Annotated in this window: 100 protein-coding genes, 6 rRNA genes and 2 riboswitches (2 of these 108 running past the window's edge); of the genes, 40 read left to right on the forward strand and 66 right to left on the reverse strand. The window is 34.8% G+C overall.

Features of this window, described 5'->3' with window-relative positions; translation table 11 throughout:
* Positions 1–47, reverse strand: partial view of a transcriptional regulator Spx gene (spx, locus tag AC0GLR_RS06430; protein ID WP_495604629.1) — the start only. It extends 352 nt beyond the left edge of the window; only the first 47 of its 399 coding nucleotides appear in the window; the start codon lies at positions 45–47; its stop codon lies off the left edge, out of view.
* A 208-nt stretch (positions 48–255) separates the two neighbouring features.
* On the opposite strand from spx, the gene AC0GLR_RS06435 reads away from it, so the two are divergent.
* A complete protein-coding gene (locus tag AC0GLR_RS06435; protein ID WP_495604630.1) occupies positions 256–1,815 on the forward strand; it encodes a bifunctional metallophosphatase/5'-nucleotidase in 1,560 nt (519 codons plus the stop codon).
* Positions 1,816–1,862: 47 nt separating this feature from the next.
* Here the strand turns inward: AC0GLR_RS06435 and AC0GLR_RS06440 are convergent, their stop codons facing one another.
* From AC0GLR_RS06440 to rny, 3 genes are all read right to left on the reverse strand, one after another.
* Positions 1,863–2,738 (reverse strand): phytoene/squalene synthase family protein, encoded by an 876-nt coding sequence (locus AC0GLR_RS06440; protein ID WP_495604631.1) that lies wholly within the window; start codon positions 2,736–2,738, stop codon positions 1,863–1,865.
* Entirely contained in the window at positions 2,707–4,218 is a 1,512-nt protein-coding gene (locus tag AC0GLR_RS06445; RefSeq protein WP_495604632.1) for a phytoene desaturase family protein, read from the reverse strand. The genes AC0GLR_RS06440 and AC0GLR_RS06445 overlap by 32 nt, the downstream gene beginning before the upstream one ends.
* Before the next feature lie 136 nt (positions 4,219–4,354).
* Positions 4,355–5,944 carry a ribonuclease Y gene (rny, locus tag AC0GLR_RS06450; RefSeq protein ID WP_495604633.1) on the reverse strand — a complete coding sequence of 530 codons (1,590 nt, stop codon included), beginning with the start codon at positions 5,942–5,944 and terminating at the stop codon, positions 4,355–4,357.
* Between the two features lie 137 nt (positions 5,945–6,081).
* On the opposite strand from rny, the gene AC0GLR_RS06455 reads away from it, so the two are divergent.
* The 5 genes from AC0GLR_RS06455 to AC0GLR_RS06475 all read left to right on the forward strand — a co-directional run bounded on the left by AC0GLR_RS06455 (position 6,082) and on the right by AC0GLR_RS06475 (position 8,800).
* Positions 6,082–6,489 carry a helix-turn-helix domain-containing protein gene (locus AC0GLR_RS06455; RefSeq protein ID WP_495604634.1) on the forward strand — a complete coding sequence of 136 codons (408 nt, stop codon included), beginning with the start codon at positions 6,082–6,084 and terminating at the stop codon, positions 6,487–6,489.
* Positions 6,490–6,500: 11 nt separating this feature from the next.
* On the forward strand, positions 6,501–7,346 hold the full coding sequence (locus AC0GLR_RS06460; protein ID WP_495604635.1) for an SAM-dependent methyltransferase: 846 nt from the start codon (positions 6,501–6,503) through the stop codon (positions 7,344–7,346).
* A gap of 8 nt (positions 7,347–7,354) precedes the next feature.
* Positions 7,355–7,891, forward strand: coding sequence for a GNAT family N-acetyltransferase (locus tag AC0GLR_RS06465; protein ID WP_495604636.1), 537 nt, complete (start codon positions 7,355–7,357; stop codon positions 7,889–7,891).
* A gap of 145 nt (positions 7,892–8,036) precedes the next feature.
* Positions 8,037–8,411 carry a carboxymuconolactone decarboxylase family protein gene (locus tag AC0GLR_RS06470; protein WP_495604637.1) on the forward strand — a complete coding sequence of 125 codons (375 nt, stop codon included), beginning with the start codon at positions 8,037–8,039 and terminating at the stop codon, positions 8,409–8,411.
* Between the two features lie 29 nt (positions 8,412–8,440).
* Positions 8,441–8,800, forward strand: a complete 360-nt coding sequence (locus AC0GLR_RS06475; RefSeq protein WP_495604638.1) for a MerR family transcriptional regulator — start codon at positions 8,441–8,443, stop codon at positions 8,798–8,800.
* 27 nt (positions 8,801–8,827) lie between these two features.
* On the opposite strand, the gene AC0GLR_RS06480 is transcribed toward AC0GLR_RS06475, so the two are convergent.
* Both AC0GLR_RS06480 and AC0GLR_RS06485 read right to left on the reverse strand, forming a co-directional pair.
* Positions 8,828–9,772 carry an NAD(P)H-dependent flavin oxidoreductase gene (locus AC0GLR_RS06480; protein WP_495604639.1) on the reverse strand — a complete coding sequence of 315 codons (945 nt, stop codon included), beginning with the start codon at positions 9,770–9,772 and terminating at the stop codon, positions 8,828–8,830.
* Positions 9,773–9,861: 89 nt separating this feature from the next.
* Positions 9,862–10,230: an iron chaperone gene (locus AC0GLR_RS06485; RefSeq protein ID WP_495604640.1), complete on the reverse strand. Its 369-nt coding sequence runs from the start codon at positions 10,228–10,230 to the stop codon at positions 9,862–9,864.
* 196 nt (positions 10,231–10,426) lie between these two features.
* Between AC0GLR_RS06485 and AC0GLR_RS06490 the strand changes: the two genes are divergently transcribed.
* On the forward strand, positions 10,427–10,768 hold the full coding sequence (locus AC0GLR_RS06490) for a DUF805 domain-containing protein (RefSeq protein WP_495604641.1): 342 nt from the start codon (positions 10,427–10,429) through the stop codon (positions 10,766–10,768).
* 181 nt (positions 10,769–10,949) lie between these two features.
* Positions 10,950–11,549, forward strand: a complete 600-nt coding sequence (locus AC0GLR_RS06495; protein WP_495604642.1) for a DUF975 family protein — start codon at positions 10,950–10,952, stop codon at positions 11,547–11,549.
* A 42-nt stretch (positions 11,550–11,591) separates the two neighbouring features.
* Here AC0GLR_RS06495 and AC0GLR_RS06500 read toward each other — a convergent pair whose 3' ends face one another.
* The 8 genes from AC0GLR_RS06500 to trpD all read right to left on the reverse strand — a co-directional run bounded on the left by AC0GLR_RS06500 (position 11,592) and on the right by trpD (position 18,725).
* Positions 11,592–13,091 (reverse strand): FGGY-family carbohydrate kinase, encoded by a 1,500-nt coding sequence (locus tag AC0GLR_RS06500; RefSeq protein WP_495604643.1) that lies wholly within the window; start codon positions 13,089–13,091, stop codon positions 11,592–11,594.
* 311 nt (positions 13,092–13,402) lie between these two features.
* A complete protein-coding gene (locus tag AC0GLR_RS06505; protein WP_495604644.1) occupies positions 13,403–13,903 on the reverse strand; it encodes a hypothetical protein in 501 nt (166 codons plus the stop codon).
* A 12-nt stretch (positions 13,904–13,915) separates the two neighbouring features.
* The gene (locus AC0GLR_RS06510; protein WP_495604645.1) at positions 13,916–14,326 is read right to left on the reverse strand and encodes a hypothetical protein; all 411 of its coding nucleotides are present in this window, start codon (positions 14,324–14,326) and stop codon (positions 13,916–13,918) included.
* Between the two features lie 65 nt (positions 14,327–14,391).
* A complete protein-coding gene (gene trpA / locus AC0GLR_RS06515) occupies positions 14,392–15,153 on the reverse strand; it encodes a tryptophan synthase subunit alpha (protein WP_495604646.1) in 762 nt (253 codons plus the stop codon).
* Positions 15,146–16,357, reverse strand: coding sequence for a tryptophan synthase subunit beta (gene trpB / locus AC0GLR_RS06520; protein WP_495604647.1), 1,212 nt, complete (start codon positions 16,355–16,357; stop codon positions 15,146–15,148). Before trpB ends, trpA begins: the two co-directional genes overlap by 8 nt.
* Positions 16,326–16,922 (reverse strand): phosphoribosylanthranilate isomerase, encoded by a 597-nt coding sequence (locus tag AC0GLR_RS06525; protein WP_495604648.1) that lies wholly within the window; start codon positions 16,920–16,922, stop codon positions 16,326–16,328. The genes trpB and AC0GLR_RS06525 overlap by 32 nt, the downstream gene beginning before the upstream one ends.
* Complete coding sequence (gene trpC / locus AC0GLR_RS06530) at positions 16,915–17,706, reverse strand: indole-3-glycerol phosphate synthase TrpC (RefSeq protein WP_495604649.1); 792 nt, start codon at positions 17,704–17,706, stop codon at positions 16,915–16,917. The genes AC0GLR_RS06525 and trpC overlap by 8 nt, the downstream gene beginning before the upstream one ends.
* Positions 17,703–18,725, reverse strand: a complete 1,023-nt coding sequence (gene trpD, locus AC0GLR_RS06535) for an anthranilate phosphoribosyltransferase (protein ID WP_495605430.1) — start codon at positions 18,723–18,725, stop codon at positions 17,703–17,705. Before trpD ends, trpC begins: the two co-directional genes overlap by 4 nt.
* Positions 18,726–19,562: 837 nt before the next feature.
* Here trpD and AC0GLR_RS06540 point away from each other — a divergent pair.
* The 3 genes from AC0GLR_RS06540 (at position 19,563) to AC0GLR_RS06550 (ending at position 22,242) form a co-directional block, all read left to right on the forward strand.
* Positions 19,563–20,981, forward strand: coding sequence for an anthranilate synthase component I family protein (locus tag AC0GLR_RS06540; protein WP_495604650.1), 1,419 nt, complete (start codon positions 19,563–19,565; stop codon positions 20,979–20,981).
* Positions 20,965–21,540 carry an anthranilate synthase component II gene (locus AC0GLR_RS06545; protein WP_495604651.1) on the forward strand — a complete coding sequence of 192 codons (576 nt, stop codon included), beginning with the start codon at positions 20,965–20,967 and terminating at the stop codon, positions 21,538–21,540. Before AC0GLR_RS06540 ends, AC0GLR_RS06545 begins: the two co-directional genes overlap by 17 nt.
* Before the next feature lie 102 nt (positions 21,541–21,642).
* Positions 21,643–22,242: a hypothetical protein gene (locus tag AC0GLR_RS06550; RefSeq protein WP_495604652.1), complete on the forward strand. Its 600-nt coding sequence runs from the start codon at positions 21,643–21,645 to the stop codon at positions 22,240–22,242.
* Positions 22,243–22,326: 84 nt separating this feature from the next.
* On the opposite strand, the gene AC0GLR_RS06555 is transcribed toward AC0GLR_RS06550, so the two are convergent.
* The 3 genes from AC0GLR_RS06555 to AC0GLR_RS06565 form a co-directional block, all read right to left on the reverse strand.
* Positions 22,327–23,148 carry a hypothetical protein gene (locus AC0GLR_RS06555; RefSeq protein WP_495604653.1) on the reverse strand — a complete coding sequence of 274 codons (822 nt, stop codon included), beginning with the start codon at positions 23,146–23,148 and terminating at the stop codon, positions 22,327–22,329.
* 203 nt (positions 23,149–23,351) lie between these two features.
* Positions 23,352–24,539: an aminotransferase-like domain-containing protein gene (locus AC0GLR_RS06560; RefSeq protein ID WP_495604654.1), complete on the reverse strand. Its 1,188-nt coding sequence runs from the start codon at positions 24,537–24,539 to the stop codon at positions 23,352–23,354.
* A 14-nt stretch (positions 24,540–24,553) separates the two neighbouring features.
* Positions 24,554–25,516 carry a ketopantoate reductase family protein gene (locus AC0GLR_RS06565; RefSeq protein ID WP_495605431.1) on the reverse strand — a complete coding sequence of 321 codons (963 nt, stop codon included), beginning with the start codon at positions 25,514–25,516 and terminating at the stop codon, positions 24,554–24,556.
* A gap of 463 nt (positions 25,517–25,979) precedes the next feature.
* On the opposite strand from AC0GLR_RS06565, the gene AC0GLR_RS06570 reads away from it, so the two are divergent.
* Together AC0GLR_RS06570 and AC0GLR_RS06575 are read left to right on the forward strand one after the other, a co-directional pair.
* Positions 25,980–26,420 carry a universal stress protein gene (locus AC0GLR_RS06570; protein WP_054646591.1) on the forward strand — a complete coding sequence of 147 codons (441 nt, stop codon included), beginning with the start codon at positions 25,980–25,982 and terminating at the stop codon, positions 26,418–26,420.
* Between the two features lie 52 nt (positions 26,421–26,472).
* On the forward strand, positions 26,473–27,360 hold the full coding sequence (locus AC0GLR_RS06575; protein ID WP_495604655.1) for an RluA family pseudouridine synthase: 888 nt from the start codon (positions 26,473–26,475) through the stop codon (positions 27,358–27,360).
* 71 nt (positions 27,361–27,431) lie between these two features.
* Here AC0GLR_RS06575 and AC0GLR_RS06580 read toward each other — a convergent pair whose 3' ends face one another.
* The 13 genes from AC0GLR_RS06580 to AC0GLR_RS06640 all read right to left on the reverse strand — a co-directional run bounded on the left by AC0GLR_RS06580 (position 27,432) and on the right by AC0GLR_RS06640 (position 41,385).
* Positions 27,432–27,815: an HU family DNA-binding protein gene (locus tag AC0GLR_RS06580; protein ID WP_495604656.1), complete on the reverse strand. Its 384-nt coding sequence runs from the start codon at positions 27,813–27,815 to the stop codon at positions 27,432–27,434.
* Between the two features lie 166 nt (positions 27,816–27,981).
* The gene (locus AC0GLR_RS06585) at positions 27,982–28,809 is read right to left on the reverse strand and encodes a MetQ/NlpA family ABC transporter substrate-binding protein (RefSeq protein ID WP_495604657.1); all 828 of its coding nucleotides are present in this window, start codon (positions 28,807–28,809) and stop codon (positions 27,982–27,984) included.
* Positions 28,810–29,188: 379 nt separating this feature from the next.
* A complete protein-coding gene (locus AC0GLR_RS06590; RefSeq protein WP_495604658.1) occupies positions 29,189–29,692 on the reverse strand; it encodes a shikimate kinase in 504 nt (167 codons plus the stop codon).
* Between the two features lie 2 nt (positions 29,693–29,694).
* Complete coding sequence (locus AC0GLR_RS06595; protein ID WP_495604659.1) at positions 29,695–30,789, reverse strand: prephenate dehydrogenase; 1,095 nt, start codon at positions 30,787–30,789, stop codon at positions 29,695–29,697.
* A 12-nt stretch (positions 30,790–30,801) separates the two neighbouring features.
* Positions 30,802–32,091, reverse strand: a complete 1,290-nt coding sequence (gene aroA, locus AC0GLR_RS06600; protein ID WP_495604660.1) for a 3-phosphoshikimate 1-carboxyvinyltransferase — start codon at positions 32,089–32,091, stop codon at positions 30,802–30,804.
* Positions 32,078–32,620, reverse strand: a complete 543-nt coding sequence (locus AC0GLR_RS06605) for a hypothetical protein (RefSeq protein ID WP_495604661.1) — start codon at positions 32,618–32,620, stop codon at positions 32,078–32,080. The genes aroA and AC0GLR_RS06605 overlap by 14 nt, the downstream gene beginning before the upstream one ends.
* A gap of 18 nt (positions 32,621–32,638) precedes the next feature.
* The gene (gene aroC, locus AC0GLR_RS06610; protein ID WP_495604662.1) at positions 32,639–33,805 is read right to left on the reverse strand and encodes a chorismate synthase; all 1,167 of its coding nucleotides are present in this window, start codon (positions 33,803–33,805) and stop codon (positions 32,639–32,641) included.
* Between the two features lies 1 nt (position 33,806).
* On the reverse strand, positions 33,807–34,076 hold the full coding sequence (locus AC0GLR_RS06615) for a chorismate mutase (RefSeq protein WP_495604663.1): 270 nt from the start codon (positions 34,074–34,076) through the stop codon (positions 33,807–33,809).
* Positions 34,077–34,079: 3 nt separating this feature from the next.
* Complete coding sequence (locus tag AC0GLR_RS06620; RefSeq protein ID WP_495604664.1) at positions 34,080–35,270, reverse strand: MFS transporter; 1,191 nt, start codon at positions 35,268–35,270, stop codon at positions 34,080–34,082.
* A 457-nt stretch (positions 35,271–35,727) separates the two neighbouring features.
* Positions 35,728–36,297, reverse strand: coding sequence for an LOG family protein (locus AC0GLR_RS06625; protein ID WP_495604665.1), 570 nt, complete (start codon positions 36,295–36,297; stop codon positions 35,728–35,730).
* 104 nt (positions 36,298–36,401) lie between these two features.
* Positions 36,402–38,804: a phosphoketolase family protein gene (locus AC0GLR_RS06630; protein WP_495604666.1), complete on the reverse strand. Its 2,403-nt coding sequence runs from the start codon at positions 38,802–38,804 to the stop codon at positions 36,402–36,404.
* Between the two features lie 188 nt (positions 38,805–38,992).
* On the reverse strand, positions 38,993–39,718 hold the full coding sequence (locus tag AC0GLR_RS06635; RefSeq protein ID WP_495604667.1) for a GntR family transcriptional regulator: 726 nt from the start codon (positions 39,716–39,718) through the stop codon (positions 38,993–38,995).
* Between the two features lie 98 nt (positions 39,719–39,816).
* Complete coding sequence (locus AC0GLR_RS06640) at positions 39,817–41,385, reverse strand: Nramp family divalent metal transporter (RefSeq protein WP_495604668.1); 1,569 nt, start codon at positions 41,383–41,385, stop codon at positions 39,817–39,819.
* A gap of 119 nt (positions 41,386–41,504) precedes the next feature.
* Between AC0GLR_RS06640 and AC0GLR_RS06645 the strand changes: the two genes are divergently transcribed.
* Together AC0GLR_RS06645 and AC0GLR_RS06650 are read left to right on the forward strand one after the other, a co-directional pair.
* A complete protein-coding gene (locus tag AC0GLR_RS06645; RefSeq protein WP_495604669.1) occupies positions 41,505–42,002 on the forward strand; it encodes an aminoacyl-tRNA deacylase in 498 nt (165 codons plus the stop codon).
* 506 nt (positions 42,003–42,508) lie between these two features.
* Positions 42,509–42,769 carry a hypothetical protein gene (locus tag AC0GLR_RS06650; protein WP_495604670.1) on the forward strand — a complete coding sequence of 87 codons (261 nt, stop codon included), beginning with the start codon at positions 42,509–42,511 and terminating at the stop codon, positions 42,767–42,769.
* A gap of 89 nt (positions 42,770–42,858) precedes the next feature.
* Here AC0GLR_RS06650 and AC0GLR_RS06655 read toward each other — a convergent pair whose 3' ends face one another.
* The 3 genes from AC0GLR_RS06655 to AC0GLR_RS06665 all read right to left on the reverse strand — a co-directional run bounded on the left by AC0GLR_RS06655 (position 42,859) and on the right by AC0GLR_RS06665 (position 43,853).
* The gene (locus AC0GLR_RS06655) at positions 42,859–42,999 is read right to left on the reverse strand and encodes an IS3 family transposase (RefSeq protein WP_495605432.1); all 141 of its coding nucleotides are present in this window, start codon (positions 42,997–42,999) and stop codon (positions 42,859–42,861) included.
* Positions 43,000–43,371: 372 nt separating this feature from the next.
* Positions 43,372–43,596 carry an IS3 family transposase gene (locus tag AC0GLR_RS06660; protein WP_495605433.1) on the reverse strand — a complete coding sequence of 75 codons (225 nt, stop codon included), beginning with the start codon at positions 43,594–43,596 and terminating at the stop codon, positions 43,372–43,374.
* A 107-nt stretch (positions 43,597–43,703) separates the two neighbouring features.
* The gene (locus AC0GLR_RS06665; protein ID WP_495604671.1) at positions 43,704–43,853 is read right to left on the reverse strand and encodes a hypothetical protein; all 150 of its coding nucleotides are present in this window, start codon (positions 43,851–43,853) and stop codon (positions 43,704–43,706) included.
* A 505-nt stretch (positions 43,854–44,358) separates the two neighbouring features.
* Between AC0GLR_RS06665 and AC0GLR_RS06670 the strand changes: the two genes are divergently transcribed.
* From AC0GLR_RS06670 to AC0GLR_RS06685, 4 genes are all read left to right on the forward strand, one after another.
* Complete coding sequence (locus tag AC0GLR_RS06670; RefSeq protein WP_495604672.1) at positions 44,359–45,780, forward strand: oligosaccharide flippase family protein; 1,422 nt, start codon at positions 44,359–44,361, stop codon at positions 45,778–45,780.
* Positions 45,781–46,215: 435 nt separating this feature from the next.
* A complete protein-coding gene (locus AC0GLR_RS06675) occupies positions 46,216–48,282 on the forward strand; it encodes an ATP-binding cassette domain-containing protein (RefSeq protein ID WP_495604673.1) in 2,067 nt (688 codons plus the stop codon).
* A 5-nt stretch (positions 48,283–48,287) separates the two neighbouring features.
* Positions 48,288–48,713 carry a thioredoxin family protein gene (locus AC0GLR_RS06680; protein WP_495604674.1) on the forward strand — a complete coding sequence of 142 codons (426 nt, stop codon included), beginning with the start codon at positions 48,288–48,290 and terminating at the stop codon, positions 48,711–48,713.
* A complete protein-coding gene (locus AC0GLR_RS06685; RefSeq protein ID WP_495604675.1) occupies positions 48,706–49,188 on the forward strand; it encodes a thioredoxin family protein in 483 nt (160 codons plus the stop codon). Before AC0GLR_RS06680 ends, AC0GLR_RS06685 begins: the two co-directional genes overlap by 8 nt.
* A 169-nt stretch (positions 49,189–49,357) precedes the next feature.
* Here AC0GLR_RS06685 and AC0GLR_RS06690 read toward each other — a convergent pair whose 3' ends face one another.
* The 5 genes from AC0GLR_RS06690 to AC0GLR_RS06710 all read right to left on the reverse strand — a co-directional run bounded on the left by AC0GLR_RS06690 (position 49,358) and on the right by AC0GLR_RS06710 (position 56,643).
* Positions 49,358–49,954, reverse strand: coding sequence for a DUF6037 family protein (locus tag AC0GLR_RS06690; RefSeq protein WP_495604676.1), 597 nt, complete (start codon positions 49,952–49,954; stop codon positions 49,358–49,360).
* A 30-nt stretch (positions 49,955–49,984) separates the two neighbouring features.
* Positions 49,985–51,268, reverse strand: a complete 1,284-nt coding sequence (locus tag AC0GLR_RS06695) for a replication-associated recombination protein A (RefSeq protein ID WP_495604677.1) — start codon at positions 51,266–51,268, stop codon at positions 49,985–49,987.
* Between the two features lie 146 nt (positions 51,269–51,414).
* On the reverse strand, positions 51,415–53,478 hold the full coding sequence (locus AC0GLR_RS06700) for a KUP/HAK/KT family potassium transporter (RefSeq protein WP_495604678.1): 2,064 nt from the start codon (positions 53,476–53,478) through the stop codon (positions 51,415–51,417).
* A 114-nt stretch (positions 53,479–53,592) separates the two neighbouring features.
* Complete coding sequence (locus AC0GLR_RS06705) at positions 53,593–54,231, reverse strand: HD domain-containing protein (protein ID WP_495604679.1); 639 nt, start codon at positions 54,229–54,231, stop codon at positions 53,593–53,595.
* Between the two features lie 99 nt (positions 54,232–54,330).
* The gene (locus AC0GLR_RS06710) at positions 54,331–56,643 is read right to left on the reverse strand and encodes an MMPL family transporter (protein ID WP_495604680.1); all 2,313 of its coding nucleotides are present in this window, start codon (positions 56,641–56,643) and stop codon (positions 54,331–54,333) included.
* Between the two features lie 114 nt (positions 56,644–56,757).
* Between AC0GLR_RS06710 and AC0GLR_RS06715 the strand changes: the two genes are divergently transcribed.
* Positions 56,758–57,267: a TetR family transcriptional regulator gene (locus AC0GLR_RS06715; protein WP_495604681.1), complete on the forward strand. Its 510-nt coding sequence runs from the start codon at positions 56,758–56,760 to the stop codon at positions 57,265–57,267.
* 53 nt (positions 57,268–57,320) lie between these two features.
* Positions 57,321–57,452: riboswitch (FMN riboswitch) on the forward strand.
* A 248-nt stretch (positions 57,453–57,700) separates the two neighbouring features.
* Complete coding sequence (locus tag AC0GLR_RS06720; protein ID WP_495604682.1) at positions 57,701–58,258, forward strand: ECF transporter S component; 558 nt, start codon at positions 57,701–57,703, stop codon at positions 58,256–58,258.
* Between the two features lie 48 nt (positions 58,259–58,306).
* Here AC0GLR_RS06720 and AC0GLR_RS06725 read toward each other — a convergent pair whose 3' ends face one another.
* The 3 genes from AC0GLR_RS06725 to AC0GLR_RS06735 are packed head-to-tail and all read right to left on the reverse strand — an operon-like array spanning position 58,307 to position 61,549.
* Positions 58,307–59,305 (reverse strand): D-2-hydroxyacid dehydrogenase, encoded by a 999-nt coding sequence (locus AC0GLR_RS06725; protein WP_495604683.1) that lies wholly within the window; start codon positions 59,303–59,305, stop codon positions 58,307–58,309.
* Complete coding sequence (locus tag AC0GLR_RS06730; protein WP_495604684.1) at positions 59,298–60,482, reverse strand: aminotransferase class I/II-fold pyridoxal phosphate-dependent enzyme; 1,185 nt, start codon at positions 60,480–60,482, stop codon at positions 59,298–59,300. Before AC0GLR_RS06730 ends, AC0GLR_RS06725 begins: the two co-directional genes overlap by 8 nt.
* A gap of 23 nt (positions 60,483–60,505) precedes the next feature.
* Complete coding sequence (locus tag AC0GLR_RS06735; protein WP_495604685.1) at positions 60,506–61,549, reverse strand: PTS sugar transporter subunit IIC; 1,044 nt, start codon at positions 61,547–61,549, stop codon at positions 60,506–60,508.
* A 393-nt stretch (positions 61,550–61,942) separates the two neighbouring features.
* Here AC0GLR_RS06735 and AC0GLR_RS06740 point away from each other — a divergent pair, with 393 nt between their 5' ends.
* The gene (locus tag AC0GLR_RS06740; protein ID WP_495604686.1) at positions 61,943–62,305 is read left to right on the forward strand and encodes a hypothetical protein; all 363 of its coding nucleotides are present in this window, start codon (positions 61,943–61,945) and stop codon (positions 62,303–62,305) included.
* A gap of 99 nt (positions 62,306–62,404) precedes the next feature.
* Here the strand turns inward: AC0GLR_RS06740 and AC0GLR_RS06745 are convergent, their stop codons facing one another.
* Together AC0GLR_RS06745 and AC0GLR_RS06750 are read right to left on the reverse strand one after the other, a co-directional pair.
* Complete coding sequence (locus AC0GLR_RS06745) at positions 62,405–63,397, reverse strand: AEC family transporter (protein ID WP_495604687.1); 993 nt, start codon at positions 63,395–63,397, stop codon at positions 62,405–62,407.
* A 31-nt stretch (positions 63,398–63,428) separates the two neighbouring features.
* The gene (locus AC0GLR_RS06750; protein WP_495604688.1) at positions 63,429–65,075 is read right to left on the reverse strand and encodes a malolactic enzyme; all 1,647 of its coding nucleotides are present in this window, start codon (positions 65,073–65,075) and stop codon (positions 63,429–63,431) included.
* Between the two features lie 114 nt (positions 65,076–65,189).
* Here AC0GLR_RS06750 and AC0GLR_RS06755 point away from each other — a divergent pair, with 114 nt between their 5' ends.
* Positions 65,190–66,101, forward strand: a complete 912-nt coding sequence (locus AC0GLR_RS06755) for a LysR family transcriptional regulator (RefSeq protein WP_495604689.1) — start codon at positions 65,190–65,192, stop codon at positions 66,099–66,101.
* A gap of 18 nt (positions 66,102–66,119) precedes the next feature.
* Here AC0GLR_RS06755 and AC0GLR_RS06760 read toward each other — a convergent pair whose 3' ends face one another.
* The gene (locus AC0GLR_RS06760) at positions 66,120–68,453 is read right to left on the reverse strand and encodes an HAD-IC family P-type ATPase (RefSeq protein ID WP_495604690.1); all 2,334 of its coding nucleotides are present in this window, start codon (positions 68,451–68,453) and stop codon (positions 66,120–66,122) included.
* Between the two features lie 160 nt (positions 68,454–68,613).
* A complete protein-coding gene (locus AC0GLR_RS06765; RefSeq protein ID WP_495604691.1) occupies positions 68,614–69,039 on the reverse strand; it encodes an Hsp20/alpha crystallin family protein in 426 nt (141 codons plus the stop codon).
* Between the two features lie 214 nt (positions 69,040–69,253).
* Between AC0GLR_RS06765 and AC0GLR_RS06770 the strand changes: the two genes are divergently transcribed.
* The 6 genes from AC0GLR_RS06770 to AC0GLR_RS06795 all read left to right on the forward strand — a co-directional run bounded on the left by AC0GLR_RS06770 (position 69,254) and on the right by AC0GLR_RS06795 (position 77,161).
* Positions 69,254–70,618: a hemolysin family protein gene (locus tag AC0GLR_RS06770; protein WP_495604692.1), complete on the forward strand. Its 1,365-nt coding sequence runs from the start codon at positions 69,254–69,256 to the stop codon at positions 70,616–70,618.
* 56 nt (positions 70,619–70,674) lie between these two features.
* Positions 70,675–73,713 (forward strand): YfhO family protein, encoded by a 3,039-nt coding sequence (locus AC0GLR_RS06775; protein ID WP_495604693.1) that lies wholly within the window; start codon positions 70,675–70,677, stop codon positions 73,711–73,713.
* A gap of 120 nt (positions 73,714–73,833) precedes the next feature.
* On the forward strand, positions 73,834–74,304 hold the full coding sequence (gene nrdI, locus AC0GLR_RS06780) for a class Ib ribonucleoside-diphosphate reductase assembly flavoprotein NrdI (RefSeq protein WP_495604694.1): 471 nt from the start codon (positions 73,834–73,836) through the stop codon (positions 74,302–74,304).
* Between the two features lie 81 nt (positions 74,305–74,385).
* Positions 74,386–75,726, forward strand: coding sequence for a dihydrolipoyl dehydrogenase family protein (locus AC0GLR_RS06785; RefSeq protein ID WP_495604695.1), 1,341 nt, complete (start codon positions 74,386–74,388; stop codon positions 75,724–75,726).
* 104 nt (positions 75,727–75,830) lie between these two features.
* Positions 75,831–76,217 (forward strand): DUF488 domain-containing protein, encoded by a 387-nt coding sequence (locus tag AC0GLR_RS06790; protein ID WP_495604696.1) that lies wholly within the window; start codon positions 75,831–75,833, stop codon positions 76,215–76,217.
* Between the two features lie 11 nt (positions 76,218–76,228).
* Positions 76,229–77,161 (forward strand): aldo/keto reductase, encoded by a 933-nt coding sequence (locus AC0GLR_RS06795; RefSeq protein ID WP_495604697.1) that lies wholly within the window; start codon positions 76,229–76,231, stop codon positions 77,159–77,161.
* A 61-nt stretch (positions 77,162–77,222) separates the two neighbouring features.
* Here the strand turns inward: AC0GLR_RS06795 and AC0GLR_RS06800 are convergent, their stop codons facing one another.
* From AC0GLR_RS06800 to AC0GLR_RS06830, 7 genes are all read right to left on the reverse strand, one after another.
* Positions 77,223–77,927: a methionine ABC transporter permease gene (locus tag AC0GLR_RS06800; protein ID WP_495604698.1), complete on the reverse strand. Its 705-nt coding sequence runs from the start codon at positions 77,925–77,927 to the stop codon at positions 77,223–77,225.
* Entirely contained in the window at positions 77,927–78,982 is a 1,056-nt protein-coding gene (locus AC0GLR_RS06805) for a methionine ABC transporter ATP-binding protein (protein ID WP_495604699.1), read from the reverse strand. Before AC0GLR_RS06805 ends, AC0GLR_RS06800 begins: the two co-directional genes overlap by 1 nt.
* A 23-nt stretch (positions 78,983–79,005) precedes the next feature.
* On the reverse strand, positions 79,006–80,175 hold the full coding sequence (locus AC0GLR_RS06810; RefSeq protein ID WP_495604700.1) for a pyridoxal phosphate-dependent aminotransferase: 1,170 nt from the start codon (positions 80,173–80,175) through the stop codon (positions 79,006–79,008).
* A 33-nt stretch (positions 80,176–80,208) separates the two neighbouring features.
* A complete protein-coding gene (locus AC0GLR_RS06815) occupies positions 80,209–80,934 on the reverse strand; it encodes a MetQ/NlpA family ABC transporter substrate-binding protein (protein ID WP_495604701.1) in 726 nt (241 codons plus the stop codon).
* A gap of 457 nt (positions 80,935–81,391) precedes the next feature.
* A 5S ribosomal RNA gene (gene rrf, locus AC0GLR_RS06820) occupies positions 81,392–81,508 on the reverse strand.
* Between the two features lie 95 nt (positions 81,509–81,603).
* Positions 81,604–84,519, reverse strand: a 23S ribosomal RNA gene (locus AC0GLR_RS06825).
* 218 nt (positions 84,520–84,737) lie between these two features.
* Positions 84,738–86,314: ribosomal RNA gene (locus AC0GLR_RS06830) — 16S ribosomal RNA — on the reverse strand.
* Together the 16S, 23S and 5S rRNA genes form the textbook arrangement of a ribosomal RNA operon.
* Positions 86,315–86,885: 571 nt before the next feature.
* A riboswitch (THF riboswitch) is annotated at positions 86,886–86,982 on the forward strand.
* 41 nt (positions 86,983–87,023) lie between these two features.
* Here AC0GLR_RS06830 and AC0GLR_RS06835 point away from each other — a divergent pair.
* On the forward strand, positions 87,024–87,560 hold the full coding sequence (locus tag AC0GLR_RS06835) for a folate family ECF transporter S component (RefSeq protein WP_495604702.1): 537 nt from the start codon (positions 87,024–87,026) through the stop codon (positions 87,558–87,560).
* 51 nt (positions 87,561–87,611) lie between these two features.
* On the opposite strand, the gene AC0GLR_RS06840 is transcribed toward AC0GLR_RS06835, so the two are convergent.
* Positions 87,612–87,938 carry a hypothetical protein gene (locus tag AC0GLR_RS06840; RefSeq protein ID WP_495604703.1) on the reverse strand — a complete coding sequence of 109 codons (327 nt, stop codon included), beginning with the start codon at positions 87,936–87,938 and terminating at the stop codon, positions 87,612–87,614.
* A gap of 94 nt (positions 87,939–88,032) precedes the next feature.
* Positions 88,033–89,325, reverse strand: a complete 1,293-nt coding sequence (locus AC0GLR_RS06845) for a hypothetical protein (RefSeq protein WP_495604704.1) — start codon at positions 89,323–89,325, stop codon at positions 88,033–88,035.
* A gap of 91 nt (positions 89,326–89,416) precedes the next feature.
* Between AC0GLR_RS06845 and AC0GLR_RS06850 the strand changes: the two genes are divergently transcribed.
* Complete coding sequence (locus tag AC0GLR_RS06850) at positions 89,417–89,848, forward strand: hypothetical protein (RefSeq protein WP_495604705.1); 432 nt, start codon at positions 89,417–89,419, stop codon at positions 89,846–89,848.
* A gap of 36 nt (positions 89,849–89,884) precedes the next feature.
* On the opposite strand, the gene ppk1 is transcribed toward AC0GLR_RS06850, so the two are convergent.
* Together ppk1 and AC0GLR_RS06860 are read right to left on the reverse strand one after the other, a co-directional pair.
* Complete coding sequence (gene ppk1 / locus AC0GLR_RS06855) at positions 89,885–92,059, reverse strand: polyphosphate kinase 1 (RefSeq protein ID WP_495604706.1); 2,175 nt, start codon at positions 92,057–92,059, stop codon at positions 89,885–89,887.
* On the reverse strand, positions 92,049–93,437 hold the full coding sequence (locus AC0GLR_RS06860) for a DUF2252 domain-containing protein (RefSeq protein ID WP_495604707.1): 1,389 nt from the start codon (positions 93,435–93,437) through the stop codon (positions 92,049–92,051). Before AC0GLR_RS06860 ends, ppk1 begins: the two co-directional genes overlap by 11 nt.
* A gap of 81 nt (positions 93,438–93,518) precedes the next feature.
* Between AC0GLR_RS06860 and AC0GLR_RS06865 the strand changes: the two genes are divergently transcribed.
* Positions 93,519–94,307 carry a hypothetical protein gene (locus tag AC0GLR_RS06865; protein ID WP_495604708.1) on the forward strand — a complete coding sequence of 263 codons (789 nt, stop codon included), beginning with the start codon at positions 93,519–93,521 and terminating at the stop codon, positions 94,305–94,307.
* A gap of 48 nt (positions 94,308–94,355) precedes the next feature.
* Here the strand turns inward: AC0GLR_RS06865 and AC0GLR_RS06870 are convergent, their stop codons facing one another.
* From AC0GLR_RS06870 to AC0GLR_RS06880, 3 genes are read right to left on the reverse strand one after another with little or no spacing between them, the layout of a single operon-like run.
* Positions 94,356–96,914: a pectate lyase-like adhesive domain-containing protein gene (locus AC0GLR_RS06870; protein WP_495604709.1), complete on the reverse strand. Its 2,559-nt coding sequence runs from the start codon at positions 96,912–96,914 to the stop codon at positions 94,356–94,358.
* A gap of 41 nt (positions 96,915–96,955) precedes the next feature.
* Entirely contained in the window at positions 96,956–98,008 is a 1,053-nt protein-coding gene (locus AC0GLR_RS06875) for a DUF3324 domain-containing protein (protein ID WP_495604710.1), read from the reverse strand.
* A gap of 34 nt (positions 98,009–98,042) precedes the next feature.
* Positions 98,043–98,852 carry a WxL domain-containing protein gene (locus AC0GLR_RS06880; RefSeq protein ID WP_495604711.1) on the reverse strand — a complete coding sequence of 270 codons (810 nt, stop codon included), beginning with the start codon at positions 98,850–98,852 and terminating at the stop codon, positions 98,043–98,045.
* Between the two features lie 271 nt (positions 98,853–99,123).
* Between AC0GLR_RS06880 and AC0GLR_RS06885 the strand changes: the two genes are divergently transcribed.
* The 4 genes from AC0GLR_RS06885 to AC0GLR_RS06900 are packed head-to-tail and all read left to right on the forward strand — an operon-like array spanning position 99,124 to position 103,830.
* A complete protein-coding gene (locus AC0GLR_RS06885; protein ID WP_495604712.1) occupies positions 99,124–100,272 on the forward strand; it encodes an isochorismate synthase in 1,149 nt (382 codons plus the stop codon).
* Positions 100,265–101,929 carry a 2-succinyl-5-enolpyruvyl-6-hydroxy-3-cyclohexene-1-carboxylic-acid synthase gene (gene menD, locus AC0GLR_RS06890; protein ID WP_495604713.1) on the forward strand — a complete coding sequence of 555 codons (1,665 nt, stop codon included), beginning with the start codon at positions 100,265–100,267 and terminating at the stop codon, positions 101,927–101,929. The genes AC0GLR_RS06885 and menD overlap by 8 nt, the downstream gene beginning before the upstream one ends.
* Complete coding sequence (gene menH / locus AC0GLR_RS06895) at positions 101,919–102,716, forward strand: 2-succinyl-6-hydroxy-2,4-cyclohexadiene-1-carboxylate synthase (RefSeq protein ID WP_495604714.1); 798 nt, start codon at positions 101,919–101,921, stop codon at positions 102,714–102,716. Before menD ends, menH begins: the two co-directional genes overlap by 11 nt.
* Complete coding sequence (locus tag AC0GLR_RS06900) at positions 102,706–103,830, forward strand: enolase C-terminal domain-like protein (protein WP_495604715.1); 1,125 nt, start codon at positions 102,706–102,708, stop codon at positions 103,828–103,830. The genes menH and AC0GLR_RS06900 overlap by 11 nt, the downstream gene beginning before the upstream one ends.
* Before the next feature lie 92 nt (positions 103,831–103,922).
* On the opposite strand, the gene rrf (AC0GLR_RS06905) is transcribed toward AC0GLR_RS06900, so the two are convergent.
* The 4 genes from rrf (AC0GLR_RS06905) to AC0GLR_RS06920 all read right to left on the reverse strand — a co-directional run bounded on the left by rrf (AC0GLR_RS06905) (position 103,923) and on the right by AC0GLR_RS06920 (position 109,842).
* Positions 103,923–104,039 (reverse strand): 5S ribosomal RNA (gene rrf, locus AC0GLR_RS06905).
* 95 nt (positions 104,040–104,134) lie between these two features.
* Positions 104,135–107,050 (reverse strand): 23S ribosomal RNA (locus AC0GLR_RS06910).
* A gap of 218 nt (positions 107,051–107,268) precedes the next feature.
* A 16S ribosomal RNA gene (locus AC0GLR_RS06915) occupies positions 107,269–108,845 on the reverse strand.
* A 451-nt stretch (positions 108,846–109,296) separates the two neighbouring features.
* Positions 109,297–109,842 carry a hypothetical protein gene (locus AC0GLR_RS06920; protein ID WP_495604716.1) on the reverse strand — a complete coding sequence of 182 codons (546 nt, stop codon included), beginning with the start codon at positions 109,840–109,842 and terminating at the stop codon, positions 109,297–109,299.
* A gap of 90 nt (positions 109,843–109,932) precedes the next feature.
* Between AC0GLR_RS06920 and AC0GLR_RS06925 the strand changes: the two genes are divergently transcribed.
* Both AC0GLR_RS06925 and AC0GLR_RS06930 read left to right on the forward strand, forming a co-directional pair.
* Positions 109,933–111,111: a thiolase family protein gene (locus AC0GLR_RS06925; protein WP_495604717.1), complete on the forward strand. Its 1,179-nt coding sequence runs from the start codon at positions 109,933–109,935 to the stop codon at positions 111,109–111,111.
* A 78-nt stretch (positions 111,112–111,189) separates the two neighbouring features.
* Complete coding sequence (locus AC0GLR_RS06930; protein ID WP_495604718.1) at positions 111,190–111,714, forward strand: GNAT family N-acetyltransferase; 525 nt, start codon at positions 111,190–111,192, stop codon at positions 111,712–111,714.
* Between the two features lie 219 nt (positions 111,715–111,933).
* Here the strand turns inward: AC0GLR_RS06930 and AC0GLR_RS06935 are convergent, their stop codons facing one another.
* Genes AC0GLR_RS06935 through AC0GLR_RS06945 form a run of 3 tightly spaced genes read right to left on the reverse strand, consistent with a single transcriptional unit; the run spans position 111,934 to position 114,402 of the window.
* Positions 111,934–112,260 (reverse strand): AzlD domain-containing protein, encoded by a 327-nt coding sequence (locus AC0GLR_RS06935; protein WP_495604719.1) that lies wholly within the window; start codon positions 112,258–112,260, stop codon positions 111,934–111,936.
* A complete protein-coding gene (locus AC0GLR_RS06940) occupies positions 112,247–112,954 on the reverse strand; it encodes an AzlC family ABC transporter permease (RefSeq protein ID WP_495604720.1) in 708 nt (235 codons plus the stop codon). The genes AC0GLR_RS06935 and AC0GLR_RS06940 overlap by 14 nt, the downstream gene beginning before the upstream one ends.
* Positions 112,955–112,968: 14 nt before the next feature.
* Positions 112,969–114,402 (reverse strand): APC family permease, encoded by a 1,434-nt coding sequence (locus AC0GLR_RS06945; RefSeq protein WP_495604721.1) that lies wholly within the window; start codon positions 114,400–114,402, stop codon positions 112,969–112,971.
* A 143-nt stretch (positions 114,403–114,545) separates the two neighbouring features.
* Here AC0GLR_RS06945 and AC0GLR_RS06950 point away from each other — a divergent pair, with 143 nt between their 5' ends.
* Together AC0GLR_RS06950 and recA are read left to right on the forward strand one after the other, a co-directional pair.
* Complete coding sequence (locus tag AC0GLR_RS06950; protein ID WP_495604722.1) at positions 114,546–114,776, forward strand: hypothetical protein; 231 nt, start codon at positions 114,546–114,548, stop codon at positions 114,774–114,776.
* A gap of 95 nt (positions 114,777–114,871) precedes the next feature.
* On the forward strand, positions 114,872–115,343 hold the start of the coding sequence (gene recA / locus AC0GLR_RS06955) for a recombinase RecA (RefSeq protein WP_495604723.1). Its footprint extends 650 nt past the window's final position; only the first 472 of its 1,122 coding nucleotides appear in the window; its start codon is at positions 114,872–114,874; the stop codon falls past the right edge of the window.

A 115,343-nucleotide genomic window follows, 5' to 3' on the forward strand; every position in this document is an offset into this window, starting at 1 on the left:
GCCTTACGGCTAGATGCACTACTTGGAGCAACATATAAATTCAACATATATAAAAACCTCCTCATGCAAAGCATGCAACAAGACAGTCTGACAAATATTGACTATTTATTAGACACCTTTATCTTATCATATCTACAAACATCGTCAATGTAGTTTATAAACTCTTAATAATAATTTACACATTGGCAATTTAATATTATAATTTAAACACTATAATACATATTATGAAAACTAATTTCATATAGGGGGCTGCACATGAAACTAACAATTTTAACCACTAGCGATACCCATGGTTATTTAGCGCCAACCAATTACGTGAAGCCCAATGCTAATATGCCATTTGGACTTGAAAAAGCGGCCACCGTTATAAAAAAGGAACAGGAAAAAGCCGAAAATACCTTAATTTTAGATGATGGAGATTTTCTAGAAGGTTCACCATTGGCTTACTACCAAGCAGAAGTTGAAAATGCGAAGTCACCTACAGCCATTAATGACGCCTTCAGTACCATCGACTATGATTTCGGAACAGTTGGCAATCATGAGTTTAATTACGGACAAGACTACTTGAAACAAGCAATTAAACAAAGCAAACGTCAATTTGTTTCTGCTAATATTTTAGACCAAAATGGTAATCCAGCACTCGCAAAACCATATGCAATTAAACAATTTGGCGATTTGAAAGTCGGAGTTTTGGGATTAACCACCCAATCAGTTGATGCCTGGGAAAATAAAGCTAGTGTTAAAAATCTTAACTTCATTTCAGCCTTAGACGCCGCTAAAAAATACGTTCCCCAAATGCGTAAAGAAGCAGATATTGTAGTAATTTTATATCATGGCGGCTTTGAACGCGATCTAAAAACTGGTCATCCAAATGATAAAATTGATGGCGAAAACGAAGCATATGCCATTTTAAAAGAAGTCCCTGGCATTGATGTGATGGCAACTGGTCACCAACATCGGATGTTAGCTGGAAAACTCTTTGGCGTTCCTTACGTTCAACCTGGACATCGTGGGAACTACGTCGGCCGAATTCAATTAAACATTGAAAAAGAAAAAGGAAAAGGAAAATACAAAGTCATCAAGAGCAATCAAAAAATCATTAAAACTGGGGAAGAAAAACCTAACCCAGAAACAAAGGAAATCATTGCTCCAACTGAGAAAAAAGTGGAAAAATGGTTATCAGAACCACTCGCTCATATTGATGGATCAATGCATTATGATGATCCTTTCCAAGTTCGGACTCACGGCAATGCCTTTGTAAACTTTATTCAAAAAGTCCAAATGGAAACAATGGGTTGTGATCTTTCTGCAACTGCTCTCTTTTCTAACGAATCACGTGGTTTTGAAAATCCAATCACCATGCGAAATATTATTACCAATTATGTTTATCCAAATACCCTTGCATTGCTTGAAATAACCGGTGCTGATTTAAAAGCCGCATTAGAAAAAACGGCGGAATATTTTACCATTAAAAATAATAAAATAATTGTAGATCCTAAATATCATTATCCTAAAATCAGGGATTATAACTATGATATGTATGCCGGGATTGATTATACAATCAAAGTCTCCAATCCAGTTGGCAAGCGTATTATTAATCCTACCTATCATGGCAAGCCAGTTACCAATAAAATGAAACTAAAAATTGTTTTGAATGCTTACCGCGCTGTTGGTGGTGGTCACTATCCAATGTATAATGAAGATAAAGTAATTAAGTACAATACAATCACAATGAGTAATTTAATTGCTGCGTATCTAAAACATCATCCTGAAATCAAAGCAGATCAAACTCATAATTTTAAGGTTATTAAATAAACTTATAAAAATACTCCGTCTAGCTAAACTAACTAGACGGAGTATTTTTATTTTAAGTCCTGTTTTACTTGACGATAAATAGTTAATTTCTGTTTAACACTAACATGGTTTCGTTCGGTCAAAAAGGAATAATGATGATGACGAATAGCCGTCAAAATAGCTTGATAATAATACAAGGCCGCTAATAATGCTGCCTGTGAATCTGGAGCAATCTCCTTTACTAATTGCAATCCTTCTTGATACCAATTGTCAGCTAGCTGAGCTTCATATTCCCATAATTTAATCAGTGACGCAGTAGGCTTTTCGGCTTGAAAATCAGCATCCGTGACTCCATATTGTTTTAATAACATTTGTGGTAAGTAGACACGATGATGATCTTGGTAATCTTCTCCGATATCCCGCAAAATATTGGTTAGTTGCATTGCTTTGCCTAAGTCAATGGCAATTTGTTGGTTCACAGGGTGATTATCAGATAAAATTGGCAACAGCATTAGACCCACGGTACTAGCTACATAATAAGCATAATCTTCTAACTCAGCCTGAGTTTGAATCGCCATAAAATCAACATCTAATTGTTGGCCTTCAATCATTTCATAAAAATATTTAAGTTTAATCTGATAATGATTCATCACAACTCGCAATGCCTGCCACATTGGATCATCAGGTGTTTGACCAGCCTGAAATTCATCTAATTCGTGTTTTAATTGTAATAAGCCCTGCTCGTCATGATGCTCGTCAACTAAATCATCCGCTCGTCGACAAAAAGTATAAATTGCATAAATACTATTAGCTTTTTGCGTTGGCAACTTGGAAAAAGCCGAGTAAAAACTTTGTGAGTTAGCTTTAATCACTGCTTCACAATGTTGAAAATCTTTACGGTGAACTTGATAATCAGCGGGTAACTTTTTCATCTGGTTGGTCATCACGTAATAACTCCTTTACAGCCAAGTTTGCACTTTGCATAACAATTGGCACTCCTGCCCCAGGATGAGTACTACTCCCACAGAAATATAAACGCTCTGCATATTTAAATTTATTGTGAGGGCGATAATAATTACTTTGCATCAAGGTTGGCTTTAATCCAAAAGTTGCACCGCGATAAGCATTATATTTAGTTTCAAAATCACGCGGTGTATTTTCTCTTTCAAAGACAATATGTTCTTCGATATCTTTAAAATCAGTTTTAGTTTTTATTTTATCCAAAATCATTGCTTTATATTTCGCAACATCATCTGCATCCCATTGATCAAAATTTTCAGTGTCAGGAACTGGAACTAAGACATACATTCCCTCGTGACCATCTGGTGCCAAACTCTGATCCATCACAGTTGGGAGATAAATATAAAAAGACGGATCAGCGGGGAAAACATGATTTTCAAAAATATCAGCAATATTCTTTTTAAAATCATCAGCAAAATAAATCGAATGTACTGCACTGTCTGGATATTTTTTATCTAGACCCAAATACATGACAAAACAAGAACATGAATATTCCATTTTATCAATTTTTTTATCTGTATACTTACCTCGGTCTTTTTCATTTGGAATCAGATTTTTCATTGCATATGGAAAATCGGCATTACAAATCACATAATCAGCAGTTTCTTGTTTACCATCAACTTTAACACCAGTCGCTTGTTGATTAGCAAAAGTGATTTCTGAAACTTCACTGCCGTAATGAGTCGTTCCACCAAGTTCTTTAAACAAACGATCCATTCCGTTTACCAAAGTATACATTCCACCCTTGATAAATTGAACGCCGTAAAATAACTCAATCATTGGAATAATATTATAAAGCGAAGGACCTTGATAAGGAGAAATCCCGATATATAAAGTCTGAAATGCTAACGACTTGCGGAGACGTTCATCTTTGACATATTTAGAAATAGAAGCATAGGCATTGCTAAAAGTTTTTAACCGTAAACCCTGCATCAATGACTTTGGATTATAAAAATCCCATGGTTTGCGATACGAACGTGACAGAAAGTTATCTTTAGCAATTAAATAACGCTGATAAATATCGGCTAGAAATTTATAATAACCTTGAGCATCTGCTTCCGAAATTCCTTCTAATGTTTTAGTTAACTTTGTTAAATCAGATGAAAACTGTAATGGATCTTCTTTAGCAAAATATAAATTAAGCATCGGTTCAATTGGTGTCATCGGAATGTAATCATCCGGGTTACGACCAGCCTGTCTGAAAACATCCTGATAAACTTCTGGCATCATCACAATTGTAGGACCAACGTCAAATGTGTAGCCGTCCTCTTTAATTTGACTCATTTTTCCACCAGGTTTTTTATTTTTATCATATAAATCAACCTGATATCCTTGATGTTGAAGTTGAATAGCAGACGTCATACCACCAACTCCGGCACCAACAACAATGACCTTTTTCTTCATAATTTTTATCCTTATTATCCTTCTAGATTTATATTTATTATATTGTACAAAATAAATTACCAATATAAAAGACTAACCATCGTAAATAAGTATTTTTCTTAAATCGAGGTTAGCCTTTACATATTTATCATTTTAATTAACTTGCATGTTTTTTCCTCGGTGCCGGTTTGCCACCTACATACTGAACCGCAGCTAGTTTCCGAATTGTAGTAACTTTAATTTTACCTGGATAAGTTAATTCATCTTCAATTTGTTCACAAACTTGTTCTGTTAATTCATCGCTTTGTTGATCATCCATCTGCTTAGGATCAACAATAATTCGAATCTCGCGCCCTGCTTGAATGGCATAGCTGTCACGTACTCCAGCATGCGCATTAGCAATTCGTTCCAGTCCTTTAAGTCGATTAATATATTCTTCAACAGACTCGCTTCTGGCACCAGGTCGTGCTCCAGACATTGAATCAGCAATTCTGACTAAGGTTGAAACTGGATTATCAGAATCAACATCACCATGAGATGCTGCAATAGAATTAATCACTACTGGATCTTCGCCATACGCTTCAGCAATTTTAACCCCCAATTCAACATGAGTTCCATTCACTTCGCGATCAACCGCTTTTCCAATATCATGGAATAATCCAGCTCGTTTGGCAATTTGAACATCCATGCCTAATTCAGCAGCCATTACACCACAAAGCTGTGCAACTTCAACTGAATGTTGTAACACATTTTGTCCGTAGCTCGTCCGATACTGAAGTCTTCCAAATAACTTCATCATATCAGGGTCTACCCAACCAATATGTAAACTACTGCAAGCAGTTTCTCCAAATATCCGAAGATTATCCATTACATGATGTTGAGTGTTAGCTACAATATTTTCAATCAAACCAGTATTAATTTGATGTGCTGAAATAATTTCATTAATTGCGTTACGCGCAATTTCTCTTCGAATTGGATCACTAGTACTAATTATCAAAGTTTCCTCAGCTTCAGGGTTAAAAATCAAATCAACACCTGTTAAAGTTTCAATTAACCGGAGTCTTTGTTCGTTTTTCCCCGTTACTTTGTTCCGAATCTTTTCATCTGGAATCGTAATATTCCGTTCAATATGATCACGAGGTACATCAATAGGTCCATCTTGTAATGCTTCTACCATAATATTACGTGCATCTTTAGCTGCATTTAAGACCATAAAGTCATGATTTTCACGAGTTGTGATTTCATAATCACGTTTTAAGGAAGTTTCAGTATTTTGAAGTACTAATTGTTCAGCCTGTGGCTTACTTAATCCACTTTTAGTGTAGACAACTTCTTGCCGTTTTCGTTGTAATTCTTTACTTTCACTTCTAGTGCGATCAATCTGAGATTGTAATTCCTGTAAATCAGTTTGTCTTGCTTGAAGCGACTCCTGAATCTTATCCAGCCGATCTGAAAAACTATTTAAACTTTTCTCACGTACATCTAAATGTTCGGTTCGCGTTTGATTTTCTGCTTGTTGCTCCAACAAATCCTGTTCTTCTTCATTTTTAAAATCCTGAACTTCTTCTTCAACATCCTGATTAATTTTTGCAACTGCATCTTTTATTTTAACTTGATTTTTAATTTCTAAATCTTCCGCAGTTCTTTGTGCTACAGAAAGACGCTTATTTAAATTTTTGTTTTCAATTTGGTAGCCACCAACGACTCCAATTATTAGAGCTGCAACGCCTACTGCTAAAATTAACATTTTGTACCCCCCTTCCTGATAGATAGTCGAATTAGTCAAAGTTATTTTAATAATACCATTTAACAACGATTTTTTAAACGAACCTCCCCTGTCTTTTAAAGAGGTATGAAGTATAATGTTAATAAGGAGGTTTTCTCATGTTCCCTGAAAGATTAAAAGCATTAAGAACCGGAAGACATATAACATTAGCAGAATTAGCTGATGAACTGAATAAAATGTTTCTGACCGAAAAAAACCACGAAAATACAGCTTCACAAATTGGAAATTGGGAACGCGGAATTCGCAATCCTTCCTTTATTGAAGTACGTAAACTAGCAACTTATTTCGGCGTTTCAATGGATTATTTAAGCGGTCGAATTGATAGTGAAAACACCGATCTTTCCAAACTTTTCATTGGGGGAACTGAATTATACTTCAATGAACAACCATTATCTAGCAACGATCGTTATGAAATTTATCAGTTAATCGATGGCTATGTCCATGGTAAAAAAGAACGAAAAGATGATGGTTACGATCATCAAGAAGAATTAGACCTTAACTATTAGGAACGAAAATCATGAATCGTAAAAAATTAATCAAAAAGCTCAAAAAGAATAACCAAATAAAAAAGCAAAGTCCTGCTTATATTGAACAATTAAATCAATATCGAACAGAATTTAACGATTATCCTGAAATTAAATTTTTATTGAATAACGCTTTAATGGCTGATCACTTATTGTCATTAGGAAAACTACCTCAAGACATTCCTAATCTGGAATTACCAGACGATATTCAAGATAAAATATATCAACAGATTAATGCTAAATATCCGCTTGGCGACTCGCGCGGTGATCAGGAGTGGGATAAAATTTCTACAGATTTACCTAAAGTTGATCAACAACTTCGATCATTTCGAGATTATCTCGAAGATCAATATGGCATGTGGGCTTATATTTCGTCCTCATTTACTAATCAGCTAGCAAAATATCTTGATGGAAAATCAGCTTTAGAAGTTATGGCTGGCAATGGATATATTTCAAAGGGCTTGCGAGATAATCAGGCAAATGTGATTGCAACAGATAGTATGGCATGGAAATCTGAAAATGAAACCGGTAAGCACCAAGTGACAAAGGTTGAAAAATTATCAGCTTTAGATGCCTATCATAAATACAAGGGCCAAGTTGACTACATTATTATGAGCTGGTCGCCCGATGGAGTTCCCGTCGATAATGAACTGCTGGAAGCAATCCGAAAAGATGGAGACCAAGTTAAACTACTTGTAATTGGTGAAAAAGATGGGGCTACCGGATCAAAAGAATTTTGGCATAATGCTGAATTTAGTAAAGATGCTAAAATTGATAAGTTAAATCAATATTATTCTCACTTTGACCTAATTAAAGATCGAGTCTACTTAGTTAAATAGGAGTTTTTATGAGTCAAAATAAAATCAGTCTACAACCGCTTACTAAAGACCTCAAAGATGTGGAATTAGTCCAAAATCTTTTTGTTCAACCATCAACTTTACGCTATTGGTTTATGCCGCCTTTTAGTAACCAAGCACAATTAGATCAATTTATTGATAAACATATTAAAAATAACGACATTATTAGTACCACAATCAATGTTTTAGAATCTGGATTGGCAGAAAGACAACTAAAAGTTGGTTTAATTGAAGTAATTGATATTGATCAAATTGCCCGAACTGGTGAAATTGAGATTGCATTATTAGATAAGTTCAACGGACATGGTTATGCACAAAAAGCTATGCAGCAAATGATTTCGCAGATGTTTCAAAATTACAATATGCACAAACTATTTTTATACGTTGATGTCGAAAATGACGCTGCTGTTCATATTTATCAAAAACTCGGTTTTAAAACTGAAGGAACGATTAAAGATCAATTTTATTCAAATGGTACATATCATAACGCTTATTATATGGGATTAATGCGTGATAATATTAAGTAACACAAAAAAGAGAGTGGTTATGAGAATGTCTAACTTTTATAATACATCTAAGAAATTACTAATCTCTTTTTTGTAAATTATCATTGACATGGAGTTAACTCTACCCTTTATATTTAAATAAATTTATAATATAAAGGAGATTAACATGATAAACGATGAAAGATTAGTAAATGGAAAAAAGGTTTTAGAAAAAGTAGATTCCGATCCGGCTGATAAAGTACTTCATGCTTTAGACGACATTGCTCCAGATGTTTCAAAGTATATTATGGAATTTGCATTCAATGATATATATGATCGGCCAGGACTAAATCTTAAACAACGTGAAATGATTACTATTACGTCACTACTAACTCAAGGAGATACAGCTCCTGAACTAGAAGTACACATCAATGGCAGTTTAAATGTTGGATTAACCAAGCAAGAAATAATTGAAACATTCATTCAATGTATTCCATACGTTGGATTTCCAAAAGTTCTAAATGCAATTTCAGTTGCCAGAAATATATTTGAAAAAAGATAATTTTAGACTAAAGAAAGTAATTTCAAGCTATGAATATCGGTGAATTTTCTAAAAAAACTAAACTTACAATTGACACTTTAAGATATTATGAAAAATTAGGTTTAATAAATCCACAAAGATCATCTAGCAACAAACGTATTTATACTGATAAAGATATAAATTGGATTGAATTTATTAAAAGACTCAAAAAAACTGGAATGAAAATGAAACTAATCGTTAAATATTCCAAACTAAGAGTTGTTGGGACTTCCACAATCAATCAAAGAATTTCGTTGCTAAATGAGCAAAAACAAAAGTTAAACAATCGTAAAGACGAAATTAATTCTTCTATCAATTTTTTAAACAATAAATTAAAAATCTATAATGAGATGAAAAATAAAGAAGACTAACACCACAATATGTTAGTCTTCTTTATTTTATTCAAAATCAGCCATCATCTCATCGACTACTTCTTGAACACTTTTAATCTCATGAATGTTATCAATTCCGACATCAACTGAAATAACACCATCATTAATTTTTCCATCTAACATTGCCGGACGAACTCCGCCAGCTTCTCGAGTAGCTGCAAAAGTTTCCTGATCACCATCATTAAATTCAGCAGCCCACTTGTCTGCGGCTGCATTTTTAATGGAGCGCTGATTAGGAGCCACCAATAACATGTCATTTACTCCTGAATCAACAATTTTTTCTTTGGTGATTTGTGCAGCTCGATTTTCATTAGTAACAATCAATCGAGTTCCCACATAAACACCTTGAGCTCCCAACGCAAAAGCAGCCCGGACTCCACGGATATCAGTTATTCCACCAGCAGCAACCACTGGAATTGAAACTGCATCCACAATTCGTGGAATGGTTGTAAAAGTACCAAATCCAGTCGTTGGGATTACGCCACCTTCATCATATCCAGTAGCCACAATCACATCTGCACCTAATTTTTCTGCTGTCCGAGCGCCTGAAACTGTAGAGTTCATTTCACGAACAATTAATTTACTGCCAGATTTTTTAACTTTTTTAGCTAACTCAAGGTTAAGAAATCCTGACAAAATAAAGGTTCTAACTCCAGCTGCCAAAGCTGTTTCAAAAACTTGGTTTGGATAATCAAAGTCTTCTGGTCCGTTAACCATTAAGTTGACCGCAAACGGTTTATCAGTTAATTGTTGTGCCCGTTTAATTTCTTCAGTTAAAGTTTTCATTGAATCTTGTTCTGGTGTCGTTTTACCAGCATTCGGACCAAAAGTACCTAATCCCCCAGCATTAGAAACAGCTGCTACAAACTTAGCATCCGTTAGCCAATTTAATGATGCTTGAATCAAGGGATATTTAATCCCTAAAATCTTTGTAATTGGATTTTTGTTCATTTTATTTGCCTCCGTGTACTTATAATTAGTAAGTACAATTTTAGTCTAACGTTTAAGAAAGCGCAAATAAAAGATTGATTTCCAATTTTTCAACGCCAAAATGTTTGCGTATCTTTTTTATCATCTAAATTAAATTCAATTATTTGTTTTAAAAGCGCATAATCAATCGGCTTGTTAAAAGGGAGTCGAAATAAACGGGTCCCATGTGTATATCCAGCAGCTTCTATCGCTGGCGTAAATTTGGTTAACGTATATTCTTCCGGCATCACACCTACATGTTTAGTTGAGATGCTATAACCAATAATAAAAGTACCGTGAAAAGTAAACATCGGTTTATTCCAAGCAATTCGACCGTTTAATTGTGGAAAAGTTTTAATAGTCCACTCTAAAATATCTCGCATCTGTTCACGATGTGTAAGATTACTAATTTCTGCTAGATAATTACTAAAAATATTCATAATTTTTCCTCAATCCATTAATTTGTTTTTAATGTGATAATTTAAAACTATTGTACTGCATCTCCATCTTTTCAAGTATAATAAGTTAAACCAAAAATTAGGAGTGATTTTTACGCATAACGTTAAATATTCAAAACCAAATATGGAAACCTCTTTTAAAGATTTCTATACTAATCTATTTCATATCTCTGGACGAATGAGTCGAGCTGCCTTCTGGTGGGCATATCTAGACGTTTTCATTATTGTCTTTATCATCGATTTCTTTATCAATTTGACTGATTTAAAAAATGTTACTTCTGGAATGGCATATTTTGTAGAACTATTTTTATCACTGATTGTTTTTATATTAGGAATTGGTGTCATCACAGCAACTTGTCGTCGTTTACACGATACTAACAAATCGGCATGGTGGTTTTGGCTGCACTTAATTCCCTTTGCTGGATCCATCGCACTCTTGATTTTATGTGCAATGCCAACGGTAAATATTGATAATCGTTTTGGCCAACCAGATGTTAATTTTTTAAATCAGTTAGAATAATAACCTTATAATTCAATTTATCTTCATAATTATCAATAAAAAAGACTGGATTGCAGATTAATTTCTGTTATCCAGTCTTTTTTAGAAAAATTTAACATTATCTATTTACATAAACCATCACTATGTTATACGATATATAATATAGTAATACAAAAATGATAATAGAATGGAGCAATTCACTATGAAAATATCAGAATTAAAGCAACAAACACTCAACGAATTTTCCGGAAAATGGTTACAAGCCATTTTAATTGCAGTACCTTATTTTATTGTAGCAGTCCTAGGCTCATTACCATTTTTACCCTATGAAATTCTTTCGATTTTTGCAGTCATTGGAATGTCATATTCTTATTTGGAATGGTTTCGTTTCAAAGATATTCCTAAAAAGCCATTTTTTAAATCATTAAATGAAATTCTCAACACTCCAAATCAGTTTGGACCATTTTTAGTCGGTGTTTTAGTAGAAATTTATACAATCTTATGGTCACTTTTATTTTTCATTCCTGGAATAATCAAAGCCTTAGCCTATTCTCAAGCCCTTTTAATTTATAAAGATGAAACTTTAAATGGAACTGAAAGACCAGGATTCAATGACTGTATCACTAAAAGTCGAGAACTGATGAATGGTCACAAATGGGAATTGTTTGTATTAAACTTATCCTTTTTAGGCTGGTTCTTCCTTTCAATTTTAACTGTCGGGATTGGATTCATTTGGTTAATTCCTTATTATTATGGAACACTAGTTAATTATTACGTTTATTTAAAAAATAATAATCAATAAAAAGGGTCTCTGACAATTAAGTCAGGACTCTTTTTAGATTATTTAAATTTTAGCTAACTTGCTATAAAAAGCTTTAGTATCATGGTAAGCCTCTTGATAAAGCTTATATAAGCGATTGTAACTCTGCTGATTAACTGGATTAGGTTCAACTTTTTCATCAATTTTAGACCAGTTCTTTACTGCTTCAATTGAAACTTGACCACTCCCAATTCCAGCTAACATGGCACTGCCAAGATTAGCTTCACCACCAGTTTGGGTTGTCATAACTGTTTTACCAGTCACATCGGCAATCATTTGCAGCATTTTTTTAGAATGACTCACACCACCAACGATTGTAATTGCATTACCTATTCGGTTGCCAAATTGCTCAATACTTTGTCTAACTGAATAAGCAATTGCTTCTTGAAATGCATTGTAAATATCATATTTAGTAGTATTCAATGATAAACCTAAAATTGTTCCTCTTACATTAGAATCCCAAATTGGACTTCTTTCACCCATGAAATATGGCAAAACAATTAATCCATCACTACCAGCGGGAATTGACTTACTTTTTTCATCTAATTTTTGCATCCCGTCTGCATTATCAAACTCAGCTGCAAACTCTTTTACAAACCATTTAACAATTGCTCCAGCAGTGTTTGCTCCAGCAAAATTATAATAATAATCTTTGGGACGATAAGCATAGGGCCAAATAATTAACTTTTTGTTTTTTAAAGGCTTATTCGTTACTACCGCTGCGTTCATTGAAGTTCCAATTGCAACAGTGACTTTACCGGAATTCAAAACACCAGTACTAACTGTTGCTGGTCCAACATCAACTCCAGTATTATATATTGGAGTATTGGCTTTAATGCCCAATTTTTTAGCCCAGTCAGATGTAACTTTTCCAGCAATTTCAGTACTTTCAATTAATTTTTGAGGTAATTTATTAATATCAATCCCTAACTTTTGAGCAAACTCTGGCACCCATTGATCTGTATTGATATTAAAGATGCCAGCTAAATTTCCTGCAGCCGAATAATTAATGCTCTCATTTCCGGTTAATTGTTCGATGATATATGATTCAGGTGGCAAAAACTTGGCTGTCTGGTGATATAATTTCGGCTTATTTTCTTTTAACCACATAATTTTTGTATATCCATAATATGGGTCAGCAAGATTTCCAGTAACTTCCATTAAATCATCACGAGAGATTAAAGTAACAGCTGCATCTGCTTGCTTTGTGGCTCGTCGATCCATCCAAATTAATGCTGGTCCTAATACTTTTCCATTTTTATCAATTGGAATTCCCGAACCACCATATAAACCATCAATACCGATGGCGGTTATCTGGCTTGATTTTACTTGAGTTGCTAATGATTTAATTAATGTAGTGACAGCAGTTAACCAATCATTGGCATTTCCTTCAGCCCAACCTGGATGTGGTGTGTTAATGGAGTATGAACTAGATTCTTGTTTAATAATCTTACCGTTCGTATCCATTAAAATTGCCTTTGTACTAGAAGTTCCAATATCAATCCCTAAAATATAACTACTCATTAATCATCCACTCCCCACTATTAAAAACATTATCTTCATTCTAGTATAACGCTCTTTTGAAAGCGTTTTCTGGATATAAACTTAAGTTTTCAAGTTACAATAAAGCATAAAAAAAGAGTCTCTGACAATCATGTCAGGGACTCTTTTTAACAGGCACTTGATAAATCAAATGGACTAGTTGAGGTGTCACATCACCTGCTAATCAAACCATCTGCAATACGGCAGAGAAAACTGGTTCCTAATATATAAGTTGTTACTTATACGGCTCGTCGCATACATTAATTATATCACAAACTAATTAAAAACACCAGTTAAGCTTTCTCAGTTTCATCTTTAGAAGCTGCTGTTTCAGTTCCTGCTTTTTCATTTCCGGAAATAATTTCAAGTTGATCTTTAGTCCACACTACAAAGCGTTCCAAATCTTCGCTATCTACTTTTTCCAAAAAACTTACCGAATCATCTAATTCATCAATCCGTAATTTAGATTTATTGATGTTCGGTGATGTAATAATCATATAAACATTAACATCCACATCGCCATCGCCGACCATAATTTTATTGATATTTTTCGGGTAATTTAATGGTAGATTAATAATAGATGTTTGCAGTTTGATGCAAATCTCTGCATCTTTAACCGTTAAGTCTGCACTAGCAATTTTATCAGAATTAATTGCAGCCTCAATAAAATCACACAGTGGTTTTAAAACTTGATCTGGATTAGCTTGTAACTTTGCTAAAGTAGTTTCGAACTGCTTTGAGGCAAATTCTTCTGCTTCAGCTTCTTCAACAAATTTTGCTTCATCAATTTTCATTTTTGCACCCATCTATTTTCTATATTTCATATAATGTTTGACTCGTTCCTGTGTTGTTGCTTTTCTAAACTTCCAAGCCAAAACAAACCAGTAAACGTTTACTACCAACCCGATTACAATGATAAGAATAACAAAACTCTTGCTGATAATGCTAGGATTACTTGCGGTAATCACTTTGTAAATTGCATTTAAATAACCAACTGAATACAAAATTTGCACTAATGCCAACAAATAAAAACCAATCCGTAACCGACAAACCATTAATAGCAGCGGTACACCAAACAATGCACCAGCCATTAAATTGGTACGTAATAAATCTTGTGAACCCATTCCAATTGCTGGCAGCTGCATCAGGTAATTCAACACTAAAAAGATCATTAACGATACTAACGACCAGATAATAATTTTAATTGTTTGTTTCATAATTAATCCCGCCTTTGCTTTCAGTATAGCGAAATTATCATTATGATACCAATCAATTTTCATCTTTAGGAAATAGCATCTTTCATTTCTTGAACATATGTCATTAATCGTTGTGAATTATCTTCATGTGCAATTCGCACGATTTCACTCCCAACAATCACTCCGTCAGCTAAGCGACTCATTTCAGTAGCTTGAGCAGCTGTATGAATTCCAAAACCAATTGCAATCGGAACATCTGTGTATTTCTTAATTTCGCTCGTTAATTGATTTAGATTCTCTTTAAATTCATTTCGAGTCCCCGTAATCCCCATCGATGACACAACATAAATAAAACCATGTGCTCTCTTGGCCAATTTAGGAATTCGCTCTTTAGAAGTTGGTGTAATCAGCTGGATTAAGTCTAAATCATTTTGTTTCATTACTGCTAACAAATCATCCTGCTCTTCATATGGAAGATCGGGAATAATCAGCCCACTTACCTCTAAATCCACACACCTTTTACAAAAAGATTCATAACCTGATTTAAATACCAAATTAGCATACGTCAAAAAAACTAATGGTATCTCTGACTGTTCGCGAATCAAACGAACTAATTCAAACACATCTTCAGTATTAATATGCTGATTCAAGGCCCGTTGATCAGCGTCTTGAATAACAGGACCATCTGCTACCGGATCAGAAAAAGGAATTCCAATTTCAACTAAGTCAGCACCTCCGTCTTCCAATGCTAAAACATTTTTAACTGTCGTTTTTAGATCAGGATCGCCAGCTACGACAAATCCAATAAATGCTTTTTTATCTTTAAAGGCATTACTAATTCTACTCATCAACATCAACTCCTCGATATTTTGCAATTGAAGCTACATCTTTATCACCACGTCCAGAGATAGTACAAATAATTATTTGGTCTTTACGCATTGTTGGGGCCAATTTTTTTACATAAGCAATTGCATGAGCACTCTCAATAGCAGCCACAATTCCTTCTGTTTTAGCAATGTATTCAAAAGCATCAACTGCCTCTTCATCAGTGATTCCAACATATTGAGCACGGTGCATATCAGCTAAAGCTGAGTGTTCTGGACCCACTCCTGGATAATCTAACCCAGCTGAAATAGAATATACTTCATCAATTTGCCCATCCGTATTCTGCATAAATTTAGATTTCATCCCATGAAAAATACCAGTACTACCTCTTTCAATTGTTGCAGCAGTTTGTTTTGTATCAACTCCCTTTCCAGCTGCTTCGCAACCGATCAAAGCCACCTCGGAATTATCAATAAAATCCGCAAAACTACCAATTGCATTACTACCACCGCCAACACAAGCTACCACTGCATCCGGTAATTTTCCGGTTTCAGCTAAAATCTGTCGCTTAGCTTCTTTACTAATCACACTTTGAAAATCGTGAACCATTTCTGGAAACGGATGCGGACCAACTGCAGAACCTAAGACATAAAAAGTATCATCGACTCGCTGAGTCCATGCTTGCATGGCAGCATTCACAGCGTCTTTTAAAACCATTGATCCTGTAGTTACCGGATGAACCTTAGCACCTAACAACTCAATTCGATACACATTTAGTTTTTGCCGTTCAGTATCTTCTTTTCCCATGTAGATTTCACATTCCATCCCCAGTAAAGCAGCAATTGTGGCCGTTGCAACTCCGTGTTGTCCAGCCCCGGTTTCTGCGATTAGCCGAGTTTTATCCATTCGTTTAGCTAATAATGCTTGTCCAATTACATTATTAATTTTGTGCGCTCCGGTATGGTTTAAATCTTCACGTTTAAAGTAAATTTGTGCACCGCCTAAATCATCACTCATTCGTTTAGCATGTGATAGTAATGAAGGTCGGTTAGCATAATTATCCAATAAACTCTGTACTTCCTGTTGAAATTCAGGGTCGTTTTTCGCTTCTTGATAACTTGTTTCAATCTTAGTTAATTCGTTCATTAATGTTTCTGGTACGAATTGGCCACCATATTCGCCGTAATGTCCGCGTTTAGTACTCATTATTTTTCTCCTTAAATTCATGAACTAAGTTAGTTAATCGCTGCATTTTGGTAAAATCTTTTTCCCCATCAGTTTCACTACCACTAGAAATATCTACCACGTCAGGATGGGTTTCCTGCAGTGCCTTAACTACATTTTTGATAGTAATCCCACCAGATAAATAAGTTGGTTTAGTAGTTTTAGGAACGTTAAAGTGGTTTGGAGTTATTCCACGTCCACGACTTTTATCAAACATAACCGCATCAACGTTCTGATTAATCTCGTTTTCATTACTTATTACTTGAATTACCTGAGCATCCAATTGATGTAAATCATTAATTTCTTCATTGGTCAGTTTTCCATAATATTGCACCTGACTGATGATATTTGCTTGTACTAATCGTTTTATTTGTCCTAATGGGGCATTAACAAAAACACCAACACTAATAATTTCAGACTTTAATTGGTTGCGTAGTGTTCGTGCCGTTTGTAAATTAAGCTGACGCGAACTTTTAGCAAAGACAAAGCCAATCAAATCCGGTTCGATGACATTGCATTTTTTTACATCAGCCAGTGTTTGTAGACCACAAATTTTAATCTTAGTCATTATCAACACCATTTTTTAAATCAGCTAACTGTTGTTGTTTATCGTTAGCTAACATCATTGTTTCGCCAATTAGTACTCCATTCACACCAATTCGTTTTAATTTAGCGACATCAGCGTGGCTTTTAATCCCGCTTTCAGAAATAAATAACACGTCATTAGGCACTAAACTGCGTAAATTTCTACTATTATCCATAGCTACCGTGAAATTTTTCAAATTGCGATTATTAACTCCAATAATCCGAGCGCCAATTTTTAGTGCTCGTTTAATTTCATAAGCATTATGAGCTTCGACAATTGTAGATAATCCCAATTTGTTTGCTAAATCAAAGTAAGTCTGCAGTTGTTCATCAGTTAAAGTTGCTACAATCAATAAAATTACACTAGCTCCTGTCAGTTTAGCCTGATAAATCATATAAAGATCAATAGTAAAATCTTTCCGTAAAACTGGTAGATTAACTTGTTTAACCGTAGTTTTCAAATCATCTAACGTCCCTTTAAAATATTCGGGTTCAGTTAACACTGAGATAGCATCTGCCCCCGCTTGTTCATAGTCATTAGCTAAGTCAGCAACATTAATTTGAGTTTTAATGTCGCCTTTTGAAGGTGAAGCTCGTTTGATTTCACAAATAAAATGAACTCCTGGCTTCCGCAGCATTTTTTCAAAGGGAAAATCATGTTTAATCGATAATTTAGCTATCATATCCTGTAAATCAAATATGGATTGTTGTTCTTTTTCCTTTGCTACTCGTTTACGTGTAGCTGCGGTTAAATCGTCTAAAATCATACTGATCCTCCTTCAACATTCGTTGCAGTTATAAAATCAGTTAATTTTCGAGCAGCTTTACCACTATCAATTGCGGTTGCAGCTTGCTTAACAGCGGCTTGCAAAGTTAAATTTGGTTGTGCAATTTGTAAGGCACAGGCAGCGTTTAATAAAACAACATCTCGCTGGGGTCCATGTTTACCAGTTAACACCGCTTTCGTAATTTCAGCATTTTCAACTGGAGTCCCGCCTGCTAAATCTTCAATTTGACAAGTTGCTAATCCTGCATCTACTGGATTAATTACATAATTCAAAATTTTGCCATTTAACAAACGTGCAACTTTGGTTGGTCCAGTCAACGTAACTTCATCCAAACCATCTAAACCATGAACAACCATCCCGCTTTTAACTCCCAATTGTACTAACACATGTGCTAGTGGCTCGACTAATTTTTCATCATTTACTCCAAGCAACTGCATATTGGCTCCCGCTGGATTAGCTAAAGGTCCAAGATAATTAAACAATGTTGGGATTTGCAACTCTTTACGTACCCCAGCAACGTATTTCATTGCTTGATGGTATTTTTGCGCAAACATAAAACAAATTCCATTTTGTTGTAAAGATTGTTCTGAAACTGCCGGGCTAGCTTGTAAATTAACTCCCAAAACTTCTAATACATCAGCTGAACCACTTTGACTAGATGCTGCCCGATTACCATGTTTTGCAACTGGAATTCCACAAGCTGCTACTACTAAAGCTGTGGTGGTAGAAATATTAAAAGTATTAAAATAATCGCCACCCGTTCCGACAATTTCTAAAACTGAATGCTGGGGTTGTAATTGTAAAGCATGACTGCGTAAAGCTGCTGCTGCTCCAGAAATTTCTTCAATAGTTGCACCTTTACTGGCTAGTCCCATTAAAAAAGCTGTTTTTTGGACATCTGTTGCTTTTCCCGCCATGATTTCGTCAATCACGTTACCTGCCATCTGTTCACTTAAATCCTGTTGTTGTTGTAATCGTTTAATCGCTTCGTTAATCATCATCTTTACTCCTCATTAATAAACTAGTGTTGTTTTAAGTCATTAATGAGTTTTGCCATCGTTTCTGTTCCATTTTTATTTCTCCTTAAATACAAAAAACCGTCCTTAACAAATACATGTTAAGGACGGTTTCCCGCGGTGCCACCTTGAATTCGAGATAATTCGGGTATACAAAAACAACTCGATTATCCCACGCTTAGCAGAGGACCAACATCCTCTTGACAACTGACGTATGTCTGAACGTCAGACCATAATCGAAGTTTCCTTCTTTCAGATCTGCCCTCGATGGTCCATTTAACTACCTGCGTTCGGCTGCCATTCTCAGCACCGGCAACTCTCTGGGCGTGCACAATAGTTTTAATCTCCATCTCATTGGTTTGCAATGGGTTGTTTAATTAATTTACATTACTATAAATGGTTTCATTCTACCTGTCAATCTTTTTTTATAATTTTTTTAATTGACAAATTAAATTTAATCAATTATCCTAGTTTTCAATCAAATAAAAGTAAACATCAGAATAACTTTTACACCAGTTATTAAAACCGTTGAGGTGGAGATCAAGATTATCAGGACCTTTCAGAGAGTTGACGCTAGTGCGATGTCAGCATGAAACCAATAATTAAATGGACCACTGAGGGCGCTATGAAAGATTTTAGTCGAGTACTTAGCGACGTGTTGGGATACGTCAGTTTCCGTAGGAATGTTAGTTCCTAGCTGAGTTGGGGTGGAGCTTTTTGGCTACCATCCAATTAAGGTGGCACCGCGGATAATGGAAAAGGTCCGTCCTTAGCATAATTTGTTGAGGACGGACCTTTTTGCTTATCTGGAGGCACACGATGAAAAAATATAAAGTACAAGTTTTGAAATATCACGATCAAAATTTCAATCCAACTGCGATTGTAACTGCGTTGCAGGATCAAACTGAAAGTGTTTTCCTGCTAGATTTACAAAAACAAAGTAAGCAAGATAATTTTATTTATCTCGGATTTAATCCGAGGGCTAAGATCACTTATCAAAACGGCACTGTTATCGTTAAAAAATCAGATTTAACCATTACTAAAACCAAAACTGATTTACAAACTTATCTAGAACAACTTTTACATCAATATGATGTTACAGTTCCAGATGATGTTCCGCCATTTTTTGGTGGACTAGCGGGGTATTTTTCCTATGACTATGCTCGTTATCAGATTCCTGATTTTCCTAAGGTCATTAACCCTTTAGATTTAGATGACGTTTCACTTTTACTCCTGAACGAGGTTGTTGCTTATGACAAAAATGCACGGGATGTTTATTTAATAAAAACAGTGCCAGTTGAAAAAAATGCCCATCATGATTTAAAAAAGCTGAAACTCCAATTAAATAACTTACAGAAAAAACAGGCTCATACCGATCCGCTTGTCATCCAAAAAAAATTGCAGCCAAGATTTACTAGAGCTGAATATTACAACAAAATAAAAGAAACCACTAATCATATTTATCAAGGAGATATTTTTCAAATGATCTTGTCTAATCCGCTTCGCGGTAAGGCAAATGGGAGTTTATTATCAACTTACCAGCAATTAACCGGGACCTATCATTTTTATTTTAAGGATGCTGATTTTGAAATTGTTTCCGCATCGCCTGAAACTTTATTACGAAAACAGGGACAAAATTTAGCCACCTTCCCGCTTGCTGGAACAAGACGTCGTGGAAAAGATCAACGAGAAGATCAATTTTTAGAAAATGAATTAACGCAAGATCCTAAAGAAATTGCTGAACACAATATGTTAGTTGATTTAGGCCGTAATGATTTAGGTGCGGTTAGCCAATTTGGCAGTGTCAAAGTAACTGAGCATATGAAATTAAAACATTTTACTAAAGTAATGCACTTATCATCAACTGTCGAAAGCAAAATTGCTCCTAATAAAACTGCTTTAGATGCTTTAAACGCTGTTTTCCCAGCTGGAACACTCGCTGGAGCACCCAAAGTTTCAGCCATGAAAATTATTGCTGATTTAGAACAAGAAAAACGTGGAATTTATGGCGGTATGTTTGGTTATTTAAACTTCAATCAGGATCTTGACTTTGCAATTGGAATCCGTTTAGCACATAAAAAACAGGATGTACTCACAGTCCATTCTGGGGCTGGAATTGTTGCTGATAGTACAGCCAAAAACGAATATCAGGAATGTTTTAATAAATCTCGTGCCATGATTCAGGCACTGAAAACTGCAACCAACCAGGAGGTTTTAAATCATGATTCTATTAATTGATAATTATGACAGTTTTACTTATAATCTTTACCAACTATTGGGTGAATTCACAACTGATATCAAAGTCATTAAAAATGATGAATTAACTTGTCATGAAATTATAAAATTGCATCCGCAAGCAATCATTTTATCTCCAGGACCAGGCAACCCAAATGATGCTGGAATTAGTTTAGAGGTAGTTAAAAATTTACAGGGAAAAATTCCTATTTTAGGTGTTTGCATGGGACTTCAAGTTATTATTCAAGCTTTGGGTGGAGAGATTATCCCTGCACAAACTTTAATGCATGGAAAGACATCAGAACTATCATTTACACAAACTAGTAATCTATTTCGTGAACTTCCAAAAACTGGTAAGGTAGCTCGTTATCATTCACTGGTAGGAAATCAAAAGAACTTGCCAACTGAACTAACCATAACTTCCTGTGATTCACAAAATGAAATCATGGCAGTAGAAAATAAAGCTAAACAGCTCTACGGTGTTCAATTCCACCCTGAATCAATTTTAACTGACCCAGAAATCGGACGAGGAATCGTGAGAAATTTTTTGGATGAGCTGTAAAAGAAAAACTTATTCTCATAATCTTATTGACCATTTAAACTGTAATGCTATGATTAATAAAGTAACTAATTAATCTTTACATTATATTGGAGAAAATAAATTATGAAAAAATTATTCTTACTATCAACAACTGCTTTAACCTTATTTAGTTTAACAGCTTGTTCATCTAACAATAAATCTGAACCAGCTAAAAAGACTGATCACACTACCAAAACAACTAAAAAAACACATAAAAAAGCTAAAAAGACTGATAAGAAGAAAGATTCAAACAACAAGACATCAGATAATAATACAACAGATTCATCATCTGAAAACTCTAATACTAGTCAAAGTAACAATAATCAGTCAGCTGGTAGTTCTAACAATGTAAAATCAAATAACTCAGTCAATTCTAGTTCAAGCAATAAATCTACTAATTCAAATAATAAAAAAACCAATCAAAACAAAAACACTGCAACTTCTTCAAAATCTGAAACCAAAACTCCAGCCGCTACTTCAAACAAAAACACTGGATCAAAAGCAGCTACTGCTCCAACTGCAACTAGCTCTCAAACAACCAATAGTAACAATCAACAACCGGCCGCTCAGCCACAAGCCAGTTCTAACTCTAATAATAACAACAGCAACAATAGCACTAGCAATGACAACACTGACTATGATGTTTACACTAATCCATCAGAATATGCCAATCGTTGGAATTAATTTTAAACAAAACCGATTTTCAATAAACTAAAATATCCCCTAAAAGTTGTTTTACCAAACTTTTAGGGGATATTTTTTATGTTATTAATAATAAACTGGAGTTTCCGCAACCAGTTTTTGCAACAATTTTTTCATCATTTTATCATTGTGAGAAAAAACATGACGATCTTTGGCAATCCGATAATCTTGCCGCAACTTTTTATAATCATACTTATTTAATACATGCTGCTTCGCTTGTCGATTAAATTTATGCATATTTTTATATTTTTTTAATTGTGAAATTTCCTTCTCATTTGGGAAAAAGATTTTTTCTGTCTCAGTTATTTGTCTTTTCTGAGTTTGACGCAAAAATTTACTAGCATATTTATACTCTTTCAAATATTCAAAAAGTGTTTTCCCAAAAGTTCCATTTCCAAGATAATGCTTGCTAGGACGTAATTTGCGAATATTTTTTCGCATCATCCACAAGCAAGATTTAATAAACAATCCGTTACTTAGATATGGTAAAAGATTTCGATTTTGATAAAAAGCTTCTGCTAGATTTGCTAACTGATTATCGATTTCATGATCATCTGTATGTTGACTTTGCAATAACGGTGCTTGAAAAAATGCTTCAATCACGTTTGGATCTCCTTGCCCCACTAAATGAAACATTTCTGGAATCGCCACTAACTTAACTTCACAATTATTTAATTGTACAAACTGTTCTCGCGACATTGATTGAGTCATTATTTCTAATTTTGTTGGCACATAAAAAACATAAAAGTCGACATCACTATGTTCATTGGCGAGTCCAACTAATTGCGATCCAGTTTCATATGCCAAAAAATATTGACATTTACTTGTATTCAAATAATCTTTTAATTCTTTTACTGCTATCTTTTCTTGCTGATTTAATTTTTTCATTTTCATTTATTCCTAATTTCCATAACTAAAAAGAATCCATTAGAAACAATTCTAATGGATTCTTGGCTGCAAAAGTATCTGTTTGTTCCTACTGTTGCTAGTTTACACTATTTAACGAAAAAGGTCAACATTGGTCAAATGAAGTTAAGCAAAATAAAAAGAATCTACTCCGATTAAAAATCGAAATAAATCCTTAAATTTATTTAATTATCAACTACTTCAGCAATCGCTTTACCCATCCGCTTAATTCCTTCTTTAATTTGGTCGTCATTCATATTAGAGAAGTTTAAACGAAAAGTTCCCGGTTTAATGTCACCCGCAAAGAAAGCTGACCCTGGAACAAAGGCCACGTTGTTTTTAATACAAGTTTCAAATAACTCGTCAGTGTCAACTCCACCTGGAATTTCAACCCAGATAAACATTCCGCCTTCTGGATTACTGTGATGAACATTTTTAGGAAAATATTTATCAATCAGTTCCAACATCAAGTTAGCACGATGTTCATACGCATCTGTAATCTTTTTAACGTGTTTTTTCAAATCAACATCTAACAAGAACTGTGAAACAATGTACTGGGTTAAGTTATCCGTATGCAAATCAGCATTTTGCTTCATTAAACTGAAATGATCCATAAAACTCTTATCGGCTACTAACCATCCTAGTCGCATTCCCGGAGCTAAAATCTTAGAAAATGAACTTAGATAAATGACACCACCATCTTTGTCATAATGTTTTAATGGTGGCAATTGTTTCCCAGCGTAACGAATTGCTCCATAAGGATCATCTTCAACGACTGGAATCCCAGCTTCTTTGGCAACTCGTACTAATTCTTTACGTCGCTCTTCTGTCATTGTTCTTCCAGTTGGATTTTGGAAATTAGGGATGGTATAAATAAATTTAGCCTCTGGATATTTTTTTACTGTTTCAGCTAAAGCATCAGTTTTCATCCCATCTTCATCCATGGGAACCCCGATTAATTTTGCTCCATAAGAATTAAAAACATCAATGGCTGCTAAGTAACTTGGGTCTTCAACAATAACTACATCACCTGGATTAATCATCATTCGAGCCACTAAATCAATTGCTTGTTGCGATCCAGTTACCACCCCAACATTTTCAACTGCAACGTCAACATGACGATCTTTCATTAACTCTGTAATTTGTTCTCTTAATTTTGGATAACCTAAAGTTTGAGCATACTGTAAAACTGAACGTCCATATTTATCAAAAACTTTGTCAGTAGCAGCTTTCATTTCAGCAACCGGGAACAACTCGGGAGCTGGCAATCCACCACCAAATGAAATTACATTTGGATCAGCAGCTGCCTTTAAAATGTTAGCTGTAGCGTTTTCAGTACTGGTTGGAACACTATTTGCATATCTAAATTTCATTTTTTTATCCCCGCTTATTTTTGATGGTATTGACGCATTTGTTCTGCTAAATGAACTTCTTGTGTTACAAATTCATGAGTGCGACAAACATAATCATTATCACGACCGACTTTAGCAATGTAACCATTGATATAATCAACTTCGGTTGGACGACCTTTCGAGAAGTCTTGATACATAGATGGATAATGATATTTAAGTTTCACACATGAATCAAGCACACTTTGAACTTGTTGCTGACGATCTTCAATCATCTTAATCCCAGCTCGTTCACAAGCATCATGGGCTTCGTTGAATAATTGTTTGGCCATGTCTTTGGCACCTGAATATTCACCAAACTGGCCCATGTTAATTTCAAACATAGTACAAAGCGTGTTACATACAGCATTAAATGAAACCTTTGTCATACACATTCCCAACCAATTATTAGTCATTTCTGGTCCAAGCGTTGCAGCCTTTAAATCATCATAGAACTGGTTCATTACTTGATCTGGCTTTTTATCATTGTAAGGTGCCATGTGCATTGCTTCACCATTCTTAGGACCCATGAAATCAACATCGCCAGGTCCATTCAAAACGGTGGCAATCATAGCCGTTCCAGCGATCATCTTATCTTTATCAAAATACTTTTCAATTTTTTCAAAATGACCTAATCCGTTCATAGCAGAAAAAGCATATTGATCAGGATGAAACAATCCAGCCTTAGCATCACGTTCTAATTCTTTTTCCAATTGCATTTGCTTTTTGAAAATAATCCAAACATCTGGATGACCTTTATATTCCTCTGGATAATAAATATTAATTGGTACTAAATGCTTATCCTGATGATCTCTTGAAACTTCCACACCGCCTTGTTTACGAACTTGTTTTACATTTGGTTCCCAAGTATCAATAAAATCAACATCTACTCCGGCATTTTCCTGCAATAAAACACCATACCGATAACCCATTGCTCCTGCACCAATAACTCCATATTTCATCATCTTTTCCCCCTTATGAATCTAACAAAAAAGCCCGCTCAGCAATCAATGCTGTTTAGCGAGCTTTTTAAAATTCGATAAAAGATTTTAAAATGAATTTGGTTAGGCTAATAACCCTGCTCGGTAAACTAACATTGATTGCCAATGTATCTAGCCGAGCACTAATAAATCTTCTCTGCGTAGATACGGATAACCCATCCGCATCAACACACAATGCGAATGGCTACATTAACACAAAGAAAATAATAATTTTATTATTTTGAAAAGCAGCTTTATTAGTCATTGTTAAAATTCCTTTCTTTTAAGTTGTTATAATTTAACCATTACTCTAAAAACATGTCAATAACTTTTCTTAAATTATTTTAAAAAATCTAAAAATGCTCTGCTTTTTAAAACAATATTACTACTTAAAACAACCTCAAAATGATATAATTAAAGAAATAGAACTGATGAGGTGATCGAAATGACAGAGAATTATAAACGTATTTTAGCTCCTGTCGATGGTGGCGAAGATACAATGCCAGTATTGAAACGAGCAATTGAAGTAGCTAAGCAAAACAACAGTCACTTAGATATTCTCAACGTTATTCAAGTTACACAATTTAACCGAAACTATGGTAATGCCGTGTCTGCGGATGCTGTTTACAAATTAACTGATCAAACTAAAGAAATTTTGGAAACTTTAAAGCAAACCTGTGTTAAAGATGGTTTGACTGATGTTTCGATTCATATGCGTTTTGGTAATCCAAAGAAAATTATCGCACAAGAATTTCCCAAAGATCATAATGACGATTTGATTGTAATGGGAGCAACTGGCTTATCTGCAGTTGAACAATTAGTAGTTGGATCAGTTACCAGTTATGTGATTAGAACTGCTAAACAAGACGTTTTAATCGTTAAATAATTTAATTTTTGGTCTATCACTAATCTGATAGACTTTTTTTATGGAGTATTTTATGCAAACCTGGCGTTATGATTTAACCATTCCAAACGCATATGATGGAAAAACAGTTCGCGACTATTTAAGTCAATATCTTTATTTGCCTAAACATTTAATTTTTTCACTGCGTCGAACCCAACGAGTCATAGTAAATAATAAATATTTGCCAATGAATTTCAAATTACAGGTTGGAGACCAACTTCATTTAGAATTTAGAGCTTCTGATTTTAAAAATGCTCATCCAAAAGTCATTCGCGATACAAGTCAATCTGTGCAAGTATTATTTGAAAATCAAGATTTTTTGATTATTAATAAACCACGTGGTTCCAAAACTCATCCCAATCAACCGCAGGAGCAAGGTGCCGTGATAAATTTTGTGGCTGAATATCTCAAACCAAATCCCCCTTTTATCATTCATCGTCTCGATCAACAAACTAGTGGTGCTTTGATTTTTGCCAAAAGTCCCGCTGTCGTACCTGCATTGGAATACATGTTGCGTGAAAAAATCATTCAACGAACTTATTTAGTCTGGGTGAGAGGTAGATTTTCACATGAATGCGGGACAATTTCTACTCCAATCGGGCATGATTCTAATGACCAGCGGAAACGAATGATTAATGGACTACATAGCCAACCAGCGGTTACTCACTACCAAGTTCAACAGATTACGAACAATTATTCCTTATTAAAAGTTAATTTAGAAACCGGACGAACCCATCAGATTCGTGTCCATCTCGCTTCTCTTGGACATCCGGTTGTTAATGATCCCTTATATGATCCGCAAGCTAATCTCAATCAACCAATGTTGTTGCACTCTTGGCAAGTAAAAATGCCAACTCCATTTTATTATGAATCTATAATGATTACTGCACCGTTACCACCTGAAATGAAAACAATAAAATAAGTACATTAAAAAAGTCACTAATCACTTAGCGGCTTTTTTACATGTTTATTTTGATAATAAAGATTAATTAATTAGTCTTCGTTACGATGATCTTTGGCATCAACTTCACGAACTTTTTTAACTAAATCTAAATCAGCTGGAGTAACTTTAAGTTCTGAAACAGCTTCTTTAATTTTGTCAGAGAAAGTAGCATGTGGGTAGAATTTGGCTGGAATAGTTTCGATATCACCAGTTTCAATAACACGAACATGACGAACACCTTCTACATCAAGACGGAAAGTAGCCAAATCTCGATACATTACTTGATCTTTATTCATAAGTGATTCTTTAACAACATCAGTAATGTCACTTAAAATTTCTTTAGTAGCTGCTGGTGATTTACCTAACTTGCTTGCTACTGCTTCAGTGAATTCATCATAAGTAGTAGTGTGTCCATTCATTGGTAATAAAGCCATAATGTCATACCTCCATAATAATATTTTTAGTAATATGACCATTCATATTACTCACCTGCATACTAACATGCTTAACTAATATCGTTTAACATGTCGACTTAGATTTATAAGAAAAATAAAAAGCTCGCCATAGCGAGCTTTTACTTTATCAAATTATTAGAATCACTTATTCACCCTTAGGAATTTTCCAAAAGCTGTTTTTGTTATGGGTATCCATGTACTTCTTAAACTCTTTAGAATGGTAAGCCTTATCAACGGCTTTCGCCCATTTCTTATCTTTGTCCTTTTTGTTGATAGCTGCAACTAAGTAATAATCTGGCTTAATATCTTCAGATAATAACATCGATTTAGTTGGAATCTTAGCTGGATAAGCAGTCGATCCTGGTAAAATCACATAATCAAAATCGTTTCGAGAACGAGGAATGGTAACATCCTGCATTGCAGTAATTTTCAAATCATCTTTATTGGAAGCGATATCCTTACTAGTAGCTTTAATGGGATTAACTCCCTTTTTCAAAGTAATTAAGTGCGCCTTTACCAAAACATTGTAAGCTCTAGCCATATTGGATGGATCGTTTGGAATCGCAATCTTATCGCCTTTAGAAATATCTTTTAAAGATTTCTTTTTAGCAGGATAAATCCCGGTTGGAACCGTTGGAATTTTAGTTAAAGCGGTTAAATGAGCATGTTTTTCTTTATTAAAATTATCCATATAAGCTGTGTGCTGATCAACATTTAAATCTGCTTCACCATTATTAATCGCAACATCTGCTAATGATAAATCACTAAAAGATTGGTTTTGAACGTGATAACCTTCTTTTTCCAAAATTGGCTTTACTCCATGAAGAAATAAGTCACTATATGGCCCAGGTGATGAAGCTAGCCGAATCGTATTGGTTTCAGATTTGTGTGGTTTCACAATAAAAGTAAATACAAATGCTAACACCAAAATCGCTGCCAGTCCGCCATAAAGATATTTCTTGTTAAATTTCATGTGTTTAATCTCCCTTTAAATTACGTTCAGCAATCATCCTTATTTTAACTAAAAAGTTTCAACATGATTGACCACCACGAAACTTCCCAAATAACTTGGTTAATCGATTATTCATTTAAAATTCCCTTCGTAAAAAAGACCGATGACTATTCACATAGACATCGGCCTTTTTCGACTAATAAAAGTTTATCAGCACTGTTGAATGTCAATCTGAATTAACTCAAAAATTTAGCATATACTAACAAATGAGAAAATTCATACCAACGATTCACTCATTTATTTTTTGACATAAAATAACAACAGCACATTTTCATTTTATTAATCCTCCTCGAATTTTTTTAAATTATAACATCGTTTAAAAGGAAAGTACAACATTTGTTTAAGATTTATTTAAATATTTCATAATCTGTTGCACAATTTCTTCTGGGGTCAAGTCATCGCAGTGAATTATTAAATCAGCACACGCATAATATTGTTCATTTCGGGAATTTTTCAATTGACTCATCGTGGTTTGATTTAATTGGCTGGCCAGTGGCCGCTCTAAATCATTTTTAATTCGTACATAAGCAGTTTCTGGTTTCACATCTAATAAGATGACTGGTGCGGCGTAGTCGGTTAATAACTGAGCGTTATCTTTATTAATTGGTGTTCCACCACCCGTCGCTAAAATTCCATCTTGTTCTAACTGTCTTTTTAATTCACGTTGTTCCAGTTCGCGAAAATAAGTTTCACCATGCTCCGCAAAAATTTCTGAAATTGATTTCCCAGCTACTTTCACAATTGCTGCGTCCAAATCGGAAACCGGCAGTTGCATTTGTACGGACAGTAAACGACTAACCGTGGTTTTTCCACTGCCCATAAAACCAATCAAAACAACTTCCATGATTATTCCCTCCTTGTCACTGAATACTTAGATGCTAATAATTCCTGTGCTTGTTGCAAATCTTTCTCACTACGAAATGTTAACTGTAAAACACCATTAACGTCTTCTCTAATCTCTAAAATATGCAGATTAACCAAATTAATGTTGGCCTGCTGTAACCGTTGCGTAATATCAGCTAATACTCCCACTTCATCTGGCAAATCTAAAAACAAATCATAAAATCCAGCAATTTTGCCAATGTGATCAGTACCTAATTTATCTCGGCTTGTTTTAGCTTTTTCGAAATATGTTTTAATCGCAGTTGTATCTCTTTGATCAATCTTATGTTTGATATCAGTTAAAACATCTAGATATTGTTGTAGCTGCGTACTGATTAAATCTGCATTATTCAGCAAAATATCATTCCACATTTGTGGATCAGCCGAAGCAATCCTAGTAATCGACTTAAAACCACCCGCTGCTAATCGCATTCCCATTGGTTCATCTGCAAAAACAGCTTGAGTTTGATTCACTAACCCAGCTGCAATTACATGAGGAATGTGGCTAATCTGTGCCACAATTTTATCATGTTGTTTAGGAGTCACTGTCAGCCACTTTGCCTTAGTAGCCTGCAATAATTTTTGGATTTTTTGTGCCGCAGCTGATTCATCAGTCCCCACTGGGATTTGAAAGTAAAATGCGTTTTCAAACAACTCTGGTGTCCCAGCTCTCACACCGGTTTTATGCGATCCCGCCATGGGATGACCACCGACAAACGTAGCATCCGTTTTAGCAAAAACAGCTGCTGCTTTCATTACAGTTTGCTTAGTACTTCCGACATCCGTAATGATAACGTTGGAACGTAGCTGCTGACGTGCTAATTTTTCAATATCTGCAATAATTTGGTCAACTGGAGTAGCCAAAAAAATAAAATCAGCTTGTCCCGCTAGCTCTAAATCATTGCTGCTTTCATCAATTATCTGATGTTGTCGCGCATACTGAAGACTTGTTGCATTTTGATCACTTCCAATGATTTTGACATCTGGATTAGCTTGTTTAATCGCTCGTGCAATTGAGCTGCCAATCAATCCAAGACCTTTAATAAAAACAGTTGTCATCAAATTCACCTCTTACAATAATTGTTGTAAATCAGTAAAAAAATCTGGATAGGAAACCCCGATGGCTGCTTCATTATCAAGTGTCATTGATCGCTCAGCTTTTAATGCTGCAATCACGTCCATCATCCCAATCCGATGATCCCCATAACTATCAAGATGAGAATCTTGAATTCTCCAATCTGGCTGACCTTGAATTATCATTCCATCAGGTAATTCATCTACTTGAACCCCCAACTTGCATAATTCATTACTAACGGCTTGAATTCGATCTGTTTCTTTAACCCGTAATTCAGCAGCTCCAGTAATTTTGCTAGTTCCAGATGCGGTTGCGGCTAACAAAGCAACTAGAGGCAATTCGTCAATTAACGCAGGAATCTCGGCTTCCGTTATTTTAATCGGATGTAGTTTACTGGTTTTTACATGTAAATCTCCAAATGGTTCGCCTGTCGTTTCGTGTTCAACCACTTGAATATCAGCTCCCATTTTTAACATCGTCGTTAAAATGCCGGTTCGAGTCGGATTTAAGCTAACGTTTTTTAAGGTAATTTCGGAATTAGGAATAATCGTGGCTGCCACCATGAAAAAAGCAGCTGACGACATATCACCCGGAACTTGAATTTCCTGACCAACTAAATTGGGATGGGGTTGAACTGTGATTGTTCGCTGATCAGTTGCCGTTTCAATCTCTGCACCAAACTGGCGCAGCATAATTTCGGTATGATTACGAGTAGGCAATTTTTCAATAATAGTAGTTGGTTTGTCAGCTGCTAAAGCTGCTAGAATCAAAGCACTCTTAACCTGAGCACTAGCAACCTGTAACTTGACTGTGTTGCCATGCACGGTTCCCCCAACTACTTGAGCGGGCAAAGTTCCTTTTTCTGCTAACTTTACTTGAACACCTAGCTCACTTAATGGTACGCTGACCCGTTTCATTGGACGTTTGCTAAGCGACTGGTCGCCGATTAAAGTTGATGTAAAATTAGTCCCCGCTAATAATCCCATCATTAAACGTGTCGTTGTTCCAGAATTTCCCATATCAAGTGGAATTGGAGAAGGATATAAATGTGTTATTCCTTTTCCATGAACTACCACTTCGTCTTGATTCCGTTCAATTTCAACGCCCAAATCTTGAAAGGCTTTGAGAGTACTCAAACAATCTTGACCAGCTAAAAAATGATGAATATGAGTTGCTCCCTGACTAATCGATCCAATCATCAAAGCCCGATGAGAAATACTTTTGTCGCCAGGAACAGCTAAGGTTCCATGTAATCCTTGTTGAGGAGCTTTACTAAGCGGTTTCATAATCGTTTTCTCCCTTAATGTAATAAAGACACCAAATCATTGGTACTTCTAATTGCTGCACTAAATGATCATTTTGTGTAAGATTTTTTTGATTAGTTAAAACTACGTCACCATCTTTTAAATAACGCTGGTAAGCCTGAAATTTACTATCGCAAAGTCGAATTTCTTGTAATTCTGGGCATAATTGTCGCAATAAATCAGCCGTGGCTGCATGCGTATAGCCAATTTGCGCGTTTTTATCTTGTTTTTTTACCAAAACCAAGGGATCCAATTGATGAATAAAAGTTTTTTGCAATTGCAATTGATCCAGATAACGATAATGAATTTGTCCCCAACTCAAACCAGTTGTAGATTGAAATGCCGCTGGTATTAATAAATAGTCACCACGATACTGCTGTAAATTATGAAGAATCTGCTCATAACTTTGGTGCAGTTCAATCTGAATGGACTGTGTGATTTCAATATTTTGATAATATTCAGCAGCTGCATTACTATCTGTTGCTGCTGGACCTAGCGTATGCAATTTCATAGTCTTAACCTTACTTTATTAATAATTTTCTAGTTCTGCACGATATGCCTTAACTTGTTCCTGTAACCGTCCCAAATTGCTAGCATCAAATGTTTCGGTAATCACTTTTACCATTTCAATCGCTATCACGCTCTCAATCACAATTGAGGCTGGAACAATCGCAGTCGTATCAGAGCGTTCAACGTTAGCTTTCTTAATTTCTTTTGTATTTACGTCAGCTGTTTGTAAGGGTTTGTATAAAGTAGGAATTGGTTTCATAGCAGCATTCACAATCACAGGCATGCCATTAGTCATTCCGCCTTCAAAGCCTCCAAGATGATCACTCATGCGACCCCAACCATCGTCTTTTTCCCATTCAATCGGATCCATGACCTGACTACCTGGTTTTTTTGCTGCCGCAAAACCTTCGCCAATACTGACACCTTTCATGGCATTTACTCCCATAACCGCATCTGCTAACTTTGCATCTAATTTAGTATCCCAATTCACGTAACTGCCTAAACCAGCGGGAACGTTTTCCACAATTACTTTAATAATACCGCCAAAAGTATCTCCATCGCGTTTAGCCTGATCAATGACCTGATGAATTTCTTCAACCTCATCTTGATCGACCATCCGCAAATCATTTTTAGTAATCGCTGCTTCAATTTTAGCTACATTTTCTGTGGGGTTAAATTTACTTGGAGTGGCTCCAATTTGTTGTACAAATCCCACAATTTGAATTCCTAATTGCCGCAATAATTGTTTGCAAATATTACCAATTGCCACTCGCATAGCAGTTTCACGAGCTGAAGACCGTTCCAACACATTCCGTAAATCGCGATGACGGTATTTCATTCCCCCAACTAAATCAGCATGACCGGGACGAGGACGTTCTACCTTCCGCAACGTATTTTCTGGAGTCGCTTCAGAAGTAGGATTCATAATTTTATCCCAATGTGCATGATCACGGTTTTTTACTACTAAGGCAATTGGACTTCCTAAGGTCACAAGATGTCGAACTCCGCCAACAATTTGAACTTGATCATGTTCAATTTTTTGACGATTACCACGACCGTATCCTCCTTGTCGACTTGCCAGAGCTGCGTTAATCTCATCAACGTCTAACTTTAAACCAGCGGGCATGCCTGTAATAATCCCTGTTAATTGTGGTCCATGTGATTCTCCTGCTGTAACGTAATCCATTTTATTCTCCTTTGTCTGCTTCAGACTGTCGTGTTTCTGCCATAATTTTTTGATAAATTGAACTTAAATGTTTCTGCTCGGAAACATCAGTAATCGTTAGATTAACATGTTGCAATACTTCTATTTCACGTCCTTGATTTAAAATTGGTAATTGATGTTGTTGTTTATATTGAGCGATTTTATGAGCTACTTTAAATCTTTGGTGTAACAAAGTTAATAATTGCTCATCAATTTCATCAATTTGAGTACGCCACGTATTTAATTCACTCATAATTTATTCCTCTTTTCTTGTTTTCATTGCTAATTGCACCAGTAGTATTAGACAGATTCCAACTAGTCCAATAATTAAATCAAAGCCAAATGCTGCTCTGATACTCTGTTTTGATAACCAACCAGTGATAATAGGGATGGTAAAGGAAGCAATACTCCCAAAAAAGTAGAAAATCCCAGTGATTAAACCGCGTCGATGAGGATAAAGTTGCATGAAAAGCGTTAAACCAGTCTGCATTACCCCACCGGCAGCACAAAAACCAAAAATCATGGCACAGATACCAATCACAATAATAGAATGACTTAAAAAGATTAATAGTAAAGATAAAAAGGCTGTCAAATTTAGAGCTAGCAACAATAAAATTTCACGAACATGATGTTTTAATAAGAGATAAAGTACTAAAACACCACAAATTGATCCAATACTATAAAGCGACATCAAAAACTGTGCTTGTCCCATGCGAAAATGTAAAAAGGTATGAGCGTATAAACTAATCCATTGCGTAAACAAAATCATTAAGGCCATCGAAGTGTAGCCGTAACCCACTAAACTAATAGTAGCAAGTAATTTTCGTCCACCAGTCAGATTAGTAACGTTAACATGATCAGACTGAACAGCCACATTCGGTTGTGGGAATTGTAAAAATAACATGTTGACTAAATTAAGTAAAAGCAATCCAGCCATAATTACAAACGACCAACCAAACCAAAGTCCATGACCAGCTAGGTACGTTACAATCAAAGGCAAAATGAATTCTCCGACTGACATAAAAGCCTTTAACAACACCGTTGATTGTCCTTCGCCATCATTAATTTCAACTAAGGTTGTGTAGGTACCAGCATCTAAAGCTGAATTAGCAATTCCTGCTAAAATTGCTAGTCCATAGGCAATCACAATCTGATGTGTAACCACCATCCCAACTGCAAAAATCAAGTAACACAGCATCCCAATGTAGACAAACATTTTTCGACTTAACCGATCAGCTAAGGCTCCTGTAATTGGGTAAGCAATCAGTCGACCAATTCCAATCCCAGAAATTACATAAGAAACGACCGCAACTGTTGTCATCCAACTGGACGCTAATGATAAAATATTTTGTGCTAAAATAACGAGAGCAAAGCCGTGAATAAAATAATTACAGTAAAGTCCTAATGATAAATGATTTTTTTGCCGTTTTGTAAGTTGTTTTTCCACGTGTATCCCTCCTCATGATTAAATCAAAATAAAAAGCCAGCTATTCTAACAAGGTCGTTGTTAGTCTAGCTGGCTCTTCTTTATTAATTTCTTAAAAGAAAAACTAATGAGAAAGTGACATTAGCAATCATCAATGACCCAGCTAGATTAACATTGAATGTTAACGTACCTAGCCGAGTACAACCAATCAGCTCTGCCTAGATACGAACGTCACCGTTCGCATCCCAAACAGGAATCCGAACGGTTACATAAACCAAGCAAAGCTATAATAATTAGCATTCAATCGTGCTAAATTATGTTTAGTGTTATGTAACCAATCGCTAATAACCATTATCTTGTTTCCCCTCTTTTTAGATTGTTTTAATTTAAACACGAATAAAAAATGATGTCAATATGTTTTTTTGGTTTTAAGTCGAATTATTTAATAAAAACATTTAATTTGTTCGTGATTTTCTTTTTATTTTTGATAAGTTCTAATCTTTGGCGGTTGATAATTTTCCATAAAATCATAAATTTCATCTAATGAATCTGAAAATAATAACTTCTGAAGATCAGCAGAAGTTAAAAATTCTTTCTTAGTCATTTCATCGAAAAATTTCTCTAAAGAATCATAATATCCCGCTACATTAAATAACACACATGGATTATCATTATCACCAATACGAGTCCAAGAATAGGCTTCAGAGATTTCTTCTAAAGTTCCAGGACCACCTGGAAGTGCAATACAACCATCAGACGCTTCAATCATTTTTCGTTTTCTGATTGACATATTTTCAACCACTTCTAAAGAAGTCAGATTAGCTTTACTGGCACCTCGTTCAACTAACTCATGCGGCATAATCCCATGAACCTTACCGCCTAATTCCAACACAGTACTAGCTAAAAGACCCATTAATCCGACCCCGCCACCACCGTAAACTAATTCTAGTTGATGTTCAACGAGCCATTTGGCTAATTGTTTGGTAGCTTGTTGATAAATAACATCATTTCCTGCGGATGCTCCGCAATAAACCGCAACTGCTTTCAATTTTAATCACTCCTTTGCTTATTGATTATACTACTTAAATATTTGGACAAAAAAAGAGAACTCAAATTAATGAGTTCTCTTTTCAATTTAATCAAAAAATTAAATTATTTGTTAACTGGTTTGAATACCCAATTAGTAACTTCTGGTAAATCAGTACCTTCTTCACGAATGTAGTGATTGTGCTTGTCAATCCAGTCGTTCATTTCTTGAATGAATTCAGGATTCTTTTCAGCCATACCAGGAATTTGTTCAACAGCTTGTTTAGCTAAATCAAATCTGTCTAATTGGTTAAGTACACGCATGTCAAATGGTGTAGTAATGTCACCATTTTCTCTGTAACCGTGAACACTAACGTTCTTGTTTTCACGATCGAAGAAGATAGTTCTGATAATATCTTCGAAACCATGGAAAGCAAAGATAACAGGTTTGTCAGCAGTAAAGTAACTGTTAAATTCTTCATCACTCAAACCACGAGGGTCCAACTTAGGATTACGTAATTTAAGTAAATCAACAACGTTGATGTAACGAATCTTCAATTCTGGGAAGTGTTCGTGCAAGATGTCGATAGCAGCCATAGTTTCTTCAGTTGGTTCAACACCAGCAGAAGCCATAACTACATCTGGTTCGCCATCTTGATCAGTTGAAGCCCAATCCATACGGCCAAGACCATTTTTAACAAGGTCAGTGGCTTCATCAATAGTAAACCATTGTGGACGTGGGTGTTTTGAAGTGGTAATCAAGTTAATCTTTTCGTAACTTTCCTTACCGAATGCTACATTAGCAGTTGCTAATAATGTGTTAGCATCACCAGGGAAGTATTCACGAATGAATTCAGGTTTCTTTTCAGAAAGGTGAGTAATCATACCTGGGTCTTGGTGAGTGTAACCGTTATGATCTTGTTGGAATACAGTTGATGAATCAACAAAGTTTAATGCAGGAACTGGTTTTCTCCATTCAAGTTCAGAAGCTTTTCTCAACCACTTGAAGTGTTGTGTAAGCATTGAATCCACTACACGACCGAATGCTTCGTAAGTTGCGAAGAATCCATGACGTCCAGTCAATACGTAACCTTCAAGCCAACCTTCGTCAGAATGTTCTGATAATTGTGAATCGATAAGACGACCATAGTGAGCCATGTAAGCATCATATGGAGGGTCGATTTCACGTTCCCATTGACGACCAGTAGTTTCAAAGACATGCCATAATCTGTTAGACCAAGTTTCATCAGGACCAAAGGCACGGAAGTTGGTAGGATTCATTTTCATTGTGTCACGAACCCATGATGACCAAATAACCATATCTTGAGCTTTAGTTGAACCTGGAGTTTGAACATCTAATGCATAATCACGGTAGTCAGGTAAGTCTAATGGTTTAGCATCAATACCACCATTAGTAATAGGGTTAACTGACATACGTTGATCGCCCTTAGGTGCTAATTCTTTTAAGTAATCTTTAAGAGAACCGTCTTCATTAAATGAATCTTCTGGCTTGTAACTTTCCATCCATTTAACAAATTCGTTAGCAGTACCCATATCATCTGCACTAAGAGGTAGTGGAACTTGGTGAGCTCTGAATGAACCTTCGATTGGAAGTCCTTCAGCATTGTATTCTGGACCAGTCCAACCCTTAGGTGAACGGAAGATAATCATAGGCCATTGTGGTCTAGTAGCAGTTTCTGCAGTTTGATTTTCACGTGCGTTCTTTTGGATTTCTTTGATGTCTTCAATTGCTGAGTCCATAGCTTTTGCCATGTTTACGTTAGTTTCAGCAACATCAGTACCATGAGGTTCGTTAGTTTCAACGAAGTATGGTTTCCAACCTAATCCTTCAAAATACTTCTTCAAATCTTCATCTGAAGTACGATTAAAGATAGTAGGGTTGGCAATCTTAAATCCATTTAAGTTAATAATTGGAAGTGCAGCACCATCAGTAACAGGGTTAATGAAAGTACTTGAGAACCATGAACCAGCCAAAGGACCAGTTTCTGATTCACCATCACCGATTTCAACAGCAGCAATCACGTCAGGGTTGTCCATAATAGCACCAACACCATGAAGAAGTGAGTAACCTAATTCTCCACCTTCGTGAATTGAACCTGGAGTTTCAGGAGCAGCATGTGATGCAACTCCACCTGGGAATGAAAATTGTTTGAACAATTTAGCCATTCCTTTTTCATCAGCACTAACTTCAGGGTAGATGTCTGAATAGCTTCCATCCATGTATGAATTAGAAACCATAACTTGACCACCATGACCTGAACCTTCAACATAAAACATGTTTAAGTCATACTTGTTAATTACACGGTTTAAGTGGGTGTAAATAAAGTTTTGTGAAGCAATAGTTCCCCAATGTCCAATTGGTTTAACCTTAACGTCTTTAGAAGTTAAAGGTTCCTTTAATAAAGGATTAGAACGTAAGAACAATTGACCAACTGATAAATAGTTGGCAGTGTTCCAGTATTGCGTCATTTTGTCAAAATATTCTTTAGAATTATAATCTACTGACATGCAATAACACTCCTTTTTTAATAATCATTAACCAAACGGCTAAATAATATAATGTGAATAAGCCTAAAATTCAAGACTCAACTACACCATCTATCTTAACAATTTTTATCGAAAAGTCAAACAATTTAGAATTGATACGTACCAATTTTAACCGTTGTGTCACTTATGTTGTCAACGCTTTCACGGATTTAATCGGGTAAATTAACAAAGGTATTGTAACTAAAGTATTTATAGTGAACACGCATATCAGAAATTTCAAACGGCGTACCGTTGTCCAAGAAAAAAATCCCTTCCATAATTCCCACCGGTTCAATAGTTTTTAATCCTAATAATGCTTGATCATCAGCTGTTGACGGCTGAGCTTCTAATGACATAAATGCTTTAGTTCCAGTACTATGTAACTCTTTAGCAAAATAATCAAATAAAGATCCTTGTACAATTTCCTTAGTTAAAGATGGTGCAATTTTAATTGGAATATAGCTGGTTTCAATAATGATGGCCTTGTCGTCCAATAAACGCAAACGTTTAATTTCATAAACAAACTCACCATCATTTAAAAATAGATCCTCTTTAATCTCAGCTGGAGCTGAAATAACCTTAAAACTTAATACTTTAATACTAGGCTGATACCCTTCTGTCTTTAGGTTATTCGTAATCCCTAAATTAGATCCTTCATACCGAAAAATTGATTTATTTTTTAAATACAAAGGATTCACAAATGTTCCAGAGCCTCGCTTTTTAAAAATAACTCCTTGCTGTGCTAAAATACTAAGCGCTTTTTTTATAGAACTGCGACTAACATGATATTCGTCACTCAATGTGCGCTCATCTGGAAGTCGATTAGCTTCAAAATCATTTGCTTTGATCTTATCTTTTAAATTTTGCATTATTTTTTTATAAACTAAATCTGCCACAGAATAACCCCTAACTCAAACTATCTTTATAAGCAAAGTATAACAGAGTACAAAAAAGGATTCCCAACTAATCGGAAATCCTAATCATAATTATTTAATTATTTATTTTCTTCATTTGATACTTTTTTAGCAAATTCACGATCTGATTTATGAATATCGTAAAGAACCCATGCTAATAAAGCAAATATCAAAACGTTCGTAGTCCAAGCAATAATATTAGCAGTATTAATCTGTTGGGCAGTTGGGTTATCACCGAAGAATCCTTGAACTGCAGAAGGCATATTGTAAATGTTAAGGAATACTAACATCAATACTGAAACCCATCCAGCGACTTTAACCCAAAGCGAGTTAGCAAATCGTTTTCCGTGCATTTCAACTTTACTATTAGTAAACATTAATAATGGCAACATTGAAAATGGTAAGGCAATCGCTAAGAAAACTTGAGAGTTTTCCATTAAATCATTGATTGCCGCATGTTGGGCCAACTCTGATTCTCCAGCTGTCATTAATACACAAATCAAAACTGGAACAATCGATAGTAAACGAGTTACTAAACGACGAGCCCAAAGTGGCATTCTCATGTGAATGAAACCTTCCATAACTACCTGACCAGTCAAAGTACCAGTGATAGTTGAGTTTTGCCCGGATGCTAATAAAGCAACTGCGAACAAGGTTGAAAGAATACCAGTTTTAGCAACCTCTGCTAACAAACCATTAGTCATAATAGCTGGATCTTTTAAAGCATCATATAAACCAAAGAATGAGGTATCTTTAACAACCCCAGATTTGAAAACTGCCACACCCATGATTAACAATAAGGCATTAACAAAAAATGCCATCGTTAATTGAATGTTAGAATCAAGAGCTGAGAACTTAACCCCACGTGCTACATCATCCTCATCATCATGATTCACTTTACGAGTTTGAGAAATAGCAGAATGTAAGTATAGGTTATGAGGCATAACCGTTGCACCAATAATACCAAGACTACCAGTTAATGGTGACATCCCATGAACTACAGGAGTTTCTTTAACAGTCTCAACGCTAGGAACAAGTCCTTTAAGAACCCCTAACCAATCTGGTTTTGATAAAGCAACTTCGTATGCAAAAACAACGAAAATTACTAAGATCAAAGCACAAACTAAGGCTTCAATTTTTCTAAATCCAATCGAAGTTAATAACAGTAATACCAAAACATCAAGAACGGTAATTAAAACCGCAATTACAATTGGAATCCCAAATAACAGATATAAGGCAATTGCTCCACCAATAACTTCGGCGATATCAGTTGCCATTATGGCTAATTCAGTTGAAATCCAAAGCACAATCCCTAGCTTTTTACTAGTCCGAGCTCGAATCGCTTGTGCTAAATCCATTTGCGTCACGATCCCAAGTTTAGCTGCCATGTATTGCAATAACATCGCAATCAAACTTGAAATCAAGATAATAGACATTAGCATGTATTGGAAATTTTGTCCCCCAGTAATTGAAGTTGCCCAATTACCTGGATCCATATATCCCACTGCAACTAATGCTCCGGGTCCTGAATACATAAACAATGTTTTCCAAAATCCGATGTTCTTTGGAACTGTAACGGTACCATTAATTTCGTCTAATGATTTACCGTTAGCATACTCAATTAAATGAGCTTTTTTCTTTTCTGCCATATACACAAACATCTCCCTTTCTTTTATTCATCATAATTGTAACCTATACCCCTTTAAAAGTCATTAAAAATTTTTTCAGAAAGCTTAATATGATAAACTATGATGTTGAGGTGAAGAAAATGTCACATAAAAAGAATAAAATTCATAAAACATTAGTCGAACAAATTTTAGATCAGCATAAAATTCCATACAAGCAAATTATTTTCCCCACCTACGCAGATGGTGACGTCGAACAAATTAACGCTGATGAATCAGATTATCCTCAACATCAAATTTTCAAAACACTGGCATTAACTGCCAAAAACAGTGGCCCATTGATTGGAGTTGTACCACTTGATGGTCGTCTCAGTTATAAAAAACTAGCTAAAGTTTCTGGCAATAAAAAAGTCGGGATGGTTCCACTTAAAGACTTAGTCAAAACTACGACCTATGAACATGGTGCCAATACTCCGATTGGAATTTATGAAAAAAAGGGTTATCCAATTTACTTTGATAATAGTGCCAAGGAACAAGGCGAGATCCTAGTATCATCTGGACAGATTGGTCGTTCTGTATTGGTTAATGCAGAAGAGATTGCTAAATTAGTTCACGGAAAATTCGCTGATATCGTTGAATAATTGTTTATATTATAAGGTAGAAAACAGAACACAAACAAAGGGTCTAACTATTAATTTGATAGTCAGACCCTTTGTTGAATCATAATTATATATGTAGAACCATTAATCTAGTTTCCATTAGCAGCATCATATAAACGTTGCGTTACCATGCTCCCAAAAGTTTGCGTTCCATTCATATTTCCCATATATTATGGATTACTATTATCTGGGGTAATATTGTATTCTCAATTACCATTATTTTCAGAAACTATTTTTTGGGCTTGTTCTTTAGTATAAGTTTTAGCGCTTGGATCGTTCACCCAGTTTCTTTTAATATCATCATTCGAATCATTTTGATTGCTAGATTGATCTGAAACATTATTGGAAGTATCATTATTTTTAGTTTGTTGCTTATTCCGAGATAAATAAATTCATATTAACCAATTACTATTTCTATCCCATTAGTTCCTATGATATTATTGTAAAATAGTTATGTATGATAGCAAATACGAATAGGAGAAATACTTATGATTATCTTTTTACATGCTTTAGTTGGAATGATTGCTTTTATCGGAGCCGGTGCTTTAGGAACTAGCTTTTCCGGTCAAATCAACCAACTTTCACCCATTCAAAAATGGTCACTAATTACCACCGTATCCGCCATTGGTTTAACTGCTGTATTAGGACTTTACTCTGTTGCTGGAATTCCCAGTGCAGCATTATCATTACTTTTTTTGATTGCTTTTGAATACGTTTGTTTCTTCAAAAGTGCTAAGGAAGATGCTTAATTAGATAAGTTAAAAATGAAAAAACCGTTAGATTTGATTGTCAAATTTATGTTGTTAGTCCATAAAGTTGGACGAATTATTTAGTTTTTCTAGGAGACAAGTTTTCGATATTTAATCGGAGACTTGCCTCCTAGTTTTGTTTTAATACAAAAATTACTATAATAATAAATCCAATTCCTAACGGAATTGATTAATTCTTCTTTCGTATTAAAATTGTTTCCTATTTCAATTTTTAAAAGGTGAAAAAATGATTAAATAACCGCATTATCTAAACAGGTTGCTTTAAGCGACATGCTTTGGGTGATGTGGTTTTTCTTTAAAAATTTATTTAAGCGTTTATTTTGATAGTGAACTCCTTGATTAGTAATGAAAGAATCTTTTGAAGTGTTTTTTAGGTAACTTCAAAATAGCTTTTTTAATTGGTAAAAAGACGGAATTAAAATCTCGATGGTCGCTAATATTATATGAAATTATCTCTCCAGAAAATAGATCTAACACTGGACTTAAATAAATCCGCTCACTTACATTTTGTTTTCCATATCTTAGCTCTGTGGTATCTAATACTAACTTTTGAAATGGAATTGATGTATTGAATCGACGATTCAATCTATTTTAAGCCTTTTACCAACATTACCTTTGTAAGAACTATATTTTCTTTCCAAAAGCTGATGATAAAAGGTTATATTTTTCATAATACAAAGAACCCGTTTGTGATTAATATTATAGCCAGCGTTATTGAGAGCCATCTTAACTCTTCTATAACCATAATTAGGATTGACTTCTTTAATGTCGGTTATTAATTTAATTATATTTTTATCTTTGTCTATTGATTGCGACGAAGTCGCATAGTAATAATTACTTCTAGGTAACTTAACAGCTTTTTAAATGAAGCTAAGACTAACTTTGAATTTATGCCTTAGATCATCAATTACCATTACTTTTTCTTGGTTTGTTTTTGATCTAAGGCTTTCAGTTTTTTTAGATATTCATTTTGAATTCTAAGCATTAAGTTTTCCTCTTTAAGCTGTTTAAGTTCGTCATCTTTTGATAATTTAGTTTGTTTTGTTACTTTATTTTTATTCATTTTGGGATTACCTCGTTTTCTTGATAATCCGATTATACCTAATTTATCAAACTGGCGTTACCAAAAATAGATGGTACTTTCTGAATATATTTTAAATTTGTTGCACAATTCCGATAAAGTACAATTATTCGAATTTTTATAGTTTAATACTTTAATTTTAAATTCGACAGAATACTCTATCCGATGGCGGTTTTTACTAGTAAGCATTCCAAAATTTTCATTTTTAATTCTATTAATCCATTTTAAAATAACTGATTTTTAAACTTTATATTTTCTGGCCAACGTAGTTAACCAAGTACCAATGAAATATTCTTTTATAATTTGCTGTTTTAACTCGTAATTTATTTTTGGCATAACAAAACCCTATATGTTTATTATAATTATTACTATAGCCAATAAATAATAAAAAAGATTTTATTTTAATAACATAATATATTTGCTATTATAATTAACATTGATGTTAACTTAGTAAATTTTAGGAGAGATTTTTAGGAGAGATGATGAAGTGAATGTTATAAAAAATTACTTATACAACATGTCGTACCAATTGTTTGTCTTAATAGTTCCATTAGTTACTACTCCTTATTTGGCTAGAATATTAGGACCAGAGGGGGTTGGAATTAACACGTATACTAGTTCTAATATGCAATATTTTATAATATTTGGAAGTATTGGAGTAGCTTTTTACGGTAATAGGCAAATAGCATATGTAAGAGATGACAAACAAAAATTAACAGATACTTTTTATGAAATATTTTTAATGAGAATGGTAACAATTGCAATTGCATATATTGCATTTTTTTTATTTTTAATAATAATACACAAATATCATGAGTACTATATTGCACAATCTTTTTCTCTGTTGGCTGCTGCTTTTGATATATCTTGGTTTTTTCAAGGTGTAGAAGATTTTGCTGTAACTGTAATACGTAATTTTATTGTAAAAATAATAACCTTAATTAGTATATTTACACTAATTAAGTCATATGATGATTTAGGTTTGTATATTTTACTTCTTTCAGTATCACTTCTAATAGGTAATCTGACTCTTTTCCCAAACTTAAAAAAATTTATAGGTAAACCAAATTGGACAAATTTTCATTTATTTCAACATTTTTGGCCATCAATGGTACTTTTCGTCCCAGAAATTGCTACTCAAATTTATTTAATTGTAAACAAAACTATGTTAGGTGCTATGACGACAGTTAAAAACTCAGGATATTTTGAACAATCAGATAAAATTGTAAAAATATCTTTAGCAATCGTAACAGCTACTGGTATGGTAATGTTACCTCATGTTTCAAATGCTTTTAATCAAGGCAAAATAGAAAAAGTAAAAAAATACTTATATTCTACTTTCGAATTTGTAACTGCTTTATCAATACCACTTATGTTTGGGATTGCATCAGTTTCGTCTACTCTAGTCCCACTCTACCTATCTAATAAATTTTTGCCAGTTATCCCTCTTATGATGTTAGAGTCAATTGTAATTATCTTAATTGCTTGGAGCAACGCAATTGGAATTCAATACTTGGTTCCAACAGGACAAAATAAACCTTATAATTATTCAGTTATTATAGGTGCCATAGTTAATATTATCGCAAATGTCCCTTTGATAATTTTATGGGGTGCAATTGGAACAACACTTACAACAATTTTGTCTGAATTATTAGTAACCATGTATCAAATTTACGCTATTAGAAATCAAATTAATCTACAAAAATTATTTGAAGGATATTATAAATATTTTATATCAGGAATAGTCATGTTTTTAATAGTATTTACATTAAATATAAATTTAAAAACTTGTTGGACTTCATTAATTATAGAAATTTTAATTGGAATGATAGTATATGGAATAATGTTATTAATATTTAGACCAAATTTAATAAAAAATGCTATAAGTTATATTATAGATAAAATTTAATTATATTAGAACAAAAAATCAGTTGCAAATTTCAGCAACTGATTTTTTTGTTCTAATATTTATAAAGCCAAATAATAATAAGTCTAATGAAAACTATATTGCAAATGATAACAATTATGATATAATCATTTTATAGTAAATGATTATATTTATTATAGTATAAATGAAATGAGGTGATTATATGAAGACATTAACCCAAAATCAAGCACTTAACATTACAGCTGGTGGAAAACATTACCATAGTGTATGTAAGAAAAAATGGGGATGGTTCGTTTATTGTTATACAATTTATAGTTAAATAATTAACAAAAAATCCCACTATAACGATTTTTTAACCGTTATAGTGAGATTTTTGGTTATTTAGAATTTTTAAGCTTCTCACAAAACACACTCTATAAACTATATAAAAACATAGAATGTTATAAGGAGACTAGAATGAGATATAGCCACACCATTCAACATGAAAATTATGATTGTGGATATGCTGTTATAGAAACTGTACTAAAAAGATTTAACATAAATCATAATTATATCGAAAATAAAATAGAAAAATATAATACATCAAAAAAACACGAGTATCTTCAAGGATTATCACTTTTAACTATCAAAAAAATTTTATATTCTTATGGGTTAAAATCAGAATGTTACGAAGTGGAAAATTTTAAACAGTTATCATTTCAAAAAATGCCAATAATTGCAAGAGTTTCAAACAATGGAATTCCTCACTACATTGTTATCCATAAAATAAAATCTAAGAAAATATTAATATCTGATCCTAGTGAACAAAAGATTAAATATATTAGATTAAGTGATTTCAGAAAAATATTTACAGGCTATGTCATCTGTCTTGATAAAAATCAAAAACATCTTCTAAAAAATAATCAAAAAACATTTTCAAGCATTCTTCTAAAAAAAATTATTAAAGAAATACCTTTATTTAAAAAAATAAAATTAAGCATTTGTTTAATATTAACTTTTATATTACCAATATTTTTAACTCAATTTTTGGCATTATTACTTGAAAATTATTTAAGCACACTTAATTTAATTAATTTTTCGGTACTAATTATTATTTCAGCCATTTTTTTGATCATATTCTACAAAGCATTAAACTTTATTGTTTCTGAACAAATTAATCTAAAAAACAATATACAAAATAAAATTATAAATTCTTTTTATATAAATGAAATAAACAACATTGATTCTAAAAATGACATCGATTCAATATCAGCATATTTTTGGAATACTTTAACAGCAATACAAGGATTAATTAATAGATTCTTTCTAACATACTATCTTATTTACGTTATTTTTCTTATAATAATGTTATTTATTTACAATCAAATATTAGCATTCATATTAATATTATGGTGTTTAATAATAGCAATATTTTTGAAGAAATATGCAGTAAAAATCAGCAATAAGTTCCAAGAAAATTTAAAGAGTTCAAACTTATATGCCAGTACTTTTGTAAAATTCATACAATCAAATTTTGATTTAAAAGCTTTTAATTATGAAAAAAATGCTATACAAGACTTAAATAATGAAATGAATTCATATTTTAGAAAAAACTTAGATTACGCAAAAACTGTTATAGGATTTCAAACATTTATTCAAGGTTCCATAACAGGAATGATGATTAGTTTAATTGCTGTATATATATATTTATATAACCATTCCCAAATAACTCTTTCAAGTGAAATTGATAGTGGAATATATTTATTATTTATAATAACTTCTGGTTTTTCAATGATTTTTAATGAATATATAGGATATGTTCAAAGTAAAAATTCAATTGAATACCTTAATAGAAAAAGATTTTTTAAAGATAAAGAACAACCAATTATTAAAGAGAAAAAAAATAAAACCATACAAAAAATAAATATAAATAATTTAATATTTTCATATAAAAATAAAAATATATATTATCCCAATATAACATTTAAAAATGACAAAGTTAATATAATAAGTGGTGAAAATGGTGTTGGAAAATCTACACTTTTAAAAATAATATCAGGAATGATAATTCCAAAAAGTGGAAATATTTCTATACAATTAAAAGAAAAAAATATAAATATTAAAAATTTATCTAATAATATATCATTTTATAGTCATGAAATGACTTTATTTGATCAAACTGTATTAAATAATTCTATATTTAATGTTTTTTCTAAAAAAACTGTTTCTAATTATAATAAAAATAAGTATAAGGAACTAAAAAGCAAATTAAACATTGATTTACCCGATAATCATATGATTTCTTATCATGGGGAAAACATATCTTTAGGACAAAAACAAAAAATTTTAATATTAAGAACACTTTTAAAAGATAAGCCTATATATCTTTTTGATGAACCAACTTCTAATTTAGATAAAAATAGTAAAATAGAATTTTATAAAATAATACAATCTTTAGTTTCAAATAAAAAAATAATCATTATAATAACACATGATAATTTTCTTAAAATTCAGGAAACAAATAAAATAAATATTAAGGGTTAAACCTCATGAAAAAAAATTTCTTATTTACAATGCTATTATTAATTTCAATTCCACTTATTGTTTTTCTATTTAATAGTATAAATATTAATAAAAATAAAGTTAAATTTCAAAATGAAAATCTGACTTATCTAGAAAAATTATCTAAAAAAAGAGTCATATTAGTATATTATGGTTCATCAAGTTGTGAAGCATGTAATTCTTATTATCCTAATCTTTATAAATATGCTAAAAAAAACAAAATATTTGTTTATTATGTAAACGCTACCTCAAAAAATAACGATTTTGCAAAAAAATATAATCTAGAATCAACGCCAGTAACCCTAATTATATATAGAAAAAAACAATACCAATATATAGGAAATCAAAACGCTTGTGAAATAAAACAAATATTTAATAAATATAAATCGTTGGAGAAAATTTATAATGATTAAATCAAAAAAAATATGTCCATATGCAATAATATTAATATTATTAATATCAATTTCACTAAATTATATACAAAATGAAAAAAACACAAAAATAAAAACAGAATTAAATGAAAAACCAAAAATATTTGAAGAATTAAACACATTAAACATCAGTACATTAAAAACAAAAATGAAGAAAAATCAAACTTTCATAGTATATATTGGAAAAACCAGTTGCTCAGATTGTCAAAAATTTGATCCAAAATTAATATCATTTTTAAAGACAAATAATTTAGAAAACAATGTCTATTATGTCGATATATCAAAAATTAGAAACAATAAAGCTAAGTGGAATGATTTTATAAAAACTTATAATATAAAATACACTCCAACTATCGCTTTAATAAAAAACAAACATACTTATAAACAAATTGGTTGGACTCCGGAAAGTGGTATCAATAATAAATCCATATTTAAATTTATAAAAGAAAATGTATAAATCTATCATTAACAACTAATAAAATTTTAGTATATAAACTTTATAAACAATAATAATCATTATATATTAATCTTTTAATTTAATAAGTTAGTAAATTATTTTTAGTGTATATAATAAAAAATCAAAAGTTGTTACAACTTAATAAGATTAATAAATCATTTAAAAAAAATCAAAAATAATTTTTATTTTTGATGTCACTTTTAATTTCATTAATTTCTTCGTCTTTATTTTTTTCATTTTCTGTATATCTAACTGATATATCTTCATTACAAATAATAGAAAAAAGTTCTGGTAATAATCTTTGTGTTTTAGCTCTATTGGATTCAGTGACATGCTTAGTATTCTTATTGCGCCAATCAATTAAGCCATCATAGTATATCGCGTTTGGATTTTCCAAATAGTAAGCATCAGCTAGCATTTTTCTATCATAATTATTAGTATCCACCCCTACAAAATTATCATCAATGTATTTAAATAAATTAAATGGTTTAAATTTATTCTCAAGATTATATTCTATTTCAAAAAATAATGTTACTTCTCTATATTTATTTTCATTTAAAGGAATTTCTATTTCAAAATTTTTGTTAGTATCTATGTCTAAGTTTTCATTGCTACCTCTTTTAAAGAAAACAAACTTTCTTCTATCTTTGTCTAAAACCTGAAATAACATTGTAAATAAATTATTATTATAATCAAATTCAACAATTTCAGTAACATATCCATTTTCTTTCATAAAATTTTTAAATTTGTTAAATTTAAAAGCCATTTACAAACACTCCTTTAAAAATTTACTATATTAATCTTCATCACCATAAAAATACTTCTTCAACGCTTGATACCGCTTATAATATTCCTGCTCCCGTTTATTATCTCGCGGTTTATAGTATTCCCTATTTTCCAATTTTTCTGGTAAATACTTTTGGTGTGCCACCTGATGTGGTTCATTAAATGGATTAATCATATCCCCACCGCCAGTTAATTCTACCGAATGTTTATAGTGAGAATCACGTAAATAACTTGGCATTGGGTACATTTGATTAGGTTTTTCGCCATCAACCGCTGCCCGTTCATATGACTTCCAAGCTGAATCTGATTTTGGAGCTAAGCACAAAGTGATCGTGGCATAGGCTAGATTTGTTGATGCCCGGGGAAGTCCGATTTCTTGCGCTGTCTGACAAGCAAGGACTGCCGTATCCACTGCACTTGGTGAAGCCAATCCAATACACATATAAGCAGCATCGCGGATTCTTCTGATGGCCGATTCAAGATCACCTGATTTTAAAATGACACTTAAATAATATAAAGCCGCATCAGTATCTGAACCGATAATTGCATAGTTAAAAGCACTCAAATAATCATAGTGATAAGTGGTATCTTTATCAAAAGCAAAATGCTGATTTTTAGCAAATTCAATGATCTGCTCATGAGTTAAGTCTTTTCCATACATCGCAAAAAGCGTTTCTAAAATATTTAACGAGACTCTCACATCCCCATTAGCCGAGTTTCCAATCATTTTCGCTGATTCATCATCTAGCTCAAACTTAAAAATATCTTTGGCAGTTCTTTTTAAAACAATCATGATATCTTTAGTTTGGACCGGTTTCATTTCAAATATTTCACAGCGTGATCTGACGGCTGGATTAATGGTAATGATTGGATTTTCAGTCGTCGTTCCAACTAACATAATTTGACCAGATTCTAAAAATGGCAACAAAAAGTCTTGAACTGGTTTAGTCAGACGATGAATTTCATCAAGTTGTAGGATAAACGACTCATTTTCATGCTGATTAACTATTTTTTGTAAGTCTGCCTTATTATTAATACTGGCGTTATAACTTTCTAATGGTAACTCCAGCATATTAGACATGACATATGCCAACGTAGATTTCCCAGTACCAGGCGGACCCCAAAGAATCAGCGAGATTGGGATTTTCTTGTCGATTATTTGACGTAAGGGCTTCCCCGGCTCTAACAACTGCTGCTGTCCAACAATCTGGTCAATAGTTTTGGGACGCATAGCATCAGCAAGCGGTTGATGAATTTTATTTTTATTAAATAAAGAGAGTGATTCTTGTGACATTATTACTCCTACTTAATGGCAAAGGATAAACGAATTATTTTTAAACTAATTAGATTAGTATAATATTTTAGCATCTTAATAGCTAGAATGGCGAAAAAAGGAGTCGTCAGATTGAAAATTCAATCTAGCGACTCCTTTTGTTATTGTTAGTCTTCAGGACTATCTTTATCATCTGGGTTTAACGGTTTAATTTTATAAACATCCTGACTAGGACGATTAACAATCTTTCGTTGTACCAAATAATTATCAATTTGCTTATAAATGAATAATGGGGAAATCTCTTGTACCACATCACTAAATTCCAGACCAAACCATTTAATTGGCGAAGCAGTAATATTTTGTAAGAAAATTCGTTCCCGAATCATATGACGATCAATTGGTTTGATTTCATCGTTATATACCAAATCATTTGGCATTTCTTTAATAATAACAAACTTAAAGTTCCCAATTTTTCGATTCTTCTCAGTCGTAAATTTTGGTACCTGATTCTGAATCAAACCTTGGCTAACTAAATTATCAACAATTTGATGCAAGTATGAACTGATATTTTGATTCTTTTTAAACCCAAGATACAATTGCACATTAACCATGTTATCAGTACCCATCATATCAATCGTATAATTACTTTCGTATGGAACATCCGTTTCATTCACAGATACAAACCAATACACTTGGGCCCGTTTTGGATCTTCATCCAAAATTGAATACATAACATTTCGTTTGATTTTATATCCATCATGCATCTTCGTCATGTAAACCAAGTTAGTTGCATACATAGGAATACTAACATCATTGCTCAGCTTTTTTAGTTGATCACGATATTCAGTAACATCTACAAATTCACTTTCTTGGTCGTAACGTTCCCGCGCTTTGTTTCCAAAGTACCAAATCCACATTACGTACAAAATAGCTAACATGATAATCAAGGTAATGTATCCACCGTGAACGAACTTGACACAACTGGCAATGAAAAAGACCATTTCAATCAAGCCAAAGAACAATCCAATTGGCAAAGCCCATTTGAGCCCAAATTTCTTTTGCAAGTACGAAAACAATAAAACCGTGGTCATCAGCATCGTAATCGTAATCGCTAAACCATAAGCAGCTTCCATTTTTTCCGAGCTGCCAAAGTACCAAACAACACTAATGGTAATCGCACATAAAATCCAGTTAACCGTAGCAATATAAATCTGACTTCTGGTATTACCAGGGTGTTTAATTACCATTCTAGGTAGCAATTTAAGTCCCATTGCTTCCGATACCAATGTGTATGAACCTGTAATCAATGCTTGGGACGCAATAATCGCAGCTAATGTTGCAATTACCATCCCAAAAATCATCCAAGTACTAGGCAACATGCCATAAAATGGATTAATACTCTTAAATTGACTAACAAAGTTACCACTATGAGCGTTATTGATAATCCAAGCACCTTGACCTAAATAATTTAAGGTTAAAGCTAAATAAACAAACGGCCAGGTCATGCGAATATTAGCTTTTCCAACGTGTCCCATGTCAGAATACAATGCCTCTGCACCAGTTGTAGCTAGGAATACACTCCCTAAAATAAAAATCCCGGCTTTATTAGACGGACTAAAGAGCGTTTCAATTGCTTTCAATGGCGATAGAGCTGCAATAATCTGGGGATATGACACAATATTCATGACTCCAGTCACTCCCAGAAACAGGAACCAGATGACCATAATCGGTCCTAAAAACTTTCCAATCGCTGCCGTCCCAAAGCGCTGTACAAAAAAGATCACCAATAAAATAATGGTCGTAATAATCAAGACCTCATGCTGATCAATTCCCAAATGCTGGGTTTTCAAACCTTCTACTGCAGATGAAACCGTAACGGCAGGTGTCAACGTTCCATCAGCTAAGATAGATGCTCCCCCAATTAACGCCGGAATAATCAGCCATTTGGCATTCTTTTTTACTAAGGCATAAAGCGAGAAAATTCCACCTTCACCATGGTTACCAGCGTTCATTGCCAAAATAACGTATTTAAAAGTAGTAATAATCATCAAAGTCCAAAAAATCAGCGATATTGAACCAGTCACATAGGCTGGATTAATATTAACCGGAGATTTATCATCGTTTAATACTGCATTCATAACGTATAGTGGCGAAGTTCCAATATCACCATATACAATTCCAATGGCAATAATCATTCCTGCCAACGTGATTTTATTAGTATTATTTTTCATGATTCCTCCAAATGTAAAAACACTTTCCGTTTTTACATTAATTTCATATTAACTTAGGAAATAACGTCCCAATGATACATTGTGTATCTTACCACGCTGAGTTGCAAGAAGTTTTTATAACTCATTCCATTCTGATTTAAACTCTTCAACAAACCGTTGCATATAAACTTTACGTGAATAGGCAATATGTTGCGCCGTGCGCGTATTCATTTCGTCAGCCACCTTAAATAATTTTTCGTAAAAATGATTAATGGTCGTTTCTTTCTCTCGATATTCTTTTTTAGTCATATGGCGTCGAGGTCGAATCTTTGGATCGTACATTGGAGCACCATGAACTGCGCCATAAGCAAATGCACGGGCAATCCCAATCGCCCCAATTGAATCAAGTCGATCAGCATCTTGCACAATTTTCCCCTCTTTAGTTAAAGGATATTGTTCATCTAAATTATCAGCAAAAGACATATGATCAATAATATCCATCACTTGTTCAATCTCGGCTTGTGAATAACCGAATTCGCTTAATTTTTCCAATACCTCTGTCCGCTTTTTTACTGGGTCAGCACATAACTTATCATCAAAAACATCATGCAGATAAGCAGCCGTGAGAGCAATTTCACCATTAGCAGGTTCATCAGTCAAAATCCTTAAAACCAGATTAATCACTCGTTCAATGTGGTCGAAACCATGACCGGAATGGTCATCGGCCATCATTTCTTGTGAGTATTTCTGAACTTGTGTTAATTTATTATTCATTTTAAGTTACCCCTTTTATTAGTACATATTACAATTTTAGCCTAAAAAAAGACCGTCGTATATAAATACGGCAGTCTTTTAAAACTCTAAAAATTTAAATTATTTTTGTTTAAATTTAGGAAATTTCCAATTATACTTACCAAACAATCTAATCATTGCTGGTACAAAAATCATTCGAACTAGAAATGCATCAAAGAAGACCCCAAATGATAGCATAATCCCAATCGACTTAATCGTTGGATCAGGGGAAAGAATAAAACTTCCAAAAACTGCAATCATGATTAAAGCAGCCGTAATAATCACAGGACCGCTAGTTTTAATCCCAACTTTGACCGAATACTCATTATCATGAGTAGCTAAATATTCTTCCCTAATTCTGGAAACCATAAACACTTCATAATCCATCGCTAATCCAAACAAAACCCCAATTGCAATTACGGGTAAGAACGCCAAAACTGGTGCTCCCACGCTAATTCCAAAGAGTGATTTTAAGAAACCATCTTGAATAACGAGCGTTACCATCCCAAAGGAAGCCAGTAGCGATAAACCAAATCCAACCATAGCAACTAATGGAATTACGAAGGAACGAAAAACAATCATTAAGAGAACAAACGCCAACAACATAACTAAGGTTGCAAATACTGGAATTGCTTTATTAAGTTTTTCTGTAATGTCAATATTAACTGCATTGCTACCAGATAAAATAATCTTAGAATGTAAATCGCTTTGATTGTCCTTAGAATAACTGTTAATTTCTTTAGCTAAGTTTTCGGTTCGAGCTGATGCTGGCCCAGTCTTTGGAATTACCACCAGCATCGCATAATTATGATTATTGCTCATTTGTACAGGACTCATAACTGCTTTTTTCATCTTAGCTTTTACTTGGTTTTGATATTCATCCGTTGCTTGTTTCATTAAAGCCTGCTGTTGGGTTGAACTCATTTGTGGATTTTGCTGCATTGCAGTCATCATCCGTTGTTTAACGTAAGTTTCTCCATCAGCTTTAACTTGAGCTTGATATGCTTTTGATTGAAATTTCTTGAGAGCCGCTTTGTTTTCCATCGGCACAATCATCGAAACATCTTTCATGTTATTAATTTTATGAATTATTCTTTTAATTGCCTTTTCTTTTTCGGTGTTACTAGTACCTTTATCAAATTCGATGATTCCGATTAATTGCGAGTTGGTACCAGCCCCAAATTTATCGGTCATCATATCATACGCTTGACGTTTCGTATTGTTGGTAGGTAATGCACCATCATATGGCATTCCTAAACGCATATGCATCGAAGGAATTGCCATCCCTAATAAAATCACAACTGCTAAAATAGCAGAAATTAATGGTCGATGGGCAATCATATTCGTAAACCAGCCGGACCTTTTAACTTTGGACTCAGTAGAAACCTTTTCTGGTTTAATAAACTTATGTCCTAATGAAATTAAGGCTGGTAAAAATGTTAACGCTGAAAGAACTGAAAAAATCACACTAACTGCAGCTGCTAATCCCATCTGCGTTAAAAAGTCGATACCGATAATGCTCAAGCCAGCTACTGCAATGATAACAGTGACTCCAGCAAATAGTACTGATGATCCAGCACTGGCCAACGCTGCCCCCATAGCAGCGCCAGGCGTATCATGCTTGTTTAATTCAGTACGATAACGGTGCACAATAAATAGAGCATAGTCAATTCCAACTGCTAAACTCAACATCACCGAAAGCGTCTTTGCAACATCTGTTACCGTAAAAAAGTTAGTTCCAACTGTGATCAAAATCAAACCGGTTCCTAATCCGACTAAAGCACTAATGATTGGCATTCCAGCTGTGATAAATGATCTAAATAAAATCATTAACAAAATAAAGGCAATCGCAATTCCGACAATTTCTGATAAGCCGCCAATATCAGTTTTAACGATATTAACTGTCCCATTAAAGGCAACCTTTAAATTTTGTTGCTTCAAGTGATTAAAGTGACTCTTAACATTATTAATCGATTTATCAGGTACTAACCTAGCATCCTTTTTAAAAGTAATTTGAACATAAGTTGTTGATTTATCTTTACTAATGGCTTGGGTCTGATAAGGATCGCTAATGGTTTTAATCCCATTAGTTCCCTTTAGCTCATTAATCTGTTTAGAAATATCTTGTTTTGTTTTTTTCTTAGTAATATCGCCCTTGTCGCCTTGTAAAACAACATTCATGGTTCCTGCGGACAGATTGCGATGAAATTCATGTTTGATAGTCTTTTGCACATCGGTCGAAGGAATTCCGCTAATTTTTAAATTTTGTTCAAAATTACTTCCTAAGTGAACCAATGATCCCACAAATATAACTAAAATTACTAACCAACCTAACAGTGTTTTCCACTTATTTTGGAAAATCCACTGTCCAAGTTTATTCAACCAATTCTTCATTTTTCAACCTCCATCATTTATTCATGGTACTTATTCTAATCAGTTTAAATTAATATTAAATGTTTAAATATGATACAATGCACATAAAATATGCATTGTATAGGAAGTGTTGATTTGAGTGATTTAAGAAAAATCAGAACCGATAAATTCATTATGGAAAGTTTTAGTAATTTGCTACAAAAAAAGGCTTTTGGTGATATCACGATTACAGAAATTGTAAAACATGCCATGATTCATCGTAATACCTTTTACCAACACTATGTTGATAAATACGATTTATTGGAAGAATTTATTACTCGGCAAATTATCGATAGTGACTTGCAACTAGATGAATTCAAAATCGCTCCTTTTCGTAATTTTTATAACGTATTTATGAGTAACGCTACTTTAAAAACAATTCTCTCTCGACAATCCACTGATAATCAGTTTAGTAATATTTTACCCAAAACTTTTGCTAATTCTTTTGTAAAAAAGAATGACGGAGATTATGATATTCTTTGGTATCTAGGTCGTTTTGCTGCCGTACTTGGTTGGAATGAATTAAATGACCAACATTATTCATTGGAAAGTAATTATGATTACTTAGATCACATCTATCAAACCAAAAAATTCCCACCTCATTAAATTTACTATTGTAAAATTCATTGAGATAGGATATATTTTAGATAAATTAAATAATACTTCTTCGGGGCAGGGTGAAATTCCCAACCGACGGTAACGATTAACATCGAAGTCCGTGACCCGCGTTAAGCGGTTGATCTAGTGAAAATCTAGAACCGACAGTATAGTCTGGATGGGAGAAGAAGTCTTAATTGAATTAGTTTACCTAATTATCAACTCCGTTAGAGTTGCTATATTTAGGTTATCTTTCAGTTGGAAAATAAACGTATGCCCCGCAATTAACTTTGTGGGGCTTTTTTATTGGGGTGATTACAAATGGATATTCAAATAACTTAAAAATAATCGGCTAGTGCTGTTAATCTGCCCCGGTTATCAGGTAACGATGCCATCTAAATCTATCTTGTCCTGTTCGTATTTATTTTATGAGGTGATTATTTTGCAAATCAATAACAAAAAAACCAAAACTATGGTTTTAGTTTCAATTTTAGCAGCTTTAGCATATGCATTAATGTTTTTATCGTTTCCAATCATACCTTCCTTCTCTTTCTTAAAACTCGATTTTTCTGATTTGCCAATCTTAATCGGTTTGTTTATGGTTGGATCGTTGGGAGCCGTTGAAATTCTATTACTGAAATTATTTTTATATTGGATGACCATGGGCTTTTCAATTCCTGAATTAATCGGTCTTTCATCTTCTTTAATTGTTTCTTTAATTTTCATCTTAGTCTTTTATCTTTTCAGAAAAGATGTCGTAAAACATAGTTTAATTCGATTTTTACCTGTCCTCGTGGTAGCAGTTACCTTAGCAATTGTCATGAGTATTCTAAATTACTTTGTTTTTCTCCCTCTTTATATGAAAGCTTTTGGTTTTAACCTTGGAATTCCTTTGGCAAAGATTGTAGCACTCGGAGTTGCCCCTTTTAATTTAATTAAAGGACTAGTTGATGGAACCATCTTCATCTTAATTTTCAGTCGTTTAAAAAAAGCAAAATAAATTTTAAAAAGCATTTTCCAACTAATAACTGGAAAATGCTTTTTAAATTTATTTAACTTCATTTTCGAACGGCTTATCGTTAATAATTGCCAATACATCATTTAAACTAATTTCAACCATGTTTTTCACGGCCATATTAGTATAAAAACCGATATGTGGTGTAATCATAACGTTGGGCATCGCATGCAATGCATTAAAATTTTTATCTGGAATTGGACGTCCCTGCAAATCCTTATCAAAGATGGCTGCTTCACCTTCGATAGTATCAAGAGCTGCTCCAGCGATTTCCTTATTTTGCAACGCGTTAATCAAGTCTTCCGTTACCACAACTGGTCCACGAGATGCATTTACCAAAAAAGCATCTGGTTTCATCTGTTCTAAAGCATCAGCATCAATTAATCCCTTTGAGGTCTCGTTTAAATCCACGTGTAAATCAACGACATCAGCTTGCTTTAATAATTCATTTTTAGTATCGACATATGTTAAAACATCTTTTAATTCATTGTGATGAATTGGATCATAAGCAATCACATTGGCGCCTAGGGCATTAAATAAGCGTGCTGCTGTCCCGCCGATTCTTCCTGCTCCAATAATTCCAACTGTTAAAGTTCTTATTTCTCTAGCAATTGGTCCGCGTAATTTATAGTCGTTATTATCACTTCGCTTTTCAACAATTTCCAAGTTACGAATGAGGCGCATGGTTTGTGTCACCGACATTTCTGCAACTGAATGAGGGGAATATGCTGGAACATTGGTTACGACTAATCCAGCTGCTTTAGCCGCTGACAGATTAATTACATCTACCCCAGCTGTCCTAGTTGTAAGTTGTTTAATCCCCATTTTAGCTAACTGTGAGTAAATTTTAGAATTATCACTAATCGCTCCACGTTGCTGAATTACAATTCCATCATATCCCTCAGCCATTGTTACTGTCTCATTATGAAACTCATGATGAGTAGTGTCGACAATCACTTGATGATCAAAACTCCACTGTTTAATAGCCGGTTTTTCATCATCACGTACACTGTACATTAATATTTTAGTCATTTTCTTTCCTTTCTGTCGTTACATACTTACTGATGTTTTCCATAGCTCGTTGTAAGTTGTCCATCGAAGTCGCATAACTAATCCGAACGTATCCTTCTCCACCAGGTCCGAATGAACTACCAGGAACTACGGCAACTTTGGCTTTTCGAGCCAAATCGTAACTAAAATCCATACTATTTTGTATCAAATCTGCAGGTATTTTTGCAAAAATATAAAAAGCTCCATCTGGATTAGCAATCTCAAAACCTAATTCTTTCATTTTTCGATAAACAAAGTCACGACGCTTTTGGTATTCTGCTTTCATCACTGCTGCATCGTCCATTCCATTACCTAAAGCTTCAGCTGCTGCCGCCTGTGCATTTGTAGTTGTTGAAGTAATCGTAAACTGATCAATTTTTTCTAACTGACTGGTAATATCTTGAGGGGCTGCCATAATTCCAATTCTCCAACCCGTCATTGCATGTGATTTTGAAACTCCATTCAATAAAATGGTTTGTTCGGGTAAATATTTGGCAATTGAAACGTGTTTCTTATCATAAGTCAGCTCACTATATATTTCATCAGAAATAACAAAGATATCATGGTGTTTAATCACGTCCGCTATTTTTTTCAATTCGGCTTGATGATAAGTTTTTCCCGTTGGATTAGAAGGAAAGTTTAGAATAATTGCTTTCGTTTTAGGATGGGCTTTTAAATTTTGTTCTAACTGTTCCGGGGTCAGTACAAAGTTTGTTTTGGAGGTATCCATAAAAATTGGGGTAGCTCCTCGTAACATTGTTACTGGAAAATAAAGTGGAAAAATTGGCGTTGGAATCAAAACTTCATCGCCGGGATTTAAAATCGAGGTCAATGCAGTATAAATTCCCCCAGTTGCACCAGCAGTCATAATAATTTCCGTATCAGGATTATAATTTAAGTCATATTTACTTCGGAGAAAATGAGCAGCAGCATCACGTAACTTTTTAGTTCCTTTAGTTGGCGCATAGTGACTTTCATCTTCTTTGATACTTTTAATTGCCGCATTTTTGATGTGATCAGGAGTGGCAAAGTCCGGTTCACCGAGGGTTAATGAAATAATTCCAGGAATTTGGCTAACTTCATCATTGAATTTTAAAATTGATGATGGTGATAGTTGCAACATTTCTCGGTTCATTTTGTTTACTAAATTTTTTGTCATAATTAAGCTCCTTTAAAAATTAATTATTTGTAATCTAATTTCAAATCATCTGAAGTTTGAAAATGTAATTTGTCGGTGAAAATAAATCGACTTAGAAAGGCTAACCCAAGTGGGATGATAAAGAAGATTAAGCCAAGTATTACTAAATACATAATTGAGGCATGCGGATGGGCATCAAGATCTGCTAACGGTCCGACTAAACCCGATAACCCAAATCCAGCACTAACTGGAGTCCCTTTAACTCCTATTACAGCCCCTAAACCACCTAAAATTCCAGCATTAATTAGTGAAGGTAATAATAATTTTGGTTTAGAGAGAATGTTGGCCATTTGAATTTTAGGTGTCCCGATAAAATGAGAAAGGGTCGTTCCAAGTGAATTTGCTTTCGCTCCAGCAATTGCAACGGTAAATGCCAAAGCAACGATTCCTAAATTGGCAGATCCAGCTGCCATGCCGTTAATTCCAATTGCTGTTGCAATTCCAACCGAACTAAGTGGAGAAATCACTAATACTGCAAAACACATCCCGATTAGCACTCCCATTACTATGGGTTGTAATCCCGTTAAGTATTCAATTCCCATCCCAATTGCAGCGGTCAAATTATTAATTGGTTTTAACGTTAATAGGCCAATCCCGCCGCCAATTAATAAAGTTAACGTTGGTAATAATAAAATAGTGAAATCTTGTAATCGTTTCCCTAAAAACAAAATCAATAGGTAAGCCGCCACAATTGTGATTCCAATGTTTAAAACATTCCCGCTTCCATTAATAGTGATATTTCCATTGACAAATTTAGCATTCCCAGCTCCCACTGTGGCTGCTAGTGCTAACGAAGCCGTTTGAATGGGTGTAAACTTCGCTAACATTCCTGTGCAAACTGCTGTCATGGCAGGTAAAATCATCGCTGCCATCCCAGTTAGAGCTAAAATAATTCCTAATGCTGGTAATTGTCCAACAAACGGCTTAATAATTGCATTTAAAATAGCACCTGGAATTAAAGACACAATAATCCCAATCGACATTCCATTTAAAATAATTAACGTGTGTTTTTTAAGTTTACTTTTCATTTTCAAATTCTCCTTTTTTGTATAAAAAAATCCCAGTTAGTAACTGAATACTAACTGGGATTAAAAACACATTCGTTATTAGAAATAAACAACGACAATCTGTGATAAACCTAGTTAGTATCCTTACGGTATCTAACCAGGCAACCAAAATCACCTCACTTAGATACGCTATCATACCAAGCAAAGTAAAAATAGAAACTATTTTGATTTATCATGTGATTGTCCATTGCTATTTCTCCTCTTTTTTTATTGTTTTTATTAAACTACATCAATAATTATTTGTCAATCTATTTTTGAGAACGAATTTAGTAATCAAATCCTTTCTCATTGTATCTGTAACTTAATGAGACTAAAATAAAAAGCGAATAAATGTAATAATAGGAGTAAATAACTATGGAAAATGAACTTATTAAAGAACTTGATGAGTATAATCGTCATATTGGAAATGACAACTTAGTAGGTGTCAAAAAGATTTTTGAATATCAAAAACAACTTGAATTGTTTTGGAAATTAGCCAATGCAATCAACATTTATGATTTAAATGCCATTCAACTAAGTATTGAAAAACAAGTTGCTGATCACAAAGCAACTAACGAAAATCTAGTTTCCTTAAATACGAAATTAAGTGAAATGTTAGATGATGAATTTGATTTTGTTAAAATTGATGGAAAGATTTCGGAATTAAATAATCCAGACTCTATTTCTGCCCCAGATTTAGATACTTTGGATAAATTTACTAAACAATTAAAAAAATAAACTCTTTATCATAAACAATATATTTGGAGTTTTTCAAAAAGCTAAAAAAACAGAAATGAATGTAAGAATTCATTTCTGTTTTTTTATTTATTTTATTTCCTATAAGAAACTAACAACTTCCATCAAAATTGGAACTACAACTACGAATAATACCGTACTTGTAACAACTACATTAGTAGCGTAATCAACATCACCATGTGATTGACCAACCAAGATAGGCAAGACTGCTAAACCAGGTGCAGCAGACTGAATTACAAAAGTACTTAATTCAGGTGATGGAATTGAAGCACCAGTGTGTACGAATGTCATCAAAACCGCAATCATAATTGCAGGAGCAATCACGAAACGACCTAGTAAAGCAAGGACTGAATCACGATCAAAGTGAATTGAGTTCAAACCGGCATCGGCTAAAATAATACCAATGTAAATTAATGACAATGGAGTTACTAAGCCACCAACCATAGTAAAGGTATTACCAAGCATTGGGAATGATTCTGGTTGAACAATGAAAGTTACTGGCAAACCAAGAACTAACCATACTAAAGCTACAATGAAACCAATCAATGGAGCAGGAAGTAATTTCTTCCAATTAAATTTAGCATTTGATTTTTCACCCTTGGTCTTAGTAGGATCATCAGCAGAAATGAAGAAGATCCCGATTGCCCAAGTAGAAATAGTATTAATCAAGTAGTAAAGCAAGAAATAAGGAAGTCCAGCAGCACCGAACAATGCCATGTTCAAAGGCATTCCGATAAAGATGGTATTAGCATTAACGAACATGTTAATAAAAGTACCACGACGACCCTTTCTAATCTTGAAAATGTGAACCGCAGCGATTGCTACAATGTATCCCAATAAGAAACTTAAAAATACATAGAACAAACCACTTGATAAACTTAATAACTTATCACGATTCAAATTAGATACTACTGACATGAAAATTGAAACGGGTAAGGCAATATTCATAATAATAAATGAAATATTTCCTTTGAAAGTGTCGCCTAAGCGACCCGATTTACGAAGCCAATATCCTAACGCAATGACTAAAACGATTTCTCCAACACTAGACAACGAAGTCAAAAATGCTGTCATTATTGTCAAGCCTCCAATTATTTATTTTTAATTATGCTTTGATATCTTTGTAGACTGGATACCATTTTTCGTCTTCAACAGCAGCCTTTACATCACTAATACTTTCACGAGTTACACCTTGGTCCACTGCACTTTGAGCTACAGCATTAGCGACAGTTTGTGAGAATTCAGTCAATTTATCAACTGGTGGTAAGATAGCAGCACCTGGTTGGTTAGGATCAACAATTCCACCTAATGAATGAGCAGCGGCACTGATCATTGCATCATTTAACGTAGTTGCCGTAGCAGCAATGGCACCTAAACCAATTCCTGGGTAAACAAGTGCATTGTTAGCTTGTCCGATTTCATAAGTTACACCGTTGTATTCAACAGGGGCACTTGGAACACCAGTAGCAACTAAAGCACGACCATCAGTCCATTTAATCAAATCTGCTGCAGTAGCTTCAGCTAACTTAGTTGGGTTTGAAATAGGCATAATGATTGGACGTTCAGTATGAGCAGCCATTTCCTTAATAACATCTTCAGTAAAGGCACCATGAACAGTTGAAGTACCAACCATAATAGTTGGGTGAACTGCTTTAACAACATTGTATAGGTTAGTTAAGTCTTCTGAATTTTCAAATTCAGAACGGCTACGAGCAAATTCTTTTTGACCAGGAGTTAAATCTGGCATGTCATCAAACAAGAGACCTTGTTTATCAACCATGTAGAACTGTTTCTTAGCTTCTTCTTCACTCATACCGTCTTGAACCATTTCTTCAGCAACTCGTTGAGCAATCCCAACTCCAGCAGTACCAGCACCAAAGCAAAGGTATTTTTGATCTACCATTTTTTCGCCAGAAATGTTAAGCCCGCCAAGTACACCAGCTAATACAATGATTCCTGTACCTTGGATATCATCATTAAATACCAAGTACTTGTCTTTATACTTATCTAAAATGTTGGCAGCATTAGCACGACCGAAGTCTTCAAAGTGCAAGTAAAGATTAGGGAATAAATCTTCTGCTTCGGTTACGAAATTGTCGACAAAATCATAGTATTTTTCTGAGTAGTCACGTTCTTGATCAAGACCCAAGTATAATGGATCTTTACGTAGTGATTCTCTAGTAGTACCAACATCAAGAACAACTGGTAATACTTCTGAAGGATCAATTCCAGCAGCAGCAGTATAAACCATCAACTTACCAACTGGAATGTCGATACCTTGAGTACCCCAATCACCAATTCCAAGAATTCCTTCACCATCAGTAGCAACCAGAAGTTTGATGTTACGGCCTTCAGCAGCATTAAGCAAACTTTGTCTGATATCTTCTTTGCTGTCATCATTGATTGATAAGAAAGCAGCATTTTGTGGATTTACATACATTCTGCTGTAATTTTCAATCGTATCAGCAATAGTTGGATCATAAACAACTGGCATAAATTCACTAACATGTTTAGCAAAAACAGCGTAAAAAAGTACACGGTTTTCGTTGAAAATACTCATTAAGTAAACACGTTTTTCTAAATCACTACTCTTTTGTTGATATTCAGCATAAACACGATCAACTTGTTCGTCCAAAGTTTGTACCCGTGGAGGTAACATTCCTTGGAGATTTAAGGTCTTACGTTCTTCTTCAGTAAATGCAGTTCCTTTGTTTAAAAAAGGATTGTTTACAATTTCTTGACTTTTAGTCATAATTAAGACTCCTTTTGTAGTAAAATATAATATTATTCAAACACTACCTGTATGGTAGAACAGCGCAAAAATAATTGTCAAACGAGTTATATTCATAAAATAAATTTATATGAGGTGGATTTTATCAAACTACACGACTTGATTTATTTCAACAAATTAGTTGAACTAAAAAGCTATACAGCAGTCTCAGAATATTTTGGCGTTAGTCAGCCAACTATTTCGATGTCAGTCAAACGCTTAGAACAGGAATTCAATGTTGAATTGATTAACCGAAATCAAGCCCATCATCAAATCAAAGTTAATAAATATGGGAAAATCCTATACAAACACACAGAAATTATTGCAGAACAAATGGCTGAAATGAAGCGTGATATGCAACATAACTTCGATCAGCCGATTCGCTTTGGACTACCACCAATTATTGGAAACTATTATTTTCCCAGTTTAGCAACCCAATTAAACAAAAATGGAATTCTAACTCACTTAGATAATATTGAAGCTGGATCTGAAAAACTTCTCGAACAACTTAAAAATGGCGAAATTGATATCGCATTGTTGGGATCCAATCATCCGCTTAACAACAATACGATTGAAGCCAAAATTCTATGTAAAAATCAATTTAAAATTATTGTATCCGCTGATTCACCTTTAGCAAAACTTGATAAAATTCGCGTCGCCGATCTTAATAACTGTGATTTCATTTCACTATCAAAAGATTTTGTACACACCAAGACTTTGCAACAACTACTTAAAATGCATAGCGTGCACGTCAACACTCGCTATCATACTCAAGATGTTGAACTGGTAAAACGACTTGTTTCTCAAAACGTAGGGATGTCATTTTTAACTAGTACTGCAATTAGTAAAAATGATCATTTAGTCGCCCTCCCCATTGATGACGATGAATTAGAACCCTTTTACGTTTCAATTGCTTATCGAAAAACCCACGTTCTTTCACCCCAAGAACAAGAATTAGTAAATATCTTAACTAATTCAATTCAAACTGAAAAAAAACTTCCCAAATGATAAATTTTGGGAAGTTTTTTAATTTCTAATCGATTTAATTTTAATCTTAAAAAAATTTGTTAATTTTTGTACTAAGACAAACATGGGATTAACCGTCAATAATAATAAACTGCCGACTCCTCCTACTTTCAGACTAAACAAGGTCGTAAGTGAAAATAACCTCCCTAAGAATAAAAAGACAAATAAGAAAGCAGCAATACTAAGAATTACTATCATCCATTTATAACGATTTAATGGACGACTTACCAGAATTAACGCCTGCCAACAAATCGCTCCAGTCAACAACACATTTAAAGTACTAACATCAGCACTATCAATCCCAATCAAACTACTAATCAAACTAATCAATAAGATATAGAAAACCACACAAACAGCCGATGGGAAAGCAATTTGTTCAATCCCAGCCATAAAGCGATTTCGGATTGGGTGAAATGTTGGTGATAAAGCTAAGAAAAAGGAAGGAATTCCCACCATCAGACTATTAATCGGAGCCAGTTGAATCGGCTGAAATGGATAGTTTCTTACCATAAATAAGAAAATCACACTTAACATTACTGAAAACATAGTTTTAATAAGATACAACGAAGCAATGTTATCAATATTATTAATTACTCTCCGACCCTCTCTTAAAACATTAATCAAAGCGGAAAAGTTCGAATCAATTAAGACAAAATCAGCAATGCTTTTAGTGCTTTCATTTCCTGAAGCCATCGCAATTCCACAATTAGATTGTTTCAATGCTAGAATATCATTTACTCCATCACCAGTCATTGCCACAGTATGTCCGTTTTGCTGCATTGCTTGAATCAACCGTTCCTTTTGTTCTGGACGGACTCGGCCAAAAATCACTTTGCTTTTTACTAATGTCTGATAATCAGCGTCATTGGGAACAGTCGTCATATCAACATACTGATTCCAGTTTTTAATTCCAACTCGCTGAGCAATATTAGCGACAGTCGTTGGATCATCCCCAGAAATCACTTTTAAGTTAACGCCTTGATCATAAAAATAACGCAGAGTTTCTGGAGCATCCGGCCTAATCACATCTGAAATCAAAATTAGAGCAATTAACTGAGATCCGTCAATTTGATTATTGTGTAACTGATCTGCCTTGGCAAAGCCCAATACTCGATAACCCTGTTTGGCATAATCATGAACTTGTTGTGTTTGTGCTACATTCATTTTTAAAATAAATTGTGGAGCTCCTAAAACAAAATTTCCCTGTCCGCTCAAAGTCACTCCACTCCACTTTCTTGCGGATGAAAACGGTACGATCTCGGTAGCCTGGTATGGATGGCTATTAAAATGTTGCTTCAATGCATCAGCAGTAGCATTACTATCATTAATTTCATAAATTAAAGAACCTAATAGCTGATTAACCTGTTTTGGGTCAAATTTATTATTCTCAATGATTAAATCTTCAAATTGTAGCTTACCATTAGTAATGGTCCCTGTTTTATCCAAACATAAAGTATCAACTCGAGCTAGTGTTTCTATGGAAGCTAAATCTCTTACTAAGACGTGTCGCTTTGCTAAATGATAAGCGGACATAGCTAGAGTGACCGATGATAATAAAACCAGACCTTCTGGTATCATTCCAATCATAGCAGCCACCGTTCCTAAAATAGCAATATTAATTGCTACCCCATGATACAAGCGTGATGCGAATAAGCAAATTCCTAATGGGATAATAATAATCGTTAAAATTTTAATAATGCGTTTAATTAAATTTAATAATTTACTATTATTTTGTTTAGTCACTTTTACTTTGGACGTCAGTGAATTAACAAACGTATCATTTCCGACCTTTGTGGCTTTCATCAAAGCATTCCCACTCACCACAAAACTACCAGAAATCAACTGACTACCGTCATGTTTTACGATAGCATCTGATTCACCTGTAATCTGAGACTCATCTACTTCCAATTCTTTCGTTTTGAGAATCACACCATCAACAGGTATTTGGTCCCCCAAATTCAGCATAATGATGTCACCGAGTACAATTTGATCTGGTTTTACAGCTAATTTTTTTCCATTTCGAATTACGTTGGTTTCAGTCTGAGAAAGCAGTGCCATCTTATCAACTTGACGTTTCGATCGTAATTCTTGAAAAATACCAATGGAAGTATTACAAAAAGCAACCAGAATGAAAAACATATTTTTATAGCTGCCTGTATAAAAAACTAAACAGGCCAAGATAATATTAATTAAGTTAAATAGCGTAAACACGTTATCAAAAATAATTTGATAAACTGATTTTGTCAGTGGTGCTGGCTTAGTATTTTTTTGTCCATCAGCAATTTTCGCCTGAACCTGAGCATCCGATAAACCGACAACCTTTTTATTTTTCAATTTAATTCCTCATTTTTTAATATGATGATTTACGTTAATTATAGCGAAATTCAATTAATTTAACATTTTAAAACGACTAAATTGAAATTTCTTAATATAAAATAAAAATTCGCTTCGCAAATTTGCAAAACGAATTTCAACCTGTCTAGTAAATTAATTTTTAGTTAATTGGAATAGTATTATTGTTACCTTCTTCTCGAGGAGCTTTTGGTAAAATAACTCGCAAAATTCCACCATCATAGTTAGCAGAAATTTCATTATCTTGTACATCTGGAAGTTCAAATGAACGAGTTACATCCATTGATCTTCTTTCGTGATTTAAAACATGACCATCGTCATTTTGAATTTCAGTATCTAAATTATGAACAGCATGAATCGTTAAAACTCCATCGTCATAACTAAGTTCGATATCTTTCTTTTTAAAGCCTGGTAATTCAGCAACCACCTCGTAGTCATGGTCATGTTCAATAACATCGGTCTTCATTTTATTGTTACCGGCAACTGAACTTAAAAAACTTTTACCAAGATCACCAAAGAAATCATCTAATGATCCGTAATTGTTAGTTCCCAATTCTTTTTTTGCCATAAAAGAAACCTTCTTTCAGAAATTTTATTACCTTCACTACAACTTAATTATAAAATGATAATAGCTTAGTTACAAAGAACTAGCTCATTTTTTCTTTGATTTGGTCTCGTTTTTTCCAATAATATGATATGATTAAGGATATATCTGTAGGCGCTTATTTAGCGCTGCAATCATTTAAAATAACTTTTACTAAACATGAAAAGAGGAATGCTTTTTGGTTACTGGATCGATATTTGTCGACTTAGTCATTATATTAGTTACTTTCTTCTTTGCTGGATTTTTCGTAGCTTGTGAATTTGCTTTAGTGCAATCACGACCGACTGCTCTGCAAGAAGAATTAGAGGATGATCACACTACTCCTAAACGCAAGAAAAAAATTGAACGAGAAATCATGATGGTGAAAAACTTGAATGAATATCTCTCGACTACTCAAGTGGGAGTTTCATTAGCTGGGATCATTCTTGGATGGATTGGTGAAACTTTTGCCATTGAAATTTTCGTTGATTTACTTGGCGTTAGCGGCATGGGACAAAACTCTGTGACTGCTCACGGAATTGGAGTTGTCTTAGGAATTATTTTATTGACCTATTTAGAAGTGGTTTTTACCGAAATTTTACCTAAAAACCTAAGTATTGACATGCCTATTCAAGTTTTAAACGTTATCAGTACTCCACTTCATTATTGTCACGTCATTTTTTATCCTTTCGTTTGGTTACTGAATACTTCTGCTACTGGGATTGTAAAATTACTTGGTTTGCCAGTTGCAAACGAAAACGACGAAGCTTTATCCCAATCTGAAATTTTAAGTGTTTCTAAAGCTGCGGTTAAGAATGGTGCTTTAGAAAAGAATGATTACTTATACATGCGTCGAGCTTTTGAATTAAACGACAAAACCGCTCGCGACATTATGATTGATAGAACCCAGTTAAAAACAATTGATGTTAATGCCACTGTTAATGAAGCAATTGAAACTTATTTACGAACTAAGTTTAGTCGGCTGCCAGTGGTTAAAGATAACAACAAGGATGATATTTTAGGTTATGTTTATATTTACGACCTAATTCAACAGGCCCAGATTAACCCTAATAAGCCAATCACTAGTTTGATTAGAAAAATCAGTACAACCTCCGAAACCACTCCAATTGCGATGGTCTTGCAACAAATGATTAAATACCATCAGCCAATCGTGGTTGTCATTGACGAATATGGTGGAACATCCGGTATTATTACCGATAAAGATATCTACGAGGAACTTTTCGGAGCTGTTCGTGATGAAATTGATCCTTCAATCCACGTTTCAATTTTCAAACAAACTAATGGTTCTTATAAAATTAGCGGAAAATTAAACACTCATGATTTTGAAAAATTCTTTGATACACAAATCAAAGCTTTCAATGAATCTGATATTGTAACTTTATCTGGATTTATTATTGAAAACAATCCCGACGTAAAAGTTGGCGATGTTTTCAAAATTGGTCACTTTAAATTCAAAGTCGTTAATTATGAAAACTCGTTTATTAATTGGTTTGAAGTAACTGAAACTGAACCTAATCATGACGAAGATGACGAAAATAATTAAAATTAATAAAAAGACGGGGATTTCCTCGTCTTTTTATTCTTAAGGAGCAAAGATTAATGAAAGTATTGAAAAAAATTCCAGCGTGGATGTTTTATACAACTTTCTTTATTGTAATTATATTAGCGTATCTATGGACTTTTTATCTCACTAATAGTTCATTAATCTGGAGTTTTGATGGTATTTCACAACACTATCCCATTTTAGTGAATTTTCGCGACATGCTGGTACATTTTATCCATCATCCGACGCAAGGATTAACACATTGGTCTTGGAATATTGGTTTAGGTGCAGATCAATTAACCAGTTTTTCATATTACGTAGTTGGCGATTTATTTAACTACCTCATCGTCTTTTTCCCCAGATCATCGATTGAAATGGGTTATAGTGTTCTCATTTTATTACGTTTATACTGTGCCGGCTTAGCTTTTATGCTATTCGCTAAAACATTTAATTTCAAAAAATATAGTCTAGTTTTGAGCTCTTTAACTTATACATTCGCTAGTTATGCTCTTTACGCTGGAATGCACCATGCTTTCTTTATTCTGCCATTAATTTTCTTTCCACTACTGTGTTATGGAATTGAACGTATTATTCACAATCATTCTGCTTTCCCACTCCTGTTCGCAGTTTTAATTACTTTTTTAAGTAACTTTTATTTTGCTTATATTCTAGGATTAGGTTGTATCATTTATGTAATTATCCGTTACTTTAGCATTCGTAAAGAACCATGGTTTAAAGTGGGTAAGTCACTGCTAAAAATCATCGTAGCCATTATCGGTGGAATTTCGATGGCAGGAATTATTTTTATTCCCACAATTATTTATGCTATTAAATCAACCCGAATTACTAATAATTTTGCTAATGGTTATCTTTTTTACCCCGCTAGTTATTATCTCAATCTGCCTGGTAAACTCATTGGAATAGGTGGTACATTTAACTTCTGGCTAATTATTGGAATCAGTGGATTCAGTTTTCTTAGTCTGGTTTATGTTTTCACTCACTTTAAAACCTATCGTTATCTCAATCTTGCCTTAATATTAATGGTGATTGGAATTGGATTACCGGCTGTCAGTTCTACTTTTAATGCCCTAGCTGCTCCTTCTAATCGTTGGGTTTCGCTGTGTTTATTACCAATTGGGCTGGCAACGGCTATTTTTTCTGACCATTTAACCCAATTAAATCTTCTAGATTTAAAAGTTCTTGGTTTAAGCCCTTTCGTTTTACTAATTATGGTGTGGATTTGCAATGGCTTAATCTTTAAAATTCATCGCCATGATTTTACTGAATATCTTTTATTATTTTGCTTGGTTGGTATTTTATTCGCCGCTCACTTTTTCAATTGGCGACCTCGCACTTTAATTACTAGTGTCTTTGCGATTGTTACATTGAACTTAATTACGTTAGGGATTGGTTATTACAGTCCCAACAGCAGTGGTTATTCTAAAGGAATGTTAAATCATAATGCCGCCGCAAACTATGTAAAAAATTATTATGATGGTGCTAATCATTATGTAACTAAACGACTTGGTAATTATCGTACGGTTTTAGGACCTAAATATCATTATCTCCCCGATACTCGTGATAATTTTATTAATACTGACTACTTTAACGCCAGCTCTAATATCCCCATGATTCTAGGAACTCATGATATTGCTTCATATTTAACAGTTGAAAATGGTTATCTTGGAAAACTAGAACAAAGTTTACAAAATAACCAGTTCACTCAGAACGACCCCGTGGCACAAAATGATTATCGCTCGTCTCTAGAAAACCTGATGGGTGTTAAATATATGTTTGTGAGATCACAACGTCAATCAAAATCTTTACCAAATGGATTTAAATTAGTTAAAAACCATAAAAAGCAGTCTAAACTCTTTAAAGACAATAGCAATATCTTGAGCCCAGATGCGGCAGTTGGAACTGTTTTAGCTAAGAATAGCTACGCTCTCCCCTTGATTTACACTCAAGATCAACTCATTCCAAACAAAGAGTTTAACAAACTATCTGCTAATGATAAAGAACAGGCAATGATTGAGGCAGTCAATGTAAATCATAAAGTTCCTGGAATCAAGACTGCTCAATACCATTCTAAAGTTCATAATTTGAAATATGACGTAACATTAGATCCACAAGATTTAATTACAGACCAACAACAGCTGGATCAATCCGAAATTGCCCAACAGTCAACTAAAAATATTTCGCCAGACGTAAAATATTATTCTAAAGACCGTGTTCAAAAAATCTTGGATCAAAATCAACAAATTAAACAAGATAACGAACAAGTAAATAAAAATGGATTACATGAGCTAACTACCGATGCTTTAGGACATAAAAACACTTATTATTTAAACATTAAGAAACCAGAAAAAACTAAACACGCTGAATTATATTTAGAACTTGATGGAATTAAGAGTAATGAAGCTAGTAAAGCTGATTTAATTCAGACTAAAAATAATCGAAACGTATTGAAGAACAAAACTGCCTCCCGTTTCGACCAATTAACTACTTTTAGAAATAACATTTCAGGCTATAATAATGGTAGCTTTGTATTAACTGCTTCGACTAGAGGAATGACAAATGCTGTTACCCAATTGGGAACAGATGAATTATCCAATTACATCCCCAAACAAAAAGCTTTAATTAATTTAGGTTATTCTACCAAACAAAGAAAACAGGTTAGATTAAACTATAAAGAAATCAATAAATTACATTTCAAACATGCACGTTTATTGGTAGTACCATTTAATAAAACATATCGACAACAGATTAAACGCAACCAAAAACAAGGATTAAAACATCTCAAAACTAATAATAACGTAGTAACTGGCATTAGTAATAATCCAAAGAAATCAATCTTAACCACTTCCATTCCCTATTCAAGTGGTTGGAAACTAACAATTGATAATCATCCAGCCAAAACTTTTGTAGTTAATCAAGGATTTGTTGGTGGTACAATTCCTAAAGGTCAGCACCGCATTAAATTAACTTATCAAACTCCTGGATTGTTGCTAGGAAAAGTTATTAGTATGCTTAGTTTGTTAACTGTCTTAATAATTGGAATTTTAATCTACATCTTTAAAAAATTTAAAAAATAATTTAAAAGCGGTTCAACGTTCAGCTGAATCGCTTTTTGTGTTCCTTAACTTATTTATGGACAGTGAAATATCAATATTAAAACGTTAAAATAAACTAAAAAGATTATTATGGAGGAAATTATGAAACCAATTCGCATTTTATTTATTTCAATTGAAGGAAACACGCGGAGTTTTATTGAAGATTTAACTGAATATGCAAAAAAACAACACCAAGAAAATGCTGCAAATCCTCTAATTGATGCTACCGAAGTTTCAGAACAAACTGATTTTGCTGACGAGACTTCGAATTATTTTGTGTTTGTTCCTACTTATTTGGATGGTGGAGATGGCGTTGACACTGGAGTTAAAGAGTTAATGACTAATACGATGGGCGAATACCTTGCTTATCACCAAAATGCAAGTTACTGTTTAGGTGTGATTGGCAGTGGTAATAAAAATTTTAATCTCCAATATTGTCTAACTGCTAAACGTTATTCTCGTCAATTTCAAGTTCCGTTCATTACTGACTATGAACTAAGAGGAACAAATCGTGATGTAATTCGAATTTATACTGATTTAGTGGAAAGAACTAAAGAAGTTGAACACGCATAATAATTGACATTGCTACTTCAATCATTGATAATAATTGTATACAATCTAATTTGTGAAAATGGTTTTTAAAGGAGTAATAATATGACAGAAAATAACTATCAATTCGACGTTTTATACTTAGGTAGCGGGCATGGTGCTTTTAATGGTGCAATTCCTCTAGCTATGAAAGGTAAAAAACTAGGTGTAATTGAAGCAGGAAAAGTTGGGGGAACTTGTCCCAATCGTGGTTGCAATGCTAAGATTTCATTGGATATGCCAGTTAAAGTTAAACAAGAAGTAGATGCAATGCAGGGCAGAGGTCTTGATGGAACTACTACAATCAACTGGAAACAAAATGTAAAACATGAAAAAGAAGTCATTAACAGTCTTCCTGGAGCAATTGAAGAATCAATGACCAGTGTTGGTATTGATGTGATTCATGGCTATGGTAAGTTAGTTGATGGCCACACGATTGACGTTGATGGAAACCAATATACTGCTAATAAAATTGTAATTGCAACTGGAGCTCATTATAATAAGCTTGATATTCCTGGAATTGAACTAGCTCATAATGGAACTGCTTTCTTAAATCTTGAAGACCAGCCACAAAAAATGACGATTATTGGCGGTGGCTACATTGCCATTGAATTTGCTACTATCGCTGCTTATGCTGGAACTGAAGTCACTTTATTATTACATCATGACAAAGCATTAAGAAAATTCTATCAACCATTTGTAGAAGAATTGCTTACAGATCTTGAAAAACAAGGTGTTAAAATCATTAAAAACGTTACTCCAGAATCAATTGAACACGTTGACAATGCGTATGTTGTTAAAACTAATCAAGGTGATATTAGTTCTAACTGGGTTCTTGATGCAACTGGTAGAAACCCTAACGTTGAAAACATTGGTTTAAATACAGCTGGTGTTGAGTATGATAAAAAGGGAATTAAAGTTAATGATCATTTACAAACCTCAGTTGATAGTATTTATGCTACTGGCGATGTCGTTGATAAAAGTGTTGGTAAATTAACTCCAACTGCTATCTTTGAATCAAGTTATTTAACAAAATTATTCTCTGGTGCAACCACTGAACCAATTGATTATCCTGCTGTTCCAAGTGCTGTATTTTCTTCTCCTCGGATTGCTCAAGTTGGTGTCTCAGTTGACGAAGCCAAAGCAAAACCCGATGAATACGACGTTAAAGAAGCTAATTTAGCAGGTGATTGGTTTAGATTTGCAATGCGTGAAAATAAAGGTAAAACAATTACAATTTTTGATAAAAAAGGCTATTTAGTTGGAATGACAGAAATTAGCTCTGAAGCTGATAATTCAATCGCTAGTGCCCTTCCATTTATTGAATATCAAATTTCACCTGAAAAGATGAATGATTTTATCACACTTTTCCCAACGATTGCTTCTGAAACAAAACACCATTTATAAAATCAAATCACTCATAAAGAGTGGTTTTTTTAGACTAATATTTAGTAAGCAACCATCTAAATGTTGTATAATTATTGTATCTTGACTGGAAAGCTGGGAGATAGATGCAATTAAAACTAGAAAGAATCTATACAAAACCCGTTGATACAAATGGTTATCGAATTTTGGTAGATCGTTTATGGCCACGTGGTGTTTCAAAAATAAATGCTGATTTAAATGATTGGGATAAAGCAATTGCCCCTTCAACTAAATTACGAAAATGGTTTGACCACGATCCAGCTAAGTTTACTGAATTCAAACACAAGTATTTAACGGAATTGCAGGATAATTCAAACACAGCCGAACTAGTAAAGTTAGTTGCAGAAAAGTTAAAAACTCAAAACGTGATTTTACTTTATGGTGCTAAAGACACTAAACATAATCAAGCTATTATTATTTATAATTATCTGTTGCAACAACCAGTCATTCAACAAGAATTAACCAACAATTAGGAGGTATATTTATGCAAAAAGTAAAAATTGGAAAATCAGATGTCATTACAGGACCATTAGGTTTGGGGACAAATGCTGTTGGTGGTCATAATTTATTTCCAAATTTAAGTAATGAAGTTGGAATCGAAATTGTTAAAACAGCTTTAGACTCCGGAATTACTTTATTAGATACAGCCTTTGCTTATGGTATGGGTGAATCTGAAAAATTAATTGGAGAAGCAATTAAAGGATATGATCGTTCTAAAATTCAAATTGCCACTAAAGGTTGTCAAAAAGTTGAAAAAGATGGCAACGTCGTAATTGATGATTCACCTGAATTTTTAAAACAATGTGTGGAAGATAGTCTAAACCGACTTCAAACTGATTACTTAGATATTTTCTACATTCACTTCCCAGATGGTCACACTCCTTTAAACGAATCCGTAGCAGCTTTAAACGAATTGAAAAAAGCTGGAAAAATTAGAGCTATTGGAGTTTCAAATCTTTCAATGGATCAACTAAAGGAAGCAAATTTAGACAACTTGGTTGATATTGACGAAGAAAAATATAATTTGGTTGATCGTGAAGCAGAAAAAGAACGGTTCCCTTACTTGCGTGACCATGATATTTCTTTCGTACCATTCTTCCCATTAGCATCCGGTTTATTAACTGGTAAATATTCAAAAGCAACTACTTTCCCAGCTGATGATATTAGACATGATGATCCTGATTTTAAAGGCGAAGACTTTAAAAAGATTATGGAAGGTGTTGATGCAATTAGACCAATTGCTGAAAAACATCATGCTACTGTTGCTCAAATTGTGATTGCCTGGTACATTAAAAATCCTGATATTTCAGTTGTTATTCCAGGAGCTAAAAAACCTGAACAAGTAAAAAGTAATGCCAAAGCTTTAGACATCAATTTAACTGATGCAGAATATCAAAAAATTGACGAAAGTTTTTAATTTAAATTAAACGCAAGAAAGGTCTTCATCGAATTCGATGAAGACCTTTCTTTTTTAATCTTTAATTTCTTTGTGCATGATTAACCAAGCGAGCCCAAACATCACCAACAACTTGAATAATCAAGACCATAATAACTACTAAAATTGTTGCTACTAGCGTCGTATCATTAGCAAAACGGTTATACCCATATGAAATAGCCATGTTACCTAAACCACCAGCACCAATGGCACCAGCCATTGCAGTCAATCCAACTAGACTAATTAAAGTAACAGTTGAAACTCGAATTAACTCAGGGAATGCTTCACCAAGATAAACACCGGTAATAATATCCCAATTAGTTGATCCCAATGATTGTGCTGATTCAATGGTTCCCTTATTAACACTTTGTAAGGCTACTTGAACTTGTCGAGCATAGAATGGAAAAACTCCAACTGTTAATGGTACTAAAGCTGCTGTCGTTCCAATTTGAGTTCCAACAATCTTTTGCGTTACTGGTGCGATGAAAGCTAACAAGATAATAAAAGGAACTGCTCGGAACAATGAAACAATTTTGTCAATAACACTAAAAACCACTTTGTGAGGCATAATTCCATCTTTATCAAACAAAACCAGGGCAATACCAAAAATCAATCCTAAAATACCGCCAAAAATAGCTGACCAAAATGTCATATAAACAGTTTGTACGATTGAAGTCCACCATCCGGTTTCACCACCCCAACCTTGTTGTACAACATTAGGGAAATTAGTAATAAACCATTCTTTCATTATGCTTCACCTCTCAATTCTGTCACTTCAACATCTAATCCATTTAAATAGTCAAGCGCTTGCTTGATTTGAGCGTTATCACCGTTCAAATCAACAATCATAATTCCAACCGTCTGACTACCAAACTCTTCAATATCAGCATACACAATACTTGCTGATACATTAAATTTGGCATAAAGATCCACGATAATCGGTTGTGAAATTTCTTGTGAATAATAAACTAATTTGACTAAATTTCGATTACTAGTATCAATATTCAATGATTTTAAAATTGAAAGAGCATCGAAGTCATTACCAACAATTTGTCTAACAACTGGATTGGTTGATTTAACAAAAATATCAATTAATGAACCAATTTCAACCACTTTTCCACTATCCATAATAGCAACTTCATCACAAATGCGTTTAATAGCATCCATTTCATGCGTAATTAAAATCACAGTTAATTGATATTTGCGATTTAAGTCTTTTAATAAATCTAAAATTTGAATAGTATTTTCAGGATCCAAAGCTGAAGTTGCTTCATCAGAGATTAAAATCTTAGGATCATTGGCAAGTGCTCTAGCAATTGCAACTCGCTGTTGTTGTCCACCAGAAAGTTGTGATGGATAATATTTAGCTAATTTTTCTAACCCTACATCCGTTAAAAGACGAACTGCTTTTTCACTAATTTCTTTACTTTTTAAACCACTATGCTTTAAAGCGAACTCAACATTTTGTTGCACTGTTTTTTCATCTAACAAATTATAATGTTGAAAAATCATACCAATTTTACGTCGTTCTTTACGTAGTTTACCTTCACTAATTAAAGAAACTTTTTTCCCGACTTTTTTATAAAAGGTTTCGCCAAAGACATCAACTTCACCAGCTGTTGGTTTTTGTAATAAGTTAATTGTTCTCACTAATGTTGATTTCCCCGCTCCAGAATATCCAGCAATTCCGAAAATCTGACCTTCTGGAATTCCAAACGAAACATCGGACACAGCTTGAACTATTTTTTTGTCTTGCTTAAAATCAACCGAAACATTTTTGAACTGAACAATATCGTTTGCCATACGTTCCTCCTCTAAGTTTAACATCAATCAAATAAATGTAATTTACCAATGCGTTGACAGGCTTCTTGCAATCGTTCAGGCGATGTAAGCAACCCGACTCTAACAAAACCGTCTCCTGCTTTACCAAAACCAGCACCAGGGGCAACCGCCACACTAACCTTATCAAGTAACAAATCTGTAAATGATTCTGAAGTATAGCCTTTAGGTACTGGCATCCAGGAATAAAATGATCCTTTCGCTGGAGATGCTTTCCATCCAATTTGACTAGCTGCTTCTTCAAATGCTTTTCTTCTAGTATTATACAAATCATTTAATTTTGCCACTGATTCTTGAGAACCATTTAATGCCGCAATAGCGGCTTCCTGAATTGCTGGAAAGACACTCACAAATAAATGATTTTGAATTAATTCAATTGCTTTAATTATATCGCGATTACCTAATGCAAAGCCAATTCTCCAACCTGCCATATTATAAGTTTTTGATAGTGTATAAACTTCAATCCCAATATCCTTAGCTCCAGGAGTCTGAAGAAAACTAATTGGTTTTTGCTGATATCCTAGTGCTCCATAAGCAAAGTCATGGATAATTCCGATTTGATTGTCTTTGGCAAATTTAACTGTGTCTTCGAAAAACTCTGAAGTAGCAATGGCACCGGTTGGATTGTTGGGATAGTTGATATAAAGTAGTTTTGCTTTGCGTTTTGTTTCTGCTTCAATCGTAGCATAATCCGGCAAGAAATTATTCTCTTCTTTTAGCGGAACCAAACCTAATTTTACTTTAGCCAGACTAACTCCTGATAAATAATCAGGATAACCAGGATCGGGTAACAACAACGTATCACCAGGATTTAAAAGTGCTAATGGCAATTCTACTAAACCGGTTTTTGATCCACCTAAAATGGCAACTTCTGTTTTTGGATCCAAATCAACTTGATACTCACGTTTATAATAATCTGCGATAGCTTGTTTGAGTGCAAAAAGTCCGGTAAATGGGGAATATTTATGATTTTCTGGTTTAGCCACTGCTGCCTGCATTGCTTTTACAATATTATCAGGAGTTGGTTGATCTGGATTCCCTTGTCCAAGATTGATTACATCTGCTCCTGAAGCAACTTTTTGATTAACTTTCTTCACCAAAGTTGCAAAAAATTGTTTTGGCAGAGATTGAAGGATTTCCGACTGTTCAAATTCCATTAATTTCACCCATCTTTTTCGTCATTTTAATTTCTAGTTGAATTTCCGATTCCAAGCTGGAAGTTCTAAGTCGCCATAATTCTTTTTAATTAGATCAGCTGTTTTCTTAGTTTGGTATGCTTTAACAACATCTTTGTATTCCTTTTTGTTTTCATTATCCTCATTAGTAGCAATTAAATTAATCCAAGGTTTTGATTGTTTGTTAGTAGGTTCTACGAAAATACTCTTTTTGCTATTTAGATGAGCTGTCAATGCGAAATTGGTATTTACGACTGCAGCAGCACTATCATTTAATAATCTAGGTGTTTGAGAAGCATCAACTTCCTTAATATCTAATTTCTTAGGATTATCTTTAATATCTCCAACAGTTAGTAATCCATTTTTAGTATCTTTTAACTTAAGCAATCCAGCATCTTTTAGAACAATTAAAGAACGACTTTCATTGGTAGCATCATTAGGAATTACAATCTTAGCACCATTAGGAATTTGTTTTACATTTTTATATTTATTTGAATATAATCTGATTGGCGAAATAACTGTATTACCGATTGATTTAATATCAGTATGATGTTTTTTGTTCCAATCATTCAAGAACGCATAATGTTGAAAGGCATTAATATCAACAGAATGTTGTGTTAAGGCTGCATTAGGTTGCGTATAATCAGTAAAGTGAACAAATTGTAATTTGATATGATATTTATCTTTAGCAGTTTTAGCAACTGAATTCCAAATTTCATCATCAGCTTTAGATCCACTCATCAATCCAACTTTAACGACTTTTTCATTTTGACTCTCAGATTTATGTCCAAAACTTAACCAACCAATTCCAACAATTACTAATAATACAATAATTCCAATAATCCATTTTCTCGATTAGAACAATTTTGCTAAGATATCGGTAGCAACCCCGCCACTAGCTAACAATTGCTCACTAGTGATTGATTTAGAACCCATCTTCTTTGCTTTAGTTTCATCTCTTCGCACCAACCAGAGATTCTCTTAGAAATTCCAACAAATACTCAGTTCTTCAATTTCGTTTATTTAATTGTTTATTATACTAATGGCTAATGAATTGAATGTCAAGCATAATTTTAATAAATTATTATTTATTTTAGTAAATACTTTAAATTTAAGACGATGTTATTATTCATAATATAATTAAAGACACAAAAAAAGACGCCCACCATTTCGGTGAGCGTCTCTTACTGTTTGGGTTGCGTGGCAACGTCCTATCCTCGCAGGGGGCGATCCCCCAACTACTTTTGGCGTGCTGAAGCTTAACTTCTGTGTTCGGCATGGGAACAGGTGTATCCTTCAGGCTATCGCCACCACACTTTACTTATGCTTCCATAAGCCTGAGCGAACTTCGTTCTCTCAAAACTAGATAATATCTTCTCTGTTCAACTTTGATTTAACCCTGTGTCTTCCTTGGTTAAGTCCTCGACTGATTAGTATTAGTCCGCTTCACATATCACTATGCTTCCACTTCTAACCTATCGACCTGATCATCTTTCAGGAGTCTTACTTCCATATAGGAATGGGAAATCTCATCTTGAGGCGAGTTTCACACTTAGATGCTTTCAGCGTTTATCTCATCCATACATAGCTACTCAGCAATGCGCCTGGCGGCGCAACTGATACACCAGCGGTATGTCCATCCCGGTCCTCTCGTACTAGGGACAGCTCCTCTCAAATTTCCTGCGCCCGCGACGGATAGGGACCGAACTGTCTCACGACGTTCTGAACCCAGCTCGCGTACCGCTTTAATGGGCGAACAGCCCAACCCTTGGGACCAACTACAGCCCCAGGATGCGATGAGCCGACATCGAGGTGCCAAACCTCCCCGTCGATGTGAACTCTTGGGGGAGATAAGCCTGTTATCCCCAGGGTAGCTTTTATCCGTTGAGCGATGGCCCTTCCATATGGTACCACCGGATCACTAAGTCCGACTTTCGTCCCTGCTCGACCTGTTTGTCTCGCAGTCAAGCTTGCTTTTGCCTTTACACTTTACAAATGATTTCCAACCATTCTAAGCAAACCTTTGAGCGCCTCCGTTACTATTTAGGAGGCGACCGCCCCAGTCAAACTGCCAACCAGACACTGTCTCCGAGCACGTTAAGTGCTCAGGGTTAGAGTGTTCACATAGCAAGGGTAGTATCCCACTGACGCCTCCACCGAAACTAGCGTTCCGGCTTCTATGGCTCCTACCTATCCTGTACAAGCTATGTAAACACCCAATATCAAGCTACAGTAAAGCTCCATGGGGTCTTTCCGTCCTGTCGCGGGTAACCTGCTTCTTCACAGGTATCTTAATTTCACCGAGTCTCTCGTTGAGACAGTACTCAAATCGTTACGCCTTTCGTGCGGGTCGGAACTTACCCGACAAGGAATTTCGCTACCTTAGGACCGTTATAGTTACGGCCGCCGTTTACTGGGGCTTCATTTCGAGGCTTTGCCGAAGCTAACCTTTCCACTTAACCTTCCAGCACCGGGCAGGCGTCAGCCCATATACTTCATCTTACGATTTTGCATAAACCTGTGTTTTTGATAAACAGTCGTTTGAGTCTTTTCACTGCGGCTGGCCGTGAGGCCAGCACCCCTTCTTCCGAAGTTACGGGGTCATTTTGCCGAGTTCCTTAACGAGAGTTCTCTCGCTCACCTGAGGATACTCTCCTCGACTACCTGTGTCGGTTTGCGGTACGGGTAATTAATTACTAACTAGAAGCTTTTCTCGGCAGCGTGACATGGGTTACTTCTCTACTTAAATTTCGATTCTCATCATCGCTTGTCAACCCGGCTACAAGCATTTAACTCATAACCTGACTTACGATTTGAACATACATATCCATCAGTATGCATAACTTAGCCTTCTGCGTCCCTCCATTGTTCAAACATAATTAACTAGTACAGGAATCTCAACCTGTTATCCATCGCCTACGCTTCTCAGCCTCGGCTTAGGTCCCGACTAACCCTGGGAGGACGAGCCTTCCCCAGGAAACCTTAGTCATTCGGTGGACCAGATTCTCACTGATCTTTCGCTACTCATACCGGCATTCTCACTTCTAAGCGCTCCAGCAGTCCTTGCGGTCTGCCTTCATTGCTCTTAGAACGCTCTCCTATCACGCAACGTAGTTGCGTCCGCAGTCTCGGTAATATGCTTAGCCCCGGTAAATTTTCGGCGCAGAATCACTCGACTAGTGAGCTATTACGCACTCTTTAAATGATGGCTGCTTCTGAGCCAACATCCTAGTTGTCTATGCAACTTCACTACCTTTTCCACTTAGCATATATTTAGGGACCTTAACTGGCGGTCTGGGCTGTTCCCCTTTCGACGATGGATCTTATCACTCATCGTCTGACTCCCGGACATAAATCAGTGGTATTCGGAGTTTATCTGAACTCAGTAATCCTAGATGGACCCCTTGCTCAAACAGTGGCTCTACCTCCACGATTCTAATTCCGAGGCTAGCCCTAAAGCTATTTCGGAGAGAACCAGCTATCTCCAAGTTCGTTTGGAATTTCACCGCTATCCACACCTCATCCCAGCACTTTTCAACGTACACGGGTTCGGACCTCCGGTGCGTATTACCGCACTTTCATCCTGGACATGGATAGATCACCTGGTTTCGGGTCTACGGCAACATACTAAAACGCCCTCTTAAGACTTGCTTTCGCTACGGCTCCGCTTTTTCGGCTTAACCTTGCATGCAACTGTAACTCGCCGGTTCATTCTACAAAAGGCACGCTATCACCCGTTAACGGGCTCTAACTGCTTGTAGGCACATGGTTGCAGGAACTATTTCACTCCCCTTCCGGGGTGCTTTTCACCTTTCCCTCACGGTACTGGTTCACTATCGGTCACTAGGGAGTATTTAGCCTTGGGAGATGGTCCTCCCGGATTCCGACGCCGTTACACGTGTGGCGCCGTACTCAGGATCCTGAACTGAGGGTATTCGATTTCATTTACGAGACTATCACTCTCTTTGGTGCAGCTTCCCAGCTGCTTCAATTATCAAATACTTTTGTAACTCAAATGTTCAGTCCTACAACCCCGGACCATAAAGGTCCGGTTTGGGCTATTCCCAGTTCGCTCGCCGCTACTTTGGGAATCGAAATTTCTTTATATTCCTGTGGGTACTTAGATGTTTCAGTTCCCCACGTCTGCCTCTGCGCAGCTATGTATTCACTACGCAGTGACCAGTCATGACACTGGTCGAGTTTCCTCATTCGGAAATCTCCGGATCAAAGCTTACGTACAGCTCCCCGAAGCATATCGGTGTTAGTTCCGTCCTTCATCGGCTCCTAGTACCAAGGCATTCACCATGCGCCCTTTTTAACTTAACCTATAATCCTTCGGATTATAAATTATTGAGTTTAGCGATTAAACTATTAATTTAAAAAACTCAAATAACACAATGGTTATTTCTCGGTTGAAATTATATTAAAAATATAATTTTTACAGAAAATAATATTATCTAGTTTTCAAAGAACAAAGTCTGAGAGTAGATACTCTCAAAACTGAGCAAGATTTTGATCGGTGTAAGTTCCGAATTTTTCCTTAGAAAGGAGGTGATCCAGCCGCAGGTTCTCCTACGGCTACCTTGTTACGACTTCACCCTAATCATCTGTCCCACCTTAGGCGGCGGACTCCGTAAAGGTTATCCAACCGACTTTGGGTGTTACAAACTCTCATGGTGTGACGGGCGGTGTGTACAAGACCCGGGAACGTATTCACCGTGGCATGCTGATCCACGATTACTAGCGATTCCAACTTCATGCAGGCGAGTTGCAGCCTGCAATCCGAACTGAGAACGGCTTTAAGAGATTAGCTTGACCTTGCGGTTTCGCAACTCGTTGTACCGTCCATTGTAGCACGTGTGTAGCCCAGGACATAAGGGGCATGATGATTTGACGTCATCCCCACCTTCCTCCGGTTTATCACCGGCAGTCTCTCTAGAGTGCCCAACTTAATGCTGGCAACTAAAGACAAGGGTTGCGCTCGTTGCGGGACTTAACCCAACATCTCACGACACGAGCTGACGACAACCATGCACCACCTGTCATTCTGCCCCCGAAGGGGACACCTAATCTCTTAGGTTAACAGAAGATGTCAAGTCCTGGTAAGGTTCTTCGCGTAGCATCGAATTAAACCACATGCTCCACCGCTTGTGCGGGTCCCCGTCAATTCCTTTGAGTTTCAACCTTGCGGTCGTACTCCCCAGGCGGAATGCTTAATGCGTTAGCTGCGGCACTGAGAGGCGGAAACCTCCCAACACCTAGCATTCATCGTTTACGGCATGGACTACCAGGGTATCTAATCCTGTTTGCTACCCATGCTTTCGAGCCTCAGCGTCAGATGCAGACCAGACAGCCGCCTTCGCCACTGGTGTTCCTTCATATATCTACGCATTTCACCGCTACACATGAAGTTCCACTGTCCTTTTCTGCACTCAAGTTATCCAGTTTCCGATGCACTTCTCCGGTTAAGCCGAAGGCTTTCACATCAGACTTAGAAAACCGCCTGCGCTCGCTTTACGCCCAATAAATCCGGACAACGTTTGCCACCTACGTATTACCGCGGCTGCTGGCACGTAGTTAGCCGTGACTTTCTGGTTAGATACCGTCACACCGTGAGCAGTTGCTCTCACGGCCGTTCTTCTCTAACAACAGAGTTTTACGAGCCGAAACCCTTCTTCACTCACGCGGCGTTGCTCCATCAGACTTTCGTCCATTGTGGAAGATTCCCTACTGCTGCCTCCCGTAGGAGTATGGGCCGTGTCTCAGTCCCATTGTGGCAGATTACCCTCTCAGGTCTGCTACGTATCATTGCCTTGGTGAGCTATTATCTCACCAACTAGCTAATACGCCGCGGGTCCATCCAGAAGCGATAGCATAAAAGCCATCTTTCAAACGAGAACCATGTGGTTCTCGTTGTTATACGGTATTAGCATCTGTTTCCAGGTGTTATCCCCTTCTTCTGGGCAGGTTACCCACGTGTTACTCACCAGTTCGCCACTCGGTCAGATCTATCGTCAAGCTGATGCAAGCACCAGCTATCAGTTAGGAGACCTCGTTCGACTTGCATGTATTAGGCACGCCGCCAACGTTCGTCCTGAGCCAGGATCAAACTCTCATTTTAAAAATGAGAACTTTACTAGCTCTTATTTATTTTATTTCTTAAAGCAAATTGACTTTGCATAATGTTTTAATCTTTAAACTTAGTTTAAAGATTACCTTACACTTTTGTAATCAAAATCTTGTTCAGTTTTCAAAGATCTACTCTTGCACTGCTTCTGCAGTGCATTTACTATCATAACTCGTTTAAAAATAATTGTCAATGATTTTACTTAATTAATTTTAAAAAACTCAATTACTTAAAGATTAATGCGTAAAAACATTTCGTAGTCATTTCCTAGCGAACAATTATTAGTATATCTCATTGGTCAAATAATGTCAAACATTTTTAACAATTAATTTTAAAAAATTTATTTTCAATCATTAATCATAAAAACTTGCCATCCCTCAAACGACAATTAATAATATACACCCTCCTAAATACCATGTCAACAGTTTGGTCAAAAAAAGTCAAATTATTTTTATTTGACTCAAAAAATTATAATTAATTATAAAACCACTTATAATATTCGGAAATTAAAGATAAATCAACTAAAACAAAAATATAATGGTAAGATATAGAAGGAACAAATTTTTTTGGGGTAGAAACTAGCGCGTTAAGTGCCGATGGAACGGAATGTGAACATTGGACGAAAAGTATTTACTTGCGGTGTTAGTTTCGCATTCGCCACTAATTTCACCAGGTAGTGGCAGCTCCAGTTAGGAGATGTCAAATGAATATTTTGAAAAAATGGGGTTTACGAACTCTTAGTATTAAAGGAATCACATATTTAGCCATTTTGATGGCTGCCGAAATAGTTTTAGGAAGATTAGTAATTGGAAATAGTAATGTCCAATTTACTTTTTCATTCATTATTATTGCTATTATAGCAAAATGGTATGGACCCTTTTGGTCTGTTGGTATTGCTATTATTGTTGATTTCATTGGAACTATGTTGAGCGGGCAACCCTATTTTATTGGTTTTACGCTTTCAGCAGTCCTGGTAGTAATTATTTACAGTTTAGCTTTTTACGGAAAAGATGAAGTTTCCATTTGGAATGTTTTAATAACCACGTTAATAATTACCATTTTTATTAACATTTTACTTAATTCATTATGGGTTTCCATTCTTGCTCATACTTCATTTTATTATTTTTTACCGATGCGGATTATTAAAAATTTAATTTCATTTCCAATTCAAACTATTTTACTGTATTGGATTTTGAATAATAAAACAATTAGACATATAAAACCAAAAATATTTAATTAAGTAAAAACACTCAGCTATTGGTGGTAGCTGAGTGTTTTTTATTACAAATTTTTAATCTTTGTGTTTATCATATTTATTTTCTAGTGGTAATAATTTATCCATTAGACGTCGTTGTGCACGACCTAAATCATTCATCTTATCTTCAATGTGACGATTTTTATCCATTCCATTCTCATGATCCTTCTTAGGATCCTTAACATCTTCTGATCTTAAACGATTAGTTTGTTCTTCGTTATCAATTAATTCCTCAACAATCTGATAACGTTCTTTATAATTATCCAAACGTTTAGCATCAAATTTAACAGAATCGATTTCTTGATACTTTTCTTGATCCTTAATTAATTTTTTTAACTCTTTTTTCTTTGAATGAACATCCATAGTTATTAACTCCTTAATTTTCTGAATATATCTATCTTACCTTATTTTACTTCAAAATAAAAAGACCATCACATTGATGATCTTTTTTAATCTACTAACTGATGTTTTCATTAATCTTCTTGTGATACTTACGAACCATTGCAACACCAAGCGAAATTATTCCTGCAATTAATCCCATTACAACTAATCGAATATCATAATTTAAAATATATCCCTTATTTACTCCTGACATAATGCTCATGTTAGCCATGTAATTATAAGGTAATGGTAAGATATGATAGAAGAAGCGATAAATTTTTGGCAATAAATCATAAGGCATAATGGCTCCAGCCACTAATGTTTGAATTAATGCTAGCGGTAAATTAATCAACAACCCAACTCGCCCAAGCATTAGAGCAAAGATACTAACATATTGTGCCGAAACAAACGTCAAAAGCACATTTTGTCCATACATTTGTAGTGCTGCAGCTGTATTAATATGAGCTACAATTTTAAAAGTTAAAATACTACCAATTGGAGCTAAGACTGACATTATTAAGAAAGCAGCTTGATACATCCCAAAAGCAGCTAGCTTACTACGACCATGTATTAAAGCATTTTCAAATTGTGAAAATTCCATAATTGAAGCAGCCATAACACTAATAAAACAACCTAATGAAATCAACATAATTCCAACAGTAATTGCCAAATTACTTGAACCATTATTACTAATTGTTTGTGAATCTGATTCAACTGGATCTGAAACAACATAATGTTTAGCTTTTTGTTCCATACCTGCAATCACTTGGTTAGTAACTTGTTTTTGTAATTTTTGTTGAGCTTCCGGACTTTGAGCAAGTTGGGGATTAGCTTCCATTGCTTGCGTCATTTTTTCTTTCACAATCTGTGGTCCTTGAGCTTTCATCATCATTTTTGTGATAACAGCAACATTACCTAACTTAGTAAATTCATTATTCAATGAATTATCAACTGAATCTTTTACTTTTGCAGCAATCTTAGTACTTGCCTCATCATCATATTTGTTATCAAAATACTTAACTTTAAACTTTTCTCCATGTGAAATCTTAGATGATGTATTCTTAGGGATATCAATTACCAAAAGAACTCGTTTATTTTTCAAATCATTCTTAGCAGTGGATAATTTAGAATACTTTTTTACTTTCGGGCTATTACTCTTATAATGAATACCATCTGCCACTTTATTTTTAATTTTGTTTGCCGTTGAACCAGAATCTTCATTAACTAATGCAATTCTTGTACGATCAAGATGATCGGCAGAATGTTTGTATCCGGGAATATAAACAATCGCCATAATAAATTGATAAATAATTGCAAAGATAATGGCAGCAATGGTTAATTTGCTGGTCATGAACTTTTTAAAACTCATACTTTACCTCCTATAAATAATTGAAAATATTAACGCTTTTCGTTTTCGTCAATTTCATTTTATGATACCATTTAATAGGAGGATATTCAAGATGATACTACTGACTAAGTTCAAACAAACCATATCAATAATTTTATACTTTATTAATAACCAAAAGAATCATGATGATCAATTAGTATCTGGAAAAGTGATTTGTGATGCTCTTGATCAATTCCCTAATTCTTCTATAAAAAAGAACATTACAAAATTAGTAAATAACCACATTTTACTTTCTGTTTCTGGTCCCAAAGGTGGATTTTCGCCTAATCCTAATATTAAATTATCTGAATTATCATTGGCTAAGTTATTTATTATTACTGAAAAAGATAATGAAGTCATTATCAATTCCAAATTACAAAATAATTTATTTAAAAATACTGACATTGTTGGACGATATGATCAAAATTTGAATAACTTTATTGACGAATCATTTCATGCCTTTATCAATAAACTAGATCATTATAAAATTAAAGATATTATGTAAAAAAGATGAACTTTCTAATCAAGTTCATCTTTTTATTTAAAACATTTTTAAAACAATTAAAACTATTATTATAACAATCACAAGTATTACAACTAAAAATATTTTTTGAGGAATTTCAAAATCTTTACTGCTTTGCCTCGGCTTTTCGGGCGCTTCATGAGGTTCATCAATTTCTTTGATAAAAGTTTGCTGAGCGGATTTTCCTTTTGGACTAGCATACTTAAAGTATTTACCTTTTTTATTCATAAAGAAACCATCCACATCATCCTGCGAATAAACATTAATAATGTGCTGCATCAATTGCTTTAAACTATGACTTAAAATTGGAGCTGCTAATTCAACTCGATTATCCATATTCCTGGTCATTAAATCAGCTGATGAAATCCACAATGAAGTGTCATCATCATAAAAAGCATAAATTCTACTATGTTCTAAAAATTCTCCAACAATACTAGAGACCACAATTTTTTCCTTTGGTCCACAAATTCCTAGTTTAAGACAACAAGCACCCCGAACTACCAGCCGAAATGGAACACCAACAGTTGCTGCATCATAAATAGCTGCAATCACATCAACATCCGTCAGTGAATTAACTTTCAAAAATACATGACCTTTTCCAGTTCGCAAATAATATTCTTTCACTGTTTGAATATTTTGAATTACCATATCTTCGATTCGATGGGGCGAAGCTGTTAGTACCTTATACTTAGGCGGCTCTGCAACTGGTTGTTCTAGGTAATTAAAGAAAGAAGCTAAATCTTTTACATAATCATTACGACTAGAAAACAGACTTAAATCAACAAATCCAGTAGCAGTGGATTCATTATAATTTCCTGTTCCAATCTGTACATAACCTTTAGGATTTAAGCCATCTTCAGTTAAAACTAAACAAGTTTTACTATGGACCTTCATATATTTCTTCCCAAAAACAATGTTACAGCCAGCATCCTCTAATTCACCAGTCACTTTCAAATTATTAGCTTCATCAAAACGGGCTCGTAATTCGATCATAACCGTTACTTTAATTCCCTTTTGAGCTGCTTCTTTTAACAACTCAATTACTTTTGAATTATTAGCTACCCGATAAATTGTCTGTTTAATCGCTACTGTTTTGGGATCATCAATGGCAGCACGTAAAAAAGTCAAAAATTGATCAAATGAATCATAAGGATATTGTAAAAGCAGGTCATGCTGATCAAGATATTTAAGTATTGATTCTGATTGGTTCCACTGTGCGGCATGTAATGGGGGGTAAACAAGCTTTGGATATTGTTTCGCTAATGGTTTAACTAAACTAAATAAAAAGGTTAAATCCAGTGGACCATCAATTGGATAAACAGTTTGTTTATTAACCTTGAATTTTTTTAAAAACGACTTTAAAAAGTCTAAATTCAACTCATTCGTTTCTTCAACTTCAAACATCGTGATTCGACCCTTTTCACGATCAGCTAAATAATGACGTAAATTTCGAATGGTGTCCTTATTGTTGTCATCTTTTTCGACATCTAACGATGCATCCAAATCACGAATGATTCTAAAAGTAATAATTTCTTCAATTTTACCATCATCAAACAAATTGGTTAGATTGTTACGAATTAAATCCTCTACCAATAAGTAATGATCAATTCCGTCAAAATTTAATTTAATTAATCGATTAATATTAGTTGGAATCGGTACAATTCTAATTTTCTTTTTATTATCTTTTTTAATTAAAACACCCAATGCCATTCGTTTATTTTTTAAATAATCCAAGCTATAACGAGTGTCATAAGTCGTAAAACTCAAAAAAGGCAAAATTCGTTGATCAAATAACTGATCAGCTTTTTCTTGTTGACGTTCATTTAAATCACGATATTTAGCAAAAGTTCCCATGTTATTTTCAGCCAATTCTTTACTTAATTGTTGAAAATAACCATATTGGATTTTAAAGTTTTTTTCGTTTCTTTTATGCACTTTTTTGAGAATTTTAGAATATTCCATTCCAGATTTCGTCTCAATCCCATCATCAGTTAATTCCATCTGACTTTGGAGACTAGGAACCCGCACACTATAAAATTCATCTAAATTATTGGAAGCAATTGCTAAAAATTTAAATCGATCTAAGAAGGGAGTGGTATTTTCATTCGCCAAGTCAATCACACGACGATTAAACAACAACCAACTTAAATCACGATTATAACAATCACCATCATAATTATGTTCATTTGTCATGTTTTCCTCTTTCAATAAATGTTTGATAATCAATTTCTACTTGTTTTAAATAGTTGTTAGCAAATTTAACAAATGCAGCTGGCATCCAATCATGACTTTGGAGGTAACCAATGACCTTAGGAAAATTGGGAGATTGACTGTGAGCTCTTGCTAATAAACTCATACAAACTGAAACGTAATCTTGAAATGCTCCCCAATCAAGCTTATCGAGTTTCACAGACCCTTTCATATCCTTAAATTGTCTTACGTAAAAACTCCGCTTTTTAGTATCAAAATATCCCAAAAAGATATCGGAAGAACTTTGTAAAATTCGTTGGCAATTTACAATTTCTTCTCCAGGTGAATGACGTTTATTAACATAAATCATTGATTTTTGATAAATTGGCAATGCTTGTTTAACTTGAAGGACTAGATAATTTCCGTTTGCATCCTCTAATAAAATTAAATAACATAAAGTACCAACGCTACCCACGCCTACGCTATGACGCACAATATCTACTATATGAAATTGGGCTAAAAATTGATGAACGTCACTACGAGTATAACTTCGATAATTATAGTAACCCTTGGTAAGTCGTTGATAAGTTTTATTACCAACATGCTTCGTAACTGGCGCATCTTCAATAAAGCGACGCTTACCATCAACCACTTCAGTATATTTTTTCACTGCATAATCAGAATTACTGCGAATTGCTTTCTCAACAGCCTTATTAACTAATTTCATATACGATTGATCAAAATGATCCCGATCATCATGAATTGCGTCAAATGTAGAAGCAATATTTTCCAATGTATTTGGCATAATGAAACGTTTCATAGATGGCATATCTCGCAAATGAATTAATGCATTTAAATACGTATTCATAACTTTCTCAAGATATGGATTAACATCATTGGTAATATCAAAACCTTGTTGCTTTGCTACTAGCAGAGCGCTAACTAACAAACGTTTTACATCATATTCCCAATGGGCTACGTGCGATTCATCAAAATCATTCATATCAAATAATAATTGTGCTTCGGGAGAACCATAATATCCAAAATTTCCTAAATGAGCATCTCCACCAATTAAAGTTTTAATACCACTGGTATAATGTTGTTCTAAATCATGGTTCATGATATCGACAGTTCCACGATAAAATGCAAAAGCTGATTTCGACATTCTTTTTCGTTTCAATTTTAATAGCTTATGGTAAAGCAGTGAATTCCGCACATCCATAATTTTTTTTATGTCTCGTTTATGACTTTTAAAATCAGCAATTTTAGCAAATTCGGCATCAATTCCCAATCGTTTTCCCTCATCCATTAGTTCAACAGACGTCTTAGTCATAATATCAGTTTGATTAAACTGGTAAGGAATAATTTCTTTTTTACTCATAATGTCATTCTTCCTTTCAATTGCTGCAAAAGTTCTTTAAACTAATTATAACAAATAAATATCTAAAAAGAGGCGATTGTATTGGGAACAACTGTAACAGGACGCGTCAAAGAGGTAAAGCAACCTCGCGGCGGTTTAATTAAAAAAAGTGATTTTACCAAAGAATTGTTGAACGCTGATAGCCAATTTATTCCTCTAACAGATGAGTCATTAAATCCTGCTTTAGTTGGTCTTACAGTCGATTATTTAACTCGCTATCAGCTTTATGGTGCAGAAAAAGCATTTGAAATTTCTCGACTTGGATTACATAATCTAGAAATCACAACTGGAAACTTTGGTGATCAATTTTTCTTGACAGAAATTGAAAAATTAAATCATAATTTGGATCTGACAACTATTTTAACTGCAGCCCAATTAGCTTCTTTTGATACTTTTTACCGAACGAGTTATGGCAATCCATATAGATATCGAAATTTAAAAATAAATGAAATTACATATAAACATATCAAAACCATGGTAAAACGTACACTAAACTTTTTACATCAAAAAACAAATGAAAAACAATTAGTAACTGATTTTAATTTTGATGGTGGTTACACTCAAACCATTGTTAATGGAGATGGAGATTTCCATGATAATCATGGATTGTGGGATTTAAAAGTTAGTAAACAACAATTTAGTACTAAATGGAGTTTACAAATTGCGATATATTATTTGATGGGATTACATAGTTATGATGCTAAAACTTTTCAGCAAATACAAACTTTAGGAATTTATAATCCTCGTTATGACTTATTGTTGTCATTAGCTACAAATAAATTAACTCCAAAAATACGTGAAATTATCGATACAAAAATTATTAAATATTAAAAGGGAAATCTCATTACGAGTTTTCCCTTTTAATATTTAATCATAATTTTACGAACCACTATTAGGTCCAGAACTTAAAGTCCACGTTATTTGTGAATGGTAATTAGTTCCAGCTTTACCATTTTTACTTCCTACAACATTATTTTTTCCTAGAGAACGTTTGAAATTAAATTTAATATTATTTACGTCCCAAACTCCCTGATAAGTTCCTGAGCTATTATTAGAATTCAAAATATTAGTGTTTTCATTATTAAACGGTAACGTTTTGTTATCAATATTTGAAACTTTCTGCCATGATTTCCCATCATTACTCAACCGTTGAAATGTTCCATTCGAAAAAGTAATTGATGGATCAGTCACAGAATTAGTATCGGATGTTAATGGAGAAGCAGCAGCGGATAATGCCCAATTTTGCTTACTATCACCACTGGTCATCTGCACAAAAACATTATTAACTGTTGGGTCATTAGTATCTGTTTCTGAACTGGTCTTATTACCAAAAGTATGTCCAGGATTATTATAATCAGGTGCAAATTGCCCAGCATAATCTAATAATGGTACTGAAACCGATTGATTCCACGTTGCTTTACTAATATCATAAGTTCCAAAGTTAAAGTTATTAGGAACATTATCCAATCGTAATAAACTTGGGGCTGAATCAGTTCCAGGATTATTATTTACCCCAGAAGATGGGTTAGTTGGATTATAAGGTCGATTTGCATAATTTTTAACCACTTTAGAAGCCTTAGGAACAGATTTATACCAATTACCATTCCCAAGATATTTCGCTGCAAAAGCAGTAATCGTTTCGCCAGCAGTTAAATGATACTGTTCTCCATTAAAATTCTTAGGTAGTGTATAGGAATACTCACCATTAGCATCCGTCGTTCCACCTGTGTATGGTCCACGAATATCAGAATCATCAGGAATTTTGCCTTCCGGAGAGCCATCTGTTGGATAGCTATCATATTGATCATGAATATGAGGATCTCCAGTTAAACGAACATAGGCTCCAGGAAGTGGATTACCATCCGGATCAGTAACTCTAACTTTAATCGTTTTTGAGTTTTCCGAATCAACCGCATTATTTAATTCGGGATTGACAATTTGAATTTTACAATCCTTAATCTGAAAATAATCACCAGCAACATGTAATCGGGAATAGTTAGCACTATTAAAGTTTCCAAATGTATTTGTACCAAACATTGTAGCGTTGGCAGATTCTACATTACCACCTCTATAGTTAGCAGTTGCATTTTTAACAATCCAATTTTCGTCTGAAGGACTACTATCAGTATTGGTTCCCCAGTTCCAGGCATCAACCCTTCTAAACTGATTAGAAGCCAGTTTTAATGTTGGGCTTCCCTCAATAATTTGGCTACTTGCAGAATCATTTGTCCCGCTATATTGCAGATTTAAATCTTTCATTTGACCTAAATCAGCTAAACCACTAATCAGTAACAAGGGCATATTATTTCGAACCGGACCACTTTCATCAACATTCATAATGCTGTCAGTTCCAGCATTCATGCTTTTACCAGCGATTGCAGGAAAATTAGAACCTCCATTTTCTCCTAACGCTCGATAATTAACGACACTATCATCACCCAAAGTAATTCCAGCAGTACTATATAGAATCGAATGACCCGGTAAACCATTAACATTAACTTCTGCTTTATTTCCAAGACTAATACTATCAGGAAATTCATCTGGAGTGTTTCTAGAATAAAAACCGGTAACTTTACCACAACTATTTTCACCTCTAGAATTTCCCTTTTCAGGAACATTAAAGGTTACCTTAGCATTATTTCCGATTGAATTATCGCCTCGTACAAAATCTCGTTTCGTGATTGGATTATAGACATTCCCAAACCCGGATGAATCTAAATTAGCTCCACCTTCAGAAAATACAGGCGCAACGCTATTTCCTTGCCCCTGTAATGCATCAACAAGTACATTACTATCATCTAAAATATTAAGAGCACATGATTGTGAAATCTGTTGTCCTCCCCCAGCTGATCCACTCGTTCTAACCAAAGAATTATCAATCGGAGAAACATATGAAGTTGCTTGATGAAAATAAATATTACCTGAAAGAGTTGTTAACCCATAACGGTTATAAATTGGCTGAGCCCCAACGTAGGAAACATCTTTTAAAGAAATATGTGCTCCATTTGAATTTGCATCACAAATACCATAATAACTAGATTGATAAAAATTTAGATTACTAATATTGACATTTGCACAATAATAGCGAGAATTTGGACTACCAACATCTGCTCTCATTCTATTGCCACGCAAATCAATTGTCGGTCCTTTTATTTCACCGCCTAAAGATTCAGTTTGTTTCCCATAAATATTTACCGAATTTGTGGGATTATTTCGGGCAGCAATTCTAATATCATTACTCCCACTATTAGCCTTGAAATTCCCTGTAACTTCGATATTATCAGCATCTGGATTGTCCAATTGCTTCACAAAATCATCATAATTATCAACTTGAACTGTTGCAGCAGAGACACGACAATTAAGTATTAATATAAAAAATAAACACGACACACATAAAAATAAAAGTTTTAGAAAAGAATATTTAAATTTACTAGTCATTAAGCCACTCATCTCCCACTTACCAATTATTTTTATAAAGTTTATTTATTTTTACGCTTTCTCATAACTAATGTTGTAATTATAAAAATAATCAAAATTAACAATAATAAAAGCGTAGAAATAAGGAACCATGGAATTGAATGAGTAACTTTAGTATTTAACTTTGCAGCTTCACCAATAGAAATTGAAAAATCTTTTTTTAAATACCATGTTTTGGGTTTATTAAACTGTGGATCATGACTAACCACTTTAGTAGTTAAAGTATAACGACCTGGTGTAACTCTTCCAGTTTTCCATGGAATTGCATAATTAAAACTACTATTTGGAGAAATTTGACCATTTTTCGTAGTCTTCGAAGCGACTATACTTTTTGAATTTTTCTTAGTAACCTTACTATTAATATCAACAGAACCAAGAATCGAAGGTTTGAAATTTTGAATATTAGCGATTACTTGATTTTGTAAATTAGTAGTAGAAGCATGAACTTTATTTAATTTCAAATCAGGATAAACATGTTTCCCTTTGTTTAATCTCACACCAATAGCATAAGCATAACGATTAGAGATTTGTTGATTAGGATTATCTTTAGTGTCTTCTAAAATATAAATCCCACCTAAGATAGTTCCTTTGAATTCTTTAAATTGCTTATTATTAGGCGTTTTTAAATTAAAATAAATATTCTTTTGTTCATTAGGCTTTAATGTAACTGAATTATCACTATCATGTTCCAACTGAAGCATATTCCCCATTGATAATTTCATCGAATTATCAAAATGATGCGGAGTCTTACTATAAACAGCCGTAACATTATTCCCAGTTGTTGCTGGATTCGTTTTAATTAGAACATTTATATTTTTATTTCGATTTGGATTAACAAGCGTAACTTTCAGCTTTTTATTAATTCCTTCGTTTCCAACATTAAAATCGTAATATCCTTTATCTTTAACTTGTCCATCAACATTTAAATCAGGAGTTACTCCAATTGGAGTTAAATTAGGATTTGAATTTTCAGCAGCATTTACATTTGTCACACCAAAAATGCCAAACACGAAGATTGACATTAATGAGAGTAATATTATTTTTAAGGATTTCATTTAATAATTACCATTTCTATTTGTTCCAATCAGTTTATTCACCACTATTAGGAGTAGCATTTACATTCCAAGTTATTTTACCACGAAATCCTTCTTGATCTTTACCAGCAACTGATGATGAACCTCCAGGAATGGTAGTACTGATATTGCTAGGATCCCAATAAATTTGAGTTATTCCAGCACTTTTACTTTTATCAGCTGATAAAACATTTTGTGGTGCATTATCGGAACCTAATTGAATATTATTTGATACACCGGTCATTGGACTCCATGATTGACCATCTGCACTTAACTTTTGTGCATTACCATCTTTCAAATTAATGGTAGCACCGTTTAAAGTTTTACCAGAGTTAGTATAACCATCAAAAGAAGCATTTACATTCCATCCACTATCAGGATTCATCATGTCATGGAGTTGAACAAAGACATAATCCTTCTGTGCACCTTTTAATACAGTAGATTGACCCATTGAAGTCCCAACTGGATCTTGAGCATCATCACTAGCTTTATAACCGCTTGCAAAAGGATCTACCAAACTATAAGTTTGCGTATTAGCATTTTTGTCATGATTACCAAAGTTTAAGTTTGCTGGGATATAATCAAATGCTAAATCCCCTGTGTGTCCAGTAGGATTATTAGGATTAACTGGTTGACTTGGATTATCTGGATTAACTGGGCTAACTGGTGAATTTTTACCCGTAAATGAAATAAAAGCGTTTGTATTAGCTGTATCACTAGTATTAGTATCATCAGCATTAACACTGGAAGTCAAAATTGCTCCACAAACTAAAGGAATTGCTGCAATTGAAAATAATGAAATTCGTTTTAAATATTTGTAATTCATAATGTATGTCTCACTTTCCGTTGTAAAGTTTATATGTTTCAACAAAATACTTATAAAAATCATAAACTATCAATTTTAATTATATATCATTAATTCATTATTTTAAAGGAACTTAGTGGTTCTTTTAAATAAAGGTAGTATATATTCTGATCTCATTAACAAAAGCAATTCTCTTTTGCAATGATTGTAATATATTATTAAATACTACAATTAACAAGTATAATTAATACCATATAATTTATCACAACTTTTATTAGAAAGCATAATACTTATGAATGTCAAAACTTTAATTAAAAATTTCAATCGATATCAATATGCAATATATTTTTCAGCTGCTGATCATCAACATCGTTATTTTGGTTTCGGTAAAAATGATGAAATTGTTTCAAATTCTGTTGAAGAAATTAGTAATTGGCAAATTAAACAAAATATGCCCGTTTTTGGTGGCATCCCATTTGATAAACAAAATTTAGATAGTAAATTAATGAACGGATACTTCGTTGCTCCCCAATATGTAATTGATGAAAAAACTGGGAAAAGTTGGGGAAATATTCCACCATTCGATTACCAATCTCGAACTAATCATCTAAATAAAATCATTTCTAGCATTAATGACGTAAATTGGTCTACAAGAACCACTTCGCCTCTTCAAGAAATGATTAATGATAAAAACAAGAAAAAAGTGGTGTTGGGAATGCAAGAAACAATCAATCTTGCTTATCCCCTGAATCTTAACAAACTAATTGCTTCATTAATTAAACACCAACCAAATTCATATCATTTAATAATCAAAAATAATGATGAAATTTTTGTATCTGCTACTCCTGAACGACTTGTTCAGTTAAATCAATCATCAATTGCAACAGCAGCAGTTGCTGGAACTACCAATCGTAATCTTAATCCCCAAATTGACGAACAATTATCCAGTAGTCTGCAACATGATGTTAAAAATTTACACGAACATGAATTAGTAGTTCAAGAAATCACCACTAAAATAGCTCATTTAGCTAACCTAAAATATCCAAACAACCCACAGATTTTAAAAACGCCTCAAGTTCAACATCTTTATACTCCAATTACTGGAACTTTAAAACAACATGCTAACCTATTACAGCTAGTTGCAGCCCTACATCCAACTCCTGCTTTAGGTGGAATTCCCTTAGATTGGGCACTCAATCAAATTAAAACTATTGAAAACAGCCCCCGCGGACTTTTTGGAGCTCCAATTGGTTATATTTTACCGAATGGCGATGGTGAATTTGTGATTGGTATTCGTTCACTCTGGGAAAAACAGCGCACTGTGAAACTCTTCGCTGGTGCCGGAATTCTAGCGGACTCAAACTTAACTCAAGAAGCACACGAAATAAAATTAAAAATGTCAGTAATGGAAGATTTAATTAAGGAGCAACTCCATGAATGAAACTTTAACCAATAATCTTAAACATTTGATTTTAGCCTTGGAAGCACAAGGAGTTGAACACTTCATAATTTCTCCAGGATCAAGAAATACCCCATTAGTTTTACTCTTAGCAGAACAACATGCCAAGTTTACGATGGCAGTAGATGAACGTTCAGCTGCTTTTCTAGGATTAGGAATTGCCAAAGTTTCTCATCATCCCGTAGCCCTGGTAGCTACTTCTGGAACAGCTACGGCTAACTATTTACCAGCGATTGCCGAAGCAGCTAGTTATCATGTTCCTTTAATCGTTTTAACGACTGATCGTCCCCAAGAACTGCAAAATATCGGTGCTCCCCAAACAATCAATCAATTTAATTTATATCGTGATCAAGTTAAAGAAAGCATCAATTTGAATGTTCAAGAAAACAATACTGACGTCACAGAATATATTGATTATAAAGTACAGCAGCTAACTCATCTGAGTCAAACAGCACCTGTTGGTCCCATTCAAATTAATTTGCCGTTGCGAAAACCATTACTCCCAAAATTAAATCAACCTTGGCCAACAGTAGCATCGGAAAATTTTGGTGATCTTACTATTCAATTAACACAAGCGTCTTTAGACAAACTCATAAATCAACTAGAAAACAAAAAAATTATGTTGGCAGTCGGACCAACCGACTATTTATGGTCAAAAACTAGTTTTGAAGCATTAGCAAAGAAAATCGGAGCGCCTATCATTGCTGATGTACTTAGTCAGTTACGGGGTACTCCACATACTATTGTCGGAATGGATACAATTTTAGCATTACATTCAGATACTTATGCGATGCTACCAGAAGTGGTAATTCGGTTTGGTGGAACACCTGTTTCAGCCAAACTATTCCCATGGTTAAAAGAACATCAAATTCCAATTATCCAAATCGGAATGAATTACATTGGCAAAGATCATACACGTTCTGCTCAATCTAGTTATGCCATTGACGAAGAACAATTTGTACGACAACTATTAAATAGTAAACTAAGTGGCAATCAAAATTATTGGTCTGAAACTTGGCAACCGCTTAAAAAGAAATTAACCGGTTTTGCTGATAATCAATTGAATGCTCTTAGCATTGCTGATGAATTATCCCATTTACCTAGTTCTAACCAATTATTTTTAGCCAATTCCATGACAGTGCGTGATTTTGAACAATATTTTAATCCCGATAATCCAATTAAAGTCATGGGAAACCGTGGTGCCAACGGTATTGATGGAACTATTTCAACAGCAACTGGAATGGCATTTAATCATAAACCAACTTGGTTAGTCATTGGCGATTTAGCTTTTTATCATGATATGAATGGTTTGATGCTGGCAAAACAAACCAAAGTTAATCTAACTATCATTGTAACCAATAACGATGGTGGCGGAATTTTTTCATTTTTACCGCAAGCCAAGGCCCCATATTTTGAAACAATGTTTGGTACTCCCCGACATTTAAAAATTGATAAAGTTGCTAATTTATATGATGCTAAATATCTCAAAATACACAAGATTAATGAATTACACGATTTATGCTTACAACCATGGCATGGTTTAAGAATTATCGAAATTGATGATACTAGAACTAACAACGTAACCATTCACAAACAGCGATTACAAAAGATAAAGGAACGGCTTACTAATGAAAATTAATGGCTATGATTACCAAATTGAAATTATTGGACGCGGTAGTCCAACATGGGTCTTTTTACATGGATTTTTAGGTAGTAAAACTGATTTTGCAAAAATCGCTCCACATGGAACAAAAATTTATATTACTGCCTATGGATTTGCAGAAAATGATAAAAATCTTCCAAAGACTAACTTTACTGCTACCCACCAAGTTCATGATTTAGTTGCTATGTTAACGGCTTTACAAGTAAATTCAATTAATCTAGTAGGATACTCAATGGGAGCTCGTTTAGCCCTTTCCTTTGCAATTCAACATCCACAGTTAGTTAGACAATTATTTTTAGAAAGTGGGACTGCTGGAATCGCTGATGATAAGGAACGAAAAATGCGACAATTAGCTGATCAAAACCGTGCGAACCAAATTGAAAAATCTGGATTAGCTGCTTTTGTTAATCACTGGGAAACTCTCCCACTTTTTAATTCTCAGCGTCAACTTAGTGAAAAATGCCAACAATTTATGCATCATCAACGAGTTAAACATAATCCATTAAATATGGCTAACTCACTACGATACTTTGGAACTGGAAGTATGCCGAGTTGGTGGGACCAACTTAGTCAACTAAAAATTCCCACAACCTTAATTACCGGTAAGCAAGATACTAAATTTTATAATTTAAACCAGAAAATGAATTCTTTATTGCCAAATTCTCAGCATTTTTCAATTACTGAAGCAGGACATAACATTCACTTTGAAAAACCCAAAATATTTACCAACTTATTAAATCAGGAAAATCTACATGAAAATTAAAAAAATAACTTTATTTCCGTTAAGCTTAAAACTAAAACATCCTTTTATTACTAATCATGGTACTACCTTGCATCGTCCCCTTACCTTAGTTGAAATACAATTAGCTTCTGGAATAACTGGGTATGGTGAAATACAAGCTTTTGCTGATAATAGTTATGCTCCACAAACACAAACTTTAGCTCGTGCAGAATTAAATAAAGTTTTACCAAACTTCATTGGTGTGGATTTTAAAAATCCCACTGATTTAAATAGAAAGCTTAATCAGTTAAGTTCATTTGCTCGTGCGAGTATCGAAATGGCATTATGGGATGCTTATGGAAAAACGACTAACAAATCGTTATCCCAATTAATTACAGGAAAAATATCTCTACATGAATTAGTTCCAGTAGGGACAGTATTGGGAATTCAATCTAATTTTAAACAAACTTCTGATAAAATTAAGTTAGCTACTAGTCAAGGCTACCAAAAAGTAAAGTTTAAATCAGCAGATTATGAAAATGCGTTAACGTTAGTTAAATTGTCTCATCAATTAAATCCTAATCTTATTACTACACTTGATGCTAATCAAGCTTGGGAAAACAATTTAGCAACTATTAATGCTCTAAAAATATTAGAAGCCAATGGTTTAAAATTGATCGAAGAACCTTTAAAAAAATCAACATTTGCCGATTATGCCAAATTACAACAAAATTTCTCCCATTTGCTGATTAGTTTAGATGAAAGCTTGAATAACTTAAATTCAGTGAAACTAGCATTAGATATAAAAAGTGCGAATGCTTTCACTATTAAACAAGGAAAATTAGGCGGGATTTCTGAAGCCATAACTGCGATTGATTTAATTACTCAAGCAGGAAAAATTCCTTGGATTGGTGGAATGTTAACCTCTGGATTAGGTCGTTCTGTTGACTTAGCATTAGCAGTTCAATTAAAGAATAGCCCAATTCCAGCTGACATTTCCGCTAGTAATAATTATTTCGAACAAGATTTTATTAATGAGACTATTGAGATTCATCAAGGGGTAATAAAAGTACCTCAAAATCCTGGAATTGGCGTAACTATTAATTGGAATGCAGTAAATAAACTTCAAACTAATCTAAAAATAGAATATAAATAAAAAATTGATTTTAAAATTGAAATTAAATTTATAATTAAAGACACAAAAAAAGACGCCCACCATTTCGGTGAGCGTCTCTTACTGTTTGGGTTGCGTGGCAACGTCCTATCCTCGCAGGGGGCGATCCCCCAACTACTTTTGGCGTGCTGAAGCTTAACTTCTGTGTTCGGCATGGGAACAGGTGTATCCTTCAGGCTATCGCCACCACACTTTACTTATGCTTCCATAAGCCTGAGCGAACTTCGTTCTCTCAAAACTAGATAATATCTTCTCTGTTCAACTTTGATTTAACCCTGTGTCTTCCTTGGTTAAGTCCTCGACTGATTAGTATTAGTCCGCTTCACATATCACTATGCTTCCACTTCTAACCTATCGACCTGATCATCTTTCAGGAGTCTTACTTCCATATAGGAATGGGAAATCTCATCTTGAGGCGAGTTTCACACTTAGATGCTTTCAGCGTTTATCTCATCCATACATAGCTACTCAGCAATGCGCCTGGCGGCGCAACTGATACACCAGCGGTATGTCCATCCCGGTCCTCTCGTACTAGGGACAGCTCCTCTCAAATTTCCTGCGCCCGCGACGGATAGGGACCGAACTGTCTCACGACGTTCTGAACCCAGCTCGCGTACCGCTTTAATGGGCGAACAGCCCAACCCTTGGGACCAACTACAGCCCCAGGATGCGATGAGCCGACATCGAGGTGCCAAACCTCCCCGTCGATGTGAACTCTTGGGGGAGATAAGCCTGTTATCCCCAGGGTAGCTTTTATCCGTTGAGCGATGGCCCTTCCATATGGTACCACCGGATCACTAAGTCCGACTTTCGTCCCTGCTCGACCTGTTTGTCTCGCAGTCAAGCTTGCTTTTGCCTTTACACTTTACAAATGATTTCCAACCATTCTAAGCAAACCTTTGAGCGCCTCCGTTACTATTTAGGAGGCGACCGCCCCAGTCAAACTGCCAACCAGACACTGTCTCCGAGCACGTTAAGTGCTCAGGGTTAGAGTGTTCACATAGCAAGGGTAGTATCCCACTGACGCCTCCACCGAAACTAGCGTTCCGGCTTCTATGGCTCCTACCTATCCTGTACAAGCTATGTAAACACCCAATATCAAGCTACAGTAAAGCTCCATGGGGTCTTTCCGTCCTGTCGCGGGTAACCTGCTTCTTCACAGGTATCTTAATTTCACCGAGTCTCTCGTTGAGACAGTACTCAAATCGTTACGCCTTTCGTGCGGGTCGGAACTTACCCGACAAGGAATTTCGCTACCTTAGGACCGTTATAGTTACGGCCGCCGTTTACTGGGGCTTCATTTCGAGGCTTTGCCGAAGCTAACCTTTCCACTTAACCTTCCAGCACCGGGCAGGCGTCAGCCCATATACTTCATCTTACGATTTTGCATAAACCTGTGTTTTTGATAAACAGTCGTTTGAGTCTTTTCACTGCGGCTGGCCGTGAGGCCAGCACCCCTTCTTCCGAAGTTACGGGGTCATTTTGCCGAGTTCCTTAACGAGAGTTCTCTCGCTCACCTGAGGATACTCTCCTCGACTACCTGTGTCGGTTTGCGGTACGGGTAATTAATTACTAACTAGAAGCTTTTCTCGGCAGCGTGACATGGGTTACTTCTCTACTTAAATTTCGATTCTCATCATCGCTTGTCAACCCGGCTACAAGCATTTAACTCATAACCTGACTTACGATTTGAACATACATATCCATCAGTATGCATAACTTAGCCTTCTGCGTCCCTCCATTGTTCAAACATAATTAACTAGTACAGGAATCTCAACCTGTTATCCATCGCCTACGCTTCTCAGCCTCGGCTTAGGTCCCGACTAACCCTGGGAGGACGAGCCTTCCCCAGGAAACCTTAGTCATTCGGTGGACCAGATTCTCACTGATCTTTCGCTACTCATACCGGCATTCTCACTTCTAAGCGCTCCAGCAGTCCTTGCGGTCTGCCTTCATTGCTCTTAGAACGCTCTCCTATCACGCAACGTAGTTGCGTCCGCAGTCTCGGTAATATGCTTAGCCCCGGTAAATTTTCGGCGCAGAATCACTCGACTAGTGAGCTATTACGCACTCTTTAAATGATGGCTGCTTCTGAGCCAACATCCTAGTTGTCTATGCAACTTCACTACCTTTTCCACTTAGCATATATTTAGGGACCTTAACTGGCGGTCTGGGCTGTTCCCCTTTCGACGATGGATCTTATCACTCATCGTCTGACTCCCGGACATAAATCAGTGGTATTCGGAGTTTATCTGAACTCAGTAATCCTAGATGGACCCCTTGCTCAAACAGTGGCTCTACCTCCACGATTCTAATTCCGAGGCTAGCCCTAAAGCTATTTCGGAGAGAACCAGCTATCTCCAAGTTCGTTTGGAATTTCACCGCTATCCACACCTCATCCCAGCACTTTTCAACGTACACGGGTTCGGACCTCCGGTGCGTATTACCGCACTTTCATCCTGGACATGGATAGATCACCTGGTTTCGGGTCTACGGCAACATACTAAAACGCCCTCTTAAGACTTGCTTTCGCTACGGCTCCGCTTTTTCGGCTTAACCTTGCATGCAACTGTAACTCGCCGGTTCATTCTACAAAAGGCACGCTATCACCCGTTAACGGGCTCTAACTGCTTGTAGGCACATGGTTGCAGGAACTATTTCACTCCCCTTCCGGGGTGCTTTTCACCTTTCCCTCACGGTACTGGTTCACTATCGGTCACTAGGGAGTATTTAGCCTTGGGAGATGGTCCTCCCGGATTCCGACGCCGTTACACGTGTGGCGCCGTACTCAGGATCCTGAACTGAGGGTATTCGATTTCATTTACGAGACTATCACTCTCTTTGGTGCAGCTTCCCAGCTGCTTCAATTATCAAATACTTTTGTAACTCAAATGTTCAGTCCTACAACCCCGGACCATAAAGGTCCGGTTTGGGCTATTCCCAGTTCGCTCGCCGCTACTTTGGGAATCGAAATTTCTTTATATTCCTGTGGGTACTTAGATGTTTCAGTTCCCCACGTCTGCCTCTGCGCAGCTATGTATTCACTACGCAGTGACCAGTCATGACACTGGTCGAGTTTCCTCATTCGGAAATCTCCGGATCAAAGCTTACGTACAGCTCCCCGAAGCATATCGGTGTTAGTTCCGTCCTTCATCGGCTCCTAGTACCAAGGCATTCACCATGCGCCCTTTTTAACTTAACCTATAATCCTTCGGATTATAAATTATTGAGTTTAGCGATTAAACTATTAATTTAAAAAACTCAAATAACACAATGGTTATTTCTCGGTTGAAATTATATTAAAAATATAATTTTTACAGAAAATAATATTATCTAGTTTTCAAAGAACAAAGTCTGAGAGTAGATACTCTCAAAACTGAGCAAGATTTTGATCGGTGTAAGTTCCGAATTTTTCCTTAGAAAGGAGGTGATCCAGCCGCAGGTTCTCCTACGGCTACCTTGTTACGACTTCACCCTAATCATCTGTCCCACCTTAGGCGGCGGACTCCGTAAAGGTTATCCAACCGACTTTGGGTGTTACAAACTCTCATGGTGTGACGGGCGGTGTGTACAAGACCCGGGAACGTATTCACCGTGGCATGCTGATCCACGATTACTAGCGATTCCAACTTCATGCAGGCGAGTTGCAGCCTGCAATCCGAACTGAGAACGGCTTTAAGAGATTAGCTTGACCTTGCGGTTTCGCAACTCGTTGTACCGTCCATTGTAGCACGTGTGTAGCCCAGGACATAAGGGGCATGATGATTTGACGTCATCCCCACCTTCCTCCGGTTTATCACCGGCAGTCTCTCTAGAGTGCCCAACTTAATGCTGGCAACTAAAGACAAGGGTTGCGCTCGTTGCGGGACTTAACCCAACATCTCACGACACGAGCTGACGACAACCATGCACCACCTGTCATTCTGCCCCCGAAGGGGACACCTAATCTCTTAGGTTAACAGAAGATGTCAAGTCCTGGTAAGGTTCTTCGCGTAGCATCGAATTAAACCACATGCTCCACCGCTTGTGCGGGTCCCCGTCAATTCCTTTGAGTTTCAACCTTGCGGTCGTACTCCCCAGGCGGAATGCTTAATGCGTTAGCTGCGGCACTGAGAGGCGGAAACCTCCCAACACCTAGCATTCATCGTTTACGGCATGGACTACCAGGGTATCTAATCCTGTTTGCTACCCATGCTTTCGAGCCTCAGCGTCAGATGCAGACCAGACAGCCGCCTTCGCCACTGGTGTTCCTTCATATATCTACGCATTTCACCGCTACACATGAAGTTCCACTGTCCTTTTCTGCACTCAAGTTATCCAGTTTCCGATGCACTTCTCCGGTTAAGCCGAAGGCTTTCACATCAGACTTAGAAAACCGCCTGCGCTCGCTTTACGCCCAATAAATCCGGACAACGTTTGCCACCTACGTATTACCGCGGCTGCTGGCACGTAGTTAGCCGTGACTTTCTGGTTAGATACCGTCACACCGTGAGCAGTTGCTCTCACGGCCGTTCTTCTCTAACAACAGAGTTTTACGAGCCGAAACCCTTCTTCACTCACGCGGCGTTGCTCCATCAGACTTTCGTCCATTGTGGAAGATTCCCTACTGCTGCCTCCCGTAGGAGTATGGGCCGTGTCTCAGTCCCATTGTGGCAGATTACCCTCTCAGGTCTGCTACGTATCATTGCCTTGGTGAGCTATTATCTCACCAACTAGCTAATACGCCGCGGGTCCATCCAGAAGCGATAGCATAAAAGCCATCTTTCAAACGAGAACCATGTGGTTCTCGTTGTTATACGGTATTAGCATCTGTTTCCAGGTGTTATCCCCTTCTTCTGGGCAGGTTACCCACGTGTTACTCACCAGTTCGCCACTCGGTCAGATCTATCGTCAAGCTGATGCAAGCACCAGCTATCAGTTAGGAGACCTCGTTCGACTTGCATGTATTAGGCACGCCGCCAACGTTCGTCCTGAGCCAGGATCAAACTCTCATTTTAAAAATGAGAACTTTACTAGCTCTTATTTATTTTATTTCTTAAAGCAAATTGACTTTGCATAATGTTTTAACCTTTAAACTAAGTTTAAAGATTACCTTACACTTTTGTAATCAAAATCTTGTTCAGTTTTCAAAGATCTACTCTTGCACTGCTTCTGCAGTGCATTTACTATCATAGCTCGTTTAAAAATAATTGTCAATGATTTTACTTAATTAATTTTAAAAAACTCAATTACTTAAAGATTAATCCGTAAAAACATTTCATAGTCATTTCCTAACGAACAATTATTAGTATATCTCATTGGTCAAAGAATGTCAAACGTTTTTAACAATTAATTTTAAAAAATTTATTTTCACTCATTAATCATAAAAACTTGCCATCCCTCAAACGACAATTAATAATATACACCCTCCTAAATACCATGTCAACAACTTGGTCAAAAAAAGTCAAATTATTTTTTTCTATCATCACTATATAATTCAATCCCAGAATCTGGATGTTGTTCTAAATATAATTTTGTGAAATCATCAACTGCCTTCTTGTCATGCGTATTAATTCCTTCTCTACGCATAGCATCAGACAAATCACGATAAAAAGCATCAAACTTTGGATCATACAATGACGTTAATCCCTTAGAATTAATATTAACCCAATCAATCAAATGAGAAGAATTTTGTAATAAACCTTGTTTTCCTAAATAACCAAATAATTTTTTTAATGCAAATGGAATTAATTCATATAAGCTTGTAGTTTTTTCATTTTCTTCTAATAATAGTAGAAAACGAGAAAACATTACTTCACCAACTACTTCATCATTCCATTGATTAGGTTGTTTATTCAAACCAACAATAGCAATTTCAACAAAACTATCTATAATAGCATCAATCTCACGAATTCGATCCGGATCTAATCTTTTAACATCATTTTCAGAATCAATTGCATCCAACCACTTATCAATCATTGCCCCAACTTGTTGAACTTGTTTTTCTTTATCCATTTTTCTCATCCTTTCATTCCCATTATTATACTATCAAAAACATTCCAGGTATAATGTAAACATAAATTAACACAAGGAGCGTAATAATCATTGGAAAAAATTGCAATCGTAAGTGCCAAACGTACTCCAATCGGTAAAATTAACGGTAATTTAAAAAGTTTATCATCAGTAGACTTAGGGACAATTGCAGCCAAAGCAACTATAACCACAGTTAATCTTGATCCAGGTGCGGTCGACCAAGTTATTTTTGGCAACGTAATTCAAGCAGGTGGTGGTCAAAATATTGCTCGACAAATTGAACTAAATGCAGGTATCCCGGCTACCAGCACTGCTTGTACCATTAATCAAGTATGCGGATCTGGTATGAAAGCTGTTAGAATGGGGCAAACTGCCATTTTAAATGGCGATGCAGAGATTGTTGTTGCCGGTGGAACTGAAAGTATGTCAAATGCTCCCTATTTAAATTCAAAAACTAGAACAGGGCATAAATTTGGTGCCTTTACCATGGAAGACAGTATCGAAACTGATGGTCTCAATGATGCTAAAACAAATGAACCAATGGGTATTACAGCTGAAAATGTCGCAGAAAAATTCAATATTTCTCGCGAAGATCAAGATAGATTTTCATTATTATCACATCAAAAAGCAGCCCAAGCCATCAAAAATGATTACTTAAAAAATGAAATAATCCCCATCACAATTAATGGTAAAAAAGAAACTATTACTTACACTCAAGATGAAACTGTTCGTCCTGATACAAATTTAGAACAGCTTAGTAAATTAAATCCTGCATTTAAAAAAACTGGGACTGTTACAGCTGGTAATGCTGCCAGTTTAAATGACGGTGCATCTGCTCTTGTTTTAATGAAAGAAAGTAAAGCAGAGGAACTAGGGATTAAACCTTTAGCAATTATTGACGAATATGCTGAAGCTGGTTGCAATCCTAATATTATGGGATACGCACCCTACTATGCTGTAAACAAATTATTACAAAAACAAAATAAAACTATTTCAGATTTTGATTTGTTCGAGCTAAATGAAGCTTTTGCTTCTCAAAGTATTGCTGTATCTCGTGATTTGAAAATCCCAGATAATAAGTTAAATATCACTGGGGGAGCAATCGCAATGGGACATCCACTTGGAGACTCTGGCGCTCGGATTTTAATCACACTCATTAATAATTTAAGAAGGACTCAACAAAAAAATGGATTAGCAACATTGTGTATTGGTGGAGGAATGGCCATGGCAATGAGTATCCATTTGAAATAATTATTGTTAGTTGTAAATTTTACCGCAGTTCTTTATAATTGAAATTCGTTAAACCAAACAGTGAGGATGTGTTTTATTATGACTTGTACTTATGTTCGAAAAGCAACTGAAAAAGATTTACCAGCAATCTCAAAAATTATCAATGCAGGAAGAGGTTTCCTAAAAGAACAGGGAATTAACCAATGGCAAGGAACATATCCTTCCCAAGCCGATATAAAAAGAGATATTGATAATGGCATTAGTTATGTACTTGATATCGATGGAAAAGTAGCTGGATCAGCTACCCTTCATCTTGGTATCGATCCTGATTATCTTGAAATGGAAGAAGGAGAATGGAAAAACGGCTCTGAAGCTCATTATTCTGCCATTCATCGTGTTTCTGTATCACATGAATATCGTGGTCAAGGACTTGCATATAAATTAATTAGTGGTTTATTAACCATTTCAGACTTATTAGGATTTAAAGATGTCAGAATTGATACCCATCCTAAAAATGAAGGAATGCAACATATCATCTTAGCTAGTGGATTTACTAGACGAGGTATCATTCGTACCAAAGCTGAAGATGATGACCGTTACGCATATCAAATTGAACTTCAATAGTATAGGAGATTTAAATGGGTAATCAGGCAGTTTTAACAAAATTACTAATTATGGCAGTAGCAGCGTTAGTGATAACTTTGGCATGTATGTTTTGGACCTATCACGAACAACATACCATTTTGTCAAAGCGTTTTATTGCACTGACCATCATGTTCTGCCTAATTCTTATTTTAATTTACTTCTTATAAAAAATACCAAAGCCATTAGCTTTGGTATTTTTTATATTAATATTCTGATTAGTGCCAAAGAAACAATTCCCACTGCCACAATTACCAACAAATTTTTACTAATAACAGCCGCAATAATGGTAGGAATTGAAGCTAACAAATTAGGAACATTAATCGTGGGAAAATGCCCTAGATGTTGTACAAATAATCCATTAAACCATAACGCTGCCATAATCACAATCGGTACAAAACTAAGAAATTGTACAAAGGAACGCGGTAACTCAAATTTCTTTAATAAAACAAATGGAATTACCCTTAATAGCCACGTCACTAACCCGCATCCAACAATAACAAGTAAAATAAATTTAAAAGAAGGCATCTTTTATAAACACTCCAAATCCGCATCCAGCTAAAGTGACAACGATTAATAATAAGTTACTTGGGATGAAAATCAGACCAATATAAGTTAATCCCAAAGTAATCGAGATCACCGCTAGCTGTAATTTAAATTCCATGGTTTTGTCAGCAATTACTTGTAAATATAATAATCCAATAAACATCGCCAAAAAAGCAAAATCCAGTCCAAACTGATTTGGATTAGGGATTAATCCGCCTAAAGCACCACCAACTCCAGATGAAACTACCCAAGTTAAATAGGCAATCAAATTTGCTGAGTTTAACCACTTAAAAGACAACAATCGCCCAGTAACATTTAACTTATTCATACTTAGTGCAAAAGTTTCATCCGTTAATAATGAACCAATAATTATATTTTTTAGCATTGACTCCTTTTTCATATAGGGAGCCACCGTCATCCCCATTAACAGCATACGAGCTGAAAGCAAAAATACAGATAAAATAATCGCAAAAAAGGAACTACCAGCAACCAACATACTAACAATCACAAACTGAGCTGCTCCAGAATAGGTAATCGCTGACATCAAAATAATCATAATCACATTTAAACCAGCAGATTTAGCTACAATTCCAAAAGCTAATCCAACACCAATATATCCGGATAAAGTTGGAATCGTATCTTTGATTCCTGTTTTTGCAGTTAGTTCCCCATTCAAACCAATCACCTTTTCTATTTTGTTATTTTGGTTGCAATACTTGAATGTTTCATCCCATAAAATACATAAATAAGAACTCCGATTAATGCCCAAATTAAAGTCAAAATTTTAGCGTCGTTACTCAACTCTAAGAAAATCACAAAAGAAAATAAGGCAGAAATTGCTGGTAAAATTGGATAAAATGGCATTCTAAATTTGGGCACTGGAATATCTTTTCCCTCTCGAGGACGTAAAGCGTAAATTCCCAATGAAACAAACATAAAAGAAATTAAAGTTCCGGCTGAAACTAGATTTGCTAAAAAAGTAAAGGGCAGCATTGATCCAACTAATACAGCTGCAACTGTTACTAACAGCAAAGCATTTCCTGGAATATGACGTTGATTAACCTTACCTAATTTTTTAGGCAGTAGCCCATCACGGCCAAAGGCATAAATTAAACGCGAACTGGCCATTTGGGTCCCAATTAATGAAGCAAACATCCCCACAATTGCAACTACTGCCAACATATTAGCAGTAATAAAATGACCTGCTTTGCGCAATGCCCAGGCAGAAGGTTCGGCATTACCAGCATAATCAGAATATTTAAACATTCCCACCAGCACTAATGAAACTCCAACAAATAAGACACTTCCAATAATCAGCGTTCCTATAATTCCCCGCGGCATATTTTTACCCGGATCTTTAGTTTCAGCGGTATTAGACGCAATCACATCAAATCCACCGTAAGCTACAAAAACTTGTGCAGTTCCCGCTAAGATACCAGTTAATCCACCAAATGAAGTTCCAGCTTTATGGGCTGGAATAAATGGATGGTAATTAGAATATTTAATCGAAGTAAAACCAACAATAATAAATAGCAACACTACGGCTACTTTTAAAATTACCAAAACATTTTCCAACCGATTAACGCCTTTTAACTTACGACTCAATAATAACCCGACTAAAATAATGGAAAGAGCTGCGAAAATATCAAAAAAACCCCCAGTTTTAGGGTTATATCCTGAGGTAAGCATTGGTGGTAAATGAAACCCAAATTCTCCTAAGAATCCTTGTACATAAGCTGACCAGCCTGAAGCCACAAAGGTAATCGCCAAAAAATATTCTGCAAGCATTAACCAACCAGCAATCCATCCAAATCCTTCTCCAAATAAGACACTAATCCAAGAGAATGCCGAACCAGCGACTGGTAAAGCCGATGCAGCTTCGGCATAAGCTAATGCTGCTAACCCAGCTCCAATAGCTCCCAGTACAAATGATAAGGAAACTGCTGGACCAGCATGTTCAGCCGCTACGATACCTGGTAAAGTAAAAATTGCCGTTCCAACTACCATACCTAAGCCTAATCCTAGCAAATCTTTAGCAGTCATATGCGGAGTTAAATTAGCATCTTTTGCTTCCAAGTTTTGCGGACTTTCTTTTCGGGTAATTCGCTCCCAAATTTTTCCCATTTTTCGCAAACCTCCAACTAAACCTATTTTTTAATCATTTTTTGTTTTTTATTAAATCTTTTTTAAAATTATACTATTAAAAATTTCATAAAGATACATTAACTTTTAAATACGTTATAATTAGGATGAAAGGTGGTAATATGATGGCTGAAACAGTATTTTTTAACCCTGGAAATTCATTAGGAAACTTTCAAGATTATAACGAGGCAGTTCGCAGTGCCAAGATTTATCGCCAAAAACACAACAACCTTGAAGATGCGAGCGTAATTGTTGTAAATGGTAAGAACAATGATTCATTTGACATTTTTTTAAAAGATCATGCTGAAAAAAATAATGATGACAACAAACCTTATATAATTAAAAAACAGATTTAATTTATTTTACTTGGTTTTACGTAAATAATAATGTAAAATAAGTAATATCGTTACACGAACAAATGTTCATGTTTAATAAATAGAAAGGTGTTTTTATGGCCTCAAGTTCTAAAAAAAATGCTAAAGAAGCTCGTCAAGTCGAGCTTGATAAAGCATTAAAACAAATTAAGAAGGAATTTGGTACCGGAGCAATTATGCGCATGGGAGAATCTCCTACTACTAACGTTGAAGCAATCTCAACTGGGATTTTATCATTAGATATCGCGTTAGGGATTGGTGGATTTCCTCGTGGTCGTGTAGTAGAAATTTTCGGTGCTGAATCATCCGGTAAAACAACGATCGCGTTACAAACCGTTGCTGAAATTCAAAAAAACGGTGGGACAGCAGCTTACATTGATGCTGAAAATGCGATGGATCCTGAATATGCCAAAGAATTAGGCGTTGATATCGACGACCTATTACTTTCACAACCAGGAACAGGTGAAGAAGGACTACAAATTGCGGATGCTTTAATCGGATCAGGTGCAATTGACTTAATTGTTGTCGATTCGGTTGCAGCTTTAGTTC

It is taken from the genome of Fructilactobacillus sp. YLN 2412, assembly GCF_059488745.1.

What these genes read in the sequence shown, in the direction of transcription:
- AC0GLR_RS06435 (WP_495604630.1), top strand. Translation starts at nt 256, where the DNA reads ATGAAACTAACAATTTTAACCACTAGCGATACCCATGGTTATTTAGCG.
- AC0GLR_RS06440 (WP_495604631.1), bottom strand. Translation starts at nt 2,738, where the DNA reads ATGACCAACCAGATGAAAAAGTTACCCGCTGATTATCAAGTTCACCGT.
- AC0GLR_RS06445 (WP_495604632.1), bottom strand. Translation starts at nt 4,218, where the DNA reads ATGAAGAAAAAGGTCATTGTTGTTGGTGCCGGAGTTGGTGGTATGACG.
- rny (WP_495604633.1), bottom strand. Translation starts at nt 5,944, where the DNA reads ATGTTAATTTTAGCAGTAGGCGTTGCAGCTCTAATAATTGGAGTCGTT.
- AC0GLR_RS06455 (WP_495604634.1), top strand. Translation starts at nt 6,082, where the DNA reads ATGTTCCCTGAAAGATTAAAAGCATTAAGAACCGGAAGACATATAACA.
- AC0GLR_RS06460 (WP_495604635.1), top strand. Translation starts at nt 6,501, where the DNA reads ATGAATCGTAAAAAATTAATCAAAAAGCTCAAAAAGAATAACCAAATA.
- AC0GLR_RS06465 (WP_495604636.1), top strand. Translation starts at nt 7,355, where the DNA reads ATGAGTCAAAATAAAATCAGTCTACAACCGCTTACTAAAGACCTCAAA.
- AC0GLR_RS06470 (WP_495604637.1), top strand. Translation starts at nt 8,037, where the DNA reads ATGATAAACGATGAAAGATTAGTAAATGGAAAAAAGGTTTTAGAAAAA.
- AC0GLR_RS06475 (WP_495604638.1), top strand. Translation starts at nt 8,441, where the DNA reads ATGAATATCGGTGAATTTTCTAAAAAAACTAAACTTACAATTGACACT.
- AC0GLR_RS06480 (WP_495604639.1), bottom strand. Translation starts at nt 9,772, where the DNA reads ATGAACAAAAATCCAATTACAAAGATTTTAGGGATTAAATATCCCTTG.
- AC0GLR_RS06485 (WP_495604640.1), bottom strand. Translation starts at nt 10,230, where the DNA reads ATGAATATTTTTAGTAATTATCTAGCAGAAATTAGTAATCTTACACAT.
- AC0GLR_RS06490 (WP_495604641.1), top strand. Translation starts at nt 10,427, where the DNA reads ATGAGTCGAGCTGCCTTCTGGTGGGCATATCTAGACGTTTTCATTATT.
- AC0GLR_RS06495 (WP_495604642.1), top strand. Translation starts at nt 10,950, where the DNA reads ATGAAAATATCAGAATTAAAGCAACAAACACTCAACGAATTTTCCGGA.
- AC0GLR_RS06500 (WP_495604643.1), bottom strand. Translation starts at nt 13,091, where the DNA reads ATGAGTAGTTATATTTTAGGGATTGATATTGGAACTTCTAGTACAAAG.
- AC0GLR_RS06505 (WP_495604644.1), bottom strand. Translation starts at nt 13,903, where the DNA reads ATGAAAATTGATGAAGCAAAATTTGTTGAAGAAGCTGAAGCAGAAGAA.
- AC0GLR_RS06510 (WP_495604645.1), bottom strand. Translation starts at nt 14,326, where the DNA reads ATGAAACAAACAATTAAAATTATTATCTGGTCGTTAGTATCGTTAATG.
- trpA (WP_495604646.1), bottom strand. Translation starts at nt 15,153, where the DNA reads ATGAGTAGAATTAGTAATGCCTTTAAAGATAAAAAAGCATTTATTGGA.
- trpB (WP_495604647.1), bottom strand. Translation starts at nt 16,357, where the DNA reads ATGAATTTAAGGAGAAAAATAATGAGTACTAAACGCGGACATTACGGC.
- AC0GLR_RS06525 (WP_495604648.1), bottom strand. Translation starts at nt 16,922, where the DNA reads ATGACTAAGATTAAAATTTGTGGTCTACAAACACTGGCTGATGTAAAA.
- trpC (WP_495604649.1), bottom strand. Translation starts at nt 17,706, where the DNA reads ATGATTTTAGACGATTTAACCGCAGCTACACGTAAACGAGTAGCAAAG.
- trpD (WP_495605430.1), bottom strand. Translation starts at nt 18,725, where the DNA reads ATGATTAACGAAGCGATTAAACGATTACAACAACAACAGGATTTAAGT.
- AC0GLR_RS06540 (WP_495604650.1), top strand. Translation starts at nt 19,563, where the DNA reads ATGAAAAAATATAAAGTACAAGTTTTGAAATATCACGATCAAAATTTC.
- AC0GLR_RS06545 (WP_495604651.1), top strand. Translation starts at nt 20,965, where the DNA reads ATGATTCTATTAATTGATAATTATGACAGTTTTACTTATAATCTTTAC.
- AC0GLR_RS06550 (WP_495604652.1), top strand. Translation starts at nt 21,643, where the DNA reads ATGAAAAAATTATTCTTACTATCAACAACTGCTTTAACCTTATTTAGT.
- AC0GLR_RS06555 (WP_495604653.1), bottom strand. Translation starts at nt 23,148, where the DNA reads ATGAAAAAATTAAATCAGCAAGAAAAGATAGCAGTAAAAGAATTAAAA.
- AC0GLR_RS06560 (WP_495604654.1), bottom strand. Translation starts at nt 24,539, where the DNA reads ATGAAATTTAGATATGCAAATAGTGTTCCAACCAGTACTGAAAACGCT.
- AC0GLR_RS06565 (WP_495605431.1), bottom strand. Translation starts at nt 25,516, where the DNA reads ATGAAATATGGAGTTATTGGTGCAGGAGCAATGGGTTATCGGTATGGT.
- AC0GLR_RS06570 (WP_054646591.1), top strand. Translation starts at nt 25,980, where the DNA reads ATGACAGAGAATTATAAACGTATTTTAGCTCCTGTCGATGGTGGCGAA.
- AC0GLR_RS06575 (WP_495604655.1), top strand. Translation starts at nt 26,473, where the DNA reads ATGCAAACCTGGCGTTATGATTTAACCATTCCAAACGCATATGATGGA.
- AC0GLR_RS06580 (WP_495604656.1), bottom strand. Translation starts at nt 27,815, where the DNA reads ATGGCTTTATTACCAATGAATGGACACACTACTACTTATGATGAATTC.
- AC0GLR_RS06585 (WP_495604657.1), bottom strand. Translation starts at nt 28,809, where the DNA reads ATGAAATTTAACAAGAAATATCTTTATGGCGGACTGGCAGCGATTTTG.
- AC0GLR_RS06590 (WP_495604658.1), bottom strand. Translation starts at nt 29,692, where the DNA reads ATGGAAGTTGTTTTGATTGGTTTTATGGGCAGTGGAAAAACCACGGTT.
- AC0GLR_RS06595 (WP_495604659.1), bottom strand. Translation starts at nt 30,789, where the DNA reads ATGACAACTGTTTTTATTAAAGGTCTTGGATTGATTGGCAGCTCAATT.
- aroA (WP_495604660.1), bottom strand. Translation starts at nt 32,091, where the DNA reads ATGAAACCGCTTAGTAAAGCTCCTCAACAAGGATTACATGGAACCTTA.
- AC0GLR_RS06605 (WP_495604661.1), bottom strand. Translation starts at nt 32,620, where the DNA reads ATGAAATTGCATACGCTAGGTCCAGCAGCAACAGATAGTAATGCAGCT.
- aroC (WP_495604662.1), bottom strand. Translation starts at nt 33,805, where the DNA reads ATGGATTACGTTACAGCAGGAGAATCACATGGACCACAATTAACAGGG.
- AC0GLR_RS06615 (WP_495604663.1), bottom strand. Translation starts at nt 34,076, where the DNA reads ATGAGTGAATTAAATACGTGGCGTACTCAAATTGATGAAATTGATGAG.
- AC0GLR_RS06630 (WP_495604666.1), bottom strand. Translation starts at nt 38,804, where the DNA reads ATGTCAGTAGATTATAATTCTAAAGAATATTTTGACAAAATGACGCAA.
- AC0GLR_RS06640 (WP_495604668.1), bottom strand. Translation starts at nt 41,385, where the DNA reads ATGGCAGAAAAGAAAAAAGCTCATTTAATTGAGTATGCTAACGGTAAA.
- AC0GLR_RS06645 (WP_495604669.1), top strand. Translation starts at nt 41,505, where the DNA reads ATGTCACATAAAAAGAATAAAATTCATAAAACATTAGTCGAACAAATT.
- AC0GLR_RS06650 (WP_495604670.1), top strand. Translation starts at nt 42,509, where the DNA reads ATGATTATCTTTTTACATGCTTTAGTTGGAATGATTGCTTTTATCGGA.
- AC0GLR_RS06665 (WP_495604671.1), bottom strand. Translation starts at nt 43,853, where the DNA reads ATGAATAAAAATAAAGTAACAAAACAAACTAAATTATCAAAAGATGAC.
- AC0GLR_RS06675 (WP_495604673.1), top strand. Translation starts at nt 46,216, where the DNA reads ATGAGATATAGCCACACCATTCAACATGAAAATTATGATTGTGGATAT.
- AC0GLR_RS06680 (WP_495604674.1), top strand. Translation starts at nt 48,288, where the DNA reads ATGAAAAAAAATTTCTTATTTACAATGCTATTATTAATTTCAATTCCA.
- AC0GLR_RS06685 (WP_495604675.1), top strand. Translation starts at nt 48,706, where the DNA reads ATGATTAAATCAAAAAAAATATGTCCATATGCAATAATATTAATATTA.
- AC0GLR_RS06690 (WP_495604676.1), bottom strand. Translation starts at nt 49,954, where the DNA reads ATGGCTTTTAAATTTAACAAATTTAAAAATTTTATGAAAGAAAATGGA.
- AC0GLR_RS06695 (WP_495604677.1), bottom strand. Translation starts at nt 51,268, where the DNA reads ATGTCACAAGAATCACTCTCTTTATTTAATAAAAATAAAATTCATCAA.
- AC0GLR_RS06700 (WP_495604678.1), bottom strand. Translation starts at nt 53,478, where the DNA reads ATGAAAAATAATACTAATAAAATCACGTTGGCAGGAATGATTATTGCC.
- AC0GLR_RS06705 (WP_495604679.1), bottom strand. Translation starts at nt 54,231, where the DNA reads ATGAATAATAAATTAACACAAGTTCAGAAATACTCACAAGAAATGATG.
- AC0GLR_RS06710 (WP_495604680.1), bottom strand. Translation starts at nt 56,643, where the DNA reads ATGAAGAATTGGTTGAATAAACTTGGACAGTGGATTTTCCAAAATAAG.
- AC0GLR_RS06725 (WP_495604683.1), bottom strand. Translation starts at nt 59,305, where the DNA reads ATGACTAAAATATTAATGTACAGTGTACGTGATGATGAAAAACCGGCT.
- AC0GLR_RS06730 (WP_495604684.1), bottom strand. Translation starts at nt 60,482, where the DNA reads ATGACAAAAAATTTAGTAAACAAAATGAACCGAGAAATGTTGCAACTA.
- AC0GLR_RS06735 (WP_495604685.1), bottom strand. Translation starts at nt 61,549, where the DNA reads ATGAAAAGTAAACTTAAAAAACACACGTTAATTATTTTAAATGGAATG.
- AC0GLR_RS06740 (WP_495604686.1), top strand. Translation starts at nt 61,943, where the DNA reads ATGGAAAATGAACTTATTAAAGAACTTGATGAGTATAATCGTCATATT.
- AC0GLR_RS06745 (WP_495604687.1), bottom strand. Translation starts at nt 63,397, where the DNA reads ATGACAGCATTTTTGACTTCGTTGTCTAGTGTTGGAGAAATCGTTTTA.
- AC0GLR_RS06750 (WP_495604688.1), bottom strand. Translation starts at nt 65,075, where the DNA reads ATGACTAAAAGTCAAGAAATTGTAAACAATCCTTTTTTAAACAAAGGA.
- AC0GLR_RS06765 (WP_495604691.1), bottom strand. Translation starts at nt 69,039, where the DNA reads ATGGCAAAAAAAGAATTGGGAACTAACAATTACGGATCATTAGATGAT.
- AC0GLR_RS06775 (WP_495604693.1), top strand. Translation starts at nt 70,675, where the DNA reads ATGAAAGTATTGAAAAAAATTCCAGCGTGGATGTTTTATACAACTTTC.
- nrdI (WP_495604694.1), top strand. Translation starts at nt 73,834, where the DNA reads ATGAAACCAATTCGCATTTTATTTATTTCAATTGAAGGAAACACGCGG.
- AC0GLR_RS06785 (WP_495604695.1), top strand. Translation starts at nt 74,386, where the DNA reads ATGACAGAAAATAACTATCAATTCGACGTTTTATACTTAGGTAGCGGG.
- AC0GLR_RS06790 (WP_495604696.1), top strand. Translation starts at nt 75,831, where the DNA reads ATGCAATTAAAACTAGAAAGAATCTATACAAAACCCGTTGATACAAAT.
- AC0GLR_RS06795 (WP_495604697.1), top strand. Translation starts at nt 76,229, where the DNA reads ATGCAAAAAGTAAAAATTGGAAAATCAGATGTCATTACAGGACCATTA.
- AC0GLR_RS06800 (WP_495604698.1), bottom strand. Translation starts at nt 77,927, where the DNA reads ATGAAAGAATGGTTTATTACTAATTTCCCTAATGTTGTACAACAAGGT.
- AC0GLR_RS06805 (WP_495604699.1), bottom strand. Translation starts at nt 78,982, where the DNA reads ATGGCAAACGATATTGTTCAGTTCAAAAATGTTTCGGTTGATTTTAAG.
- AC0GLR_RS06810 (WP_495604700.1), bottom strand. Translation starts at nt 80,175, where the DNA reads ATGGAATTTGAACAGTCGGAAATCCTTCAATCTCTGCCAAAACAATTT.
- AC0GLR_RS06815 (WP_495604701.1), bottom strand. Translation starts at nt 80,934, where the DNA reads ATGAGTGGATCTAAAGCTGATGATGAAATTTGGAATTCAGTTGCTAAA.
- AC0GLR_RS06835 (WP_495604702.1), top strand. Translation starts at nt 87,024, where the DNA reads ATGAATATTTTGAAAAAATGGGGTTTACGAACTCTTAGTATTAAAGGA.
- AC0GLR_RS06840 (WP_495604703.1), bottom strand. Translation starts at nt 87,938, where the DNA reads ATGGATGTTCATTCAAAGAAAAAAGAGTTAAAAAAATTAATTAAGGAT.
- AC0GLR_RS06845 (WP_495604704.1), bottom strand. Translation starts at nt 89,325, where the DNA reads ATGAGTTTTAAAAAGTTCATGACCAGCAAATTAACCATTGCTGCCATT.
- AC0GLR_RS06850 (WP_495604705.1), top strand. Translation starts at nt 89,417, where the DNA reads ATGATACTACTGACTAAGTTCAAACAAACCATATCAATAATTTTATAC.
- ppk1 (WP_495604706.1), bottom strand. Translation starts at nt 92,059, where the DNA reads ATGACAAATGAACATAATTATGATGGTGATTGTTATAATCGTGATTTA.
- AC0GLR_RS06860 (WP_495604707.1), bottom strand. Translation starts at nt 93,437, where the DNA reads ATGAGTAAAAAAGAAATTATTCCTTACCAGTTTAATCAAACTGATATT.
- AC0GLR_RS06870 (WP_495604709.1), bottom strand. Translation starts at nt 96,914, where the DNA reads ATGACTAGTAAATTTAAATATTCTTTTCTAAAACTTTTATTTTTATGT.
- AC0GLR_RS06875 (WP_495604710.1), bottom strand. Translation starts at nt 98,008, where the DNA reads ATGAAATCCTTAAAAATAATATTACTCTCATTAATGTCAATCTTCGTG.
- AC0GLR_RS06880 (WP_495604711.1), bottom strand. Translation starts at nt 98,852, where the DNA reads ATGAATTACAAATATTTAAAACGAATTTCATTATTTTCAATTGCAGCA.
- AC0GLR_RS06885 (WP_495604712.1), top strand. Translation starts at nt 99,124, where the DNA reads ATGAATGTCAAAACTTTAATTAAAAATTTCAATCGATATCAATATGCA.
- menD (WP_495604713.1), top strand. Translation starts at nt 100,265, where the DNA reads ATGAATGAAACTTTAACCAATAATCTTAAACATTTGATTTTAGCCTTG.
- menH (WP_495604714.1), top strand. Translation starts at nt 101,919, where the DNA reads ATGAAAATTAATGGCTATGATTACCAAATTGAAATTATTGGACGCGGT.
- AC0GLR_RS06900 (WP_495604715.1), top strand. Translation starts at nt 102,706, where the DNA reads ATGAAAATTAAAAAAATAACTTTATTTCCGTTAAGCTTAAAACTAAAA.
- AC0GLR_RS06920 (WP_495604716.1), bottom strand. Translation starts at nt 109,842, where the DNA reads ATGGATAAAGAAAAACAAGTTCAACAAGTTGGGGCAATGATTGATAAG.
- AC0GLR_RS06930 (WP_495604718.1), top strand. Translation starts at nt 111,190, where the DNA reads ATGACTTGTACTTATGTTCGAAAAGCAACTGAAAAAGATTTACCAGCA.
- AC0GLR_RS06935 (WP_495604719.1), bottom strand. Translation starts at nt 112,260, where the DNA reads ATGCCTTCTTTTAAATTTATTTTACTTGTTATTGTTGGATGCGGGTTA.
- AC0GLR_RS06945 (WP_495604721.1), bottom strand. Translation starts at nt 114,402, where the DNA reads ATGGGAAAAATTTGGGAGCGAATTACCCGAAAAGAAAGTCCGCAAAAC.
- AC0GLR_RS06950 (WP_495604722.1), top strand. Translation starts at nt 114,546, where the DNA reads ATGGCTGAAACAGTATTTTTTAACCCTGGAAATTCATTAGGAAACTTT.